This window comes from Caulobacter sp. GW821-FHT09B11, assembly GCF_059418205.1.
This window is the reverse complement of the sequence record NZ_JBWKPK010000005.1, coordinates 109,613-212,103: the sequence shown is the minus strand read 5'-3', so window position 1 is coordinate 212,103 and position 102,491 is coordinate 109,613. Positions and strand designations below refer to the sequence as shown.

The 102,491-nt window shown below is 69.4% G+C and carries 99 protein-coding genes and 1 pseudogene; 39 read left to right on the top strand and 61 right to left on the bottom strand.

Annotated elements, in window-relative coordinates; genetic code table 11:
- Positions 1-49: 49 nt before the first annotated feature.
- The 8 genes from AC07N1_RS05615 to rimP form a co-directional block, all read right to left on the bottom strand.
- Positions 50-1,288: an aminotransferase-like domain-containing protein gene (locus tag AC07N1_RS05615; RefSeq protein WP_494670907.1), complete on the bottom strand. Its 1,239-nt coding sequence runs from the start codon at positions 1,286-1,288 to the stop codon at positions 50-52.
- A gap of 285 nt (positions 1,289-1,573) precedes the next feature.
- A complete protein-coding gene (locus AC07N1_RS05610) occupies positions 1,574-2,137 on the bottom strand; it encodes a hypothetical protein (protein ID WP_494670906.1) in 564 nt (187 codons plus the stop codon).
- Positions 2,134-2,646, bottom strand: a complete 513-nt coding sequence (locus AC07N1_RS05605) for a DUF2939 domain-containing protein (RefSeq protein ID WP_494670905.1) — start codon at positions 2,644-2,646, stop codon at positions 2,134-2,136. Before AC07N1_RS05605 ends, AC07N1_RS05610 begins: the two co-directional genes overlap by 4 nt.
- Before the next feature lie 56 nt (positions 2,647-2,702).
- The gene (locus tag AC07N1_RS05600; RefSeq protein ID WP_494670904.1) at positions 2,703-3,821 is read right to left on the bottom strand and encodes a hypothetical protein; all 1,119 of its coding nucleotides are present in this window, start codon (positions 3,819-3,821) and stop codon (positions 2,703-2,705) included.
- Positions 3,822-3,995: 174 nt separating this feature from the next.
- Positions 3,996-7,130 carry a translation initiation factor IF-2 gene (gene infB, locus AC07N1_RS05595; RefSeq protein WP_494670903.1) on the bottom strand — a complete coding sequence of 1,045 codons (3,135 nt, stop codon included), beginning with the start codon at positions 7,128-7,130 and terminating at the stop codon, positions 3,996-3,998.
- A 205-nt stretch (positions 7,131-7,335) separates the two neighbouring features.
- The gene (locus AC07N1_RS05590; protein ID WP_110118431.1) at positions 7,336-7,986 is read right to left on the bottom strand and encodes an RNA-binding protein; all 651 of its coding nucleotides are present in this window, start codon (positions 7,984-7,986) and stop codon (positions 7,336-7,338) included.
- 63 nt (positions 7,987-8,049) lie between these two features.
- Complete coding sequence (nusA, locus tag AC07N1_RS05585; protein WP_494670902.1) at positions 8,050-9,741, bottom strand: transcription termination factor NusA; 1,692 nt, start codon at positions 9,739-9,741, stop codon at positions 8,050-8,052.
- Positions 9,742-9,743: 2 nt separating this feature from the next.
- The gene (rimP, locus tag AC07N1_RS05580) at positions 9,744-10,370 is read right to left on the bottom strand and encodes a ribosome maturation factor RimP (RefSeq protein WP_494670901.1); all 627 of its coding nucleotides are present in this window, start codon (positions 10,368-10,370) and stop codon (positions 9,744-9,746) included.
- Positions 10,371-10,908: 538 nt separating this feature from the next.
- Here rimP and ppa point away from each other — a divergent pair.
- The 9 genes from ppa to trmB all read left to right on the top strand — a co-directional run bounded on the left by ppa (position 10,909) and on the right by trmB (position 19,583).
- Positions 10,909-11,442: an inorganic diphosphatase gene (gene ppa, locus AC07N1_RS05575; protein WP_058347149.1), complete on the top strand. Its 534-nt coding sequence runs from the start codon at positions 10,909-10,911 to the stop codon at positions 11,440-11,442.
- Positions 11,443-11,582: 140 nt separating this feature from the next.
- Positions 11,583-12,935 (top strand): tRNA (N6-isopentenyl adenosine(37)-C2)-methylthiotransferase MiaB, encoded by a 1,353-nt coding sequence (gene miaB, locus AC07N1_RS05570; protein ID WP_494670900.1) that lies wholly within the window; start codon positions 11,583-11,585, stop codon positions 12,933-12,935.
- Positions 12,932-13,879 carry a PhoH family protein gene (locus tag AC07N1_RS05565; RefSeq protein ID WP_494670899.1) on the top strand — a complete coding sequence of 316 codons (948 nt, stop codon included), beginning with the start codon at positions 12,932-12,934 and terminating at the stop codon, positions 13,877-13,879. The genes miaB and AC07N1_RS05565 overlap by 4 nt, the downstream gene beginning before the upstream one ends.
- Positions 13,880-13,890: 11 nt before the next feature.
- Positions 13,891-14,367 carry an rRNA maturation RNase YbeY gene (gene ybeY, locus AC07N1_RS05560; RefSeq protein WP_494670913.1) on the top strand — a complete coding sequence of 159 codons (477 nt, stop codon included), beginning with the start codon at positions 13,891-13,893 and terminating at the stop codon, positions 14,365-14,367.
- Positions 14,368-14,379: 12 nt separating this feature from the next.
- The gene (locus AC07N1_RS05555) at positions 14,380-15,285 is read left to right on the top strand and encodes a hemolysin family protein (protein WP_494670898.1); all 906 of its coding nucleotides are present in this window, start codon (positions 14,380-14,382) and stop codon (positions 15,283-15,285) included.
- The gene (gene lnt / locus AC07N1_RS05550) at positions 15,282-16,883 is read left to right on the top strand and encodes an apolipoprotein N-acyltransferase (protein ID WP_494670897.1); all 1,602 of its coding nucleotides are present in this window, start codon (positions 15,282-15,284) and stop codon (positions 16,881-16,883) included. The genes AC07N1_RS05555 and lnt overlap by 4 nt, the downstream gene beginning before the upstream one ends.
- 33 nt (positions 16,884-16,916) lie before the next feature.
- Positions 16,917-17,342, top strand: a complete 426-nt coding sequence (locus AC07N1_RS05545) for a helix-turn-helix domain-containing protein (RefSeq protein ID WP_494670896.1) — start codon at positions 16,917-16,919, stop codon at positions 17,340-17,342.
- Between the two features lie 109 nt (positions 17,343-17,451).
- Positions 17,452-18,675, top strand: coding sequence for a methionine adenosyltransferase (metK, locus tag AC07N1_RS05540; protein ID WP_494670895.1), 1,224 nt, complete (start codon positions 17,452-17,454; stop codon positions 18,673-18,675).
- 227 nt (positions 18,676-18,902) lie between these two features.
- Positions 18,903-19,583 (top strand): tRNA (guanosine(46)-N7)-methyltransferase TrmB, encoded by a 681-nt coding sequence (trmB, locus tag AC07N1_RS05535; protein ID WP_494670894.1) that lies wholly within the window; start codon positions 18,903-18,905, stop codon positions 19,581-19,583.
- A 78-nt stretch (positions 19,584-19,661) separates the two neighbouring features.
- On the opposite strand, the gene AC07N1_RS05530 is transcribed toward trmB, so the two are convergent.
- The 11 genes from AC07N1_RS05530 to mutS all read right to left on the bottom strand — a co-directional run bounded on the left by AC07N1_RS05530 (position 19,662) and on the right by mutS (position 33,049).
- A complete protein-coding gene (locus AC07N1_RS05530; RefSeq protein ID WP_494670893.1) occupies positions 19,662-20,069 on the bottom strand; it encodes a Fur family transcriptional regulator in 408 nt (135 codons plus the stop codon).
- 47 nt (positions 20,070-20,116) lie between these two features.
- Positions 20,117-20,569: a GNAT family N-acetyltransferase gene (locus tag AC07N1_RS05525; protein WP_494670892.1), complete on the bottom strand. Its 453-nt coding sequence runs from the start codon at positions 20,567-20,569 to the stop codon at positions 20,117-20,119.
- A complete protein-coding gene (tsaB, locus tag AC07N1_RS05520; protein WP_494670891.1) occupies positions 20,566-21,210 on the bottom strand; it encodes a tRNA (adenosine(37)-N6)-threonylcarbamoyltransferase complex dimerization subunit type 1 TsaB in 645 nt (214 codons plus the stop codon). The genes AC07N1_RS05525 and tsaB overlap by 4 nt, the downstream gene beginning before the upstream one ends.
- A gap of 2 nt (positions 21,211-21,212) precedes the next feature.
- Positions 21,213-21,872: a DUF1131 family protein gene (locus AC07N1_RS05515; RefSeq protein WP_494670890.1), complete on the bottom strand. Its 660-nt coding sequence runs from the start codon at positions 21,870-21,872 to the stop codon at positions 21,213-21,215.
- Positions 21,873-21,942: 70 nt separating this feature from the next.
- Positions 21,943-22,530, bottom strand: a complete 588-nt coding sequence (locus AC07N1_RS05510; protein WP_487291593.1) for a malonic semialdehyde reductase — start codon at positions 22,528-22,530, stop codon at positions 21,943-21,945.
- A gap of 102 nt (positions 22,531-22,632) precedes the next feature.
- Complete coding sequence (locus tag AC07N1_RS05505) at positions 22,633-23,202, bottom strand: NifU family protein (RefSeq protein ID WP_494670912.1); 570 nt, start codon at positions 23,200-23,202, stop codon at positions 22,633-22,635.
- A gap of 186 nt (positions 23,203-23,388) precedes the next feature.
- Positions 23,389-24,435, bottom strand: coding sequence for a tryptophan--tRNA ligase (gene trpS, locus AC07N1_RS05500; RefSeq protein WP_494670889.1), 1,047 nt, complete (start codon positions 24,433-24,435; stop codon positions 23,389-23,391).
- Positions 24,436-24,718: 283 nt separating this feature from the next.
- The gene (gene murJ, locus AC07N1_RS05495) at positions 24,719-26,356 is read right to left on the bottom strand and encodes a murein biosynthesis integral membrane protein MurJ (protein ID WP_494670888.1); all 1,638 of its coding nucleotides are present in this window, start codon (positions 26,354-26,356) and stop codon (positions 24,719-24,721) included.
- Between the two features lie 91 nt (positions 26,357-26,447).
- Positions 26,448-27,299 (bottom strand): alpha/beta hydrolase family protein, encoded by an 852-nt coding sequence (locus AC07N1_RS05490; protein WP_494670887.1) that lies wholly within the window; start codon positions 27,297-27,299, stop codon positions 26,448-26,450.
- 146 nt (positions 27,300-27,445) lie between these two features.
- Positions 27,446-30,268, bottom strand: coding sequence for a [protein-PII] uridylyltransferase (locus AC07N1_RS05485; RefSeq protein ID WP_494670886.1), 2,823 nt, complete (start codon positions 30,266-30,268; stop codon positions 27,446-27,448).
- A 78-nt stretch (positions 30,269-30,346) separates the two neighbouring features.
- A complete protein-coding gene (gene mutS / locus AC07N1_RS05480) occupies positions 30,347-33,049 on the bottom strand; it encodes a DNA mismatch repair protein MutS (RefSeq protein ID WP_494670885.1) in 2,703 nt (900 codons plus the stop codon).
- A gap of 183 nt (positions 33,050-33,232) precedes the next feature.
- Between mutS and AC07N1_RS05475 the strand changes: the two genes are divergently transcribed.
- A complete protein-coding gene (locus tag AC07N1_RS05475) occupies positions 33,233-33,739 on the top strand; it encodes a TonB family protein (RefSeq protein ID WP_494670884.1) in 507 nt (168 codons plus the stop codon).
- A 71-nt stretch (positions 33,740-33,810) separates the two neighbouring features.
- Here AC07N1_RS05475 and dnaJ read toward each other — a convergent pair whose 3' ends face one another.
- The 3 genes from dnaJ to AC07N1_RS05460 form a co-directional block, all read right to left on the bottom strand.
- On the bottom strand, positions 33,811-34,962 hold the full coding sequence (dnaJ, locus tag AC07N1_RS05470; RefSeq protein ID WP_494670883.1) for a molecular chaperone DnaJ: 1,152 nt from the start codon (positions 34,960-34,962) through the stop codon (positions 33,811-33,813).
- Positions 34,963-35,120: 158 nt separating this feature from the next.
- The gene (gene dnaK / locus AC07N1_RS05465; protein ID WP_494670882.1) at positions 35,121-37,025 is read right to left on the bottom strand and encodes a molecular chaperone DnaK; all 1,905 of its coding nucleotides are present in this window, start codon (positions 37,023-37,025) and stop codon (positions 35,121-35,123) included.
- A gap of 303 nt (positions 37,026-37,328) precedes the next feature.
- The gene (locus tag AC07N1_RS05460; protein WP_494670881.1) at positions 37,329-39,974 is read right to left on the bottom strand and encodes a M1 family metallopeptidase; all 2,646 of its coding nucleotides are present in this window, start codon (positions 39,972-39,974) and stop codon (positions 37,329-37,331) included.
- A 93-nt stretch (positions 39,975-40,067) separates the two neighbouring features.
- On the opposite strand from AC07N1_RS05460, the gene AC07N1_RS05455 reads away from it, so the two are divergent.
- On the top strand, positions 40,068-40,685 hold the full coding sequence (locus AC07N1_RS05455; protein ID WP_494670880.1) for an alpha-ketoglutarate-dependent dioxygenase AlkB: 618 nt from the start codon (positions 40,068-40,070) through the stop codon (positions 40,683-40,685).
- Between the two features lie 215 nt (positions 40,686-40,900).
- Here AC07N1_RS05455 and dnaA read toward each other — a convergent pair whose 3' ends face one another.
- The 5 genes from dnaA to mutM form a co-directional block, all read right to left on the bottom strand.
- The gene (gene dnaA / locus AC07N1_RS05450; protein ID WP_494670879.1) at positions 40,901-42,388 is read right to left on the bottom strand and encodes a chromosomal replication initiator protein DnaA; all 1,488 of its coding nucleotides are present in this window, start codon (positions 42,386-42,388) and stop codon (positions 40,901-40,903) included.
- Between the two features lie 425 nt (positions 42,389-42,813).
- Complete coding sequence (rpsT, locus tag AC07N1_RS05445) at positions 42,814-43,089, bottom strand: 30S ribosomal protein S20 (protein ID WP_110118379.1); 276 nt, start codon at positions 43,087-43,089, stop codon at positions 42,814-42,816.
- A 138-nt stretch (positions 43,090-43,227) separates the two neighbouring features.
- On the bottom strand, positions 43,228-44,013 hold the full coding sequence (locus AC07N1_RS05440; protein ID WP_494670878.1) for an enoyl-CoA hydratase: 786 nt from the start codon (positions 44,011-44,013) through the stop codon (positions 43,228-43,230).
- A 28-nt stretch (positions 44,014-44,041) separates the two neighbouring features.
- Positions 44,042-44,902: a TraB/GumN family protein gene (locus tag AC07N1_RS05435; protein ID WP_494670877.1), complete on the bottom strand. Its 861-nt coding sequence runs from the start codon at positions 44,900-44,902 to the stop codon at positions 44,042-44,044.
- 49 nt (positions 44,903-44,951) lie between these two features.
- Positions 44,952-45,815 (bottom strand): bifunctional DNA-formamidopyrimidine glycosylase/DNA-(apurinic or apyrimidinic site) lyase, encoded by an 864-nt coding sequence (gene mutM / locus AC07N1_RS05430; protein ID WP_494670876.1) that lies wholly within the window; start codon positions 45,813-45,815, stop codon positions 44,952-44,954.
- A gap of 82 nt (positions 45,816-45,897) precedes the next feature.
- On the opposite strand from mutM, the gene AC07N1_RS05425 reads away from it, so the two are divergent.
- Together AC07N1_RS05425 and ubiB are read left to right on the top strand one after the other, a co-directional pair.
- On the top strand, positions 45,898-46,656 hold the full coding sequence (locus AC07N1_RS05425; RefSeq protein WP_494670875.1) for a class I SAM-dependent methyltransferase: 759 nt from the start codon (positions 45,898-45,900) through the stop codon (positions 46,654-46,656).
- 4 nt (positions 46,657-46,660) lie between these two features.
- Positions 46,661-48,172 (top strand): 2-polyprenylphenol 6-hydroxylase, encoded by a 1,512-nt coding sequence (gene ubiB / locus AC07N1_RS05420; protein ID WP_494670874.1) that lies wholly within the window; start codon positions 46,661-46,663, stop codon positions 48,170-48,172.
- Between the two features lie 17 nt (positions 48,173-48,189).
- Here ubiB and AC07N1_RS05415 read toward each other — a convergent pair.
- The 3 genes and pseudogenes from AC07N1_RS05415 to AC07N1_RS05405 all read right to left on the bottom strand — a co-directional run.
- Positions 48,190-48,330: pseudogene (locus AC07N1_RS05415) on the bottom strand (hypothetical protein); the annotation flags it as partial.
- A 14-nt stretch (positions 48,331-48,344) separates the two neighbouring features.
- Positions 48,345-48,770 (bottom strand): HIT domain-containing protein, encoded by a 426-nt coding sequence (locus AC07N1_RS05410; RefSeq protein ID WP_494670873.1) that lies wholly within the window; start codon positions 48,768-48,770, stop codon positions 48,345-48,347.
- Entirely contained in the window at positions 48,763-49,809 is a 1,047-nt protein-coding gene (locus AC07N1_RS05405) for a MaoC family dehydratase (protein ID WP_494670872.1), read from the bottom strand. The genes AC07N1_RS05410 and AC07N1_RS05405 overlap by 8 nt, the downstream gene beginning before the upstream one ends.
- A gap of 132 nt (positions 49,810-49,941) precedes the next feature.
- On the opposite strand from AC07N1_RS05405, the gene mdh reads away from it, so the two are divergent.
- Positions 49,942-50,904 carry a malate dehydrogenase gene (gene mdh, locus AC07N1_RS05400; protein WP_494670871.1) on the top strand — a complete coding sequence of 321 codons (963 nt, stop codon included), beginning with the start codon at positions 49,942-49,944 and terminating at the stop codon, positions 50,902-50,904.
- A 226-nt stretch (positions 50,905-51,130) separates the two neighbouring features.
- Here the strand turns inward: mdh and AC07N1_RS05395 are convergent, their stop codons facing one another.
- The gene (locus AC07N1_RS05395) at positions 51,131-51,559 is read right to left on the bottom strand and encodes a CBS domain-containing protein (protein WP_494670870.1); all 429 of its coding nucleotides are present in this window, start codon (positions 51,557-51,559) and stop codon (positions 51,131-51,133) included.
- A 90-nt stretch (positions 51,560-51,649) separates the two neighbouring features.
- The gene (locus tag AC07N1_RS05390; RefSeq protein WP_494670869.1) at positions 51,650-52,546 is read right to left on the bottom strand and encodes an NmrA family NAD(P)-binding protein; all 897 of its coding nucleotides are present in this window, start codon (positions 52,544-52,546) and stop codon (positions 51,650-51,652) included.
- 96 nt (positions 52,547-52,642) lie between these two features.
- Here AC07N1_RS05390 and AC07N1_RS05385 point away from each other — a divergent pair, with 96 nt between their 5' ends.
- Positions 52,643-53,062: a winged helix-turn-helix transcriptional regulator gene (locus tag AC07N1_RS05385; protein WP_494670868.1), complete on the top strand. Its 420-nt coding sequence runs from the start codon at positions 52,643-52,645 to the stop codon at positions 53,060-53,062.
- A gap of 359 nt (positions 53,063-53,421) precedes the next feature.
- Positions 53,422-53,928 carry a DUF1993 domain-containing protein gene (locus tag AC07N1_RS05380; RefSeq protein WP_494670867.1) on the top strand — a complete coding sequence of 169 codons (507 nt, stop codon included), beginning with the start codon at positions 53,422-53,424 and terminating at the stop codon, positions 53,926-53,928.
- Positions 53,929-54,226: 298 nt separating this feature from the next.
- Here the strand turns inward: AC07N1_RS05380 and AC07N1_RS05375 are convergent, their stop codons facing one another.
- Together AC07N1_RS05375 and AC07N1_RS05370 are read right to left on the bottom strand one after the other, a co-directional pair.
- Positions 54,227-55,102 carry a methylated-DNA--[protein]-cysteine S-methyltransferase gene (locus tag AC07N1_RS05375; protein WP_494670866.1) on the bottom strand — a complete coding sequence of 292 codons (876 nt, stop codon included), beginning with the start codon at positions 55,100-55,102 and terminating at the stop codon, positions 54,227-54,229.
- A 107-nt stretch (positions 55,103-55,209) separates the two neighbouring features.
- Positions 55,210-55,686 (bottom strand): DUF2244 domain-containing protein, encoded by a 477-nt coding sequence (locus AC07N1_RS05370; protein ID WP_494670865.1) that lies wholly within the window; start codon positions 55,684-55,686, stop codon positions 55,210-55,212.
- Between the two features lie 52 nt (positions 55,687-55,738).
- Here AC07N1_RS05370 and nth point away from each other — a divergent pair, with 52 nt between their 5' ends.
- A complete protein-coding gene (gene nth, locus AC07N1_RS05365; protein WP_494670911.1) occupies positions 55,739-56,440 on the top strand; it encodes an endonuclease III in 702 nt (233 codons plus the stop codon).
- A 3-nt stretch (positions 56,441-56,443) separates the two neighbouring features.
- Here nth and AC07N1_RS05360 read toward each other — a convergent pair whose 3' ends face one another.
- Complete coding sequence (locus tag AC07N1_RS05360) at positions 56,444-57,667, bottom strand: MFS transporter (protein ID WP_494670864.1); 1,224 nt, start codon at positions 57,665-57,667, stop codon at positions 56,444-56,446.
- A gap of 43 nt (positions 57,668-57,710) precedes the next feature.
- Here AC07N1_RS05360 and AC07N1_RS05355 point away from each other — a divergent pair, with 43 nt between their 5' ends.
- Entirely contained in the window at positions 57,711-58,214 is a 504-nt protein-coding gene (locus tag AC07N1_RS05355; RefSeq protein ID WP_494670863.1) for a MarR family winged helix-turn-helix transcriptional regulator, read from the top strand.
- 175 nt (positions 58,215-58,389) lie between these two features.
- Here AC07N1_RS05355 and AC07N1_RS05350 read toward each other — a convergent pair whose 3' ends face one another.
- From AC07N1_RS05350 to AC07N1_RS05330, 5 genes are all read right to left on the bottom strand, one after another.
- Positions 58,390-58,731 (bottom strand): DUF2218 domain-containing protein, encoded by a 342-nt coding sequence (locus tag AC07N1_RS05350; RefSeq protein WP_494670862.1) that lies wholly within the window; start codon positions 58,729-58,731, stop codon positions 58,390-58,392.
- A 25-nt stretch (positions 58,732-58,756) separates the two neighbouring features.
- Entirely contained in the window at positions 58,757-59,350 is a 594-nt protein-coding gene (locus AC07N1_RS05345) for a PadR family transcriptional regulator (protein WP_494670861.1), read from the bottom strand.
- Positions 59,351-59,439: 89 nt separating this feature from the next.
- Positions 59,440-59,940, bottom strand: coding sequence for a hypothetical protein (locus AC07N1_RS05340; RefSeq protein ID WP_494670860.1), 501 nt, complete (start codon positions 59,938-59,940; stop codon positions 59,440-59,442).
- Between the two features lie 93 nt (positions 59,941-60,033).
- Positions 60,034-60,930, bottom strand: coding sequence for a hydrogen peroxide-inducible genes activator (locus tag AC07N1_RS05335; RefSeq protein WP_494670859.1), 897 nt, complete (start codon positions 60,928-60,930; stop codon positions 60,034-60,036).
- Positions 60,931-61,082: 152 nt separating this feature from the next.
- On the bottom strand, positions 61,083-61,949 hold the full coding sequence (locus AC07N1_RS05330) for an ATP-grasp domain-containing protein (protein WP_494670858.1): 867 nt from the start codon (positions 61,947-61,949) through the stop codon (positions 61,083-61,085).
- A 121-nt stretch (positions 61,950-62,070) separates the two neighbouring features.
- Here AC07N1_RS05330 and AC07N1_RS05325 point away from each other — a divergent pair, with 121 nt between their 5' ends.
- Genes AC07N1_RS05325 through AC07N1_RS05300 form a run of 6 tightly spaced genes read left to right on the top strand, consistent with a single transcriptional unit; the run spans position 62,071 to position 66,149 of the window.
- The gene (locus AC07N1_RS05325) at positions 62,071-63,060 is read left to right on the top strand and encodes an adenosine kinase (protein WP_494670857.1); all 990 of its coding nucleotides are present in this window, start codon (positions 62,071-62,073) and stop codon (positions 63,058-63,060) included.
- 36 nt (positions 63,061-63,096) lie between these two features.
- Positions 63,097-63,687 carry an imidazoleglycerol-phosphate dehydratase HisB gene (hisB, locus tag AC07N1_RS05320; RefSeq protein ID WP_101713144.1) on the top strand — a complete coding sequence of 197 codons (591 nt, stop codon included), beginning with the start codon at positions 63,097-63,099 and terminating at the stop codon, positions 63,685-63,687.
- Between the two features lie 5 nt (positions 63,688-63,692).
- Complete coding sequence (gene hisH / locus AC07N1_RS05315) at positions 63,693-64,334, top strand: imidazole glycerol phosphate synthase subunit HisH (RefSeq protein WP_494670856.1); 642 nt, start codon at positions 63,693-63,695, stop codon at positions 64,332-64,334.
- Positions 64,322-65,056, top strand: a complete 735-nt coding sequence (gene hisA / locus AC07N1_RS05310; RefSeq protein WP_494670855.1) for a 1-(5-phosphoribosyl)-5-[(5-phosphoribosylamino)methylideneamino]imidazole-4-carboxamide isomerase — start codon at positions 64,322-64,324, stop codon at positions 65,054-65,056. Before hisH ends, hisA begins: the two co-directional genes overlap by 13 nt.
- Entirely contained in the window at positions 65,056-65,829 is a 774-nt protein-coding gene (gene hisF, locus AC07N1_RS05305; RefSeq protein ID WP_494670854.1) for an imidazole glycerol phosphate synthase subunit HisF, read from the top strand. Before hisA ends, hisF begins: the two co-directional genes overlap by 1 nt.
- A complete protein-coding gene (locus AC07N1_RS05300; RefSeq protein WP_101720459.1) occupies positions 65,826-66,149 on the top strand; it encodes a phosphoribosyl-ATP diphosphatase in 324 nt (107 codons plus the stop codon). Before hisF ends, AC07N1_RS05300 begins: the two co-directional genes overlap by 4 nt.
- A 209-nt stretch (positions 66,150-66,358) precedes the next feature.
- On the opposite strand, the gene AC07N1_RS05295 is transcribed toward AC07N1_RS05300, so the two are convergent.
- The 3 genes from AC07N1_RS05295 to timA are packed head-to-tail and all read right to left on the bottom strand — an operon-like array spanning position 66,359 to position 68,704.
- On the bottom strand, positions 66,359-66,934 hold the full coding sequence (locus AC07N1_RS05295) for a Smr/MutS family protein (protein ID WP_494670853.1): 576 nt from the start codon (positions 66,932-66,934) through the stop codon (positions 66,359-66,361).
- Between the two features lie 16 nt (positions 66,935-66,950).
- Complete coding sequence (mltA, locus tag AC07N1_RS05290) at positions 66,951-68,102, bottom strand: murein transglycosylase A (protein WP_494670852.1); 1,152 nt, start codon at positions 68,100-68,102, stop codon at positions 66,951-66,953.
- Positions 68,102-68,704, bottom strand: coding sequence for a TIM44-related membrane protein TimA (gene timA / locus AC07N1_RS05285; RefSeq protein WP_494670851.1), 603 nt, complete (start codon positions 68,702-68,704; stop codon positions 68,102-68,104). The genes mltA and timA overlap by 1 nt, the downstream gene beginning before the upstream one ends.
- 162 nt (positions 68,705-68,866) lie before the next feature.
- On the opposite strand from timA, the gene secB reads away from it, so the two are divergent.
- Positions 68,867-69,361, top strand: a complete 495-nt coding sequence (secB, locus tag AC07N1_RS05280) for a protein-export chaperone SecB (RefSeq protein WP_494670850.1) — start codon at positions 68,867-68,869, stop codon at positions 69,359-69,361.
- A gap of 59 nt (positions 69,362-69,420) precedes the next feature.
- Positions 69,421-69,558, top strand: a complete 138-nt coding sequence (locus tag AC07N1_RS05275; protein ID WP_494670849.1) for a hypothetical protein — start codon at positions 69,421-69,423, stop codon at positions 69,556-69,558.
- A 57-nt stretch (positions 69,559-69,615) separates the two neighbouring features.
- On the opposite strand, the gene AC07N1_RS05270 is transcribed toward AC07N1_RS05275, so the two are convergent.
- Positions 69,616-70,302, bottom strand: a complete 687-nt coding sequence (locus AC07N1_RS05270) for a response regulator transcription factor (RefSeq protein WP_198575488.1) — start codon at positions 70,300-70,302, stop codon at positions 69,616-69,618.
- A 66-nt stretch (positions 70,303-70,368) separates the two neighbouring features.
- On the opposite strand from AC07N1_RS05270, the gene AC07N1_RS05265 reads away from it, so the two are divergent.
- Positions 70,369-70,878 carry a L,D-transpeptidase family protein gene (locus AC07N1_RS05265; protein ID WP_494670848.1) on the top strand — a complete coding sequence of 170 codons (510 nt, stop codon included), beginning with the start codon at positions 70,369-70,371 and terminating at the stop codon, positions 70,876-70,878.
- Between the two features lie 165 nt (positions 70,879-71,043).
- Here AC07N1_RS05265 and AC07N1_RS05260 read toward each other — a convergent pair whose 3' ends face one another.
- Positions 71,044-71,688, bottom strand: coding sequence for a YggS family pyridoxal phosphate-dependent enzyme (locus tag AC07N1_RS05260; RefSeq protein ID WP_494670847.1), 645 nt, complete (start codon positions 71,686-71,688; stop codon positions 71,044-71,046).
- Here AC07N1_RS05260 and AC07N1_RS05255 point away from each other — a divergent pair.
- Complete coding sequence (locus AC07N1_RS05255) at positions 71,687-72,313, top strand: thiamine phosphate synthase (protein ID WP_494670846.1); 627 nt, start codon at positions 71,687-71,689, stop codon at positions 72,311-72,313. The two genes, AC07N1_RS05260 and AC07N1_RS05255, sit on opposite strands and share 2 nt — an antisense overlap.
- A gap of 186 nt (positions 72,314-72,499) precedes the next feature.
- On the opposite strand, the gene AC07N1_RS05250 is transcribed toward AC07N1_RS05255, so the two are convergent.
- A complete protein-coding gene (locus AC07N1_RS05250) occupies positions 72,500-72,925 on the bottom strand; it encodes an NtrZ family periplasmic regulatory protein (protein WP_233245168.1) in 426 nt (141 codons plus the stop codon).
- A 250-nt stretch (positions 72,926-73,175) separates the two neighbouring features.
- Here AC07N1_RS05250 and AC07N1_RS05245 point away from each other — a divergent pair, with 250 nt between their 5' ends.
- The 4 genes from AC07N1_RS05245 (at position 73,176) to holA (ending at position 78,090) form a co-directional block, all read left to right on the top strand.
- Positions 73,176-73,706 carry a DUF3576 domain-containing protein gene (locus tag AC07N1_RS05245; protein WP_494670845.1) on the top strand — a complete coding sequence of 177 codons (531 nt, stop codon included), beginning with the start codon at positions 73,176-73,178 and terminating at the stop codon, positions 73,704-73,706.
- Positions 73,707-73,940: 234 nt separating this feature from the next.
- Positions 73,941-76,532: a leucine--tRNA ligase gene (gene leuS, locus AC07N1_RS05240; RefSeq protein ID WP_494670844.1), complete on the top strand. Its 2,592-nt coding sequence runs from the start codon at positions 73,941-73,943 to the stop codon at positions 76,530-76,532.
- Positions 76,533-76,535: 3 nt separating this feature from the next.
- Positions 76,536-77,030 carry an LPS assembly lipoprotein LptE gene (gene lptE / locus AC07N1_RS05235; RefSeq protein WP_494670843.1) on the top strand — a complete coding sequence of 165 codons (495 nt, stop codon included), beginning with the start codon at positions 76,536-76,538 and terminating at the stop codon, positions 77,028-77,030.
- 10 nt (positions 77,031-77,040) lie between these two features.
- On the top strand, positions 77,041-78,090 hold the full coding sequence (gene holA / locus AC07N1_RS05230) for a DNA polymerase III subunit delta (protein WP_494670910.1): 1,050 nt from the start codon (positions 77,041-77,043) through the stop codon (positions 78,088-78,090).
- Between the two features lie 479 nt (positions 78,091-78,569).
- Here holA and AC07N1_RS05225 read toward each other — a convergent pair whose 3' ends face one another.
- The 6 genes from AC07N1_RS05225 to AC07N1_RS05200 all read right to left on the bottom strand — a co-directional run bounded on the left by AC07N1_RS05225 (position 78,570) and on the right by AC07N1_RS05200 (position 84,645).
- Complete coding sequence (locus AC07N1_RS05225; RefSeq protein ID WP_487291662.1) at positions 78,570-79,466, bottom strand: ParB/RepB/Spo0J family partition protein; 897 nt, start codon at positions 79,464-79,466, stop codon at positions 78,570-78,572.
- An 89-nt stretch (positions 79,467-79,555) separates the two neighbouring features.
- The gene (locus AC07N1_RS05220) at positions 79,556-80,362 is read right to left on the bottom strand and encodes a ParA family protein (protein ID WP_110121127.1); all 807 of its coding nucleotides are present in this window, start codon (positions 80,360-80,362) and stop codon (positions 79,556-79,558) included.
- A complete protein-coding gene (gene rsmG, locus AC07N1_RS05215; protein WP_494670842.1) occupies positions 80,346-81,011 on the bottom strand; it encodes a 16S rRNA (guanine(527)-N(7))-methyltransferase RsmG in 666 nt (221 codons plus the stop codon). Before rsmG ends, AC07N1_RS05220 begins: the two co-directional genes overlap by 17 nt.
- Positions 81,011-82,891: a tRNA uridine-5-carboxymethylaminomethyl(34) synthesis enzyme MnmG gene (gene mnmG, locus AC07N1_RS05210; protein WP_494670841.1), complete on the bottom strand. Its 1,881-nt coding sequence runs from the start codon at positions 82,889-82,891 to the stop codon at positions 81,011-81,013. Before mnmG ends, rsmG begins: the two co-directional genes overlap by 1 nt.
- Before the next feature lie 171 nt (positions 82,892-83,062).
- A complete protein-coding gene (mnmE, locus tag AC07N1_RS05205) occupies positions 83,063-84,400 on the bottom strand; it encodes a tRNA uridine-5-carboxymethylaminomethyl(34) synthesis GTPase MnmE (protein WP_494670840.1) in 1,338 nt (445 codons plus the stop codon).
- A complete protein-coding gene (locus tag AC07N1_RS05200; protein ID WP_494670839.1) occupies positions 84,400-84,645 on the bottom strand; it encodes a DUF6489 family protein in 246 nt (81 codons plus the stop codon). The genes mnmE and AC07N1_RS05200 overlap by 1 nt, the downstream gene beginning before the upstream one ends.
- A 139-nt stretch (positions 84,646-84,784) precedes the next feature.
- On the opposite strand from AC07N1_RS05200, the gene AC07N1_RS05195 reads away from it, so the two are divergent.
- Both AC07N1_RS05195 and AC07N1_RS05190 read left to right on the top strand, forming a co-directional pair.
- Positions 84,785-85,480, top strand: coding sequence for a dienelactone hydrolase family protein (locus AC07N1_RS05195; RefSeq protein ID WP_494670838.1), 696 nt, complete (start codon positions 84,785-84,787; stop codon positions 85,478-85,480).
- Entirely contained in the window at positions 85,480-86,445 is a 966-nt protein-coding gene (locus AC07N1_RS05190; protein WP_494670837.1) for a quinone oxidoreductase family protein, read from the top strand. The genes AC07N1_RS05195 and AC07N1_RS05190 overlap by 1 nt, the downstream gene beginning before the upstream one ends.
- A 177-nt stretch (positions 86,446-86,622) precedes the next feature.
- On the opposite strand, the gene rho is transcribed toward AC07N1_RS05190, so the two are convergent.
- The 4 genes from rho to hemE all read right to left on the bottom strand — a co-directional run bounded on the left by rho (position 86,623) and on the right by hemE (position 90,947).
- Entirely contained in the window at positions 86,623-88,071 is a 1,449-nt protein-coding gene (gene rho, locus AC07N1_RS05185) for a transcription termination factor Rho (RefSeq protein WP_494670836.1), read from the bottom strand.
- 310 nt (positions 88,072-88,381) lie between these two features.
- Positions 88,382-88,846, bottom strand: coding sequence for a CopD family protein (locus tag AC07N1_RS05180; protein WP_494670835.1), 465 nt, complete (start codon positions 88,844-88,846; stop codon positions 88,382-88,384).
- Positions 88,843-89,913 (bottom strand): ferrochelatase, encoded by a 1,071-nt coding sequence (gene hemH / locus AC07N1_RS05175; RefSeq protein WP_494670909.1) that lies wholly within the window; start codon positions 89,911-89,913, stop codon positions 88,843-88,845. The genes AC07N1_RS05180 and hemH overlap by 4 nt, the downstream gene beginning before the upstream one ends.
- Positions 89,914-89,918: 5 nt before the next feature.
- Entirely contained in the window at positions 89,919-90,947 is a 1,029-nt protein-coding gene (gene hemE / locus AC07N1_RS05170) for a uroporphyrinogen decarboxylase (protein ID WP_494670834.1), read from the bottom strand.
- A gap of 446 nt (positions 90,948-91,393) precedes the next feature.
- On the opposite strand from hemE, the gene AC07N1_RS05165 reads away from it, so the two are divergent.
- The 5 genes from AC07N1_RS05165 to dnaQ are packed head-to-tail and all read left to right on the top strand — an operon-like array spanning position 91,394 to position 95,114.
- A complete protein-coding gene (locus AC07N1_RS05165; RefSeq protein WP_487291650.1) occupies positions 91,394-92,296 on the top strand; it encodes a pyruvate, water dikinase regulatory protein in 903 nt (300 codons plus the stop codon).
- On the top strand, positions 92,293-92,892 hold the full coding sequence (locus AC07N1_RS05160) for a Maf family protein (protein WP_494670833.1): 600 nt from the start codon (positions 92,293-92,295) through the stop codon (positions 92,890-92,892). Before AC07N1_RS05165 ends, AC07N1_RS05160 begins: the two co-directional genes overlap by 4 nt.
- Positions 92,889-93,764 (top strand): shikimate dehydrogenase, encoded by an 876-nt coding sequence (aroE, locus tag AC07N1_RS05155; protein WP_494670832.1) that lies wholly within the window; start codon positions 92,889-92,891, stop codon positions 93,762-93,764. Before AC07N1_RS05160 ends, aroE begins: the two co-directional genes overlap by 4 nt.
- Entirely contained in the window at positions 93,761-94,360 is a 600-nt protein-coding gene (gene coaE, locus AC07N1_RS05150) for a dephospho-CoA kinase (protein ID WP_494670831.1), read from the top strand. The genes aroE and coaE overlap by 4 nt, the downstream gene beginning before the upstream one ends.
- Before the next feature lie 31 nt (positions 94,361-94,391).
- Positions 94,392-95,114 carry a DNA polymerase III subunit epsilon gene (dnaQ, locus tag AC07N1_RS05145; RefSeq protein WP_494670830.1) on the top strand — a complete coding sequence of 241 codons (723 nt, stop codon included), beginning with the start codon at positions 94,392-94,394 and terminating at the stop codon, positions 95,112-95,114.
- 202 nt (positions 95,115-95,316) lie between these two features.
- Here dnaQ and xth read toward each other — a convergent pair whose 3' ends face one another.
- The 5 genes from xth to AC07N1_RS05120 form a co-directional block, all read right to left on the bottom strand.
- A complete protein-coding gene (gene xth / locus AC07N1_RS05140) occupies positions 95,317-96,123 on the bottom strand; it encodes an exodeoxyribonuclease III (RefSeq protein WP_494670829.1) in 807 nt (268 codons plus the stop codon).
- Between the two features lie 249 nt (positions 96,124-96,372).
- Complete coding sequence (locus AC07N1_RS05135; protein ID WP_494670828.1) at positions 96,373-97,023, bottom strand: outer-membrane lipoprotein carrier protein LolA; 651 nt, start codon at positions 97,021-97,023, stop codon at positions 96,373-96,375.
- Between the two features lie 312 nt (positions 97,024-97,335).
- Positions 97,336-99,843, bottom strand: coding sequence for an FtsK/SpoIIIE family DNA translocase (locus tag AC07N1_RS05130; RefSeq protein ID WP_494670827.1), 2,508 nt, complete (start codon positions 99,841-99,843; stop codon positions 97,336-97,338).
- Positions 99,844-100,231: 388 nt separating this feature from the next.
- A complete protein-coding gene (hslU, locus tag AC07N1_RS05125) occupies positions 100,232-101,527 on the bottom strand; it encodes an ATP-dependent protease ATPase subunit HslU (RefSeq protein WP_494670826.1) in 1,296 nt (431 codons plus the stop codon).
- Complete coding sequence (locus tag AC07N1_RS05120; RefSeq protein ID WP_494670825.1) at positions 101,524-102,363, bottom strand: DUF4440 domain-containing protein; 840 nt, start codon at positions 102,361-102,363, stop codon at positions 101,524-101,526. The genes hslU and AC07N1_RS05120 overlap by 4 nt, the downstream gene beginning before the upstream one ends.
- Positions 102,364-102,491 lie beyond the last annotated feature (128 nt).

Below are 102,491 nucleotides of genomic sequence, written 5' to 3'. Positions count from 1 at the left end.
GCCCAGATCCTCCCCCTCTGGGGGAGGTGGCCCGGAGGGCCGGAGGGGGTCAGCGCGGCGTTGCGATCAGCGCGGCCAAGCGCCGCACCCCTTCATCCATCTGCTCGGGCGGCAGCAGCGAATAGCTGAGGCGCAGGGTGTTCTGCGCCGGGGCCTCGGCGAAGAACGGGGCGCCGGGCACGAAGGCCACGCGGGCCTCGGCCAGGGCACGCTCCAGCAGGGCCTTGCCGTCGATCCCCTCGGGCAGGGTCAGCCACACGAACATGCCGCCTTCCGGCGAGATCCAGGAGACGTCCTTGGGCATGTGGCGCTCGAGCGCCGCCAGCATGGCCCGCGCCTGGCCGCCATAGGCCCCGCGCAGGCGGTGGAGGTGCTGGTCGTAGCCTTCCGACACCACCCGGTGGGCGACCATCTGGTTGATGGTCGAGACGTGCAGGTCGCCGCCCTGCTTGAGCAGGACCAGTTTCTCGATCGCCGCCTTGGGACCGCAGATCCAGCCGATGCGCAGGGCCGGCGACAGGGTCTTGGACAGGGTGCCGCAGAACAGGGTGCGCGCGGCCTCGATCGAGCCCTTGCGGGCGATGTCGAGCGCCAGCAGCGACGGGATGGCCTCTCCGCCGAACCGCAGCTCGCGATAGGCCGCGTCCTCGATCAACGGGAAGTCCTGGGCGTCGGCGAGGTCGAGCAGGGCCTCGCGCTCGGCCAGGGTCAGGCTGACGCCGGTCGGATTGGCGAAGTCGGGCACGAAGTAGCCCAGGCGCGGCTTGCGGGCCGCCACGGCCTCCTGGGCGGCCGCATCGCCGTCCAGCGCGCCCTCGGGCAGGTCGAGATAGGCCGGCTGGTAGGCGTTGAAGGCCTGCAGCGCGCCCAGATAGGTCGGCCGGGCCACCATCACGTTCGCGCCGGGATCGAGGAACAGCTTGCCCAGCAAGTCGAGCGCCTGCTGCGAGCCGGCGGTCAGCAGCACGTTCTCGGGCTCGCACGGCATGCCGTCGCGGGTCATGCGCTCGGCGATCCAGCGGCGCAGCGGGCCGTGGCCTTCGCTGACGGTGTATTGCAGGGCCTGGGCGGCCTGGGCGCCGTCGGCGAGGATGTCGCCATAGGCCGCCCGGATGGTTTCCGCGGGGAACAGGGCCGGGTCGGGAATGCCGCCGGCGAACGACAGGATGTCGGGCTGCTCAAGCAGCTTCAGCAGTTCGCGGATCTCGCTCGCGCGGATGCCGGCCATGCGCGCGGAAAAGCGCCCGGCCCAGTCTTGGATGGCCGGGTCTTGGATGTCGATGGTCATGGTGGTCGTGTTCTTCGTCGAGACTGATATGTGCGGCGGCCCTGGTCGCTGTCCTGAAAGGGCCGCCTGTCTTTCTGAGCGCGGCGGCTGAGGCCGCCCCTCGGGCGCACGGAGGCGCCCCGCCTGATCCCTAGCGGTCAGGCGCTGCGTACGAGTCCGGTCGGTCCAAGGGAGCGGCGGCGCTGGAAGCGTCGCGGTCCGCGTTCGATCTCGATCATGGCCGCGACCCTACCCGGACCGGACACGGAAGAAAACCCGCCCCGAAGGCCAAGCTCGCGCATCGGCTCAGCGCGGGCCGTTCAGGGTGTCGGTCCAGTCCTCGGTAGGATCGGGCGGGCCGCCGCTCGGCAGGCGCCATTCGCCGCGATAGGTGAAGTCCAGCGTGCCGCACAGCCGCGCCCGGTCCGGCGCGGCCGGATCGTCGCCGAAGGCCTGGATGCGCAGGTCCTGGCGCACGGCGATGCGGCTGAAGCTCAGCCACAGGCGCTTGGAGCCCGGGCAGAAGGCGCGGACATAGACCTTGCCCTGCTCGGCCTTGCCGTCGACCTCGTAGAGGGCGGCGTTGGCGTCGACGCCGCTGATGGCCGCCAGGCCGCCCTTGCCGAGATCCTTTTCGCCGCTCTTGCGCAGCAGGGCCTGGGCCGGCACGCCGGTGGCCAGCACCTTGATCGGCCTGGCGCCCAGCAGGCCCTGGTCGAACAGCACGGTCAGGCCCGCCCCGGTCAGCCGCTTGGCGTCGGCCGAGATCGGGTCGTAGGAGAACATCCGGCGGTCGGCCGCCGCCGAGGTCCCCGCCAGCGCGCTCAGGAGCGCCGTGGAGGCCAGGAACAGCACAAGCCCACGCCTCATCGCTTGGCCCGCAGGTCGACGGCCTGGGCGTCGAATCCGGACAGCCGCCAGGCGCCGCCCTCGCGGGTGAAGGTCAGCAGGCACGGACCGTCTTTCTTGGCCGCGCAGACCCGGCCGTCGCCGGCCGGCCGCAGGGCCGAGGCGATGGCGATCCGGCCCGGGACCGGCCGGTCGGGGGTGTAGCCGTAATAGTTGGCGGCGGCGCGGAACACCTCGGGCCGGATCAGCGCCTCGCCGGCGATGTCGGCCGCCGGGCCGGCCAGGGCGATGACCGCGGCCTGCCAGCCGCCCTTCAGGCCCGAACCGCGCGCCTCCTGCACCAGGCGCGTCTCGATCGCGCCCTTCAGGGCCTGGTGGTCGACCAGGCTGTCGAACGTCGCCCGATCGTTGTTGCGGATCGAGGTCAGCAGGGCGTGCACGTCGCCGGCCGCGTCGTAGCGGTCGGCGGTGGCGCAGGCCGCCAGCGAGGCGGCGGCCGCGGTCAGGGCGAGGAGGGCTCGGATACGCATGGACGAAGGGCTAGCGCTCAATTTCGGCGAATTCCAGTCCCTCGTCTTCCGGCCGGTCAGGCGCGGCTCAGAGCGACCACGTCGTGATCGGCCGCGCGCCACAGCCGTCGGACCTTGCCGCCGACCAGCGGCTCCTCGACCCGCAGGGCGAAATCGAAGACCCCGGAGACCTCGTAGCTGCCCGCCAGGTCGTAGGTCGCCGCCGTGGCGCGATCGGGGGCCAGGCGATCGATCACAGCGCGCCAGTCGGCCTTGAAGGTCGCCTGCAAGGCGTCGAGCGAGACCTCGTAGCGGGTTTCGGCCGGCACCTCGATCTCGACGGTGATCTGGCCGCGGACGCCCACCGCGGCGCTGACGTCGGCGCCGAGCACCAGCCCGGCGGGCGCCGCCACGAACCGGGGCTCCAGCCCGGAGGACAGTTGCAGGCGTTCGCGCCGGAAGCTGGCGACCTCGTCCAGCTCGACCCGGCCGCCCAGGGCCGTCAGGCAGGCCAGCGACTGTTCGGATCCCACGTCGGTGCGCCAGCGATGCTGAGCGGCGCCCGACCCCGTCAGGGTGGCGCTGAACAGGCGCGGCGCCTTGCCGCCGCGGTTGTCGAAGGTCTCGACCGCCACGCGCTTGCTGTCGTTCGGCGCCAGGCTCCTGGTCCGATAGGCGATCCGGGGCGCGCTGAAGCTTGGCCGGTAGGGCCGGAACCGCCAGGTCTGGTGATCGCGGTGATGCCGGTCGTACTCGTAGACGCAGACGCGGCTGCGCTCGTCATAGGGACCGTTGCCGGCGACCTCCAGCAGCTGGTCGCCCCACGGCTTGGCCAATATGGGCGTGGACGCCAGCGCGACATCGACATCCCAGTAGAAGCCCTGGGCGTTCTGTTCGAACGGGACGACCCGGACGGGACCCTGGCCCTGGACCCCGCTGAAGTGCAGGGCCCCGCCGACGCTCCCGGCTTCCGGATGCCGCAGGGCGACCGCCTCGAACCAGTACTTGCCGTCCGTGCCGTGGCGTCGCCACAGCTGGTTGTCGCCGTAGCGGGCCGGGGCGACGCCCACGCGGCAGTCCAGTCCGCCCCAGTCGCCGGTGGGACCGGCGCCATCCGATCCGGCGGCCGTCAGCGCCCAGGGACGCGACCAGTCGCGGCTGACTTCAGACAGGATGATGAAAAGGTCCGCCGCCATTGATGCCCCCGGTAGTGCCCTCGGGCGCGCCCCCCGCGCCGCAAGCGTCACCCTCAGCGGTTGCGCCGCCCGCGTCCACCCGCGCGAGGGCTCATTTTGGGCGGGGCAAAGAAAAAGGGCGCGGATCCGAAGACCCGCGCCCTTCTCATTTTCGGTGACCTAAGTCGCCGGCTCTTAGTCGAGCTGGCGCTTGATCTCCTCGACGGTGAAGCACTCGATGGTGTCGCCGACCTTGATGTCCTGGAAGCCGGCGAACATCATGCCGCACTCCTGGCCGACCGGCACCTCGTTGACCTCGTCCTTGAAGCGCTTGAGCGTCTGCAGGGTGCCGAGTTCGAGCACGACGATGTCGTTGCGGATGATCCGGACCTTGGCGCCCTTGCGGACCACGCCTTCGGTGACCTTACAGCCGGCGACCTTGCCGATCTTCGAGATGTCGAAGGCCTGCAGCACTTCCGCGTTGCCGAGGAAGGTTTCGCGCTGGATCGGGGCCAGCATGCCCGAGAGCACGCCTTTGATGTCGTCCAGCAGGTCGTAGATGATCGCGTAATAGCGGATCTCGACCCCTTCGCGTTCGGCCAGGGCTCGCGCCTGGGCCGAGGCCCGGACGTTGAAGCCGATGACCGGCGCGCCGGCGCCCTTGGCCAGCATGACGTCGCTTTCGCTGATCGCGCCGGCGCCCGACAGGATGATCCGCGCGCGGACCTCGTCGGTCGACATCTTGTCCAGCGAGCCGATGATCGCTTCGGCCGAACCCTGCACGTCGGCCTTGATGACCAGCGGCAGTTCTTTCAGCTTCTTGTCCTGCAGCTTGGCCATCATGTCGGCCATCGAAGCGCCGGCGCCCACCGGGGCCATCGTCTTCTCGCGCTTCTGGCGGATGCGGTACTCGGTCAGCTCGCGGGCGCGGGCTTCGTTCTCGACCACGGCGAAGGCTTCGCCGGGCGAGGGAACGCCGTCCAGACCCAGGATCTCGACCGGCGTGGCCGGACCCGCTTCGGTCAGCTGTTCGTTGCGCTCGTTCAGCAGGGCGCGAACCCGGCCGAACTGGCTGCCGGCGACGACGATGTCGCCGCGCTTCAGCGTACCGCGGTTGACCAGCACGGTGGAGACCGCGCCGCGACCCTTGTCCAGCTTGGCCTCGATCACCACGCCGTCGGCGGTGCGGTCGGGGTTGGCCTTCAGGTCGAGAACCTCGGCCTGCAGCAGGATGGCGTCGAGCAGGTCGTCCAGGCCGGTGCGGGCCTTGGCCGAGACTTCGATGATCTGGGTGTCGCCACCCAGGCTTTCGACGACGATCTCGTGCTGCAGCAGCTCGTTGACCACGCGGGTCGGATCCGAACCCGGCTTGTCCATCTTGTTCACGGCCACGATGATCGGCACTTCAGCCGCCTTGGCGTGCTTGATGGCCTCGATCGTCTGCGGCATCACGCCGTCGTCGCCGGCCACCACCAGCACGACGATGTCGGTGATGTTGGCGCCGCGAGCGCGCATGGCCGAGAAGGCGGCGTGGCCGGGCGTGTCGAGGAACGTCACGCGCTGGCCGTCCTTCAGGCGAACCTGATAGGCGCCGATGTGCTGGGTGATGCCGCCGTGCTCGCCGGCCGCCACGTCGGTGGCGCGCAGGGCGTCGAGCAGGCTGGTCTTGCCGTGGTCGACGTGGCCCATGATGGTCACGACCGGAGGACGGGCCTCCAGGTGATCGTCGTGGTCCTCGGCGCCGATGAAGCCTTCTTCGACGTCGGCTTCCGACACGCGGCGCACGGTGTGACCGAACTCGGTCGCCACCAGCTCGGCGGTGTCGTTGTCGATGACGTCGTTGATCTTCAGCATCACGCCCTGACGCATCAGGAACTTGATGATCTCGACGCCGCGCACGGCCATCCGGTTGGACAGCTCCTGCACGGTGATGACGTCGGGGATCACGACCTCGCGGGCCACGCGGGCCTGCTCGACCGCGCCGCCGCGGCGCTTTTCCTTTTCGCGTTCACGGGCCCGGCGAACCGAGGCCAGTGAGCGCATGCGGTCGGCGGACTCCCCATCACCGGCCACGGCCTGGATGGTGAGGCGGCCTTCACGGCGCTGCGGAGCGCCCTTGGCGCGCGAAACGGCCTTGTTCGGCGCGTTGTTGGCCTTGCGGCGATCGTCGTCCTCGTCCGGACGGCGATCGGTCAGGCCGCCGCCGGGCCGCGGGGCCGAGCGGGTGGCGCGCTGGATTTCCGGGGTCGCCGGAGCCGAGGCGGGAACGCCGGGACGCGGACCGCGCGGACCACCGGGGCCGCCAGGACCACGGGGACCGCCGGGCGCCGGGCGCGGAGCCAGGGCCGAATAGCGGACGGTCTGCTGCGGACGGTCGCCTTGCGGACGATCACCCTGCGGGCGGTCGCCGCCCGAACGGTAACCACCGCCGCCGCCAGCGCCGCCTTCCGGACGCGGACCACGCGGACGGTCGCCGTCCGGACGCGGAGCGCGCTGGTTGTACGGGCCATCCTGACGGGGGGCGCGTTGATTGTAGGGGCCGTCCTGACGCGGCGCACGCTGGTTGAACGCGCGGTCGCCCTGCGGACGATCGCCTTGCGGGCGATCCCCTTGAGGACGGTCGCCGTGCGGGCGATCGCCGCCCGGAGTCGGACGATAGGTCGTGGTCGTCGGACGATCGTCGCGGCGCTCACGGCTGGGTTCGTAGGTGCGGGTCTGGCCGGGCGACGCGGCGGCGGGGCGAGGGCCCTCGCTGCGCGGCGCTTCGGCGCGCGGGGCGACCGGCGCGGCGGGAGCCGGGGTCGGCGCGGGCGTCGGGGCCTGAGCCACCGGGGCCTGGGCCACGGGAGCCGGAGCCGCCGGAGCAGCGGCCGGCTTCGCAGCGGCGGCTTCTGCCGCCGCCTTCGCGGCGGCGGCCTTGGCCGCGGCTTCCCGAGCCGCGTTCGCCTCGGCGGCGGCGCGGGCCTCGGCGGCGCGGCGTTCGGAAGCCTGGCGCTCCTGGTTCTCGCGAGCGGCTTCGATGGCGCGCTGGCGAGCGCGCATCTCGTCCTGCGACAGACCGCCGGCCGACGAACCGCCGCCACCGCCCTGTCCTTGCGGACGCGGAGCGTCGTAGCGACGCTCGGCCTGCGACGGCGCGGCGAGGTTGCCGGCGGCGGGCGCATGCGGACGCGTGCGCTTGGTCTCGACGACCACCGTCTTCGTCCGGCCGTGGCTGAAGCTCTGCTTCACAACGCCGGCGCTCACCGAGCCCTGGCGGGGCTTCAGGGTGATGGGGGCTCGCCCACCGGGGTTGGAACCAGGCCGACCGTTATCGTTCTCGTCGCTCATGCGCTCGCTTGTACTTCCGCCGGGCGGGTTCCCGGCCCAAAAACCGTTCAATCCATACGAGAAAGGGGCCTGGACGTACCTCCAATAGGAAGCGCGTTTCCCGGCCCTTCGCTCAAGAGCGCGACGCCTTAGGCGGCTTGCTCCAACATTCAGGTTCTAGACCTTTCGCGTCGCCGGATGAAGTCATCCGAGGACGCATCGAAGCCTAGGGCTCCTCGTTCTGACGCACCACCCAGTCCGGCGGCATGAGAGGACGGAAGCCTGATAACCGCTCGACGTCCAAAGTCCAGCGATCCGTGCCTCGCCCCGTGAGGAGCGCCGTGTGTATCACATTCTCCCCGCCCAAGGCCAAACCCAATTCGTCGGATGTGAACATCCCGAGGATTCTGGGCGTGTTAGGCGCTTTGCGGGCGGCTGAAAACACCTTGCGGCGGCCGTCTTCGGCGCCATTGGCGGCTTCGATCAGCCAGGCGGTCTTGCCCGAGGCGAGGGCCGCCAGAACCTTTTCGTATCCGGAGATAATGCCGCCGGAGCGCCGTGCAAGCCCCAGCCCGTCCAGAACCCGCTTGGCCAGCAGCCGTTCCACCTGGTCGGGCAGATCGGCGGGCGCGGCGAGCTTGGTCTTGGCCGAGCGCGAGAAGGCGTTCTTCTTGACGGCCGCGGCGACGGACTCGCGATCGGACGCGACCCACATGCCCCGGCCCGGCAGCTTGCGGGCCACGTCGGGCACCACCACGCCGTCGGGACCGGCCACGAACCGCACCAGGCGCGCTTCGTCGACCGCCTCGCCCAGGACCACGTCCTTGCGCTGGCGGTTGGCTTCGGCGTGCGTCTTGGGGGCGGCCTGGTCGATCATGAAGTCCGCGACGGGATCCTGAAAGGAAGCGGCCCCTCCGAAGACCGGAGGGGCCGGGGTCTCTTACTGCTCTTCGGCGGCTTCTTCGGAGGCGGCCTCTTCGGCGGGGGCTTCTTCGCCTTCCGCCTCGATCTCGCCTTCGGCTTCAGCCTCGCCCTCGAGAGCCTCTTCTTCTTCGTATTCCGGCTCCGGCGGGGCCTCGACCCAGCCCATGACGATGCGGGCGCGCATGATCAGCGCTTCGGCGTCGTCAGGCGACAGGTTGAAGCTTTCGAGGATGCCCGGCTCGCGCACGCGCTCGCCGTTCTTGCTCTCGAACCAGCCGCGCATGTCGTCGGGCACCAGACCTGCCAGGTCTTCCACCGACTTCACGTCGCCTTCGCCCAGGGCCACGGCCATAGCCAGGGTGACGCCTTCGATGGCCAGCAGGTCATCCTCGACGCCCAGTTCGACGCGCTTGGCGTCGAGGGCGGCGGCTTCCTTCTCGAGGAACTCGCGGGCGCGGGCCTGCAGTTCTTCGGCCGTCTCCTCGTCGAAGCCCTCGATCGAGGCGACTTCGTGCGACTCGACATAGGCCACGTCTTCCACGGCGGTGAAGCCTTCGGTGACCAGCAGCTGGGCGATGACCTCGTCGACGTCCAGGGCTTCCTGGAACAGGGCGGTGGCCTCGGCGAACTGCTTCTGACGGCGCTCGCTCTCCTGGCTTTCCGTCATGATGTCGATCTGCCAGCCGGTCAGCTGCGAGGCCAGGCGGACGTTCTGGCCGCGACGGCCGATGGCCAGCGACAGCTGCTCGTCTGGCACCACGACTTCGACGCGCTCGTCTTCCTCGTCCATGACGACCTTGGAGACTTCGGCGGGCGCCAGGGCGTTGACGATGAAGGTGGCTTCATCTTCCGACCACTGGATGATGTCGATCTTCTCGCCCTGCAGCTCGGCGACCACCGCCTGCACGCGCGAACCGCGCATGCCGACGCAGGCGCCGACGGGGTCGATCGAGCTGTCGTTCGAGATGACGGCCATCTTGGCGCGCGAACCCGGGTCGCGGGCCACGGCGCGGATTTCGATCACGCCGTCGTAGACTTCCGGCACTTCCTGCGCGAACAGCTTGGCCATGAAGCCGCCGTGGGCGCGGCTCAGCATGATCTGCGGGCCCTTGGTCTCGCGACGGACGTCGTAGATGTAGGCGCGGATGCGGTCGCCGACGTTGAAGTTCTCGCGCGGGATCGACTGGTCGCGGCGCATGATGCCTTCGCCGCGGCCCAGGTCGACGATGACGTTGCCGTATTCGACGCGCTTGACGCTGCCGTTGACGATCTCGCCCGAGCGGTCCTTGTACTCTTCGTACTGGCGCTCGCGCTCGGCTTCGCGAACCTTGTGCATGACGACCTGGCGGGCCATCTGGGTCTGCACGCGGCCGATCTCGAACGGCGGCAGGGATTCTTCGTAGACCTTGCCGATCTCGGCGTCGCGCCAGGTGCGCTTGGCCGACGAGATCTGGACCTTGCCGATCTCGCCTTCCATCTCGTGATCGTCACCGACGACTTCGATGACGCGCTTCTGGGTGGTCTCACCGGTGCGCGGATCGATCTTGACGCGGATGTCGTGCTCGGCGCCGTAGCGGGCGCGAGCGGCCTTCTGCAGGGCCTCCTCGATCGCCTCGATGACGACTTCCTTCTCGATGCCCTTCTCGCGGGCGACCGCGTCGGCGATCTGCAGCAGTTCAAGCCGGTTGGCGGCGATGCCGATGGCCATGGTCAGTCCTCTTCACTTTCGGACAAATCGTTGTCGTTCTCGGCGCCCACGCGGGCGGCGCGCTGGTCGGCGCCCCGCTTCATCAGCTCGTCGGTCAGAACGAGCTTCGCGTCGACGATCCAGGCGAACGGGAAATAGACGGTGACGTCGTCCTCGCCCTCGATGTTGAGGCCGACCTGGTCGTCCTCGACACCGGCGAGTTCGCCCTTGAAGCGCTTGCGGCCCTCGGCCACGCGATCGAGCTCGATGCGCACTTCCAGACCGGCGTAGGTCTCGAAGTCCTTCAGGCGGGTCAGCGGGCGGTCGACGCCGGGGCTGGAGACTTCCAGGGTGTATTCGCCGGCGATCGGGTCGGCGGCGTCCATCAGCTCGGAGATGGCGCGGGACAGCTTGGCGCAGTCCTCGACGTTCATGTCGCCGCCGGTTCCATCTTCCTGGAGCGGACGTTCGGCCATGATCTGCAGGCGGCGCTGCTCGGCCCCGCCCATCAGGCGCAGGCGGACGATCTCGTAGCCGACGGTCTCGGCTATGGGATCGAGCATCTCGATCAGGTCCAGGTCTTCTCGCGTCTTGCCGCGCACGGTTCTCTTCTCAAATTCGCGGGCCGCCCGAGCCGACCAGAAAGCCAAGCTGGCGAGCGACCAAAGAAAAAGCGGCAGCCTTTCGGGCCGCCGCTCGAAAGCGCCATCTAGCGCTAACGGACGATGTAAGAGCTATATAGCGCGATAGGCGAGCGGGTGGAAGCCCCTCTAGCGGCGGCCTTCCCAAAGCAGATCGGCCAGGCTTTTCAGGCCGCCCCACGGACCGCACTGCTGGTCCAGGACCTCGCGCCTTTGACTCCACCGGACCTCCATGACGTCCACCCACGGATCCAGGCAGGCCGCGGCTTCCGCGGGCGCGGGCGACGGCGCGAACGTCGCGGGATCGTCCAGTACGGCCTCCAGCGCCAGGCCGGCGCGGCGCGGCGGCCAGAACGATCATGGTGAACCAAGCCGCCGCTGTTCTAACGGTCATTCGACACCCCGCCCGCAGATCCGAAATGCTTTCTGCGCCGCAAGAGGAAAGTCCAGCAAGCCCCCTCTTTCGCATCGCAACACTTGTGGCCTATACAGGCGGCCGCTTGAGGCCCGCCTCCCCGCGGGAGCCTTCCCACAACGAAGAGTGACTATGGACCTCTCCAAGATCGCCGTGGGCGTGAACCCGCCCTACGACCTGAACGCCGTCATCGAGATCCCGCAGGGCGGCGAGCCGGTGAAGTACGAGATCGACAAGGAAAGCGGCGCCCTGATGGTGGACCGCTTCCTGCACACGGCGATGTTCTACCCGGCCAACTACGGCTTCATCCCGCACACCCTCGCCGACGACGGCGACCCGGCCGACATCATGGTCGTGGGCCCGACCCCGGTGGTGCCCGGCGCGATCATCCGCTGCCGCCCGATCGGCGCCCTGATGATGGTCGACGAGGCCGGGTCTGACGAAAAGATCCTGGCCGTGCCGGTCGACAAGTTGCACCCGTTCTACACGGGCGTGAACAGCTGGCGCGACCTGCCGACCATCCTGACCGAGCAGATCGCCCACTTCTTCCAGCACTACAAGGACCTGGAAAAGGGCAAGTCGACCAAGATCACCGGCTGGGCCGATCCGGACGAGACCGCCGAACTGATCCGCGCGGCGATCAAGCGCCACGACGAAAACTACTGATCTCTACGAGATCGACGAACCACGGCGCCGGGGACCTCTCCGGCGCCGTTTTCTTTTGGGGCTTCTTCGGTGGCTTCAGGCGCGCGGTGTGACCTTGGCGACCTTGCGCGCGGGGCCGCTCGACCCCATAACCTCGCCGGATGAGCGAGACCCCGCAAAAGCGCCTCTATATCAAGACCTACGGCTGTCAGATGAACGTCTACGACAGCGAGCGCATGACCGACGTCCTGCGTCCGCTGGGCTATGGCGTTGTCGATGATCCGGAGGGCGCGGATCTCGTCGTGCTCAACACCTGCCACATTCGCGAGAAGGCCACCGAGAAGGTCTATTCGGAGCTTGGCCAGATCAAGCTGATGAAGGACCGCAAGGCCCAGGCCGGCGGCAAGATGACCATCGCCGTGGCCGGCTGCGTCGCCCAGGCCGAAGGCCAGGAGATCATGACCCGCCAGCGGGCGGTGGATCTGGTGGTCGGGCCGCAGGCCTATCACCAGCTGCCCGAGCTGATCGCCCGCGCCCACCGGGCCTCGGGCGAAAGGCTCGCCGCCGACTTCGCGGCCGACGAGAAGTTCGACGCCCTGCCGGCCGAGCGCAAGGTCGACGGCGTCACCGCGTTCCTCACCGTGCAGGAAGGCTGCGACAAGTTCTGCACCTTCTGCGTGGTGCCCTACACCCGCGGCGGCGAGTGGTCGCGGCCGCCCGAGGCCATCGAGGACGAGGCCAAGCGCTTGGCCGACCAGGGCGTGCGCGAGGTCACCCTGCTGGGCCAGAACGTCAACGCCTATGACGGCGGCGGCCTGACCCTGGCCAAGCTGGTCCGGCGCCTGGCCAAGATCCCCGGCCTGGACCGCATCCGCTACACCACCAGCCACCCGCGCGACATGGGCGACGACCTGATCGAGGCCCACGGCGAACTGCCGCAGCTGATGCCCTATCTGCACCTGCCGGTGCAGGCCGGGTCGGACAAGATCCTCAAGGCCATGAACCGCGACCACACGGCCGAGAGCTATGTGAAGCTGATCGAGCGCATCCGCGCCGCCCGGCCCGACATCGCCATGAGCGGCGACTTCATCGTCGGCTTCCCCGGCGAGCGCGACGGCGACTTCGAGAAGACCCTCGACCTCGTCCGCGAAGTCGGCTTCGCCAGCGCCTTCTCGTTCAAGTACTCGCGCCGCCCCGGCACGCCGGCCTCGGCCATGCCCGGCCAGGTCGACGACGCCGTGAAGTCCGAGCGCCTGGACCGCCTGAACCAGCTGCTCGACGAGCAGCAGCGGGCCTTCAACGCCAGCCAGGTCGGCAAGACCCTGCCGGTGCTGTTCGAGAAGGCCGGCCGCCACCCCGGCCAGATCGTCGGCCGCAGCCCCTATCTGCAAGCCGTCCACGCTTCGGGCGGGGAGCATCTGATCGGGACGATCGTTCCCGTCCGTATCGAGAGCGCCGCCAAGATGAGCCTGGCCGGCGTGCTCGCCAACGAACCTGTTCTGGAGACCGCGTGAGCCGCACGCCCGAGTTCCTGCCGCTTTCCGACGACGCCGTCGTCGCCGTCACCGGCCCGTCCGGCCGCCACGCCGCCCTGATCGAGGACGCCTTCAAGGTCCTGCTCGAAACCCCGGGCGGCGGGATCAAGATCACCGGCGACGTCAAGGGCCGCTCGTCGGCCAAGCGCGCCCTGATCGCCCTGGCCGAGCGCGCCGACGCCGGTCATGAGGTGGTCGAGGCCGACATCCGCGTGGCCGTGGGCGAAGCCCAGAGCGCCGGCGGCCAGGCCTCGCCGCGCGCCGTGCGCCGCGGCGCCGTCTCGCCCAAGACCAAGAACCAGGCCCGCTACATGGAGTCGATGACCCGGCATCCGCTGGTCTTCGGCCTGGGCCCCGCCGGCACCGGCAAGACCTTCCTGGCCGTCGCCCAGGGCGCGGGCATGCTGCTGCGCGGCGAGGTCGACCGCCTGATCGTCACCCGGCCGGCCGTCGAGGCCGGCGAGAAGCTCGGGTTCCTGCCGGGCGACCTGAACGAGAAGGTCGATCCCTACATGGCCCCGGTCTGGGAGGCCCTGACCGACATCATGGGCGCCGAGCAGCTGCGCCGCCGCCGCGACAAGGGCGAGATCGAGGTCGCCCCGATCGCCTTCATGCGCGGCCGCACGCTGGCGCATGCGTTCGTCATCGTCGACGAGGCCCAGAACTGCTCGCGCCTGCAGATGAAGATGGTGCTGACCCGCCTGGGCGAAGGCGCCCGCATGGTGGTCACCGGCGACCCGACCCAGATCGACCTTTTGAACCCCCGCGATTCCGGCCTGGCTCACGCCGTCTCGATCCTGGAAGGGGTCGAGGGCGTGGACGTGGCCCGCTTCACCGCGACCGACGTCGTGCGCCACCCGCTGGTGGAGCGCATCGTCAAGGCCTACGACGCCGACGCGGCCCTGCTGGCGACTCCCCGATGATCACCGTCGATATCGAAATCGAAGACGAGGCCTGGACCCAGGCCGAGCCCGAAGCCGAGGCCCTGGTCTGGCGCGCCGCCCAGGCCGTGCTCGACGCCCACGAGGACATCGAGGGCAAGGGCATCGTCATCCTGCTGGCCGACGACGACAGCGTCCAGGCGCTGAACCGCGACTTCCGCCAGAAGGACTACGCCACCAACGTGCTGTCCTTCCCCGCGCCCCGGGACCCGGCGGCCAATCCGGAAGGCCAGATCGGCGACATCGCCCTGGCCTACGGCGTCTGCGCCCGCGAGGCGGCCGAGCAGGGCAAGCCCCTGGCCCACCACCTGCAACATCTTGTGGCGCACGGGGTGCTGCATCTTTTAGGATACGACCACGAGGGCGACGACGAGGCCGAGGCCATGGAAGCGCTCGAACGCGAGATCCTGGCGGGACTGGACGTTCCCGATCCTTACGCCGACGATGCGTCGGCGACCGACGAGGGGTAGACACCTAAAGGCATGCCCGACGACGACCAGAGTTCCACGCCCGCCGGCCCGGCTCGACTTAGCCGAGGCCTGCGGGCGTTCTTCCGCAAGCTCCGTCGCGGCGGCGCGCCAGCCGAGCCCGCGCGCCCGATCGATCCCGACACGCCCCCCGCCCCCGACCTCGTCGACCAGGCCGAGGCCTTCAAGACCCTGAAGGTCGGCGACGTCATGACCCCCCGGCCCGACGTGGTCGCGGTCGAGGTCGAGACCCCCTTCGCCGTGGTCGTGGCCCAGTTCGTCGAGGCCGGCCATTCGCGCATGCCGATCTATCGCGAAGCTCTCGACGCGCCGATCGGCGTGGTCCACGTCAAGGACGTCTTCCGCCTGCTGGCCGACGGCGACCTGCGGCCCGAGCCCGAGGACCGCGTCCTCGAACAGTTGCGCCGCGACATGCTGCTGGTGCCCGCCTCGATGCGGGCGGCCGACCTGCTGCTGAAGATGCGCACCAAGCGCATCCACCTGGCCATGGTCATCGATGAATTCGGCGGCGTCGACGGCCTCGTCACCATGGAAGACCTGATCGAGTCGGTGGTCGGCGACATCGACGACGAGCACGACGACGCCGCGAGCGTCAGCGTCGTCGTCAACGACGACGGCGCGCTGGAGACCGAAGGCCGCACGCCGCTCGAAGACCTGGAGGCGATGGTCGGCGAGACCCTGGCCCCGCCCGAGCACGAGGAAGAGGTCGACACCGTCGGCGGCCTGGTCGCCGCCCTGGCCGGCCAGGTGCCCGAGCAGGGCGAGGTGGTGCGCCACCCGGCCGGCTTCGACCTGGAGGTGCTGGAGGCCGACGCCCGGCGCGTGCTGCGCGTACGCGTGCGCCGCGCCGAGGAAACCGCCGAAGCCGACGCCCCGCTCGACGCGGTGGACGTCACTTGAAGCTTTCCGTGCTGACCAGGCGCTCTGCATGGCGCGACCGCGTCCTGGCGCTGGTCGCGGGCCTCTGCGCGGCCCTGGCTCATCCGCCGTTCGGGATCCTGCCCGGCCTGCTGGGCTACGCCCTGCTGCTGTGGCTGCTGGACGGGATCGACGGACCCCGGCCGCTGCGCTCGGCCTTCCTGCGCGGCTGGCTGGCGGGCCTGGCCTATTTCGGCCTCGGCACCTGGTGGATCGGCGAGGCCTTCATGGTCGACGCCGCCAACCAGGGCTGGATGGCGCCCTTCGCGGTGGCCGCCATGGCCGCGGGCCTGGCCCTGTTCTGGGGCTTGGCCGCCCTGCTCTATCGCCGCTTCCGCCCCGCCGGCGCGGTGCGCGTGCTGGCCTTCGCCGCGGCCCTGTCGGCGCTGGAGTGGGTGCGCGGCCACGTGCTGACCGGCTTTCCGTGGAACCTGCCGGGTGAGACCTGGCGGGCCGGCTCGGCCCCGTCCCAGGCCGCGGCCCTGATCGGCGCCTACGGCCTGACCTTCGTGACCCTGGCGATCGCCGCCGCCCCGGCCGTCTGGCGCCAGGGCCGTTCGGGCCGGATCGCGCTCGGCGTGGCCGCCGCGGCCTTGGTCGGCCTCTATGCCCACGGCGCCTGGCGGCTGCTGAACGCTCTGGAGTTTACCGCCTCCGCCGTCGCCCCTCGCGTGCGCATCGTCCAGGCCAACGTCCAGCAGGCCGCCAAGTGGGACGCCGCCAGCTTCCAGGCGATCGTCCGCGACTATGTGACGCTCACCGCCCAGCCCTATGCCGACGGCAGGCCGGCCGAGGTGGTGGTCTGGCCGGAAGGCGCCCTGCCCGCCGCCATCGACGACTACCTGGCCCCCGGGACCTGGGTGCGCCAGGCGATCACCGACGCCCTGCAGCCGGGCCAGCTGCTGCTGATCGGCGGCTATCGCTACGAGGGTTCGGCCGAGCACCCGACCTACTACAACAGCCTGGTGGCCCTGCGCCGCGATGCGGGCGGCCTGTCGGTGGTCGGGATCTACGACAAGCACCGGCTGGTGCCGTTCGGCGAGTACCTGCCGGCCGAGGGCCTGCTGACCGCCATCGGCGTCAAGAGCATGGCCCACCTGGGCGACGGCTTCGCCATCGGCCCGCGCCCCGCCCCGCTGGCGATCGCGCCTGGCCTGAAGATCCAGCCGCTGATCTGCTACGAGAGCCTGTTCCCGGGCCTGGCCCGCCCCGATCCCGCCGTGCGGGCGCTGGTCAACGTCTCCAACGACGCCTGGTTCGGGGTCACCTCCGGTCCGTTGCAGCACCTGAACCTGGCCAGCTATCGCGCCATCGAGGCCGGCCGGCCGATGATCCGCGCCACGCCGACGGGGGTCTCGGCCATGATCGACGCCCAGGGACGGGTGGTCGGCGGCCAGCGCCTGGACCTCGGCGCGCGCGGCGTGATCGACGCCAACCTTCCCGCGATCGGCCGCGACACCTTCGCGCCCAGGGTAGTGGACTGGCCGCTCGCGGCGTTCATTCTCGCGTCGGTGGCGATCTGTATCGGAAGTTCGCATAACCGCGTCCGCAAGTTTGCCGACGTGAAAGATATGGGCTGAACTAAAACCGCAATCTCAGGTCTATGCCTAAGCATGACCGTCGCCATCGAATCCCCCACCGAAATCGAGCGCTCGCCCAATCCCGTGGACCTCCACGTGGGCGCCCGCATCCGCATGCGCCGCAAGATCCTGGGCGTCAGCCAGGAGAAGCTCGCCGAGAGCCTGGGCCTGACCTTCCAGCAGGTGCAGAAGTACGAGCGGGGCGCCAACCGCGTCAGCGCCAGCAAGCTCTACGAGATCGCCCGCAGCCTTCAGGCCCCCGTGGCCTACTTCTTCGAAGGCCTGGCCGATCCGTCCGAGCCCGGCGACGGCGAGGCCCGCAACGACCTGCAGGTTCACGAGTTCCTGATGACCCCCGAGGGTCTGGAGCTGGCCGGCCTGTTCCCCAAGCTCACCAAGGCTCCCGTTCGCCGCCGGCTGCTGGACCTGGTGCGCTCGATGGCCGACGAAGAGCTCTGACGTCCGTCAGGCTCGGCTTGCGGATATAAACTTATCTTTATATGTTCCGCGGGAATGTTCGCGAGGCTGTCGCCCCGTGGGCGCAGGTCCTTAGCCGGAGCGTTTCCACTTGAGCCGTTCGTCCTACATCTTCACGAGTGAAAGCGTTTCCGAGGGCCACCCCGACAAGGTGGCCGACCGGATCAGCGACACCGTCGTCGACGCCTTCCTGAGCGCCGACTCCGAAGCCCGCGTCGCCTGCGAGACCCTGGTCACCACCAACCGCATCGTCCTGGCGGGCGAGGTTCGCGCCGGCAAGCCGGGCGGCGACAAGGCCGCCAACAAGCAGCTGACCAAGGACATCATCAAGTCCCTGGAGCCGAAGGTCCGCGCGGCGATCAAGGACATCGGCTACGAGCAGAAGGGCTTCCACTGGGAGAAGGCCAAGTACGCCTGCTACCTGCACGGCCAGTCGGCGCACATCGCCCAGGGCGTTGACGCCACCGACAAGAAGGACGAAGGCGCCGGCGACCAGGGCATCATGTTCGGCTACGCCAGCACCGAGACCCCGGAGCTGATGCCGGCGACCCTGCAGTACAGCCACAACATCCTAAAGCGCCTGGCCGAGCTGCGCCACTCGGGCGAGCTGTCGGAGCTCGAGCCCGACGCCAAGAGCCAGGTGACCCTGGAATACGACGGCAACGGCGTGCCGCAGCGCGTCGTCTCGATCGTCGTGTCGCACCAGCACAAGAAGAAGATCGACGGCAAGGCCCCGACCTCCAAGCGCGTGCTGGACCTGATCCGCCCGCACATCCTGCCGATCTTCCCGGAAGGCCTGATCACCAAGAAGACCCAGTGGCTGATCAACCCGACCGGCCGCTTCGAGATCGGCGGTCCGGACGGCGACGCCGGCGTCACCGGCCGCAAGATCATCGTCGACACCTACGGCGGCGCGGCCCCGCACGGCGGCGGCGCCTTCTCGGGCAAGGACCCGACCAAGGTCGACCGTTCGGCCGCCTACGCCTGCCGCTACCTGGCCAAGAACGTGGTCGCCGCCGGCCTGGCCGAGCGCTGCACCATCCAGATCGCCTACGCCATCGGCGTGGCCCAGCCGGTCTCGTTCCACGTCGACCTGCACGGCACCGGCAAGGTGGATCCGACGGTCCTGGAAAAGATCCTGCCGCAGCTGATCGGCGGCGCCACCCCGCGCTCGATCCGCGAGCACCTGCAGCTGAACCGTCCGATCTACGCCCGCACCGCCGCCTACGGCCACTTCGGCCGCACGCCGGACAACGAAGGCGGCTTCTCGTGGGAGAAGACCGACCTGGTGTCGGAGCTGAAGGGCCTGGCGTAAGCCTTTCCTTTCTTCGGAATTGACGAGCGGGCCCCGATCGCAGGATCGGGGCCCGTTTCGTTTTCGGGCTCCTTGGGTCCTTCGAGGCTCGCCTTGCGGCTCGCACCTCAGGATGAGGATCTCACTGCGCTGACTTCCTCATCATGAGGCGCCCGCGCAGCGGGCCTCGAAGGACGCACCGCCGCGACGCTGGCCTCACGCCCTCATCACCGCTAAAGACCCGCCCCATGACCAATCCCCAACAGCCCCACGGGCCGCTGCGCTCGTTCGGCCGACTGAAGTCGCGGCCGGTGAAGCCGCGCCAGCAGGCGCTGCTCGACAGCCTGCTGCCGACCATCAGCGTGCCGCACGAGGCCTTCCAGCCCCGCGACCTGATGCCTGACGCCAAGGAAGTCTGGCTGGAGATCGGCTTCGGCGGCGGCGAGCACATGGCCGCCCAGGCCGGCCGTCGGCCCGACGTGCTGGTGATCGGCGCCGAGCCCTTCGTCAACGGCGTGGCCAGCGCCGTCCGCCATGTCGAGGAGCAGGCCCTGAACAACGTCCGCATCCACGAGGGCGACGCCCGCGACGTGGTCGGCTGGCTGTCCGACGCCTCGATCGACCGCCTCTTCGTGATGTTCCCTGACCCCTGGCACAAGGCCCGGCACAACAAACGCCGGATCATCCAGCCGGAGTTCGTGGCCGAGCTGGCCCGCGTGCTGAAACCGGGCGCGGCCTTCCGCTTCGCCACCGATTGGGCCGACTACGCCGAGTGGACGATCGAGCGGGTGCAGGCCAGCCCCGCCTTCCGCTTCGCGGACGAGGGCGCCGACCGCCAGGCCATCCCGGCCGACCACGTCACCACCCGCTACGAGGAAAAGAAGCTGGGCGACTGCGCCCCGGTGTTCCTCGACTTCGTGCGGGTCTGAGAAACAAACGGACCTGAAAACGAAGAAGGGGCGCGGATCGGATCCGCGCCCCTTCTTTTTCGTCCGATCGGAACCCGATCACTCCTCGAACGGCACGCCGTACAGTTCGAGCCGGTGATCGATCAGCTTGTAGCCGAGCTTCCTGGCGATGGCGTGCTGCAGGGCCTCGATCTCCTCGTCCACGAACTCGACGACCTTGCCGGTCTTCATGTCGATCAGGTGGTCGTGGTGATGGGTCGGGGTCTCTTCGTAGCGCGACCGGCCGTCACGGAAATCGTGGCGCTCGATGATGCCGCTTTCCTCGAACAGGCGGACGGTCCGGTAGACCGTGGCGATCGAAATGTGCGGGTCGATGGCGTGGGCGCGGCGGTGCAGCTCCTCGACGTCGGGGTGGTCGTCAGCCGACGACAACACACGGGCGATGACACGACGCTGGTCGGTCATGCGCATGCCTTTTTCGATGCAGAGCTTTTCGAGGCGGTCCAAGGCGCAATCTCCGTCGGGGGATTCGCCGCACAATAGGCAATCGGTCCTTAAGTGTTAAGCGCCCGCCGCATCACGACGGCGTCCTTGGCGCCGTCCGGGTGGGGATAATAGCCCTTCCTGAGACCCACTTGCGAAAAGCCCGTGGCCTTGTAGAGGCCGATCGCCCCCACATTGTCGGCCGCGACCTCGAGAAAGAGGTCGAAGGCCCTCGCCTCGGTCGCGATCCCGGCGGCCATCTCGACCAGGGCCGCGCCCCAGCCGCGACGGCGGGCGGCGGGATCGACGGCGATAGTCAGGATCTCGGCCTCGCCGGCGATCGCCCGGCACAGGATGAAGCCGCGCGGCGCTTCGGGTTCGCCGGAACCGCCCAATACGGCGAAGACCCCGGGCGAGTTGAACAGCTCTTCGAACTCGGTCGGGCTCCAGGGGCGGTCAAAGGCCTTTTCGTGCAGGTCCGCCAAGTCCCAGCACGCTTCCAGTCCGACGGGGCGCAGGTTCATGCGGCGGGCATCATGGCGTAGGGGGCGCGCAGATAGAGCGGCCGGGGCGAATGGGTCGGCGCCGGCCGGGCGGCGGCCAGGCGGGCGATGGCGACGGGGTCGGCGGACGCCGGGGTCAGGACGGTCGCTTCGGGCAGCACGCCCTCCAGCAGCGGCGCGCCTGAGCCCACCAGGGTCGCCGGGCCGCCCGAATAGAGCTCGGCCAGGCGGGCGGTCGCCGCGCCCAGGTCCAGGGCGTCCGGGGCCATCAGCGCCGCGGCACCGTCGAAGACCTGCAGATAGACCTGGCCCATCTTGGCGTCGAGGACGGCGGCGACGAAGCCCTTGGCCTCGGACGAGGCCGCCAGGGCCTCCAGGCTGTTGACCCCCACGCAGGGGATCGACAGCGCCTGGGCCAGGCCCTTGGCGAAGGACAGGCCCACGCGCAGGCCGGTGAACGAGCCGGGACCGACGGTGACGGCGATGCGGTCGAGCTGGGAAAAGGCGACGCCGGCCTCGGCGGCGACTTCCTTGGCCAGGGGCGCGATGCGCTCCTGGTGGCCGCGGGTCATCGGCTCGGTGCGGGCGGCCAGGACGCGGCCGTCCTCGATCACGGCGACCGAGGCGGCCGCCAGGCAGGTGTCGACGGAAAGGACGCGCAAGATCAGGCGGCCCCGACCTGGGCGGTTTCGGCCGGACGCCAGACGAATTCGTTGAGCTGGGCCTTGGCCTTCAGGGTCTTTTCGTCCGGCACGCCGCCCTTGGTCCAGCCGGGCACGCCGAAGACGTAGGACACGGTCGGCGCCTCGGGGCGCACGCAGACCACCGCATTGACCGTGCGGCCCTCGCCGGCGCGGCACTGGTCGACGGTGAAGCCCAGGGCTTCCCACTTGGCCAGCAGGCTCTCGCCCTTGGGGCCGCGCACGTCGCCGGCCGCCAGGCGGATCTCGGAAATGCCGCCGTCGGCGCCCTTGCCGATCTCCAGCAGCGGGACCTGGTCCTGCTCGACGACGATGATGGGTCCGGGCGGGCCTTCGCCGACATGGATGAAGGCGCTCTTGACCTGCGCCTTCGGGAACAGGGCCGCGATGGTCGGTTGGTCAAAGGCGGTGGCGGCGGTGATCGGCCCCACGCCCGCGACGCCCACCTGCAGCGGTCCGCCGACATAGGGGGTGATCTTCACGGCGACGGGACCGTCGGCCGGCTTGCCCGCTTCCTGCCCGGCCTGTGGGGCTGGGGCGGATTTGGCGGGGGTCTTTTCGGCGGGACCGCAGGCGGCCAGCAGGGCCAGCGGGGCGGCGAGGAGCGCGAGACGAAGGGTCATGACGTGGTTCTAACGCCGAAGCGCGAAAATCGCACGCCATCGTGCGATTTTCGCGCCCTGGGTCACACGATCAGACGATCGAGGCGGCTTCTTCGAAGTCCAGGCGCGGGCTGCGCGGGAACAGGTTCTCGTCGGTGCCGTAGCCGATCGAGGCGATGAAGTTGGACTTGATGTTGGTGCCCTCGAAGAAGGCCGCGTCGACGCCGGCGTTGTCGAAGCCCGACATCGCCCCGACGTCCAGGCCCAGAGCCCGGGCGGCAAGGATGAAATAGCCGCCCTGCAGCGAGCTGTTGCGGAACGCGCCCCATTCCTTGGCCACGGGGTCGCCGAACCAGTTCTTGGCGCCCGGCGCGTGCGGGAACAGCTTGTCGAGGGTCTCGGGGAAATCGAGGTCGTAGCCGACGATCACGGTGACCGGGGCCTGGCGGATCTTCGGACCGTTGGAGCCCGACGACAGGGCCGCCAGCTTTTCCTTGGCTTCCGGGCTGGTCACGAAGACGAAGCGGGCCGGGGTCGAGTTGGCGGCGGTCGGGCCGAACTTCACCAGGTCGTACAGTTCACGCAGCACCGCTTCGGGCACGGGGTCGGACTTCCAGCCGTTGCGCGTGCGCGCCTCGGTGAACAGTTGGGCCAGGGCGGCGGTGTCGAGCTTGGACATCAAGCGATCCTCATAGGAAGCCATAATAGCAACTTATAGAGTTACAGTATGGTGTTCCCAGCGGATCACGGCAAGGCCGGCAATGCGCGCCGGGACCGAAAATCAGAGCGTCTGCTCGACCCGGGTCACTTCCGGCACATAGTGCTTGAGCATGTTCTCGACGCCCGACTTCAGCGTGGCCGAAGACGACGGGCAGCCCGAGCAGGCGCCGCGCATGTGCAGCCAGACCACGCCCGTGGCCGGCTCGAACTTGCTGAACACGATGTCGCCGCCGTCCTGGGCCACGGCCGGACGGATGCGGGTGTCGAGCAGTTCCTTGATCTCGGAGACGATCTGGGCCGCCTCCTCGTCATAGACGCCGTCGTCGTCGTGGCCGCTCTCGACCTGGTCCAGCAGCAGCGGGCGGCCGCTGGTGAAGTGGTCCATGATGGCCGCCAGGATCGGCGCCTTCAGGTGCGGCCACTGGGCGTCCTCGCCCTTGGTGACGGTCAGGAAGTCCGGACCGAAGAACACCCGCGTCACATCGCCCAGGCGGAACAGGGCGTCGGCCAGCGGCGAGGCCTCGCCTTCCTCGGGGGTGCGGAACTCCCGGGCGCCGTCCACCAGAACCTCGCGGCCGGGCAGGAACTTCAGGACCTCGGGATTGGGCGTGGTTTCGGTCTGAATGAACATGCGGAACATGTGGCGCTTGCGAGGGCGAAGGGCAAGGCCCGAGAAAAACCTCTCCCATAGGGAGAGGGAGGGGCCCGCCGCGCAGCGGTGGGAGGGTGAGGGGTTACGCCCTCACCTTTGTAACCCCTCATCCTCCCACGCCTGCGGCGCGGGCCCCTCCTTCTCCCCATGGGAGAAGGTGAAGTTCTAAGCCCCCCAGAAGCCGACCAGCTTCTTGACCTCGGCCACCGTCGGGGCGGCGACCTCGCGGGCCTTTTCGGCGCCGGCGGCCAGGATGCGGTCGAGCTCGCCCTTGTCGGACAGCAGGCCGCGCATCTTCTCGCCCACCGGGGCCAGCTTCTCGACCGCCAGCTCGGCCAGGGCCGGCTTGAAGGCGCCGAAGCCCTTGCCGGCGTAGTCGGCCAGCACATCGGCCTTGGTCCGGCCAGACAGGGCGGCGAAGATGCCGACCAGGTTGTCGGCCTCGGCGCGGGTCGCCAGCTCTTCCAGGCTCTCGGGAAGCGGCTCGGGGTCGGTGCGGGCCTTCTTGATCTTGCCGGCGATGGCGTCGGCGTCGTCGGTCAGGTTGATGCGGCTGTAGTCCGACGGATCGGACTTGCTCATCTTGGCCGAACCGTCGCGCAGGCTCATGACACGCGCGCCCGGACCCTGGATCAGCGGCTCGGGCTGCGGGAAGAAGGCCGGCGCGCCGGCGGGCAGGCCGAAGTCGTGGTTGAACTTGCCGGCGATGTCGCGGGTCAGCTCCAGGTGCTGCTTCTGATCCTCGCCGACCGGCACGTGGGTGGCCTTGTAGATCAGGATGTCGGCGGCCTGCAGCACCGGGTAGGTGTAGAGACCCACGCTGGCCCGTTGCTTATCCTTGCCGCTCTTCTCCTTGAACTGGGTCATGCGGTCGAGCCAGCCCAGGCGGGCGACGCACTGGAAGATCCAGGACAGCTCGGCGTGCTCGGGCACGGCCGACTGCGGGAAGATGGTGGCCTTGGCCGGGTCGAGGCCGGCGGCCAGATAGGCCGCGGCGATCTCGCGGGTCTGGTCGGCCAGGGCCGCCGGCTCCTGCCAGACGGTGACGGCGTGCAGGTCGGCGACGAAGATGAAGGTGTCGATCTCGTGCTGCAGGCGGGCGAACTTCACCAGCGCGCCGAGATAGTTGCCCAGGTGCAGGGCGCCCGAGGGTTGGACGCCGGACAGCACGCGGGACGGACCCGTGTAAACGACGGGAGCTTGATCGGTCATGGCTTCAGCCTTGGATGTCGGAAACGGGCGATATGGCGGCGCGCACGCAGGCGCAGGCCGCATCCGGGAATGCGGCGGTCGGGTTCAGAGCCAGTTGCGCCATCGGGGCGCGTGGGAACCGTTGAAAGCCATGCAAGGCTGGTTAGCTGGCCGGGAGCCCTAGAGCAAGCCTCCCCACATCCGAGCGTCCCCGCGAAGACGGGGGTCCAAGCCGAATTTCCGCCGTAGCGCCGCAAGCTCAGCTTGGGTCCCCGCCTTCGCGGGGAAGGACGGAGATCCTAGTTCAAGCCTTGCCCCGCCGCAGGACGGCCTTCAGCTCGCTGGGCTTGACCCCGCCGAACAGGAACAGCAGTGGCGGATAGAGGGCCGCGCCGGCGAGGCACGTCAGGGCCAGGGCGAACTCCTTGGCGCCGATGGCGTGGCCGGTGAGGCCAAGGCCGCGCAGCGGGGCCTCGATCAGTTCGCGCCAGTGCGAGGCGGCGGCCAGCAGCAGGGCCATGCCCAGGCTGGCGGCCAGGATCCGCGCCAGCCGCGACCAGGTGTCGAGCGAGGGGCCGTATTCCTTCTTGCGCCACAGGCCGAAGGCCATCTGGCCGACATTGAGCCACGAGGCCACGGCGGTGGCGGCGGCGATGCCCTTCACCCCCATCAGCCGGAACAGGATCAGGCCCAGGCCGATGTTGACCGCCACCGAGATCAGGGCGAACCGCATCGGGCTCTTGGTGTCGCCGCGCGCGAAGAAGGCCCGCGAATAGAGCTGCTGCAGCACGAAGGCCGGGGTGCCCAGGCCGTAGAAGAACAGGGCCGCCGCCGTCTGACTGGCGTCGAAGGCGGTGAACTCGCCGCGGGTGTAGAGGCCGTCCGACAGGAAGCCCGGCATGGCCGACAGGGCGGCGGCGGCCGGCAGGGTCAGGGCCATGGCCAGGGCGATCGCCTGGTCCATCGCCCCTTGCGCGTCCTCGCGGTCGCCCGAATGCACGGCCCGCGACAGGCGCGGCAGCAAGGCCACGCCGATGGCCACGCCCACCAGGCCCAGCGGCAGCTGGTACAGGCGGTCGGCGGTGGCCAGCCAGGTGCGTCCGCCGGCCACGTGGCTGGCCAGGGCGCCGGAGATGAAGATGTTGACCTGGGTGGCGCTGGCCGCCAAGGCGCCGGGAATGGCCTTGCCGATCAGCTCGCGCACTTCCGGCGTCAGGCGCGGCAGCCGCCAGTGGACCTTCGCCCCCGACTTGTTGACGCCCCAGGTCAGCAGCGCGGCCTGCGCCACGCCCGCCACAACGACACCGGCCGAACCCCAGGTGGCGGCCGAGACCGCCGTGGTCTGGGGCAGGATGAAAGCCAGGGTGAAGATGTTCAGCAGGATCGGCGCGCCGGCCGACAGGATGAAGCGGTCGCGGGCGTTCAGCACCCCCGACAGGTGGGCCACGATCGCCATGCACGGCAGGTAGGGCATGGTGATCTGGGTCAGCAGCACCGCCAGCTTGTACTTGTCGGTGCCCCAGCCGAAACCCGGGCTGATCAGCATCATCAGCCACGGCATGGCCAGCTGGCAGATGACGGTGATGATGATGGTCGAGGCCGCCAGGGTGGCCATGGCGTCGGCCGCCAGGATGTCGGCCTTCTCCTCGCCGTCGCGCTGCAGCGACTTGGCGTAGGCCGGCACGAAGGCCGCCGCGAAGGCGCCCTCGGCGAAGAACCGGCGGAAGAGGTTCGGGAAGGCCAGGGCGGCGTTGTAGGCGTCGGCCGCCGGGGTGGCGCTGGCGCCCATCCGGTAGGAGACGGCCAGGTCCCGCGCGAAGCCCATGAACCGGCTGACCAGGGTCAGGCCGGAATAGATCGCCGACGACCTGAACAGTCCTCCGCCCTTCTTGGCGGCGGGAGCGGGCGTCGGTTCGGGCGCGGCGGCGGGAGTGTCGGTCACGTCCGGCTTCTGGGCGCTGAGCGAACAGGCGTCAAGCTACGGCGCGGAGGCTGCATCGAGGTTTCACCGGAACTGCACCAAAGCCCCCGTCTCAGAACGGCGTCAGCGTAACATGAGCCGGCAAGGACACGCGCGCCATGCCGCCGTCGGCCGCCACCTTGGCGTTGATCGCGGTCAGGATCATGGCCAGGGTCGCCGCGTCGGGACCATGGCCGGCGCCGTGGACGGCGAACATCGCGCCCGGCCGGCGAGCGGCCACCGCCGCGGCCCGCAGGGCCTGGCCCTGGGCGAAGGGGACCATGTCGTCGGCGTCGCCGTGGATCAGGAAATAGGGCTCGTCCAGCTTCGCCACGGCGGCCTTGTTGTCGTAGCGATCGATCAGCAGCGGCCGGGCGATCGCCGGCGCCATGGCATGCAGGCTCGAAAACGTGCCGATGGTGACCAGAGCGTCCAGCGTCTGGCGACCGGCCAGGCCGAAGGCGACGCCGCCGCCGAGGCTGTGGCCGACCACGATCAGCTTGCCCGCGCCGGCCGTCTGGCGCGCCCGGGCGTAGAAAGCGTCGGCGTCGGCCGCCAGGCCCTTCTCCGACGCCCGGCCCGGATTGCCGCTGTATTCGCGATACTCAGCCGCCACCACCCCGTAGCCCTCGGCGATCAGCGGGGAAAGCCAGTCGATGCTGTCCGACGCGGCCGAGCCGTTACCGTGGAAGAACAGGAAGGTCGGCATGCCCGGCTTGGGCGCGACCTCGATACCCTTCAGCATCAGGCCATCGGCCGCCGTCACGGTGATGAAGGCCGAGCCCTCCGGCAGGCCCGATAGGCTCAGCGGCGCGGTGGGAGCGGGATAGACCCTCTGATGCACCTGACCGAAAGCGGCGACGCCCGCGCCCAGGACCGCCGCGACGAGCGCCAGGAGGATCGCGAGACGCCAGCGATGGGTCATGTCCGGCGCCTTCTTCTGTCGCGCGCGCCGGAAAGCCGGCATGCGCTCAAGCTAGGACGCGACAAACCCCTACGCCAAGTTGAATCGCGTCACCCCTTTTGGAGCGCGTCAGGCGGCGAAACCGCTCACACTTTCGCCTGACGCGCTCAGCGCGCCACGCTGGCCCGCGCCCGCTTCAGGCCCGGACGGGTGCTGGGCGCGCCGGCTTCGTTCTGCTCCAGGGCCGCCAGCAGGTCGGCCTTGAGGGTCGAGATCTTGCGGCTGTCGCCCAGCTTCCCACCCTCGGCGGTCTGGACGTAGAAGGCGTCGACCGCCCGCTCGCCATAGCCGTCGATGTGGGCCGACTGGATGGACAGGCCGTTGTCGGCCAGGGTGCGGGCCAGGGCCTGCAGCAGGCCGGGCCGGTCGCGGCCCGAGGCCTCGACGACGGTGGCCTCGTTCGACGCCTCGTTGTCGACCACCACGGTCGGGGCGATGGCGAAGGCGGCGGTGCGGGCCAGCTCGGCGCCGCGACGGGCCTCGACGCTGACGCCCTCGCCGCGGCCGGCGGCTTCCAGGGCGTCGGCCAGGCGGCGCAGGGCGCGCGGGTTCTCGCAGCCGAGCGGGGCGCCGGTGACGTCCTGCACGTAGAACACGTCCAGCGCCTGGCCCTGGCGGGAGGTGAAGACCCGCGCCCCGACGACGTTGCCGCCCAGGGACGAGATGGCCAGGGCGAGGTCGGCGAACAGGCCGCGACGGTCCTTGGCGGCGATGACGATCTCGGCGGCGTTGGAGCCCGAAGCGACCCGACCCTCGGCGGCGGCTCCGCCCTGGATGGCGGCCCGGCGGGCAAGCGCGGCGTGGTCGAGCAGGTCCTGCGAGCCGAAGGCGCCGAAATAGGCGTCCTCCATGGCCGCGGCCCAGCCCTTTGCGGCCGGATCGGCGGCGACCAGCGTCTCGCGCGCACCGGCGGCGGCGGCTTCCTGGTGGCGCTGGACGTGGACGGCCGCGTCGCTGCCGCGCCCGCCGCGGAACACCGCCTCGGTGGCGTTGTAGAGCTCGCGCAGCAGCTGGCCCTTCCAGCCGTTCCATACCCCCGGACCCACGGCCCGGATGTCGGCGACGGTGATGACCAGCAGCAGGCGCAGGCGCTCGGGGTTCTCGACGATGCGGGCGAAGGCGGCGACCGTGCCGGGATCCGACACGTCGCGCTTCTGGGCGAAGTCGCTCATCACGAGATGGTTCTCGACCAGCCAGGCGACCAGCTCGACCTTGCTGCGCTCGACGCCCAGGCGCTCGCAGGCGCTGCGGGCCGATCGGGCCCCGGCCTTCTCCTGGCCGCCCACGCCGCCCTTGCCCGTGTCGTGCAGCAGCATGGCCAGGAACAGGGCCTCGCGGTCCTCGATCAGCGGCATGATCGACACCGCCAGCGGATGGTCTTCCGACAGGCGGCCTGCGGCCATGTCGCCGATCAGGCCGACGGCCCGCAGGGTGTGCTCGTCCACCGTGTACGAGTGGTACATGTTGAACTGCATCTGGGCGACGACCCGGCCGAACTCCGGGATGAAGCGGCCCAGCACGCCGGCGTCGTTCATCAGGGTCAGGGTGCGGTAGCTGCGCTTGCCCCGCGCCAGCAGGTCGAGGAAGGCCTGGGTGGCGTGCGGGTCGCGGCGGACCTTCGAGGTGATGAGGCCCAGATTGCGGGTCACCGCCGTGAAGGCGTCGGGGTGCAGATCAAGGTCGCGCTCGTCGGCGATCTTGAACAGGCGGATCAGGTTGACCGGATCGCGCTCGAAAACCTCAGGCCCCTCGATGTTCAGCCGGCCGCCGTCCTCGTAGAAGCCCGGCGCGTCCAGGGCCTTGCGCTTGGGCTTGCCGCCCGGAAGGAAGCGCGAGATGCCCTTGGGCTCGTTCTTGAAGTGCTCGGCTTCCAGCTTGGCCGAGAAGGCGCGGGTCAGGGCCCCAACCTCCTTGGCGATCAGGAAGTAGCGGCGCATGAAGCGCTCGACCGCCGGGGCGTCGCCCCGGTCGCCATAGCCCATGCGGCGGGCGATCTCGGGCTGCAGGTCGAAGGTCAGGCGCTCTTCGGGCCGGCCGGTCGTGAAGTGCAGGTGGGCGCGCACCGCATGCAAAAAGTCGAAGGCGCGGATGAAGGCCTTGGTCTCGCGGCTGGAGAACAGCTCCAGCTTGAAGACGTCCTCGGGCTTGTCGACCGGATGCAGATATTCGGCGATCCACACCAGGGTGTGCAGGTCGCGCAGCCCGCCCTTCCCTTCCTTGACGTTGGGCTCGACCATGTAGCGGCTGGCGCCGGCGCGGGCCTGGCGGTCGTCGCGCTCCTTGAGCTTGGCGGCCACGAACTGCTGGCCGGTGCCCTTCATGACCTCGTCGCGGAAGCGCCTCTTGAGGTCGGCCGCCAGGCGCTCGTCGCCGGTCAGCCGCCGCGCCTCGAGGATCGAGGTGCGGATCGTGAAGTCCTCCTTCGACAGGCGGACGCATTCCTCGATCGTGCGCGAGGCGTGGCCGACCTTGAAGCCCAGGTCCCACAGCGCATAGAGCATGTACTCGATCACGCTCTCGACGTGCGGCGTCTGCTTGTAGGGCCGCAGGAACAGGAGATCGATGTCGCTGAACGGCGCCAGGGTGGCGCGGCCGTAGCCGCCCACGGCCAGCAGCGCCAGGCGCTCGCCCTCCGTCGGGTTGCGGGCCCGGAACACGTGCACCGTCGTGAAGTCGTAGAGGGCGGTGATCACCTCGTCGGTGACGCCGCTGAGCAGGCGGGCGGTCTCGACCCCGCTGGCGCCGTTCTCCAGCCGCTCCTTGGCGATCATCCGGCCGCGGAACAGGGCCTGCTTGAGGATCTCGATGGCCCGGGCGCGCTGGGCGGCCTCGTCGCCGATGGCGTCCAGAGCGGCGGCCGACAGGCGCGCGCGCAGGGCGTGGCCGTCGACGACATGTTCCAGGGGCGTTGGGCGAAGGCGACGGGGCATGGCGGTTATATGGTTACCCCAACGAGACGGCCAAAGCAGCCGCCGTGAGCGGCCGCCGCCATGCTCCTATGATTGATCTCAAGCCTTGAGCAGACCCTTAAGACGATAAAGCGCCTCCAGGGCCTCGCGCGGGCTCATGCCGTCGACATCGAGGTCCTTGAGGGCCGCATCGACGACACTGGGCGCCGAAACGGCAGGCGCCGCCATGACCGGGGCCGAGGCCGCGAACAGCGGCAGGTCGTCGAGCTTGGCCGGTGATTCGGTCTTGCTCTCCAGGCGGTCGAGCACCTCCTTGGCGCGGGCCACCACCTGCGGCGGCACCCCGGCCAGCTTGGCCACCTGCACGCCGTAGGAGCGGTCGGCCGGGCCGTCGGCCGCCTCGTGCAGGAAGACGAGGTCGCCGTTCCACTCCTTGGCCCGCAGGCTGAGGTTGGAGACGTACGCCATCCGCTCCTCCAGCGTCGCCAGCTCGTGATAGTGCGTGGCGAACAGGGCGCGGCAGCGGTTGGTGTCGTGCAGCGACTCCGCGCAGGCCCAGGCGATGGCCAGGCCGTCATAGGTGGCGGTGCCCCGGCCGATCTCGTCGAGGATCACCAGGCTTCGCGGCGTGGCCTGGGTCAGGATGGCGGCGGTCTCGACCATCTCCATCATGAAGGTCGAGCGGCCCCGGGCCAGGTCGTCGCCCGCGCCGACGCGGCTGAACAGCCGGTCGACCACGCCCAGCCGGAAGCTCTTGGCCGGCACGTAGCAGCCCGACTGCGCCAGGATCGCCAGCAGGGCGTTCTGGCGCAGGAAGGTCGACTTACCGGCCATGTTCGGGCCGGTGACGATGGAAAGACGCGCAGCGACCTCGCCGGCGGCGTCCAGCCGGCAGTCGTTGGGGGTGTAGGGGTCGCCGGCGCGGCGCACGGCGGCCTCGACCACCGGATGGCGGGCGGCCTTGGCCTCGAAGGCCAGCGACTTGTCGACCACCGGGCGCACGGCCCCGGCGTCCTCGGCCCATTCGGCCAGGGCGGCGGCGACGTCGAGGCGGGCCAGGGCCTCGGCGGCGGCCTGGATCGGGGCTGCCAGGGCGGCGGCCTCGGCGCGCCAGTCCTCGAAGGCGGCCACTTCCATGGCCAGGGCGCGCTCGGCGGCCTGGGCGATGCGGGCGTCGAGATCGGCCAGCTCCACCGTGGTGAAGCGCACCTGGTTGGCCAGGGTCTGGCGGTGGATGAAGGTGGCGTTCAGCGGCGGCTGGAACAGCGGATCGGCCTTGCCGGCCGTGGCCTCGACGAAATAGCCGAGCACGCCGTTGTGACGGATCTTCAGCGGGACGCCCGCCTCCTGGATCAGCCGCTGCTCCAGCGCGGCCACGACGCGGCGGCTGTCGTCGCGCAGGGAGCGGGCCTGGTCGAGCTCGGGACGCACGCCGGGGGCCACGAAGCCGCCGTCGCGGGCCAGGGCCGGCAGGTCGGGGCCGAGGCCGGCTTCGAGAGTGCTCAGAAGCTGCGAGATCCCCTGGTGCAGCGACGGCGTCAGGGCCGCGAGCGCGCCCTCCAGCTCGACCGGCGGCGGCGACAGCGGGTCGCCCGAGCCGCCGACCATGCCGGCCAGCTTCTCGCCGGTCTTCAGGCCGTCGCGCAGGCAAGCCAGGTCGCGCGGACCACCGCGGCCCAGCGCCAGGCGAGCCAGGCCTCGGGCCATGTCGCCCGCGCCCTTCAGCTGCTCGCGCAGGCGTTCGCGAAGGCCGCGGTGATCGACGAACCACTCGACGGCGTCCAGGCGCTGGTCGATGGCGGCCGGGTCGAGCAGCGGCCGCGCGAGGCGCGCGGCCAGCATGCGTGCGCCGCCGGCGCTGACCGTGCGGTCGATGACCGCCAGCAGCGAACCGTTGCGGTCGCCGCCCTGGGTGCGGTCGATCTCCAGGCTGGAGCGGGTGGCCGGGTCGATCGACATGACGTCGGCCTCGGCCGCGCGGCGCGGCGCGCGCAGGGCCGGCAGCTTGCCGGCCTGGGTCATCTCCAGGTGCGCGGCGATCAGGCCCAGAGCGCCGACTTCGGCGGGGGAAAGTCCGCCGAAACCGTCCAGGGTGTCGACGCCGTAGAGGCGCTTGACCCGGGTCTCCGAGGCCTGGGGCTCCGACAGGGCCGAGGGCATGGGCTGGATCAGCCCGCCGCAGATCTTCAGGGTCTGGGCCAGGTGATCGTCGGCCAGCAGGCGGTCGGCGACCAGGGTCTCGGACGGCGACAGGGCCGCCAGCAGCGGGCCGACCCCGTCCTTGCCGGTCGAGAAGCACTCGACCTCGCCGGTGGAGAGCTCGACGGACGCCACGGCGGCCTGGCCGGCGCGGATGGCCACGGCCGCCAGGCGGTTGGCGCCCCGGGCGTCCAGCAGGCCGTCCTCGGTCAGGGTGCCCGGCGTGACGACGCGCACGATGTCGCGGCGGACCACCGACTTGGAGCCGCGCTTCTTGGCCTCAGCCGGGTCTTCCATCTGCTCGCAGACGGCGACCTTGAAGCCCATGCGGATCAGCTTGGACACATAGGCCTCGGCCGCGTGGTGCGGCACGCCGGCCATCGGGATCGGCTGGCCGTTGTGGTTGCCCCGGAAGGTCTGCGAGATGCCCAGAGCCGCCGCCGCGCGGATCGCGTCGTCGAAGAACAGCTCGTAGAAATCGCCCATGCGGAAGAACAGCAGCGCGTCGGGCTGCCGGGTCTTCATGTCGAAAAACTGCTGCATCACCGGCGTGGCGCCGGTCGGATCGAGCGTTTGCGTGGGCGGAGAAACCGGGGCGTTCATCCGACCGGAAACTACAGAGCGTCGCGGTTTTCGTTAAGGGGTGCGACGGGGGTTTTTCGGTGTGCGAGACGAACAAGCAACTTGCAGAAAATGCAAATTGCTCCGGCGACGCCCCGGACAGGATTGGGGATGATTGCCCGAGCCGGTCCCCCTCCCTAAGCTTCAGCCGAACGCGGGGGCGGCATGAGCGGCGACGAGAACACCGGGGCGAGCACCTACAGGCCCGACTGGCTGCGCAAGCCGACGGCCGACCAGATGACGCGATACTATCCCGAGCGGGCGCAGAGGAACGAGATCGGCGGCTCGGCGACCATCCTCTGCAAGGTCGGGGAGGCCGGCCGGCTGACCGGCTGCAAGGTGCTCAGGGAAGCGCCCGAGGGCATGGACTTCGGCAAGGCGGCGCTGCGCCTGTCGCGGGAGTTCGAAATGACCCCGCCGCCACCCGAGCTGATCGGTCAGGAGGATGTCACCATCCCGATCACCTTCGCCGTGCCGCCGCCATCGCCGCTGTTCGAGCCGCCAGCCGCCCTGCTCGAGGCCGGGACGAGGATCGCCCAGACCTCCGACGCCGCCGCCCGCTTCGTCCGCTCGGACGCTGGCACGGCGACGATCCTGGCGGCCGCCATCATGATCGGCGGCCTCTTCGGCCTGATCCGGGCCCTGAAGGCCGATCGCCGGACCGATCTCTAGGCCCGTTCAGACGCGAAAAGGCCCGCTACAAGAGCGGGCCTGTCCTGAAATCCCACCGGCGCCGTCCGGCCTCAGCTTCCCGTCACTTCTTCCCAGAAGCGCTTGGCCTTGCCGACGAAGTTCGCCGACTTGGGGTTCTGCTTGTCGTCGCAGAGGCCGGCCAGCTCCTTGAGGAGCTCCTTCTGCCGGGCCGACAGGTGGGTCGGGGTCTCGACGAACAGCTCGACCACCAGGTCGCCGCGCTGGCGGTTGCGCAGCGACGGCATGCCCTTGCCCTTGAGGCGGACGGTCTTGCCGGTCTGGGCGCCTTCGGGAACCTTGACGCTGACGCGGCAGGTGCCGTCGCAGGTCTCGCCGCCCTTCAGGCACGGGGCCTCGATCTCGCCGCCCAGGGCCGCGACCGTCATCGGCACAGGCACGGTGCAGAGCAGATCCAGGCCGTCGCGCTCGAACAGCTCGTGCGGGGTCACAGACAGGAAGAGGTAGAGGTCGCCGCGCGGGCCGCCGCGCACGCCGGCGTCGCCCTCGCCCGCCAAGCGGATGCGGGCGCCGTCGTCGACGCCGGCCGGGATGCGCACCGACAGGATGCGCTCCTTGCGGACCTGGCCGTGGCCATGACAGGTGGCGCAGGGGTCGAGGACCAGACGGCCCGAGCCGCCGCAGCGCGGACAGGCGCGCTCGACCGAGAAGAAGCCTTGGGTGGCGCGCACCCGGCCGGCGCCGCCGCACGAACCGCAGACGGTGGGGCTGGTGCCGGGCTTGGCGCCCGAGCCGTCGCAGGTCTCGCAGGTCATGGCCGCGGGGACGGTGATCTCGACCTCGGCGCCGGCATAGGCCTGCTCCAGCGAGATCTCCAGGTCGTAGCGCAGGTCCTGGCCGCGTTGCGGGCCGTTGGACTGGCGGCGACCGCCGCCGAACATCTCGCCGAAGACATCCCCGAACACGTCGCCGAAGATGTCGCTGGCGTCGAAGCCCTGGCCGCCGCCGGGACCGCCCTGCGGGCCGTTGACGCCGGCGTGGCCGAAGCGGTCGTAGGCGGCGCGCTTCTGCGGATCGGACAGAACCGAATAGGCCTCGTTGATTTCCTTGAACCGGCCGCTCGCATCCTCGCAGCCGCCGTTGCGGTCGGGATGGTGCTGCATCGCCAGCTTGCGGAAGGCGGATTTCAGGCCCGCGTCGTCGCAGGTCCGGTTCACGCCGAGAATTTCGTAATAGTCGCGCATCGTCAGCGTTCGGCGCCCGTAAGGCTCAACAGGACAAGGATTGTCGTAGGAGAGGTGGGGGAGGCCGCGTCCCGCCGCAAGGCGTCAAACGGGCGCACCAGAAAACGAGCGCGCCGACGAACGGTCCTCGAAAGGGCGTTCGTCGGCGCGTCCATGGCTTAGGACGCCGGCTTGTCGGCGCCGTCGACTTCCTCGAACTCGGCGTCGACCACGCCGTCGTCCGCGGCGGCTTCAGCGCCGTCGGCGCCCTCGCCGTCCTGCTGCGAGGCGTACATGGCTTCGCCCAGCTTCATCGAGGCCTGGATCAGGGCCTGGGTCTTGGCCTGGATGGCCTCGACGTCCTCGCCTTCCAGGGCGGCCTTCAGCTCGGTGACGCCGGTCTCGATGGCGGCCTTTTCGGGCGCGCCGACCTTGTCGCCGTGATCGGCCAGGGCCTTCTCGGTCGAGTGCAGGATCGCCTCGCCCTGGTTCTTGGCCTCGACCAGCTTCTTCTTCTGCTCGTCCGAAGCCTTGTTGGCCTCGGCTTCCTTGACCATGCGCTCGATGTCCGCGTCCGAGAGGCCGCCGTTGGCCTGGATGCGGATCGAGTGCTCCTTGTTGGTCGCCTTGTCCTTGGCGTGGACCTGGACGATGCCGTTGGCGTCGATGTCGAAGGTGACCTCGATCTGCGGCACGCCGCGCGGCGCCGGCGGGATGCCCACCAGGTCGAACTGGCCGAGGATCTTGTTGTCCACGGCCATCGGGCGTTCGCCCTGGAACACGCGGATGGTCACGGCCGACTGGTTGTCGTCAGCGGTCGAGAAGGTCTGCGAGCGCTTGGTCGGGATGGTGGTGTTGCGCTCGATCAGCGGGGTGAACACGCCGCCCAGGGTCTCGATGCCCAGGGTGAGCGGGGTCACGTCGAGCAGCAGCACGTCCTTGACGTCGCCTTGCAGCACGCCGGCCTGCACGGCCGCGCCCAGCGCCACGACTTCATCGGGGTTCACGCCCTTGTGGGGTTCGCGACCGAAGAAGTCCTGCACCGCCTGCTGGACCTTGGGCATGCGGCTCATGCCGCCGACCAGGATCACTTCGTCGATGTCGCTCTTCTTCAGGCCGGCGTCCTTGAGGGCCTGTTCGCACGGACCGATGGTGCGGGCGATCAGGTCGTCGACCAGGGCTTCCAGCTTGGCGCGCGACAGCTTGATGTTCAGGTGCAGCGGGCCCGAGGCGTTCATGCTGATGAACGGCAGGTTGACCTCGTACTGAGCCGTCGAGGACAGCTCCTTCTTGGCCTTTTCCGCCTCTTCGCGCAGGCGCTGGAGGGCCAGCTTGTCCTTGCGCAGGTCGACGCCCTGCTCCTTCTTGAACTCGTCGGCCAGGTAGTCGACGATCCGAAGGTCGAAGTCCTCGCCGCCCAGGAAGGTGTCGCCGTTGGTCGACTTCACCTCGAACACGCCGTCGCCGATCTCCAGGATCGAGACGTCGAAGGTGCCGCCGCCGAGGTCATAGACGGCGATCTTCTTGCCGTCGTTCTTGTCCAGGCCATAGGCGAGCGCCGCCGCGGTCGGCTCGTTGATGATGCGCAGCACTTCAAGGCCGGCGATCTTGCCCGCGTCCTTGGTGGCCTGACGCTGGGCGTCGTTGAAGTAGGCCGGAACGGTGATGACGGCCTTGGACACCGGCTCGCCGAGGTGGGCTTCGGCGGCTTCCTTCATCTTCTGCAGGATGAAGGCCGAGACTTCCTGGGGCGAGTAGTCCTTGCCGTGGGCCTTGACCCAGGCGTCGCCGGTCGGACCCTTGACGATCTCGTAGGGCACCATGCCCTTGTCCTTCTCGACCACCGGATCGTTCGCGTTGCGGCCGATCAGGCGCTTGATCGCGAACAGGGTGTTGGTCGGGTTGGTCACGGCCTGGCGCTTGGCGGGCTGGCCGACCAGGCGCTCGCCGTCCTCAAGGAAGCCGACCACCGACGGGGTGGTGCGAGCGCCTTCGGCGTTCTCGATCACCTTGGGGTTCTTGCCGTCCATGATGGCCACGCACGAATTCGTGGTGCCAAGGTCGATACCGATAATCTTGCTCATGTGTGGTGCCTGCAGCTCCTCGAATGGCGGACGGCGGTGACAAGGGCCTTTTCAGAAAGCGCCCCGGTTTTTCTCGGTCCGTCCCCGTTGGTCGCGTTGATCCAAAATCCTGCCGCCCGCGAACGAGCGAAAGGAGAGGGTTCAATCGAAGTTGACGAGCCCGTCAACCCCGCTTCGATGCCCGATATGGGGGATACGCCAGCAGTCGCAAGCCCATTCCCGCAGGGAAAGAAGGGGAATCTGCACGACAGAAGGCCGCAGCGTCGGGCTGTCGACGCTGCGGCGACGCTGGGAAAGGCCCGCTCAGCCCGCCTTGGCGACCCAGGCGGTGATCGCCGGCAGGCGCTGGGACCGCACCTTGGCGCGGTATTCGATGGCCGCGACGGCCTTGTCGGCTTCCTTGCGCGAGCCTTCGGCGAGGTTCGCCGCCGCCCAGGCCTTCAGTCTGGCGGCCGTCTCGGGCTTGCCCGAAGCCGTGGCCAGGCTGGGGATGAAGCGGGTGCGCGCGCCGTTGTCGACCTTGCTGTTCACGGCGTCCTTGTGGGCCGCGGCGAAGTCGAAGGCGAGGTCCGGATGGCGGCCGGCGACGCCCGAGATCATGCTCGAGGCGTTGGTCTCGCCCGGCTCGGCGGTCAGGGCCAGGTCCAGCGCCTTGCGGGCCAGGGTCTCGTCGCGGGCCGAGGCCAGCAGGCTGTAGAGCTGGGCGCGGACCAGCGGGGTCTTCTCGGCCGCGGCCTGGGCGTGGATGGCGTCCCAGGTCGCCGGGTCGGCGTTGACCGCCACGACGCCCAGGATCGCCTTGCGCAGCGGGCCGGGGATCGCCGACGGATCGGTCTTGTCGGCTGCGAAACGCTTGCGGGCTTCTGCCACCACCGCCGGATCGCCCAGTTCGCCGAGCGTGGCGATCAGGTCGCCGCGCAGGATGGCGATCGGATCGGGCTCGCCGGCCTTGGGCGTCCAGCCCACGCGGTCCAGCATCGGCGCCAGGCGGGCGACGGCCAGCTTGCGGAAGGCCGCGCGCTCGGGCTGGCCCTGGTAGTAGCCGTCGATGGCCGACAGCACGGAGGCGACCTTGGACAGCACCTGCGGATCGGCGTCGGCCGGGGTGGCGGCGATCAGGTCCAGGGCGTCGGCCGCGCCCTGCTGGCCGGCGGTGCCCATGGCCCAGGCGTCGGACAGCAGGCCCAGCTGGTCGATGGCCGGCAGCTTGCCGAAATCGGCCGCCAGGGCCTGGAAGCGGGCCGGGGCGTAGAGGACGCGGTAGTAGCCGCTCTGGCCGGCGTTGACGACGACCGGGCCGCAGCCCTCGACCGTCAGACTGGCCTTGCCGCCCTCGACCACGGTCTTGGCGACGCTCGAGCCGTCCAGCGCCTTGGCGTTGACCGGCACGCGCCAGGACAGCGGCGTCTTGTCCGGGAAGTCCTTGCTGTACTCGCCCTGGGTCAGTGTCAGGACCTGCTTGCCGGCCTGGCAGGCGCCGCCCTCCACGCGGATCAGCGGCACGCCGGGCTGCAGGGTGAAGTTGTGGGCGATGGCGGTGATCGGCTTGCCGGCCGAGGCCTCGACCGCCTTCCACAGGTCGTCGCTGACCGTGTTGCCGTAGGCGTGGGCCTTGATGTAGGCGCGCACGCCGCTGCGCCAGGCGTCCTCGCCGACATAGCCCTCGAGCATGCGGATCACCGCCTCGCCCTTCTGGTAGGTGATGCCGTCGAAGGCCTGGCTGGCCTGCTCCACCGTCTCGACGTGCTGCACCACCGGGTGGGTGGACGAAAGGCCGTCGAGGTTCATGGCGTATTCGCGCCCCGCCACGGCGCCCAGCTGCGAGTTCCATTCGGGATGGAACTTCTCGGTGGCCCGGCCTTCCATCCACGAGGCGAAGCCCTCGTTGAGCCACAGGTCGTCCCACCAGGCCATGGTCACCAGGTTGCCGAACCACTGGTGGGCGGTCTCGTGGGCGATGGTGGTGTAGACGTTCTGGGCGTCGCGCTGGGTCGAGATCGCCGGATCCATCAGCAAGGCGTATTCGAAATAGAAGATCGCCCCCCAGTTCTCCATGGCGCTGAAGAACTGGCTGCGGCCCGGAGCGGCGATGTGGTCGAGCACCGGCAGCGGGTAGTCGACGCCGAAATAGTCGTTGTACCAGGCCACCAGCGGCCCGGCGGACTCCAGGGCGAACTTCGCCTTGGGCAGGTCGCCCTTCTTGGTGACGACGCCGATGTCGACGCCGGCGGTCTTGACGCTGGCGCGGTCGAACTCGCCCAGGCCGAAGAACAGCAGGTAGGTCGACATCTTCGGCGAGGTGGCGAAGGTCACGCGGGTCTTGCCGCCGCCCAGATCGACGCTCCTGGCGACCGGCATGTTGCCCAGGGCCATCTGGCCGGTGGGGATGGTCGCCTCGACGCTGAACGTGGCCTTGTGGAACGGCTCGTCCCACGAGGGGATGAACCGGCGGGCGTCGGAGTTCTCGAACTGGGTGTAGAGGGCGCGCCTCGAACCCTCGTCCGTGTCGTAGTCGAGAGCGAACAGGCCCGCGGCCTGGGTGTAGATCTTGCCGGCGTAGTCGGCGGTCAGCACGTGCTTGCCCTTGGCAAGGGGCGCGGCCAGGGTGAAGGTCACCGTCTGGGCCTCGTCGTCGACCTTGATCGTCGCCGGCTTGCCGTCGACGGCGGCCTTGGCGAAGGTCAGGTCGGCCGCCTGCAGGGTCAGGGTGCGGGTCGGCTGGGTCACCTCGACGGCGATCTTCACCGAGGCGGTGAAGCTCATCTTCTGCGCATCGGGCGTGAACGAGAGGTCGTAGTGGATCGGATGGGCGTTGCGCGGCAGCTGGGTGGTGACCGTGGCGGGCGTCGCGCCCTTGGTTCCCGTTTGGGCTCCGGTGGTCGCCGCGAGAGCGGCCTCGGAAGCGAAAAGCAGCGCGACCGCCGCGGCGGTGGACAGAAGACGACGCATGTACGGCCCTGGTATGCAACGATCGTGCGGCCAGCGGCCGCTTGGCGCGAAACCAACACCCATCCGGCCGCTGGGCGGCATTAATTCCGCGTAATGATGAACCCCGTCAGCCTCGTTCCCGGCTTCGATCTCTGGCCCGGCCTGCTGTCGCCGCACGCCCAGCAGACGCTGGTCGAGACGGTGCTCGCGGCCGCCAAAGCCGCGCCGCCGGCCCACTACGCCACGCCCTACGGCAAGGCGATGAGCGTGGCCATGACCAGCCTCGGCCCCCTGGGCTGGACCAGCGACACGAGCGGCTACCGCTACGCCGACCGCCATCCCGGCACGGGCGCGCCCTGGCCGGAAATCCCCCAGGCGCTGCTCGATCTGTGGGCCCGGCTGGGCGACGCCGAGGTCCCGCCCGACGCCTGCCTGGTGAACCTCTACGGCCCCGAGGCCCGCATGGGCCTGCACCAGGACCGCGACGAGGCCGATCCGCGCTTTCCGGTGCTGTCGATCTCGCTGGGCGACACGGCGGTGTTCCGCATCGGCGGGACCTCGCGCAAGGACCCGACCCGCAGCGTGCGGCTGGCGTCCGGCGACGTCTGCCGGCTGTCGGGACCAGCGCGCCTGGCCTTCCACGGGGTGGACCGGATCGTGCCCGGATCCTCGCGGCTCGTGCCGGGCGGCGGGCGGATCAATCTGACGCTCAGGCGGGCGCGGCCCGCATAACCCCTCCCGTCATTCCCGCCCTTGTGGCGGGAAACCCTGGTTCCGCTCGCATGTGAAGCGCAAGCGACGTGCTGAGCACGTCGCCCCACCCGCACCTGCGGCTGACAGAGGGGTTCCCGCCACAAGGGCGGGAATGACGGGAGGAATGAGAGACGGCCCAAACGAAAAGGGCCGCCCCTTGCGGAGCGGCCCCTTCGGTCGTCTCGGAATTCCGATCAGCCGCGCAGCTTGCGGGTGATGGTCTCCAGGTCCTGGCTGAGCACGGCGTCGTCCTGGCGCAGGGCCTCGATGCGCCGCACGGCGTGCAGGACGGTGGTGTGGTCGCGACCTCCGAAGCGACGGCCGATGTCCGGCAGCGAGCGGGTGGTCAGCTGCTTGGCCAGCCACATGGCCGCCTGGCGCGGACGGGCGATGGCGCGGTTGCGGCGCTCGCTGAGCAGGTCGGCCTGCTTCATGCCGTAGTGCTCGGACGTGGCCTTCTGGATGTCGTCGATGGTGATCCGCTTCTCGCCGCCGCGCAGGTGCGGACGCAGGATCGCCTGGACCTCGTCCAGCGTCAGGCGCGGCAGGCGCTCGCCGGCGCGGGCCGTCAGGGTGTTGAGGGCGCCTTCCAGCTCGCGGACGCTGTCGGTGAAGCGGTCGGCCAGGAATTGCAGCACTTCGGGACGCACGGCGCCGACGAAGCCCTGGGCGCGGCCGAGGGCCTCGATCTTGCGCTCCAGAATGCCCAGGCGCAGCGAACGGTCGGCCGGCTCCAGGCCGCAGACCAGGCCCGCCGACAGGTGCGAGCGCAGGCGCGCGTCCATCTCGGTCATGGCCGAGGGCGGACGGTCGGCCGAGAACACTACCCGGCGGCCGTCCTCGACGAGGGCGGTCAGGGTGTGGAACAGCTCTTCCTGGCTCGACTGCTTGCCGGCGATGAAGTGCACATCGTCGATGATCAGCAGGTCGGCGCCGCGCAGCTCGTCCTTGAAGGCCGTGGTCTGGCGATCCATCACCGCGCGCACGAAGGTCGACAGGAAGCGCTCGGCGGTCAGGTACACGACGCGCTTGTTGGGCGCGTTGCGCATGGCTTCCCAGGCCAGGGCGTTCAGCAGGTGCGTCTTGCCGAAGCCGTAGGGGCCGTGGAACAGCACCGGGTTGAAGTGGCCGTCGGCCCAGCTGGCGACGCGGCGCGCCACGGCGTGGGCGAATTCGTTGGCCGGACCGGGGACGAAGGTGTCGAAGGTGAAGCGTTCCTGCAGGCCCTGGACCGGCGAGGTCTTGCCGGCGGCCGGGGCGGGCGCGGCGGGCACGTCGCTGGAGACTGGCAGCACGATCTCGATCGGCTGGGCCTTGGCCTCGACATAGACGGCGCCGGCGGTGGCCGAGGCGGCGTCGGCCGAAGCTTCGAACTCGAGGCGCGACTTCAGGTCGAGGCGGCGGCCCACGGCGTCGCCGGCGGCCCACAGCTCGCCGATGCGGCGCCAGGCGCTGCGACGAATCCAGTCGCGGGCGATGCCCGTGGGGGTGACGAGGACGACGTCGCCGCCCTGGGTTTCACGCAGCACGGCGGGCGCGATCCACGAGCCGAAGGCGGCGTCGCCCAGCTCGCGCTTCAGGGCGACGCAGACTTTGTTCCACACGATGCCGGCCGGCTCGCGCGTGACAGCCGCATACGCGGCCGACAATTCCTGACTGGCCACCCCGACCTTGATCGACATCAGTTCACCGCCTCGCGCCTGCATACACACAATTACAGAATGACGGTCGCAAGCCCCCCATGGCGCACGACCGTGCTCGAACACTATCCCCACATTTATTGAAGACACACAGGGGCTTAACCGGCGAACGCATGGTGTCCGCCGCCGCCGCTGTCGTCAAAGACTGGGAGAGCGTTGAGACGCTTAAACTAGCCACCGGCCCCCGCCGGTCAAACGGAAAACTTGCGTCCGATCGCGGATATTTCTGTTGACTCGCGAGACCTCCTCGCTCGCCAAGGGAATGGCGTTTTGGAGAGTTTCGTTCGACGACCTGAGGGGCAGGTATAGGGGTACATAGACAAAGCAAAAGCCGACCGAGTTGCCTCGATCGGCTCTTACAAGTCTTTGATTTCGCTGAACGAACGGCGTTCGTTCGCGATCTGGACTTAGGCGGCGGCCTTGTCCAGCTTCTTCAGGCGAGCGGCCAGGCGCGAGACCTTCCGCGAGCCGGTGTTCGGATGGACGACGCCCTTCGAAACGGCGCGCATCAGTTCCGATTGCGCTTCGACGAAAGCGGCCTTGGCGACGGCGACGTCGCCGGCGGCCAGGGCGTCTTCGAACTTGCGCAGGAAGGTGCGCACGCGCGAGCGGCGAGCGGTGTTCACTTCGGTGCGACGGGCGATCTTGCGGATCGCTTTCTTGGCGCCGGGATTATTGGCCATGAGTTGGACCTTCAAACGGACAGCCACGCGGGCGGCCGCGAAGCAGGAGAAATCAAGAGCGCGCGGATATACGGGAACCCCGGGATTGGGTCAATCCATCCACATGGGGATTCTTCACCGCTCGGTCACGGCCCAGCTTCACGAACCCTTGAACGCCGGTTTGCGCTTCTCGACGAAGGCCGCCATCCCTTCCTTCTGGTCGTCGAAGGCGAACAGCGAATGGAACAGGCGCCGCTCCAGCGCCACCCCGGTGGTCAGGGTCGTCTCGTAGGCGGCGTTGACCAGCTCCTTGTTCATCGCCACGGCCAGCGGCGACTGGGACGCGATCTTGGCGGCGACCTTCAGGGCCTCGTCGACCAGCTGGTCGGCGGGGAAGACCCGCGAGACGAGACCCGAACGCTCGGCCTCGGCCGCGTCCATCATCCGGCCGGTCAGGATCATGTCCATGGCCTTGGACTTGCCCACGAAGCGGGTCAGGCGCTGGGTGCCGCCGATGCCGGGGGCGACGCCGAGATTGATCTCCGGCTGGCCGAACTTCGCCGTATCCGCGGCCAGGATGAAGTCGCAGATCATCGCCAGCTCGCAGCCGCCGCCCAGGGCGTAGCCGGCCACCGCGGCGATGATCGGCTTGCGCACCGTCTCGATGGCCCGGGCCTGGGCGGTGAAGAAGTCGGCCTTGAACATCTCGGCGTAGGACTTCTCCGACATCTCCTTGATGTCGGCCCCGGCGGCGAAGGCCTTGGCCGAGCCGGTCAGCACGATGCAGCCGACGCCGTCGTCGTTCTGGGCGTCCGCCAGCGCCTGGCCCAGCTCCGTCAGCAGCACGCTGTTGAGGGCGTTCAGGGCCTCGGGCCGGTTCAGGCGGATCAGCGCCACGCCGGGCGCGGTTTCGGGGCGTTCGACGATCAGGGTCTCAAAGGCCATCGGCCGTCCTTCCTCAAGTCCTGGCCGTCTATCGCGGCCCTTGTACGTCATAGCCCAGCGCGCGCAGGCGGGCGGGCAGGCCGTCGGGACCCAAGAGGTGCCCGGCGCCGACCACCACCACCGTCCGGCCGGACCCGGCCAGGCGCGCTTGCAGGGCGTCCATCCACCGTGCGTTACGCTCGACGATGAAACGGCGATAGAGGGCCGGCGAAGATTTCCGCATTCCACCGACGACGGCGCGCTCGAGCGCCTTCTGGTCGCCCTTCGACCACGCCGCGACCAGCCGGCGATAGGCGCCAGGATCCTTTTCCAGCTGCCTGACCGTGGCGTCGAGGGTCCTGACCTGGTCGGCCTGCGAGGCGCCGGCGAACAGGGCCATCTGCTGGTCGGGGGTCTCGAAGGCCTTGCGGACGACGGTCGGCGGCGCGGCCGCCTGCAGCCGCCGCTCGACCCCGTCCTCGGCCAGGCCCTGGTTCAGGGCGAAGGCGGCCGTGGTCAGCCGCACCTCGGCCATCCAGGGCTGCAGGCGCTCCAGCTCGCTCATCGGCACGGAGAGGCGCTTGGCCAGCTTGCGCAGGCGGGCGGCGGCGCGGGGCTTGAGGCGCGAGGTCAGGGTCTGGCCGGGCGGCAGCAGGCCGTAGGCGCCGGCCAGGGCCTGCATCCGCTGGTCGGCGGCCGCGTCCATCGGCAGTTCGAACCACAGGTCGTCGGCCCTGGAGAGCGCCGCGTCCAGCGCCGGCGGCTTCCAGTCCAGGTCCTTGGGCAGCACGTGCATCGAGCCGAACAGCACGATCTCGGAATCCGCGTCGCGCACGGTCCACATGGCGGGTTCGGCCAAGGCGGGCGTCGCCAGCAGCGCGGCGAGAGCGACGAGGAGGGAACGGAACATCACGCCAGACCGGAAAGCCGCGCCTCAGCTGAGCAAGGCGCGGTCAGGGTCATTTCTGACAAACGGGGCAGAAGAAGGTCGAACGCCCGGCCTGCACCTCGCGGGCGATCACGCCCTTGCAGCCGGGGGTCGGGCACGGCTCGCCCTCGCGGTCATAGACCCGGAAACGATGCTGGAAATAGCCCAGCGCCCCGTCGGCGGCCGCGAAGTCCTTAAGCGACGAGCCGCCGACCTCGACGGCCTCGGCCAGCACCTCCTTGATGGCCGTGGTCAACGGCCCCAGCCGCTTGCCGGCGATCTGGCCCGACGGCTTGAACGGCGAGATGCCCGAGCGGTGCAGGGCCTCGCAGACATAGATATTGCCCAGGCCCGCCACGGTCTTCTGGTCGAGCAGCAGGGTCTTGGGTCCCTGCTTGCGGCCGCCGAACGCCTTCACCAGCGTCTTGGCGTCGAAGGCCTCGGACAGGGGCTCCGGCCCCATGGTCGCGAACCAGGGATGGCGATCGACGCGGTCGGTGGCGATCAGGTCCATGAAGCCGAACCGGCGCGGGTCATAATAGGTGACGGTCGCGCCCTCTTCGGTCTCGAAGATTACGTGGGCGTGCTTGTCGTCCGGCTTGACCTCGCGGGCGAAGTCGCCGGGCCGCACGGCCCCCTCCGGCGCGGCGATCTCGAACCGGCCGGTCATGCCCAGGTGCATGACGAGCGTGTCGCCGCGGTCGAGCGGGGCCAGCAGGTACTTGGCCCGCCGATCCAGCCGCAGGATCTTCGCGCCCGTCAGCCGCTGGACAAAGCCCTCGGGCAGGGGAAAGCGCAGGTCGGGACGGTTGGCGCGCACGCGGGTCAGGCGCGCGCCGGACAGGACGGGCTCGAGGCCCCGGCGGACGGTCTCGACTTCGGGCAGTTCGGGCAAGACGGCTCCTTAAGACGGTGACGCGACGCAAGGCGCGGTCTAATAGGCGAAGATCATATAGAGAGCCCGACCCGTAGACGTCATGAGCAAGCCCTCCGCCACTTTCGGATTCAAGGACGTGGACCCTGCCCTGAAGGCGGGTCTGGTGCGCGGGGTCTTCGACCGCGTGGCCAAGAACTACGACCTGATGAACGACCTGATGAGCGGCGGCGTGCACCGGCTCTGGAAGGACGCGGTCGCGGCCAGGCTCAACCCGCAGCCGGGCGAGATCATCATCGACTGCGCCGGCGGCACCGGCGACATGGCCCGCCGCTTCGCCAAGATGGCCCGCAACGCGCAACAGCGCCGCGGCGGTCCGGACGCGACGATCAACATCGTCGACTACAACGCCGAAATGATCATGGCCGGGATCGAAAAGGGCGGCGAGCCCGAGATCACCTGGACCGTCGGCGACGCCCAGCGCCTGCCGCTGCCCGACGCGTATGCCGACGCCTATGTCATCTCGTTCGGCATCCGCAACGTCACCGACATCGACGCGGCCCTGCGCGAAGCGCGCCGGGTGCTCAAGCCCGGCGGCCACTTCCTGTGCCTGGAGTTCTCGCGCCCGGCCACCGAAGCCCTCGCCAAGGCCTATGACGCCTACAGCTTCAAGGTCATCCCGCAGGTCGGCGAATGGGTCGCCAAGGACCGCGACGCCTACCAGTACCTGGTCGAGAGCATCCGCCGCTTCCCCGACCAGAAGACCTTCCTGTCGATGATCGAGGCGGCCGGCTTCAAGCGGGCGACCTACACCAACTTCACCGGCGGCGTGGCGGCCCTGCACCAGGGCTGGGCGCTCTAGGCCCATGCAACGCCTGTCCGCGTTCGTCCGCCTGATCGGCGCCGGCTGGCGCCTGGTGCGCGCCGACGCCCTGGTTCCGCGCGAGGTCGAGCCGCTGCTGCCGCCGTCGGCGCGGCTTGCCGGCCGGTTCCTGCGCCTGTTCGCCGGCGGCAGGAGCCGCCAGGGCCGTCCGGGCGAGCGCCTGGCCCGCGTGCTGGAGGGGCAAGGTCCCGTCGCCATCAAGATGGGCCAGTTCCTGTCGACCCGGGCCGACATCTTCGGCGCGACCTTCGCCGAGGACCTGTCGCACCTGAAGGACCGGCTGCCGCCGTTCCCCACGCCGATCGCCCGCGCCGAGATCGAGCGCAACCTGGGCCGCCCCATCGAAAGCCTCTACGCGACCTTCGGCGAGGCGGTCGGCGCGGCCTCCCTGGCCCAAGCCCACGAGGCCACCCTGCACGACGGCGCCAAGGTCGCCGTGAAGGTGCTGCGTCCCGGCATCGAGCGCCGCGTGGCGCAGGACAGCGAAACCCTGCGCCTGGCCGCCGACCTGTCGCACCGCCTGGTTCCCGCCGCCCGCCGCCTGCGCCCGCGCGAGTTCGTCGAGGTGGTGATCCGGGCGCTCGACCTGGAGATGGACCTGCGCTTCGAGGCGGCCGGCGCGGCCGAACTCGGGGAAGCGATGGCCCAGGACGTCCACATGCGCGCCCCGGCCGTGGTCTGGGACGGCGTCGGCAAGCGGGTGCTGACCCTGGCCTGGGCGGAAGGCGTGCCGCTGTCGGACCCCAAGGCGCTCGAACAGGAAGGCCTGGACCGCAAGGCCCTGGCCGAGAACGTCACCCGCGGCTTCCTGGCCCAGGCCCTGGACCACGGCCTCTTCCACGCCGACCTGCACGAGGGCAATCTCTTCGTCAGCGCCCCGGCCGCCATCACCGCCGTCGACTACGGCATCGTCGGTCGCCTGGGCCCCGCCGAGCGCAAGTACCTGGCCGAGATCCTCTACGGCTTCCTGCGCCGCGACTACACCCGCGTGGCCAAGGTGCATTTCGACGCCGGCTACGTGCCCGCCCACCAGGACATGGACGCCTTCGCCCAGGCCCTGCGCGCCGTCGGCGAGCCGGTGTTCGGCCGCGACGCCCGCGACGTGTCAATGGGCCGGCTGCTGGCCCAGCTGTTCGAGATCACCGCCCTGTTCGAGATGGCCCTGCGGCCCGAGCTCGTGCTGCTGCAGAAGACCATGGTCACGGTCGAGGGCGTGGCCCGCCGCATCGACCCGACCCACGACCTGTGGGACGCCGCCAATCCCGTCGTCAGCCGCTGGATCGCCCGCGAGCTGTCGCCGGTGGCGCGGATGAAGGAACTGGCCGACGAGGCCGTGCGCGCCCTGCGCGCCATGGCCCGCTACGCCGAGCAGCCGCCGGCCCCGCCGACTGTGATCGTCGAGAAGCGCCCGGCCTGGCCGTGGTTCCTGGCGGGCGCGGCGGCCACGGCCCTGGCCTTCGCGGCGGGCCTGGGCGTGGCGAGCCTGCTGGGCTGATCGCACCCCACGCCCTATCCTCCCGTCATTCTCGCCCTTGTGGCGAGAACCCCTGGTTCCGCTTCCACGTGAGGCGCAAGCGGATCGCTGGCGATCCGCCCCGCTCGCCCTTGCGGCTGACAGAGGGGTTCCCGCCACAAGGGCGGGAATGACGGACATTTATAGGTTTGGGCTAAAGCCCCAACGCCCCGCGAGCCGCCGCGATCGCAGCTGCCCGCACGTCCTCGGCGTAAATCACCCCCGCGCTGTGCCCCCACACCGGCCCCGGCCAAGCCGGATCGCCGTCGCGGCGGCCCAGCACGTGGACGTGCAGCTGCGGGGTGACGTTGCCCAGGGCGCCGACGTTCAGCTTGTCGACCGGCAGGTGCAACACCGCCGCCACGGCCCGCACGGCCGCGCCGAGGGCGACGATCTCCTCGGTCAGGGCGATGCGGCCCTCGGGCGACAGGTCCTCGATCTCGACCAGGCCGTCGGCGCGGGGGATCAGCACCAGCCACGGGTAGCGGGCGTCGTCGTGCAGGCGCACGTGGCAGAGCGGCAGCTCGCCGACGGCGTGCGAGGAGGCCGGGAAGGCCGGATGCAGGGAAAAGTCAGCCACGTTTCGGAACCGCCGCCCAATAGTCGAAGTCGAGGATCACGGCCGGGTCATAGACCCCCTCGCTGTCCTTGTCGGGGAAATCCGTACAGGGCCGATCCTTGGTCGCCACGAGCCGCAGCCGCAGGACGCCGACGCCTCCCAGATCGGCCTTGTCCAGAACCTCGCTCCAGGCGAACACCGTCGCGCCGGCGAAGAACGGCGCCACGTGCCGGCCGCCGTTGATCCCCAGGATCAGCCCGGCGTTCTGCAGGCCGTTGAACGACAGGGCCTTGGCCGTCGAGATCACCACCCCGCCATAGACCAGGCGCCGACCCGACGGGTCCTTGCCCCGCTCGAACTGGTTGAAGTGCACCTTGGCCGTGTTCTGCCACAGCCGGGTGGCCATCTGGTGCTCGGCTTCCTCCACCGCCATGCCGTCGACATGGTCGATCTTCTCGCCGACCGCGTAGTCCTCGAAGGCGTGCGGGGCGCCGGCCAGGGCGTAGTCGTAGGCTGAGAAATCCAGGCCCGCCGGAACGACCAGGTCCGAAGGCGCGACCGCCTTGGCCAGGTCCGGAACCGACTGGCCCTCGACCACGGCCGCCGGATCGCGCTTTCGCACCATCACCCAGCGCACGTAGCTCAGCACCGCCTCGCCGCGCTGGTTGGTCCCGGTGGTGCGGACGTAGACGACGCCGGTCTTGCCGTTCGAATTCTCCTTCAGGCCGATCACTTCGGAGGTCGCCGTCAGGGTGTCGCCGGGGAAGACGGGCGCCAGGAACCGGCCTTCGGCGTAGCCGAGGTTGGCCACGGCGTTCAGGCTGATGTCGGGCACCGTCTTGCCGAACACGACATGGAAGGCGACCAGGGGATCGACGGGGGCGGCGACCAGACCGCTGGCCCGGGCGAATTCGTCCGACGAGAACAGCGAAAACCGTGGTCCGTACAAGGCCGTATAGAGAGCGACGTCGCCCGCCGTGACCGTGCGCGGGGTCGCGTGAACCAGCACCTGGCCCGGCCGGAAGTCCTCGAAAAACCGTCCCGGATCGGTCTTGCTCACGGCGCCTCTCCTTGTCGTTGTTGTGATCGTTTTGCCGCAGCGCAGCGAAACGGGAAAGGGGGCTTGAGACTAAGCCGCTAGGGGCGTAGACCGCGCCCCGACATTTCCTGTCCACAGCCTGATGGAGACACCATGGCTCGCGCGAAGATCGCCCTTATCGGCGCCGGCATGATCGGCGGCACCCTGGCCCACATCGCCGCTCGCGAAGAGCTGGGCGACGTGATCCTGTTCGACATCGCCGAAGGCACCCCGCAGGGCAAGGCGCTCGACATCGCCGAAGCCTCGGCCGTGTTCGGCAAGGACGTGGCCCTGAAGGGCGCCAACGACTACGCCGACATCGCCGGCGCCGACGTCTGCATCGTGACCGCCGGCGTGCCGCGCAAGCCGGGCATGAGCCGCGACGACCTGCTGGGCATCAACCTGAAGGTCATGAAGGCCGTCGGCGAAGGCATCAAGGCCCACGCCCCGAACGCCTTCGTCATCTGCATCACCAACCCGCTCGACGCGATGGTCTGGGCCCTGCAGCAGTTCTCGGGCCTGCCCAAGGAAAAGGTCATCGGCATGGCCGGCGTCCTGGACTCGGCGCGCTTCGCCTACTTCCTGGCCGAAAAGACCGGCGTGTCGGTCGAAGACATCCACGCCTGGACCCTGGGCGGTCACGGCGACGACATGGTGCCGATGGTCCGTCACTCGACCGTGGGCGGCCTGCCGCTGCCGGACGCCGTGAAGGCCGGCTTCCTCACCCAGGAAGAGCTGGACGCCATCGTCGAGCGCACCCGCAAGGGCGGCGGCGAGATCGTCGCCCTGCTGAAGACCGGCTCGGCCTTCTACGCCCCGGCTGAAAGCGCCATCGCCATGGCCACCAGCTACCTGAAGGACAAGAAGCGCGTCCTGCCGTGCGCCACCTTCCTGAACGGCCAGTACGGCCTGTCGGACCTGTATGTGGGCGTGCCGGTGGTCATCGGCGCCGGCGGCGCGGAAAAGATCATCGAGTTCGAAACCAACGACGCCGAGAAGGCGATGTTCGCCAAGTCGGTCGAGTCGGTGAAGGGCCTGATGGAAGCCTGCAAGACCATCGACCCGACCCTGGTCTAAGACTGGTTCGACCGTCGAGAACGACGAAGGGCGGCTCCTCACGGAGCCGCCCTTTTTCTTTGGCTGGTGAGGCTCAGATTGCCCAATACATCCCGTCCCCTCTGTCCGCCGCAGGTGCGGGAGGGGCGGACTGCTCAGCAGTCCGCTGGTGTCTCACTCGCAAGCTGAGCGAGGGTTTCCCGCCACAAGGGCGGGAATGACGGGCGTGTTGTTGAGAAGGTAAGATCTAGTGCGCCGCCTCGCCGTCCTGCGAGATCTCCTCCAGCGTCTTGCCGACCTGCTTGGCGCCGTAGTCCTTGGCCACGTCGCCCAGCGACAGGATGCCGGTCAGGTTTCCGGCCTCGTTCAGCACCACCAGGCGGCGGACCTGGTTGTTGGCCATGCGGGCGGTGGCGTCGGCCAGGATGTCGTCTTCCTTGACCGACAGCACCTCGCCGTCGCTCATCACCTCGGACACAGGGCTGTCGAAGCTGCGGCCTTCGGCGACCACGCGCAGCACGATGTCGCGGTCGGTGACCAGGCCCAGCACCTTGCCGTCCTCGACCACCGGCACCACGCCGCTGTCGACCTTGGCCATCACCTCGGCGACCTTGCGGATGCTGTCGCCGGGACGGGCGACCGAGACCTGGCTGGTCATGGCGTCGCTGACTTTCATCGGGTGTTCCTCCTTCAGGGGGAATGCAAATTGGACCCGCTAGAAACCCCGCGACGCCGAAGACCGTTCCGCTTGCCCGGTCGGCGACGCTTAGCCCAGGGCCGCCTTGTTGGCCGCCAGGAAGGTCGCGACCGAGGTGGGGGCCTTGCCGGTCAGGCGCTCGACGGCGTCGGTGACGATGGCGTGCTGGCCTTCTGCGGCCTGGGCGTCGAAGTCGGCCAGAACGTCGACATAGACGCTCGGCAGGCCGGCCTGGGCCAGGCCCGCGCGCAGAGCGTCGAGGGGGATGTCCTGGTGGGCGACCGGCTTGCCCGAGACCTGCGCCAGCAGGGCGGCCAGCTGGTCCTGGGTCAGGGCCTGCGGGCCGGAGACATCGAGGATCTGGCGACCTTCCGCGCCCAGCAGGGCGGCGGCGTCGATCGCGGCGCAGTCCTCGCGGGTGACATAGGCCCGGCCCTGGCCGGCCGTGGCGGCGTAGAGCGTGCCGCCGGCGATCGCCTGGCCCGCGCCCAGCAGGATGGTCTCGGCATAGAGGTTGTGGCGCAGGATGGTCCAGTTCAGGGACGGGGCGGCGATGATCGCCTGCTCGCTCCAGAAGTGGTCGTCGATCACCCCGCCGCCGGCCTGGGGCCGCGCGCCAGGAGCCGAGGTGTAGAGCACATGGCTCACGCCCGCCTCGACCGCCGCGGCGACGGCCGCGCGGATCTGGGCGATGCGGGTTCCCCATTGGCCCAGGCTGTCGGTGCTGACCAGCAGCACCCGGTCGGCGCCGGCGAAGGCGGTCTTCAGCGAGGCCGGATCGTCGAAGTCGGCGGCGCGCACGTCGACGCCCTTGGCCGCCAGGTCGGCGAGCTTGCTCGGATCACGGGTCGTGGCGATCACGTGCGGGGCGCCGGCCTCGAGCAGCAGCTCGACCACGCGGCGGCCCAACTGGCCTCCGGCGCCGGTCACCAGAAGGCGGTCATTGAGGAAGGGTCGAGCGGTCATCGAAGGCGTCCTTTGCTGGTCTCTTTTCGAGACCTGGTGTAGATGTGAGAGCAAGGCCCCGTCGTAAAGACGGCAGTTTTCCGGGAGATAGGCACCTTGAAGGAACTACCCACGCTTTCGCCGGAGGCGCTTTGCGACGCGCTGGACGGCTGGAAGGGCCAGGGCTTCACGGCCTCCGACTGCCCGGTGCGCGACGTCATCGACCACCTGGGCGACAAGTGGAGCACACTGCTGCTGTCGCTGCTGGCCACCGGCCCCAAGCGGTTCGGAGCCCTGCGCCGGGCCGTGCCCGACATCTCCCAGCGCATGCTGACCCAGACCCTGCGCGACCTGCAGCGCGACGGCCTGATCGAACGCCAAGTGTTCCCGACCAAGCCGCCCAGCGTCGAATACAGCCTCTCGCCCCTGGGGACGTCGCTGCAAGGCCCGCTCAACGCCCTGATCGCCTGGGCCATGGACCACCACAACGCCATCCGCGCGGCCCGTTCGCGCTACGACGAAGCCGAGGCCGCTTAAAAAGATCCTCCCCCTCTGGGGGAGGCGGCCCAAAGGGCCGGAGGGGGGCCGTTCTCAGCTTCCGCGGCGGCGGCCGTCTCCGCCCCCAACCACAAAACTCCGCCTCCCTCGCCCTGTGGCGAGGGCCCATGCCGGCGACCGCTCAAACCCAGGCCGTACTGCCAAGATCTGAGCAGCTGAACGATGGATCCTGGGCACAAGGCCCAGGAAGGCGATCTAGGTCGAGTGAGGGCGCGCACGACAAGATCCTCCCCCTCTGGGGGAGGTGGCCCGGAGGGTCGGAGGGGGTCCCCTTCAGGGGGACTGCCGCTTTCGGCCAAACCGCCCTACATGCCGTGGCAAGCCTCACCGGAGCCTCCATGACCATCACCGCCCACCGCGTCAGCGTTCCCGTCTTCGTCCAGGGGCTGAAGGGCCTCGCCGGCGTGCTGGCCAAGGCCGCAGCCCATGTGGAAGCCCACAAGCTCGATCCCGAGGCCCTGCTGAAGGCCCGGCTCTATCCCGACATGTTCCCGCTGATCCGCCAGGTGCAGATCGCCACCGACTTCGCCAAGGGCGCCAGCGCGCGCCTGGCCGGACTTGAGGTTCCGGCCTGGGACGACGCCGAGACCAGCTTCGCCGACCTGTCGGCCCGCGTCGAACGCGCCATCGCCTATGTCGAGGGCCTCGATCCGGCCGCCTTCGAGGGCGCCGAGGACCGCACCGTGGCCCTTACCCGCCGCGGCGAAACCACCGAGCACAACGCCCTCGACTATCTGACCGCCCAGGCCCTGCCGAACTTCTACTTCCACCTGGCCACCGCCTACGGGATCCTGCGCAAGAACGGCGTGGTCGTGGGCAAGCGCGACTTCCTCGGCACGGCCTGAGGAAAGAGGCGGCGGCCCGTCTCCACCGGACTGCCTACGCAGTCCGGATTCCACAAGGAAAACGCCTTCCGCATGCGGAAGGCTCAGGGCCGCCGCCGAAACGCCCACACCAGTCCGGCCAGGGCCGTCACCACGCCGGCCACCGCCGACAGCACCACCGCCAATTCCTTCAGTACCTCCGGTTCCATAGCTCCACCCGTTACTCACCCCGCATCGCGGTTACGGGCCAGAGTGGCTCAAGCCGACGTCGAGTCCGGACGTATGTTTCTGTTTTGTTCCGAGTCGCGAGACAGGAGCGTCACGCCACCTCCTGCACCGACACGGCCTCCATCCCCAGGATCGCGGCCTTGCGGGCCAGGCCCCAGTGGTAGCCGGTGAGGCGGCCGTCCTTGGCGATGGCGCGGTGGCAGGGGATCAGCAGCGAGATCGGGTTGGCGCCGATGGCCCCGCCGGTGGCCTGGAAGGCCTTGGGCTTGCCGGCCCAGGCGGCGACCTGGCCGTAGGTGGCGGTCTCGCCGGCCGGGATGCGCAGCAGCGCCTTCCAGACCTGCACCTGGTAGGGCGAGCCGATCAGCACCACGGGCAGGGGGCCTTCGCCGGCGCCGAACGCCCGCAGGGCCGTCTCCTGCGCCGCCACGTCGTCGCGCACCCAGTCGGCGCCGGGCCAGCGGCGGTGCATGTCGGCGAAGGCGAAGTCGTCGTCGCCGTCCGAGAAGGCCAGGCCCGCCAGGCCCCGCTCGGCCAGCACGAACAGGCCGCGCCCGAACGGGGTGGGCGACCAGCCCCAGCGCAGGGTCATGCCGGCCCCGCGCCGACGCACGTCGCCCGGCGTCGCCGCCTCCTGGGCGATGAACAGGTCGTGCAGCCGCGAGGGGCCGGAAAGGCCGGCGTCATAGGCCGCGTCGAGCACGCTGGCCCCGGCCTCCAGCGAGCGGCGGGCCTCGGCATGGGCGATGGCCGCGACGAAGGTCTTGGGGCTGACCCCGGCCCAGCGGGTGAAGATCCGCTGGAAGTGGAACGGCGACAGGCCCACCGCGCCGGCGGCCTCGTCCAGCGACGGCCGGTCCATCCAGCGCTGGGCCAGCCAGTCGAGGGCTGTGGCCATGCGGTGATAGTCGGCCGAGCGCTCGGCCAGGCGCGCGAGGGTTTCGGAAGGCGAGACGTCGAGAGGCATCGGTTCACTCTAGCCCCGGCGGGGCAGGGCGTCCGCCCGGTTCTTGCGCCGCAGTTTCTTGGGCGCGTTCGGCGGCGAAACCGCAGACACTTTCGCCTTCACGCGCCTCACGACCACCGCTCGGCTCTCGCGCTCTTGATCGCCCGCTCCAGGGCATGCGCGAAGGCCACCCGCTCGTCCGGGCTGAGCGCCCGGGCCAGGGTCAGGCGACGGCGCGACATGAAGAGGCGCACGCGGCTCTCGTGCTCGCCGGGCTGGTCGAGATCGACGCGAGTGAAGGCCGTCGGCGACGTCCAGACCACCTTGGCGCCCCTGGCGTCCTCGCGGCTGACGGTGATCGCCTCGGCGGTGACCCGCACCCGCTCCGAGCGCGACAGGGCCCGGTTGCTGGCGCTCAGGGCCAGCCACAGGGCCAGCACGTCAAGCCCGAGGAACGGCAGCACCGGCGGCGCGCCCAGCACCAGCAGGAACACCGCGACCATCAGGTTGAAGGCGATCACGACGCCCAGCACCACGGCCATGCCGGTCTTGCCGAGCGACCGGTTGGGGCGGATGACGGCATCCATGTAGAAGGCGGCGGCCATGACCTGGATTTACGCCGCTTGCGCCGCCTTGGCGAGCCGGCCGCATCACGGCATGGTCGCGGCGATGGCCGCCGCTCCCAAAACCCTCGTCAAGAAACGCCCCGCCGCCAAGCGGATCTCGCCCGCCGAGCGCGAACGCGTGCGCATCCTGTTCGAGCGCTTCGAGAGCCTGGAGCTGCGCCCCAAGACCGAGCTGAACTATTCCAACCCCTACGAGCTGGTCACCGCCGTCGCCCTGTCGGCCCAGGCCACCGACGTGCAGGTCAACAAGGCCACCGGTCCGCTGTTCCAGGTCGCCGACAGCGCCGAGAAGATGCTGGAGCTCGGCGAGGACGGCCTGATCAAGTACATCGCCTCGATCGGCCTCTTCCGCACCAAGGCCAAGAACGTCATCGCCTCGGCCCACATCCTGATGGACCGCTATGGCGGGCAGGTGCCGCTGAACCGCGAGGCGCTGGAAAGCCTGCCGGGCGTGGGCCGAAAGACCGCCAGCGTGGTGCTCAACGAGCTGGACGTCGAGCCGGCCATCGCCGTCGACACCCACGTGTTCCGCGTCTCGCACCGCCTGAAGCTGTCGGCCGGCAAGACGCCCGACGCGGTCGAGGACGACCTGATGCGGATCGTGCCCGGTCCCTACCAGACGCGGGCCCACCACTGGCTGATCCTGCACGGGCGCTATGTCTGCATCGCCCGCAAGCCCAAGTGCGAGATCTGCAAGATCGCCGACCTGTGCCCGTCGCTGGGGCTTTTCTAGGTCTTAGCCGACCCGCGCGTTCGGCTTGAACCGCGCGGTCATGACCATCATCGCCACCACGCCGACCGCCATCAGCAGCCAGGCGCCCGACAGGTCCGACGAGGCGTCGCGCACCCAGCCGGCCAGGAACGGCATGACGCTGGCCATGACGTAGCCGCCGCCCTGGACGAAGGCCATCAGGTCGCCGGCCTGGTCGGGGTCGGCCGCGTGGTCGAGGGTGACGATCAGCGACAGCGGGAAGATCGCGCCGATGCCCGCACCCAGCAGGCAGACGGCCGGCAGAACCAGCCACGGGGCCAGCAGCAGGCAGGCGATGCCGCTGAGCAGCGAGGTCAGGGCGGCGACCAGCAGCGGCCGGCGATCCGGACGGCGGGCGATGGCCGCCGAGACCGTCAGGCCCGCCAGCACCTCGCACACTGTCAGGGCCGACAGCGCATAGCCGGCCTGGTCGGCGGTCAGGCCCCGGCTGGCGTAGAACGGAGGGAACCAGGCCAGCACCAGGGTGTAGGCGCCGGTGCCGACGCCGAAGAAGGTCAGCAACAGCCAGGCGCGGGGGCTCTTCCACAGGGCGTGACGGCGAACGACGCGCGGACCGCCGGCCGGGACGGCGACCGAGCGCCTGGTCGCGCCGGTCCACAGCAGCAGGGCCAGCATGGCCGGCAGCGCCCACAGGCCGAACATCGCCTGCCAGCCGGCCAGGCGGGTCAGTCCCGAGGCGCCCGCCGCGGCGACCGCGGCGCCGGCCATGATGCCGGTGGTGTAGAGTCCCGTGAGGCGGGCGGCGTCATCGCCGGCGAAGCGCTTGATGAACCCTGGCATCAGCGCCTGCACGGCCGCGACGCCGATCCCGACGATCGCGGCGCTGAAGAAGAGACCCGAAAGGCTGGGCCACAGGGCGCGCAGGCCGCAGGCGAGGGCGATGGCCAGCAGGCCGGCCGCAACGCCCATGCGCTCGCCCAGCATCCGGCGTAGCGGCGCGGCCAGCAGGGCGCCCAGGCCCATCAGGAAGATCGGCAGGGTGGTCAAGAGGCCGGCCGCGGCCGAGGAAGCGCCGGTGGCGGCCTTCACCGTGTCGAGCACCGGACCCAGCGCCGCCAGGGCGGGGCGCAGGTTCAGGGCCGCCACGACGATCGCCGCGATGGTGAGCACGGCGCCGCTTTTGGCGGCACGGGCGGCAAGAAGCGCATGTTCGCGCGTCTTGGCGTCTTCTTCGTAAGCGAGGACCACGATATATCTCGAAAGCAAGTATCTTGATGGCGAGATATATCCGATGACGGCGAAAGCCAAGCGTCACGACCGCGCAGGCGCGGCCTCGGCCCAATGGCGGCGCGAGCGACCGGACCTCGATCCGTTCCCGATGGAGCTGGTCGGCCGCCTCTGCGAGGCCGCCGAGATCGTGCTCAAGGACCGCCTGGCGCCCTTGTTCGCGGCCCATGGCCTGCAGCGCGGCGAGTTCGACGTGCTGGCCACCCTGCGCAGGGCCGGCGGCGACTTCGCTCTGACGCCGACCGACCTCTACGAGACGGCCATGGTCTCGTCGGGCGGCATGACCGCCCGCATCGACCGGCTGGAGAAGATGGCCCTCGTCGAGCGCCGCCCGCACCCCAGCGACCGGCGGGGGACGCTGGTCGCGCTGACGGACGAGGGACTGGCGCTGCTGGACAGGATCCTGCCGCTGCACATCGACAACGAGCGGGCCTTGCTGGCGGCGCTCGATGGCGAAGAGCAACGGATGCTGAACGCCTTGCTGGCCAAGCTGCTGGCCGGGCTCTAGCCCTTAAGATTCCCTACTTTCGTCATCCCGGACGGCCAAAGGCCGATCCGGGACCCAGGGGACTGGGCGCGGCGCTTGCTTCAACGCCTTGGCGGTGGCCGACGCGATGCGTCTGCCCCTGGGTCCCGGCTCTACGCTGCGCTTCGGCCGGGATGACGGGCTTTAAGGACAGCGATCAGAGCCCCAACCCCAGTCCGCCCCGCGCCTTCGGCGGGTTGATGTGGCCGGCCTCGCGGGCGCGGGTCCAGTTCAGCTTCTCGAGGTTTTCTCGGAAAGCGAAGCGCAGGATGTGGTCGGCGACCACCTGCTCCAGCTTTTCCAGGGCCTCGAAGTCGTCGGCCTCAACGGTCATGTCGAGGCCTTCGGCGTCTGCGGTCATGCGGCAGGGCCCCAGCGGCAGCGGGAAGGCCGCCGTGGTCTCGGTCAATTCGACCTCGAACTTGTGGCCCCAGTGCTTGGCCAGCTGGGTCATGTAGCGGGCGGCCTTGTCGGTGACGAGGCGGGCGTGGCTCTGCATGGCGCTGCTCCTTGCTTCCCCGACCTCAGACAGCTTCGATCGCCGCGGCCGCGTCGTCCAGAGCCTTGGCGATGGCCGCGATCTGCTCGGCCGACAGGGCGCCGGCGTGCAGCTTCAGCCGCAGGGCCGTCTTGAGGTTCTCGCGGGCCCGCAGGATCTGCGGCGCGAAGGCGGCGCTGCGCGAGGCGGCTTCGGCCATGCGGGCGAAGAGACCGTTCACCGGCTGGGCGTTGGTTTCCAGGAAGGCTTGGCCCTCGTCGGTGATGGTGTAGAGCTTCTTGCCGCCGCCGGCGTCGGTCGCGGCGACGTAACCCAGCTCTTCCAGCAGGGTCAGGGTCGGGTAGATCACGCCGGGGCTGGGGCTATAGGCGCCGCCGGCCGCGGTCTCGACCGCCTTGATCAGCTCGTAGCCGTGGCTGGGCTTCTCGGCGATCAGCTTCAGAACGACCAGGCGCAGGTCGCCATGGTCGAAGAACCGGCCGCCGCCGCGCGGACCGCCGCGGCCGAAGCCGCGACCGCCCATGCCGCCGCCGTGTTCACGACCGTCGAAGCCGAAGGGATGGCGGCTGTGATGACCGCCGTGGCGGCCGTGGTGGGGATGGTGATGACGTCCAAACATGTATGCTCTTTCGATGCAGTTTCGTTATATCGAAATGATAGATATATCGAAATCGCAGAGCGTCAAGAGCTATTTAGATATATCTGATGTTATCGGTTTGCGACCGCCGCCGGAAAGGCCTGGTGGCAGACCTCCTCGCCGAAGGCGTCGCTGAGCTGCTCCTCGGCCTCGCCCATCTTGATGACGGCCAGGCGGCCGCCGACGATGGTCTTGCCGATGGCGTAGTCGCCGACCACCTTGCCGGTGCGCACATCGACCAGCCGGGCCTTGCCGCGCAGCACATTGGCGCCGGCGACCAGGGCGGTCAGGGCCGGATTGGCCTTGTCGAAGCGGTCGAGTTTCGCTTCCAGCCGCAACGGCCGGTCGCCCTTGGCGCAGCCGTCGAGCTTGGCCTGGACGTGCTGCTTGAACAGGGCGTCGAAGCCGTCGGTGACCTTGAGATCACCCCGCGTGAGGCGCACCTCGGAGACGCGGGCCTGGGCGCGCCAGTCGGCCGGCAGGGTCTCGACGGCCGTGCTGCGCGAAAGGCTGACGCAGCCCGAGGCCGCCATAGCAACGCCCAGCAGGGCCAAGGTCATCGCCGTCTTCATCGTGCGCTCCAGTTCCGGTCCGGGCTGCAACGCGCCGAGCGGGGGAAAGGTCGCAGACTCGAAGAACGATGGTCTTGGACGAAGACGCGACGATCACGCCGCCCGCAGGGTCTCGGCCAGCAGGCGCCCCTCGGCGGCGCGGCTGGAGCCGGCCCGCCAGGCCACGACGATCTCGCGGCTGGACTGGGCCGTGTTCAGCGGCCGCACGGTCACCGGCGCGTTCTCGGCCAGGCCCGCCTGCACCGCCATGGCCGGCAGGAACGACACGCCCAGGCCCGAGCCGATCATCTGCACCAGGGTGGGCAGCGAGGTGGCCGCGAAGCTTTCCTCGTCGCCGACGTTCCGGGGCGGCTCCAGGCCGCAGGCGGACAGGGCGTGGTCGCGCAGGCAGTGGCCGTCTTCCAGCAGGATCAGCTCCTGGCCATCGAGGCTGGAGGGATCGACCCGCTCCTGCAGGGCCATCGGGTGGTTGGCCGGCGCTGCGGCCAGCAGCTCGTCGTCCTCGACATGGGCGCAGTCCAGGCCGGTCATGTCGTAGGGCAAGGCGATCAGGGCCGCGTCCAGCGAGCCGGCCTTGAGGGCCGCGATCAGCCGCTGGGTCAGGTCTTCCCGAAGAAAGAGGCGCAGCTTGGGGAACTGGTCGCGCAGCATCGGCAGGGCGCGAGGCAGCAGATAGGGGGCCACGGTCGGGATCACGCCCAGCCGGAAACGCCCAGCCAGCGGCTGGCCGGCCCCGCGCGCCGCCTGAACCAGATCTTCCGTCTGGGCGAGAATGGCGGTGGCCCGGCGCACGGCCTCCTGGCCGGCAGCGGTCAGGATCACGCCCGAGCGGGCCCGATCGACAACCGGGGCGCCGAGGATCTTCTCCAGCTCCTGGATCCCGGCCGACAGGGTGGGCTGGGTGACATAGCAGGCGTCGGCGGCGCGGCTGAACGAGCCGTGCTCCGACAGGAGCTTCAGGTACTGCAGCTGGCGAAGGGTCGGGAGCATGGCTTTCGATATAGGCCGCCTCTATCGAAACTCCAAAAGCAATCGAGCCGATTTCGGGAGCGCCGCCGCGGGTTGATCGTGCGCATGTCGCCGGCGGCTCATTCAGCGCCTAAACAACGCCCACTCCCTTCCCTGCCCTCTCCTCTCCTCTCCTACAGCGCCGCCTTCACCGCTTTCGCAAAAGCCGCCCCGTGGTCGTGGGCGTGCTCGAGGAAGAGATCCGGCTCGATGATCTCCAGCTCCATCAGCTGCGGGGTGTGGTCGAGGCCCCGGATCAGGTCGACGCGGGCGTAGGTCAGGGGCGCTCCGACGGCGTCAAGCACCATGCGCGCGGCGTGCAGGGCCTCCGGCTCGGGCGCGATCTCCGAAACCTTGCCGCCGTACTGCGGCTGCACCCGGAAGTCGCCGGGCACGGCCACCTTGGTCACCGCGTGGCTGAAGGCGCCGTCGAAGAAGAACAGCGACAGCTCCCCCTCCTCGCCCACCGCCGGCAGGAACGGCTGTATCAGGGCCGCGCCGGCCGGGGCGCCGGAAAGGTCGGAATGCCGGCCCAGCTTCACCGTCTGGTGCGAACCGCCGGAGACCTGCGGCTTGGCCACCACGACATCGACCTGGAAGCGGTCGCAGGCCTCGGCGACCGCCTCGGGCGTGACCTTGTCCAGCGTGATGGTCGGCACCACCGGCGCGCCCTTGGCGGCCAACTCGGTCAGATAGGTCTTTGCCGTGTTCCAGCGCAGCAGCGAGGGCGGATTGGCGGTGCGCACGCCGGCCGCCTCCAGGGCGTCGAGGCGGGCGTACCATTCGGGCTCGCGATGGTGATAGCCCCAGCTGAGCAGCGGAAGGACGATGCCCTGCCCGTTCGCCTCGATCGGATCGGTCCACGATCGCGACGCGACGGTCAGGCCCAGGGCCCGCAGCGGCGTCGCCAGGCGCTCGAACAGCGGCGGCCAGCTCTGGGCGAAGCGCGGTTCATCGGCGGCGGGAACCAGGATCAGGACGTCGGGGCGCGGGGTGCTCATGCCCCAACGGTTAGAAAGCCGCACCTCGCACCGCAAGCCCCGCGTTGCCTTGACGGCCCTGTTCCTTTACTTGCCGACGGTCCCGTTTTCGCCGTCCCCATCAAAAGGCTCGCTCCGCCTCATGACCGCCCTCTACGACGTCGCCGCCATCGGCAACGCCATCGTCGACGTGATCGCCCAGTGCGACGACGCCTTCCTGGACGCGCAAGGGCTGGTGAAGGGCTCGATGGCCCTGATCGACACGACACGCGCGGCCAGCCTCTATGACGCCATGGCGGCGGGCATCGAGGCCTCGGGCGGCAGCGCCGGCAACACCGTGGCGGGCGTGGCCAGCTTCGGCGGCAAGGCCGCCTTCATCGGCAAGGTCGCCGACGACCAGCTGGGCCGCGTCTTCACCCACGACATGCGCGCGATCGGCGGAACCTTCACCACCCCGCCGCTGGCCGAAGGCCCGGCAACCGCCCAGTGCCTGATCAATGTCACCCCCGACGCCCAGCGCACCATGTCGACCTACCTGGGCGCCTGCGTTGAGCTGACCGCCGCCGACGTCGATCCGGCCATCATTGAGGCCGCCCAGTACGCCTACCTCGAAGGCTACCTGTTCGACCCGCTGGAAGCCCGCCGCGCCTTCGCCAAGGCCGCCGCGCTGAGCCACGGTTCGGGTCGCAAGATCGCCATCACGCTGAGCGACAGCTTCGTCGTGGATCGTCACCGCGAAGCCCTGCTGGGCTTCGTCGAGACCCAGTGCGACATCGTCTTCGCCAATGCCTCCGAAGTGTGCGCCCTGTTCCAGAACGACGACTTCGACGCGGCGGTCAAGGAACTGGCCAAGCGGGTCGAGATCGCCGCCGTCACCCGAAGCGAAAAGGGTTCGGTGGTCGCCCAGGGCGACAGCGTCCATGAAATCTCGGCCTTCCCCGTGGAAAAAGTCGTGGACACGACGGGCGCGGGCGACCAATACGCCGCAGGTTTCCTCTACGGCCTCTCCCAGGGCCGCTCGCTGGCCGACTGCGGCAAGCTGGGCTCCCTGGCCGCCGCCGAGGTCATCGCCCACTACGGTCCGCGTCCGCAGGTCAAGCTGCGCGACCTGGCCGCCCAGAACGGACTCTAACCACCCAAGGCCCTCCGGGGCCTTCAAGGACGAAGCATGGCCCGCACCGCTGAAGTGGTCCGCGAGACGAAAGAGACCCAGATCCGGGTCTGGATCGATCTCGACGGGACCGGCGCCTCGACGATCTCCACCGGCATCGGTTTCTACGACCATATGCTGGAGAGCTTCGCGCGCCACGGCGGCTTCGACCTGAAGATAGAGACCAAGGGCGACCTGCACATCGACATGCACCACACGGTGGAAGACACCGGGATTGTGCTGGGTCAGGCGATCAACAAGGCGCTGGACGGCTTCAAGGGCATCCGGCGCTTCGGCCACGCCTATATCCCGATGGACGAGACCCTGACGCGCTGCGCCATCGATCTGTCCAACCGCGCCTATCTGATCTGGAAGGTCGAGTTCAAGCGGCCCAAGGTCGGCGAGATGGACACCGAGCTCTTCAAGGAGTTCCACCACGCGTTCGCCATGAACTGCGGGGCGTGCATCCATCTGGAGACGCTGTACGGCGACAACACCCACCACGTGGCGGAGAGCGGCTTCAAGGCGCTTGCCCGGGCCCTGCGCCAGGCGGTGGAGTTCGATCCGAAGACCGGCGGCCAGGCGCCGTCGACCAAGGGCGTACTGTAGGTTCCATGCAAACTCTCGCCCTGATCGACTACGGGTCGGGCAACCTGCGATCGGCGGAGAAGGCCTTGAACGAGGCCGCCCGCCGGCGCGGCGTCGCCGCCTCCATCGTCGTCACAGCCGATCCCGACCTCGTGGCCAAGGCCGACCGGGTGTTCCTGCCCGGCGTCGGGGCCTTCGCCTCGTGCCGCGCGGGCCTGGACGCCTCCGGCGTGTTCGAAGCCATGAACGAGGCCGTGCACCAGCGCGGCGCGCCGTTCATGGGCATCTGCGTCGGTCACCAGCTGCTGGCCACCGAGGGCCTCGAGTTCGGCGTCACGCCGGGCCTCGACTGGATCGGCGGCCAGGTGAAGAAGCTTCAGCCGTCCGATCCCTCGCTGACCATCCCGCACATGGGCTGGAACGCGATCGCCCTGCACCGCGCTCATCCCCTGTTCGTGGGGATCGAGGACGGCGCCCACATGTACTACGCTAATTCCTTTGCCCTGGCGGCGGCCGATCCGGCCGACGTGGTGGCGACCAGCGACCACGGCGGCCCGTTCGTCGCGGCGGTGGCCAAGGGGAATGTCGCGGGCGTACAATTCCACCCCGAAAAATCACAAGCCGCCGGGCTCGCCCTGCTCGCCAACTTCCTGGAATGGCGCCCATGATCCTCTATCCCGCCATCGACCTGAAGGACGGCCAGTGCGTGCGCCTGCTGCACGGCGACATGGACAAGGCCACGGTCTTCAACAACAGCCCGGCCGACCAGGCCCAGCGCTTCGTCAAGGACGGCTTCTCGTGGCTGCACGTCGTTGACCTGAACGGCGCCATCGAGGGCAAGTCGGTAAACACCGCCGCCGTGCAGTCGATCCTGGAGTCGATCTCGATCCCGGTGCAGCTGGGCGGCGGCATCCGCACCCTGGAAGGCATCGAGTCCTGGATCGAGGCCGGCGTGTCGCGCGTCATCCTCGGCACCGTGGCCGTCCACGATCCGGACCTGGTCCGCAAGGCCGCCCGCCTGTGGCCCGAGCAGATCGCCGTGGCCGTCGACGTCCGTGACGGCAAGGTCGCGGTCGACGGCTGGACTGGCCTGTCGGACATCGACGCCATCACCCTGGGCAAGCGCTTCGAGGACGTGGGCGTGGCCGCCCTGATCGTCACCGACATCAGCCGCGACGGCGCCCTGACCGGCGTAAACGTCGAGGGCGTGGGCGAACTGGCCGACGCCGTCTCGATCCCCGTCATCGCCTCCGGCGGCGTCGCCGCCGTCGCCGACATCGAACGGCTCAAGGCCCGCAAGGGCGTCGAGATCGCCGGGGCCATCCTGGGCCGCTCGCTCTACGCCGGCACCATCAAGCCGTCCGAAGCCTTGGTCGCGGCGGCCGCCTGATGCTGAAGACCCGGATCATCCCTTGCCTCGACGTCAAGGACGGCCGGGTCGTCAAAGGCGTCAACTTCGTCGACCTGCGCGACGCCGGCGATCCGGTGGAACAGGCCGCGGCCTATGACGCGGCCGGCGCCGACGAGCTGATGTTCCTCGACATCACCGCCTCCAGCGAAGGCCGGGGCCTGATCCTGGACGTGATCTCGCGCACCGCCGAGGTCTGCTTCATGCCCGTCTCGGTGGGCGGGGGCGTGCGCCAGGTGGCCGACATGCGCCGCCTGCTGCTGGCCGGGGCCGACAAGGTCTCGACCAACACCGCCGCCGTCGAGAACCCCGACCTGATCGCCGCCGGGGCCGACGCCTTCGGGGCCCAGTGCGTCGTGGTGGCCATCGACGCCAAGGCCCGGCCGGACGGCTCGGGCTGGAACGTCTGGACCTATGGCGGCCGCAAGGACACCGGTCTCGACGTGGTCGACTGGGCCGCCAAGGTGGTCGAACGCGGCGCGGGCGAGATCCTGCTGACCTCGATGGACCGCGACGGCGCCAAGATCGGCTACGACATCCCGCTGCTGCAGGCGGTGACAGGCGCGGTCAACGTGCCGGTGATCGCCTCGGGCGGCGCGGGCAAGACCGAGCACCTGGTCGAGGCCGCCCGCGACGGCCACGCCGCCGCCGTGCTGGCCGCCTCGATCTTCCACTTCGGCGAGATCTCGATCGGGGAGGCCAAGGCCGCCATGGCCGCCGCCGGCGTGCCGGTGCGCCTGGACCCGGTCGCATGAGCCGGCTGTTCGAGGTCCTGGAGCGGCTGGCCGCCACGGTCGAGAGCCGCAAGGGCGGCGATCCCACCGCGTCCTACACCGCCAAGCTGCTGAACGACCCGGCTCTGGCCGCCAAGAAGCTGGGCGAGGAAGCCGTCGAGACGGTGATCGCCGCCGTGGCCCAGGGTCCCGAGGCCCTGGCCTCGGAAAGCGCCGACCTGCTGTACCACTGGCTGGCGCTGATGGCGGCGGCCGGGGTGTCGCTGGACGCCGTGGCCGAGAAGCTCGAGGCCCGCGAGGGGACGTCGGGGCACGCTGAGAAGGCTGCGCGGCCGAAGTAGAGCCACCGGCCTCCTCGCTTCCCAATCACGCCCAAAATCTTGCCTTCCTAGGCCTTGTGCCTAGGACCCATGCGTCCGCTATGCTGAGCCATTCGCTCGCACACCTGAAGCGCCAAACGCATTCCCGCACCGCATTGCCCGCTGAACGATGGGCCCTGGGCACAAGGCCCAGGGAAGCGAACTTTGGTGCTTTGGGGAGCAAACTTCCCCTACCCCTTCCGCTTCAGCGCCACGTAGAGCGCGCCATCGCCGCCATGCCGCTGGTCCGCCGGCGACACGCCGGCGATCATCTCGCGCAGGACCGGAGCGGCCAGCCATTCGGGCGTGCGCTGGCGCAGGACGCCTTGGCCGACCTTGCCCTTGCCGGTGATCACCAGCACCGCCCGGTGGCCGTCGTCCCAGGCCCGGCGAACGAAGCGCTCCAGCGTCGCGCGGGCCTGGTCCTGGTCGAGGCCGTGCATGTCGAGACGGGCGCCGATCGGGTCGTGGGCCTTGGCGATGCGGCGATGGCGGTTGGGCTCGATGCGTTCCGGCGGCGGCTTGGGCGCGGGCTTGGGCTTGAGCGCCTTGATCTCGGCCGGATCGATGCGCAGCGGGGCTACCGAGGCCAGGTGGGTCGGCGGGGCGATCTCGGCGGCGTGGGCCATCAGGTCGGCCTTGCCGGCCCGAACCCGGGCCTTGTCGCGCATTTTCAGCGGCTTTTCGGGCGCGCGGCCCGTCACCGTGGAGGCCACCAGCCGCCACAGGCGCTGGCTTTCGTCGTCCGGCGGCCGCCGCTTGCTCATGGTCAGGCCCTGGAGATCAAGGCTGCGGTTGGGGGACCAGGCGCCACAGGCGCAGGTCGTGACGCACGCGGCCGGCCTCGGTTCCCGCCGCCTGGCCCGTGCCCATGTAGAGGTCGGCCCGCACCGCGCCCTTGATGGCGCCGCCGGTGTCCAGCGCCACCACGGCCCGGCGATAGGTCGGGAAGGCCCCGGCCAGCTTGGGCGCGCTGGCGTCGATCCAGTAGAGGCCGCCCAGGGCGTTCTGGCTGGGATCGACGGCGATGGCGCGGCCGATCGGCAGCGACACATTGGCCGCGCCGGTGGCCTGGCGGCCGTCGTCGGGCAGGGTCTGGAAGAACACGTAGCGCGGGTTCAGCCGCATGATCTCGTCGGCCCTGGGACCGCGATTGGCCGCCAGCCAGCCGCGGATCGCCTCGCCCGAGGTGTCGCCGTCGGCCAGCAGGCCGCGGTCGCGCATGGCCGTGGCGACGCCCGTGAAGGGCTTGCCGTTATGGGCGGCGAAGGCGGCGCGCACCCGGCGGCCGTCGGGCAGGGTCAGGACGCCGGAGCCCTGGATCTGCAGGAAGAACAGGTCCTCGGGCCGCAGCCAGGCCAGCGGCCGGTCCAGCGGCGAGGCCTCGATGGCGGCGCGGTCGTCATAGGGGACGAAGGTCCCGCCCGCGACGCGGCCGGCCACGGTCCTGCCCTTCAGGGTCGGATCGAAGGCGCCGAGGTCGAGCATGACCAAGTCGGCGGGACGGCCGCGCATCGGGGCGCTGAACTCGGCCGAGCGCGACATCCGCGCCTCGTATTCCGGCGCGAAATAGGCGGTCAGCAGGCCCTGGCCGGCGATCGGCTCCGGACGGAAATTGGTTTCCAGGAACAGGCGCGCCCTGGCGTCATCGACCGGACCGGCCTGCCTGGCCTTGCGGCATACCTCGGCCGTGGGCGCGTCCTTGGCGACGCCGCAGGTCTCGCGGAAGGCCTGCAGGGCGGCGGCGTGGTCTTCCTCGTTCCAGCCCTGCAGCGCCGAGAAGCCGGCCCCCGGGGAGACCGGCGGAGTCGGTTGCGGCCGGGGCGTCGAAGGCGGAACCGGCGCTGTCGGGGTGATCGGCAAGGGCGGCGCGGCCGTCGTACAGGCGGCCAGAACCAGGGCGGCCGCCGCGGCGGTCAGGACGGAACGCAACATCAAGCTTCGGCGACCGCGACGCGCACCAGGGTCCAGTTGGGATCGCGGCTCTTGAGGTCGCGCTCGAAGGTCCACAGATCGGCCGTGCGGCGATCGTCCACCGCCTCGCCGGCGGCGCTGGTGGAACGGGTCCGCACCTCGGCGAGGATCCGCACCACGGCGCGGCCGACGTCGCCTTCCACGGCGGCGCTGTCGAGATCGACGCGCGGCAGGGTCAACAGTTCGACGCTCTCGGTGCGGCCGTCGGCCTCGCGCGCGACGATCGCGCCCTCGAAATTGGCCATGACGTCGGGCGCCAGCAGCGGCTTCAGGGTCTCGCGATCCCCCTGGGCGAAAGCCTTGAGGATCATCTCGTAGGCCTGGCGGGCGCCCACCAGGAAGCGACCGACGTCGAAGTCGGGCTGACGGGCGCGCAGGGCGGCCACGCCGGTGGCGGCCACAGGAGCCACGGTCTCCGGGCTCTCGGCCGGGCGACCGGCGGCTGGAGCAGCCACGGCGGCCGGCGTGTCCTCGGGCTGGCGGCCCACCCGCCGGCCAAGCACGGCGTAGAGTTGGTACAGGACGACGGCGGCGAGCACCGCGAAGACGATCAGTTCAGTCACGACAAATTCCGCATCGGGCCGTCGATGGCGACGACAGCCTTCCTATATAGGCCAACCGACCGCCCGCGTCAGGCGCCTGACGTTGCACGGCGTTCTCGCACATGTTAGCAGCGCCGCTCACGCCTAAGGCCGGGCGACCCGCGCCGAACACGGAAAACGTTCATGACCGACACCATCGGCGCTCCGCCCGCCGCCCAGGACGACAACGAAGCGGCCGCCGCCGGCATCCGCATCGTCGCCCAGTTCGTTCGCGATCTCTCGTTCGAAAACCCGCTGGCCCCGGACTCGCTCCGCGCCGCCGCCGACCAGCCCGCCATCGACATGGGCGTCGAGATGAACGCCCGCGGCCGCGCCGACGGCCTGTTCGAAGTGGACCTGAAGCTGTCGGCCCGCGCCACGCGCGGCGAAACGGCCGTGTTCCACGTAGAAGTCGTCTATGGCGGCCTGTTCCACATCAACGGCGTGCCGGAAGAAGCCCTCGAGCAGGTCCTGCTGATCGAGTGCCCGCGCTTCCTGTTCCCGTTCGCCCGTCGCCTGATCGCCGACGTCACCAGCGAAGGCGGCTTCCCGCCCTTCCTGATCGACCCGATCGACTTCGGCGGCGTCTACGCCGCGCGCAAGGCCCAGGCCGAAGGCGCGCCGGTCGGCAACGCCTGATTCAGGCGCGATCGCCCAATTGAAGTAAGGCCCGGAGCGAAAGCCCCGGGCCTTTCTTTTTGCTCGCCGCTCCCAAGTTTCGTCATCCCGGCCGTAGCGCAGCGAAGAGCCGGGACCCAGGGGCCGCCGCAACGCGACGGCCGCCGTCGATGGCGTTCAACGCAACCGCCGCGCCCAGTCCCCTGGGTCCCGGATAAGCCCTGCGGGCTTTCCGGGATGACGAGGTTTGGGGATGTTTGGAAAGTCAGAGCCGCCTAAGGCTGCAAACGGTAGCCGCCCGCCTCGGTGATCAGGATCCGCGCCACGGCCGGGTCGGGCTCGATCTTCTGGCGCAGGCGGTAGACGTGGGTTTCCAGCGTGTGGGTGGTGACGCCGGCGTTGTAGCCCCAGACCTCGGTCAGCAGCTCCTCGCGCGACACCGGCTTGGAGCCGGCGCGGTAGAGGTACTTGAGGATGTTGGTTTCCTTCTCGGTCAGCCGCACCTTCTTCTGCTTGTCGTCGACGAGCAGCTTGGCGGACGGCCGGAACTCGTAGGGACCGATGCGGAAGAGCGCGTCCTCCGAGGCCTCGTAGCTGCGCAGCTGGGCGCGGATGCGGGCCAGCAGCACCCCGAAGCGGAAGGGCTTGGTGACGTAGTCGTTGGCGCCCGATTCCAGGCCCAGGATGGTGTCGCTGTCGCTGGCGGCGGCCGTCAGCATGATCACCGGCGCGGTGACGCCGTTCTTGCGCATCAGGCGGCAGGCCTCGCGGCCGTCCATGTCGGGCAGGTCGACGTCGAGCAGGATCAGGTCCGGCTTGATCTCGCGGGCCTGGCGCACGCCTTCGCCGGCGGTGGCGCACTCGGCCACGGCGAATTCCTCGTGCAGGGCGAGCTGTTCGGCCAAGGCGCCGCGCAGGTCGTCGTCGTCGTCGATGAGAAGCAGGGTCTTGCGTTGCGCCATGAGCCGGAACATGACCGCTGCGAGGCCCGGCGCCAAGGGGCGCGGCTTGCGGGAGCGGGGTTTGCGATGATCTTCCTGGCGTATTCGGACGGAACGATCGATCTCGGGGACGGCCGCAGGGTGCGCTGCGCCCTCGGCAAGGCCGGCGTCATCGCCGCCGCCGACAAACGCGAGGGCGACAATCGAAGCCCCCTGGGGACCTGGGCGATCCGAAAGGTGCTCTATCGTCCCGACGTCTATCCGGACGGCCCCGCGACCACCCTGCCCGTCGCGCCGATCGCTCACGACGACGGCTGGTGCGACGCCCCGGGCGACCCGAACTACAATCGACCGGTGAAACTGCCCTACCCGGCCAGCGCCGAGCGGATGTGGCGCGAGGATTCGGTCTACGACCTGGTCGGCGTCCTGGCCCACAACGACGATCCGCCGGTTCCCGGCATGGGCTCGGCGATCTTCCTGCACCTGGCGCGGGAAGGCTATCCGGGCACCGAGGGGTGCGTGGCCCTGGCGCGGGCGGACATCGAGGCCCTGCTGGCCAAGGCCCGGCCGGGGGACGCGATCGGGATTTCGGAATGATCCTTCTCCCCTTGCGGGAGAAGGTGGCGGCGAAAGCCGACGGATGAGGGGCCTCTCGGATGGGGACGCCCTGCCCGGCCTGACCGCTGCACGCGGCTTTGAGGTCTGAGACACCCCTCACCCGACCTGCTTCGCAGGCCACCTTCTCCCGCAAGGGGAGAGGGATCAGCGAGAACCAAATAAGGCCGACCCCACCCGCACCGAGGTGGCTCCACAGGCGATGGCGGTTTCGAAGTCGTCGCTCATGCCCATGGAGAGCCTGGCCAGGCCATTGCGGGCGGCGATGTCGGCGAGCAGGCGGAAATGCGGGGCGGGATCCTCGTCGGCGGGCGGTATGCACATCAGGCCTTCCACGGAAAGGCCGTAGGGCCCTCGGCAGGCGGCGATGAAGGCGTCGGCCTCGGCGGGGGTCGCGCCGGCCTTCTGCGGCTCCTGCCCGGTATTGACCTGGACATAGAGGCGCGGGGCCTTGCCCTGGGCCTGGACCTCGTCGGCGAGCACGCGGGCCAGTTTCTCGCGGTCGAGGGTCTCGATGACGTCGAAGAAGGCCACGGCGTCGCGGGCCTTGTTCGTCTGCAGGGGACCGATCAGGCGCAGTTCGATCTCGCCGCGATGCGCGCTCCAGCGCTCCTTGGCCTCCTGCACGCGGTTCTCGCCGAAAACCCGCTGGCCCCCGTCGAAGACCGGGGCGATATGGTCCCAGGGCTGCAGCTTCGACACCGCCACCAGATGGACGGCGTCGGCGTCGCGGCCGGCGGCTTTCGCGGCGGCGGCGATGCGGGACTGGATGGAGATCAGGGCTTCGGACATGGCGGACCAGGAAACGGACAGTCTGGGGACCCTCTCTAGAACGGCCGCGCGGCTTCGCCCATGGGCCTGGCCGGGCGATCCCCTGCCCCGGCTGCTGTTTTTCACCGATCCGGTCCGCACGCCCGATCCCGAGACGGTCGCCGAGCGCCTGCCGGCGGGAGCCGGGATCGTCTACCGACCCTTCGACGCGCCCGATGCTGTCGAGCGCGGCCTGCGCCTCGCCGAGATCGCTCGCCGTAGCGGCCTGCTGCTGCTGGCAGGGGCCGACCCGGCCCTGGCCGAGGCGATCGGCGCGCACGGCCTGCACCTGCCCCAGCGCCTGGTCGGGACCGCGCCGGCGATCCGCGCCGCCCATCCGGCCTGGCGGCTGACGGCGGCGGCGCACGACGCGGCCGCGGCGCGGGCGGCCCAGCTGGCGGGGGTCGAGGCGCTGGTGGTCTCGCCGGTCTTCGCCAGCAACAGCCCGTCGGCCGGAACGCCGCTGGGCGTCGAGGGCCTGGCGGCGATCGCGGCCCAGAGCGCCCTGCCTGTCTACGCCCTGGGCGGGGTCGGCGCGAAGACCGCCGAGGCGCTGGTCGGCGCGGGCGTCTATGGCTTGGCGGGTGTCGAGGGGTTCGGCGTCTAGGGCCGCCCCGTTATCCTGTCATTCCCGCCCTTGTGGCGGGAACCACTCTGTCAGCCGCAAGGGCGGTAGGGGCGACGTACTCAGCACGTCGCTTGCAGCTCACGTGCGAACGGAACCAGGGGTTCCCGCCACAAGGGCGGGAATGACGGGAGTTTTATAGGTTGGGGATCGAGCGTGAAGCTCGGATCAGAACTTGAACGCCGTCTCGAGCTTCACGCGCGGGGCGGGCTCGCGGGTTTCGTTCTTGCGGGCGGCCACGGCGGGGTTGTTCTCGCCCAGGGCCACGGCGCCGCCGACGCGGATCGACGGGGTGACCTTGAAGTAGGCCCCGGCCTGGACGTCCTTCAGCTCCATGTCGCGGCCGACGGGCTGGTCGAGGTCGAGCTTGAGGCCCCACTTGCCCTTGCGGGCGTCGAATTCGAGGGTCTTCTTCGGGCCTTGCGGGCTGAAGGGCGCTCCCTGCGAACCGGTGAAGTCGTTCTTGACGGTAAAGTCGGCGGTGGCGGGCGCGGTGCGGGTCTTCGTCTGGGCGTGCGCGATCGAGGCCGATCCCGTCAGGATCAGCGCGGCGGCGGCGCCAGCCATCACGAATTGGGTCGCGACCTTCGTCACTCGACACCTGTCCCCAAAATTACCCCTGCCCGAACCCTATATAGGCACGGACACCCTGAACGCCGAATAAAGGCCTGAATACAACGCGGTCAACAGGGCTTGGATCACGCTGATCGTCGCAGGTTACGATTCAAGCGGCGCCTGTGGCGGTCATGTCACGCGATTCCTGTTTTGACGCGGCGCGGCCATGCTATAGAGCCGTTCCGGCTGCGGGGGCGCGCCAGGGCTGCGCGAACGCGCCGGCAGACATTTGGAGCAAGGTACTATGGCGTTTGAGCGTGGGTCGGTGTTGCGCGGCGTCGCCGCTGGCGTTCTGGCGCTGTCGGTTCTCGGCGTTGGCGCTTGCAGCAGCAACAAGCCGCCCAAGACCTTCACGACCCAGAGCGAAGAGCCGGGCTTCCAGCCCTTCGGCCTCTTCAAGAAGAACGCGCCCAAGACCGCCCCGAGCGAAGGCTCGATCGGCGTCAACGGCTTCCTGTGGCGCGCGTCGCTGGACACCCTGGCGTTCATGCCCCTGGCCTCGGCCGACCCGTACGGCGGCGTGATCGTCACCGACTGGTACGTGAACCCGGAAAAGCCGGACGAGCGCTTCAAGGCGACCGTCTACATCCTGGACACCCGCCTGCGCGCCGACGGCCTGAACGTGACCGTCTTCAAGCAGGCCAAGGACGCTTCGGGCGCCTGGGTCGACACGGCCGCCGCCGACCAGACCGCGACCGACATCGAGAACGCCATCCTGACGCGCGCGCGTCAGCTTCGCCTCTCGAACATCAAGAACTAAGGACCACCAAGTCCTTCGCACGCCTTTCGGGAGCCCCCTGGCGACAAGGGGCTCCCGTTCGCATATTTAGGCGCGCTCTGGCCGCGAAACCGCTTATGACGTCTGCGGAACGCGCCCCAGAGCCTGCGCAGCAGGCTCTGGAATCAAACATTTAGAGCGCGCCCGGGCGGGTTAACCGCCTACACTTAACCCTGGCGCGCTCTCGCGCCCCGTCCGCAAGCATCTCTGGTTTCCATGGCCCGCTACAATCCCAAAGACACCGAGCCGAAGTGGCGTGAAACCTGGGCCAAGGCCCAGACCTTCCTGACGCCGATCACCCCGGATGCGCGGCCGAAATACTACGTGCTCGAGATGTTCCCCTATCCGTCGGGGCGGATCCACATGGGCCACGTGCGCAACTACGCCATGGGCGACGTCGTGGCCCGCTACAAGCGCGCCCAGGGCTTCAACGTGCTGCACCCGATGGGCTGGGACGCCTTCGGCATGCCGGCCGAGAACGCGGCCATGGAGCGCGGCGTCCACCCCAAGGGCTGGACCTACGACAACATCGCCGCCATGCGCGAGCAGCTGAAGGCCCTGGGCCTGTCGGTCGACTGGTCGCGCGAATTCGCCACCTGCGACCCGGAATACTACGGTAAGCAGCAGGCTTGGTTCCTGCGCCTGCTGAAGCGCGGCCTGGTCTATCGCAAGGAAGCCTCGGTCAACTGGGACCCGGTCGACATGACCGTGCTGGCCAACGAGCAGGTCATCGACGGCAAGGGCTGGCGCTCGGGCGCGACCGTGGAGAAGCGCAAGCTGACCCAGTGGTTCCTGCGCATCACCGACTACGCCGACGCCCTGATCGACGGCCTGAAGACCCTGGATCGCTGGCCCGAGAAGGTCCGCATCATGCAGGAGAACTGGATCGGCCGGTCCAAGGGCCTGCGGTTCAAGTTCCAGTTTGACGGCGAGGCACCGGACGGCCTGGCCGAGGGGCTGGAGGTCTACACCACCCGTCCCGACACCCTGTTCGGCGCCAGCTTCGTGGGCATCGCCCCCGAGCACCCGCTGGCCGAGCAGCTGGCGGTCGAGAACCCCGACCTGCAGGCCTTCATCGCCGAATGCCGCAAGGGCGGGACTTCGGAAGCCGACATCGAGGGCGCCGAGAAGCTGGGCCGCGACACCGGCCTGCGCGTGAAGCACCCGCTGGATCCGTCGATCACCCTGCCCGTCTGGATCGCCAACTTCATCCTGATGGACTACGGCACCGGCGCGATCTTCGCCTGCCCGGCCCACGACCAGCGCGACCTGGACTTCGCCCGCAAGTACGACCTGCCGGTCAAACCCGTGGTGCTGCCGGCGGGCGCGGATCCGGCCGCGTTCGAGGTCGGCAAGGAGGCCTATGTCGGCCCCGGCAAGATCTTCAATTCGGAATTCCTGGACGGGCTGGACGTCGAGGCCGCCAAGGCCGAAGCGGTGGCCCGCATCGAGGCCGCCGGCCAAGGCCAGGGCGCGACCGTCTATCGCCTGCGCGACTGGGGCGTCTCGCGCCAGCGCTACTGGGGCTGCCCGATCCCGGTCATCCACTGCGAGGCCTGCGGCCCGGTGGGCGTGCCGGAAGACCAGCTGCCGGTGGTGCTGCCCGAGGATGTCACCTTCGACCCCAACAAGCCGGGCAATCCGCTGGTGCGGCACCCGACCTGGAAGCACGTCAACTGTCCGCAGTGCAACGCCCCGGCCGAGCGCGAGACCGACACGCTGGACACCTTCGTCGACAGCAGCTGGTACTTCGCCCGCTTCACCGATCCGACCGCGGCCGAGCCGATCGACAAGGCCTGCGCCGACCACTGGATGCCGGTGGACCAGTATATCGGCGGCGTCGAGCACGCGGTGCTGCACCTGCTGTACGCCCGCTTCATCACCAAGGCGCTGAAGGACGAGGGCCTGCTGTCGGTGGACGAGCCCTTCGCGGGCCTGTTCACGCAAGGCATGGTCACCCACGAGGCCTACAAGAACGAGGCCGGCGAGTGGGTCGAGCCGTCGGACGTGGTGATCACGGCCGAGGGTAACAGCCGCATCGCCAAGCACGCCAAGACCGGCGCGCCGATCGTCATCGGCGACATCGAGAAGATGTCGAAGTCCAAGAAGAACGTCGTCGCCCCCGAGGACATCTTCGAGGCCTACGGCGTCGACGCCGCGCGCCTGTTCGTGATGAGCGACAGCCCGCCCGAGCGCGACGTGCAGTGGACCAACAGCGGCGTGGAGGGCAGCTGGCGCTTCACCCACCGCCTGTGGAACGAGTTCGACAGCCAGCCGGCCGGCGACTTCGCCCACGACGAGGCTGACGAAACGGCCCTGGCCCTGCGCAAGGCGGCCCACAAGCTGATCGGCTTCGTCACCGACAGCATCGAGGGCTTCCGCTTCAACAGCGGCGTGGCGCGCCTGTACGAGTTCCTGAACGCCCTGAAGGCCGCTCCGGCTGAAGGGGCCACCAACGCCGTGCTGGCGGCCCGCGCCGAGGCCCTGGACATCCTGGCTCGCCTGGTCGCGCCGTTCACGCCCCACCTGGCCGAGGAGGCCTGGGTGCGCCTGGGCCGCGAGGGCCTGGTGGTCGACGCCCCCTGGCCCAAGGCCGATCCGGCCCTGGCCGCCGACGACGAGCGCGTGCTGCCGATCCAGATCAACGGCAAGCGCCGCGGCGAGATCAAGGTCAAGGCCGGCGCCCCGGATGACGAGGTGCAGAAAATCGCTCTGGCGGATCCGGGCGTCATGGCCCACCTTGAGGGCGTCACGGTCCGCAAGGTGATCGTGGTCAAAGACCGCATCGTCAACATCGTGGCGAACTGATCCATGAAGCGTCTCCTGGCGGCCGCCGCCCTGATCTCGACCCTGGCCCTGTCGGCCTGCGGTTTCACCCCGCTCTACGCCCAGCACGGGGTCACCGGCGGGCTCGGCGCGATCGAGGTGGTGGCGGCCCAGGGCCGCGCCGGCTACCTGCTGCGCGAGCAGCTGGAAGACGCCCTGGCGCGTAATCCAAACGTGCTGGCCTCGCACCGCCTGACCTACACGGTAAAGGAAAACCGCTACGCCCGCGGCGTGCGCGTCGACAACGTGGCCAACCGCTACGAGCTCAACATGAAGGTCGACTGGAAGCTGGTCGACGTCACGACCGGCTCGGAGGTCCGCAAGGGCCAGACGACCGCCGTGGTGACCTACGACTCGGCCGACCAGCCCTACGCCGCCATCGCCGCCCAGCAGGACGGCCAGGATCGCGCCGCCGCCGAGGTGGCGCGCAAGATCCAGCTGGACCTCGCCGCCTGGCTGGCCGGCAAGGCGCCCGCCTGACCTCGTGGCCATTCTTTCCAAGCGGCAGGACGTCGAGCGGTTCCTGAAGGAGCCGACCCCCGACATCCGGGCCGTGGTCATCTACGGCAAGGATCGCGGCGTCGTGCGCGACCGCGCCACCCAGCTCGCCCACAAGGTGGTCGAGCGCCCTGACGACCCCTTCGACACCGCCCTGCTGACCGAGGGCGACCTCGACAGCCAGCCGGGCCGTCTGGAAGACGAGCTGGCCGCCCTGTCGATAATGGGCGGCAAGCGCCTGGTGCGCCTGCGCCTGATGGGCGAGAAGGCCGGACCCGACAAGCAGGCCGCAGAAGCCCTCACCGCCCATGTCGAGGGCCGCCTGAACCCGGAGGCCTTCTTCCTGGTCGAGGCCGGGGCCCTGGGCCGCGACTCCGCCCTGCGCAAGACGGGCGAGAAGGCCAATGGCTGCTACGTCATCCCCTGCTACGAGGACGAGGTCGGCGACATGGCGCGCCTGACCCGCGACGCGCTCTCTCGTGACGGCGTCAGCCTGAACGGCGAGGCGCTGGACCTGTTCGTCAACCGCCTGCCCAAGGAGCGCGGCGTGGCCCGCGCCGAGATCGAGCGTCTGGCGCTGTACCTCGGTCCCAACAGCGGCGTCGTGGCCACCCCGGCCGACCTGACCGACTTTCTCGGCGTCGAGCCCGAGGCCTCGTTGAGCGACGCCGCCGCCGACGCCTTCGGCGGCCGCATCGGACCGGCGCAGGCCGGCCTGCGCCGCGCCGCCCAGGAGGGCGAAGGCGGTCCGGCTGCCGTGCGGGCCATGGGCTATTATCTGGGCCGCCTGCGCCGCACCCTGACCCTGCACAAGAACGGCGTGGATCTGGGAGCCGCCGCCAAGGCCTCGGGCGTGTTCTGGAAGACCGAGCGCGAATTCCTGCGCCAGGCCCGCGCCTGGACGCTGGAGCATCTGCTGACCGTGCAGCAGGACATCCTGACCGCCGACAAGGCCTGCAAGACCTCCGGCTCGCCCGACCAGCTGATCGCCGAGCGCCTGGCCCTGCAGATCGCCGGCCGCGCGCGGCGGTTGGGGCTGTAGGCCGGATCGATATTCGCGGGCGCGCCTCTACCGTTTGCCGCACACAACGATCGCCTTCCTGGGCCTTGTGCCCAGGATCCATCGTTCAACCTGCTCAAACCTTGGTAGTACGGTGGAGGTCTGAGCGGTCGCCAGCATGGGCCCTCGCCACAAGGGCGAGGGAAGCGGCTGTTGGCGGACGACAAGCACCAAGCTCGCCGGTTCCGCACATGAATGTCGATCCGAACCTGGCCGGAGGCCATGCCTTCCGGGGCGAGATCGAGATTCGGTCGCGCTGGCAAAGCTTTTCGGACTCGGCGGTCATCCCGCTTGTGGAAAGTGATCGCCGCACGGACGACCAATTCAATCCGTCGAGGCCAACGTTTTCCTTGTAGCGCAAGGGCTTAGAGCAAATTCAGCCCTACCCTGCCCTCGCCTGTGGCGAACGGCGCGACCAGGGATACGGCCGCGCCTTCTTCCGTGCGTGACAGAAGACCCCGTCAGGCGCCCCGGGTCAGGCGATTGCAGAGGTCGTCGAGCTGCTCGAGCGTCGCGTAGCGGACGATCAGCGAACCGGCCCCGCCGCGATGGTCGATCTCGACGTCGAGGCCGAGCACCGACGACAGGTCGGCCTCCAGGGCCTGGGTGTCGGTGTCCTTGGCGCGCGGCGCCTTGGGCGCGCCGCCGGCCTTGGCGCGCGGCGTGGCGTCGCCGGTCTGGGCGACGCGGGCCAGGGCCTCGGTCTCGCGCACCGACAGGCCGCCGTCGATGACCTGCTGGGCCAGGGCGCCGGGATCGGCCGCCGTGGCGATGGCGCGGGCGTGACCGGCGGTCAGGGCGCCGGTGACAAGGTGCTGTTGCACGGCTTCCGGCAGGGCCAGCAGGCGCAGCGTATTGGCCACGTGGCTGCGGCTCTTGCCGATGGTCTGGGCGATGGCGTCCTGGGTGCGGCCGAACTTGTCCATCAGCACGCGGTAGCTCAGCGCTTCTTCGAGGATGTTGAGGTCCGAGCGCTGGACGTTCTCGATGATGCCGATCTCGAGCACGGCCAGGTCGTCGAGCTCGCGCACGATGATCGGCACGGTCTTGAGGCCGGCCCGCTGGGCGGCGCGCCAGCGACGCTCGCCGGCGACGATCTGGTACTCGCCCGGAGCGCCCGGCGCCGGCCGCACCAGGATCGGCTGCAGCACGCCCTTCTCGGCGATCGAGTTGGCCAGTTCTACCAGGTCATCCTCGCGGAAGGTCCGGCGGGGCTGATCGGGATTACGCTTCAGCAGCTCGATCGGCGCCTCGCGCGAGCCGCCGGTATTGTCGCCCGGCGCCTGGGCGGGGGCCGCGTCGACCTCGCCCAGCAGCGCCGACAGACCGCGACCCAGACCCCGACGGCCTTCCGACATCCCCGCTTCACCGACCACGACCGTCTCCTGGAAACTTCAAATTCGATAACGACTTCGACCCGTATCCTCAGGTCGTCTTCACCTGTGGATCAGGCCGCCTGGGCCTGGCGATCCTTCTCGCGGCTGATGACCTCGCGGGCCAGGCGCAGATAGGCCTGCGACCCGGCGCACTTGAGGTCGTACAGCAGCACCGGCTTGCCGAACGACGGCGCCTCCGACACCCGGACGTTGCGCGGTATGACCGCGTCATAGACCTTGTCGCCGAAGTGATCCCGGACATCCTTGGCCACCTGTTCGGACAGGCTGTTGCGGCGATCGTACATGGTCAGCACCACGCCCTGGATCTCCAGGCGCGGATTGAGGCTGCCCCGGACGCGCTCGATGGTGCGGATCAGCTGGGTCAGGCCTTCCAGGGCGAAGAACTCGCACTGCAGCGGCACGAACACGGCGTCGGCCGCGGTCATGGCGTTGACCGTCAGCACGTTCAGCGACGGCGGGCAGTCGATCAGGACGTAGGTGTAGGGCCCGTTGGCGCGCAGAGGCTCCAGGGCGTCGCGCAGCCGGTAGGAACGGCGGGCCACCTGGCCCAGCTCCAGCTCGACGCCGGAGAGATCGGCGTCGGCCGGGATCACGTCCAGGCCCGGCAGCGAGGTCTGGACGGCGGCCTCGATCACCGGCGCCTCGCCCATCAGCACGTCATACAGCGTCTTCTTGCGCTGCAGGCGACCGATGCCCAGGCCCGTGGAGCAGTTGCCCTGCGGGTCGGCGTCGATCAGCAGCACGCGCTCGCCGCAGGCCGCCAGGGCGGTGCCCAGGTTGATGGCCGTGGTGGTCTTGCCCACACCGCCCTTCTGGTTGGCGACGGCCAGGACTCTCAGCTCAGACTTTGCGGACACGGCTCAGCCCCTTGATTTGCACGACATGGCCGCGCGGGTCGCTCTTGGAGCCCCGCACGTCCGACTCGAACTTCCAGGTCTTCTCGGCTTCGGCGATCTCGGCGGCGACCTCCTGGCCCTTCAGGAGCCAGGCGACCGCGCCGCGCTTGAAATAGGGTTGGGCGAATTCCAGCAGGCGCGGCATCGGCGCGCAGGCCCGGGCCGTGACCACCTGGACCTTGAGGTCCAGGCTCTCGGCGCGGGCGTTGTGGATCTCGACCGGCAGGTCGAGCTCGCGGCAGACGGCGTCGAGGAAGCGGCAGCGCTTGGCCATGCTCTCGACGAGGTGGACCTTGGCCCCGGGAACGCCCTTCAGCAGGATGGCCAGCACCACGCCGGGCAGGCCGGCGCCGGCCCCCAGGTCGGCCCAGACCTTGGCCTGAGGGGCGAAGGTCAGCAGTTGGGCGCTGTCCCAGGCGTGGCGGTTCCAGTAGGCCGCCATCGAGCCCGGGCCGACCAGGTTCATCACCGCGTTCCACTCGGCCAGCAGCTCGCGATAGCGGGCCAGGTCGGCGATCTGGACGTCGGTCGCGCCCGTCAGCCTCTGGAAGGCCGCGGCGTCGACCGGGTCGAGCGTCTCGATGACGAGTTCGGACAAGGCTTGAGCCATCAGGCGGCGCGACCCCGACGGACGTGGGCCAGCAGCGCCGTCAGCGCGCCGGGGGTCACCCCCTCGATGCGGGCGGCCTGGCCCAGGGTCAGGGGCTTCACCCGGATCAGCTTCTCGCGCACCTCGTTGGAGAGGCTGCCGATGTCGCGGTAGTCGAGGTCGGCCGGCAGGCGAAGGTCCTCGTCCTTGCGCAGGGAGTCCGCATCGGCGCGCTGGCGGTCGAGATAGCCGGCATAGGCCGCCTCGATCTCGATCTGCTCGCGGGCCATGGGGCTCCAGTCGGCGATCTCCGGCCAGACGCGGACCAGGTCGTCCAGGCCCACGTCGGGATAGGCCAGCATGGCCAGGACGTCGCGGCGCTGGCCGTCGGCATTGACCTTGAAGCCGGCCTTCACGGCCTGCGCCGGGGTCATGTTCAGCGCCCGGGCCCGGGCGCGGACGGCGGCCAGCTCGGCGGCCTTGGCCTCCCAGGCGGCGGCCCGGACCTCGCCCACGACGCCTAGTTCGACCCCGCGGCCGGTCAGGCGCTGGTCGGCGTTGTCGGCGCGCAGCGTCAGGCGGAACTCGGCCCGGCTGGTGAACATGCGGTAGGGCTCGGTCACGCCACGTGTGACCAGGTCGTCGATCATCACGCCGATATAGGCCTCGTCGCGGGCGAAGACGGCCGGCTCGCGGCCAAGCGCCGACAGCGCAGCGTTCATGCCGGCGACCAGCCCTTGCGCGCCGGCCTCTTCATAGCCCGTGGTGCCGTTGATCTGGCCGGCCAGATAGAGGCCCGGCAGGCGCTTGGTCTCCAGCGTGGCGTAGAGCTCGCGCGGATCGACATAGTCGTATTCGATCGCATAGCCATAGCGCACCACCTCCACGGCCTCGAGGCCCGGGATGGTGCGCAGGAACAGGAGCTGGGTCTCGGCCGAGACCGAGGTCGAGACGCCGTTCGGATAGACCGTGTCGTCGTCCAGGCCTTCCGGCTCCAGGAACACCTGGTGGCTGGTCTTGTCGGCGAAGCGGACGACCTTGTCCTCGATCGACGGGCAGTAGCGCGGGCCGATCCCCGTGGCGCGGCCGCCATAGACGGCGGACTCGCCCAGGCGCTCGGCGATGATCCTGTGGGTTTCCTCGGTCGTATAGGTGATGCCGCAGCGGATCTGCGGCACGTCGATACGGTCGTTGAGGAACGAGAACGGCACGGGCTCTTCGTCGGCCGCCTGCATCTCCAGGCGATCCCAGGCGATGGTCTTGCCGTCGAGACGGGCGGGCGTGCCGGTCTTCAGGCGGCCCATGTCGAAGCCCAGGCCATAGAGGCGGTCCGACAGGCCGATGGACGGCTCATCGCCCACGCGGCCGGCCGGGATGCGGGTCTCGCCCTGGTGGATCAGGCCCTTGAGGAAGGTGCCGGTGGTCAGCACGACCTTGGGGGCGCGGTAGACGCTCCCCTCCCCGTCCACGGCGCCGGCCACGCAGCCGTCCTCGACGATCAGGTCTTCGGCCGCGGCGGCGATGACGTCGAGGTTCGAATAGGCGAACAGCTCGGCCTGCATGGCCTCGCGATATAGCTTGCGATCGATCTGCGAGCGCGGGCCGCGCACGGCGGGGCCCTTGGAGCGGTTCAGCATCCGATACTGGATGCCGGCCTTGTCGGCCATGCGGCCCATCAGGCCGTCCAGGGCGTCGATCTCGCGGACCAGGTGGCCCTTGCCCAGGCCGCCGATGGCCGGATTGCACGACATCTCGCCGACGGTTTCACGTTTGTGGGTCAGCAGCAGGGTGCGCGCGCCGGTGCGCGCAGCAGCGGCCGCGGCTTCGCAGCCGGCATGACCGCCGCCGATGACGATGACGTCCCAGGCCTGTTGGCCATTGGGGGGCGAAGTATTGGACAAGGGAGAAGCGCCTCAATGCGGAACGCCCCCGGCGCGGCGGGGGCGTTTATCGACTTATAGCCTCAAGCCCGCCTGTGGGCGAGTCGAGACCGGCGTGTTCCACGTGAAACGCCGTGTGCGTATCTGTGGTCAGCCTGTGGACCGTTCAAGGCGGTGTTCCACGTGAAACATTCACTTCCCAATGCAGAAGCTTGAAAAGACACGGTCAAGCACGTCTTCCGGATCGATCCGGCCGGTGATCCGGGAAAGCGCACGGGCGGCGAGACGAACGTCCTCAGCAGCCAGTTCCACGTCGTCGGTTTCGGCCAGGGCGCGCTCCAGATAGGCCCGAGCCTCGCCCAGACGCTCCGCGTGGCGGATCCGGGTGGCGGCCGGGAACTCCGCGCCGGACAGCGCCTCGACCACGTGGGCGGTCAGAACGGCGCGGATAAGGTCGGCCCCCTCCTCCCGCGCCGACAGCGCCGCCACGTGCAATCCCAGCGCCTCGGCCTCGGCGCGTATGGCCGCAACGACGCCCGGCTCTACCAGATCGGTCTTGTTGACCACCATCCAGTCGCCGCTACGGATTATTGCGTGGTGTTCGGAATGTTTCACGTGAAACTCCGCCGCGTCCACGACCCACAGGCGCAGATCGGCGTCCTCGGCCCAAGCCCGCGCCCGGCGCACGCCCTCGGCTTCGATGTCATCGGCCGTCTCACGGATCCCGGCCGTATCGGCCAGCAGGGCCTTGTAGCCGCCCAGCACCAGGGGGACCTCGATGACGTCGCGCGTGGTGCCCGGGGTCGCCGTGACGATTGCGGCGTCGCGTTCGGCCAGAGCGTTGAGCAGCGTGCTCTTGCCGGCGTTGGGCGCGCCGACCAGGGCGATGCGGAAGCCGTCCCGCACCCGCCGGCCACGTGCGACATCGGCCAGGGCGGCGTCGATCTCCGCCTTCAGCGTCTCCAGGCCGGGTCGGGCCCGCGCCGCCACGTCTTCCGGCAGCTCCTCATCGGGGAAGTCGACGGCGGCCTCCAGCATGGCCAGGGCCTGGACCAGCAGATCGCGCCACGCGTCGTAGCGACGGCCCAGGGCGCCGCCCAGCTGACCCAGCGCCTGCTTGCGCTGGCCCTCGGTCTCGGCGTCGATCAGGTCGCCCACGGCTTCGGCCTGGGCCAGGTCGAGCTTGCCGTGCTGGAAGGCGCGCCGGGTGAACTCGCCGGGCTCGGCAAGGCGCAGGCCCAGGGCCGACAGAGCGCCCAGCAGCGCCTCGACGACGGCGCGGCCGCCGTGCACGTGAAACTCCGCGGCGTCCTCGCCGGTGTAGCTGGCCGGACCCTGGAACCACAGCACCAGGGCGTCGTCGAGCGCCACGCCGTCATGGCGGAGGGTGCGCAGGACCGCCTGGCGCGGCTTGGGCAGGTTTCCCGTGAGAGCCCGCACGGCGTCGCTGCTGCCGGGACCCGAGACGCGGATCACCGCCACGGCGGCGCGACCGGCCGCCGTGGCCGGCGCGTAGATCGTATCGCTCATCAGTCGCGCTTGCCGACCGCCGCTCCGGCCGCGGCCGTCATCAACTTGCGGAAGCTGTCCTGGGCGCCGGCCCCGAACGCCATCCAGTTCTTCAGCAGCTCCTCGGGGGCCAGCATCGCCATGTTGGCGTCCATGCGAGCCTGCATCTCTTTCACGAGATGTTCGTTCAGCGGGCTCACGTCCGGCAGGCCCAGAAAGGCCCGGGCCTCGACCGGGGTGCAGTCGATCTCGATCGTCATCTTCATCGAAAAGGTTCCCTGGCGGCGGGCCACGAGATTGTGACGTCGCACCCTGCTCGCCGCAGGTTAGAGCGCTTCGGTCGAAAGTCCCAATCGGCGGCCCAAGGGTGGCCCCTATGGCAGCCTTGAGTACGGAGAGAGCCCAATGAGCGAGACCCTCACGATCAACACGCCCGACGGCGACTTCACGGCCTATGTCGCGCGACCGGCCACGGTTGACGCCGCCCCGCCGGCCGTCGTGGTCATCCAGGAGATCTTCGGCGTCAACCAGGTGATGCGCGACATCTGCGACAAGCTCGCCGGCGAGGGCTTCCTGGCCGTGTGCCCCGACCTCTTCTGGCGGATCGAGCCGGGCATCGACATCACCGACAAGTCCGAGGCCGAGTGGAAGAAGGCCTTTGAGCTGTTCAATGCGTTCGACGTGGACGCCGGGGTCGCCGACATCGACGCGACCATCGACGCCATCCGCCCGCAGTCGTCGGGCAAGGTCGGCGCGGTCGGCTACTGCCTGGGCGGCCTGCTGGCCTTCCTGACGGCGACCCGCACCGACGCGGACGCCTCGGTCTCCTACTACGGCGTCGGCCTGGAGAAGCATGTCGGCGAGGCCGAGAAGCTGGAGAAGCCGCTGCTGCTGCACGTGGCCGAGGAAGACAAGTTCGTGCCCAAGGAGGCCCAGCAGGTGATCTTCGCGGCGCTGAAGGATCACCCGCAGATCACGCTTCATACCTATGCCGGCCGCGACCACGCTTTCGCGCGTGAAGGTGGTGAGCACTATGACGCCGCCGATGCGTCCCTAGCCAACGGCCGCAGCCTGGCCTTCTTCAAGAAGACCCTCGCCTGATGCTGGCCGTCGAAGCCAAGGCCGCCGGCGGCCCCGAGGTGCTGGAAGTCGTCGAGCGCGACCTGCCCTCCCCCGGCCCCGGCCAGATCCTCGTCCGCCACGCGGCCGTCGGTCTAAACTTCATCGACACCTATCACCGCTCCGGCCTCTATCCGCTGAAGTACCCGCAGGTGCTGGGCCTGGAGGCCGCCGGCCACGTGGAAGCGACCGGTGAAGGCGTCACCCGCTTCGTCGTCGGCGACCGTGTCGCCTACAACGGCTCGATGGGCGCCTATGCCGAAGCCTCGGTCGTTCCGGCCGATCGCGCGGTGAAGGTTCCAGAGGGCGTCGAGCTGGAGGTCGCCGCCGCCGTGCTGCTGAAGGGCATGACGGCCGAGTTCCTGGTCCGCCGCTGCTTCCCCGTGAAAGCCGGCCAGACCGTGCTGGTCCACGCCGCCGCCGGCGGGGTCGGTCAGATCCTGGTGCAGTGGGCCAAGGCCCTGGGCGCGAGCGTGATCGCCACGGTGGGCTCGGAGGCCAAGGCCCAGATCGTCCGCGATCTCGGCGCCGACCACGTGATCCTCTACGACCACGAGGACGTCGCCGCTCGGGTCGCCGAGATTACCGACGGGGCCGGCGTTCCGGTCGTCTATGACGGCGTCGGCAAGGACACCTTCCAGGGCAGCCTGAAGAGCCTGGCCCGTCGCGGCGTGCTGGTGACCTACGGCAACGCCTCGGGTCCCGTGCCGCCCTTCGCGCCGCTGGAGCTGGGCGCCAAGTCGGCCTGGATCACCCGCCCTCGCCTGTTCGACTACATCGTCACCACCGAAGAGCTCGACGAGAGCGCCGCGGCCCTGTTCGAGGTCCTGGCCTCGGGCGCGGTGAAGATCGAGATCGGCCAGCGGTTCCCGTTGGCGGAAGCGCGCGCGGCGCATGAGGCGCTGGAGGGGCGGAAGACGACCGGGGCGACGGTGCTGGTGCCGTAAGCCGGGGAAAGCCCCCTCCGGCCCTTCGGGCCACCTCCCCCAGAGGGGGGAGGATCTCCGGGCCAGATGCTCCCCCTCTGGGGGAGCTGTCGCGGAGCGACTGAGGGGGTCAGCCCCAACAAAAAAGGCCCCGGATTGCTCCGGGGCCTTTCTCGTGTTTCACGTGAAACACCAAGCTTAAGTATTCATGCTCTGGAAGAAATCGCCGTTCGTCTTCGACTGGCGCAGCTTCTCGAGCAGGAACTCGATGGCGTCCGAAGCGCCCATCGGATTGAGGATCCGGCGCAGCACGTAGGTCTTCTGCAGCTGGTCGCGCGGGGTGATGAGCTCTTCCTTGCGGGTGCCCGACTTGAGCACGTCGATGGCCGGGAAGATGCGCTTGTCGGCCACCTTGCGGTCCAGGACGATTTCCGAGTTACCGGTGCCCTTGAACTCTTCGAAGATTACTTCGTCCATCCGGCTGCCGGTGTCGATCAGGGCCGTGGCGATGATCGACAGCGAGCCGCCTTCTTCCACATTACGCGCCGCGCCGAAGAAGCGCTTGGGGCGCTGCAGGGCGTTGGCGTCGACACCGCCGGTCAGGACCTTGCCCGACGACGGCACCACGGTGTTGTAGGCGCGGCCCAGGCGCGTGACCGAGTCCAGCAGGATGACGACGTCGCGCTTGTGCTCGACCAGGCGCTTGGCCTTCTCGATGACCATCTCGGCGACTTGCACGTGGCGCGTGGCCGGCTCGTCAAAGGTTGAGGCGATGACCTCGCCCTTCACCGTGCGCTGCATGTCGGTGACTTCTTCCGGGCGCTCGTCGATCAGCAGGACGATCAGATAGCACTCGGGGTGGTTGGTCTCGATCGACTTGGCGATGTTCTGCAGCATCACCGTCTTACCCACGCGCGGCGGGGCGACGATCAGGCAGCGCTGGCCCTTGCCGAGCGGGGCGACGATGTCGATGACCCGGCCCGAGCGATCCTTGATGGTCGGATCGGGCAGTTCCATGTTCAGGCGCTCTTCGGGATAGAGCGGCGTCAGGTTGTCGAAGTGCACCTTGTGGCGCACGTTCTCGGGGCTCTCGAAGTTGATCTTGCTGACGCTGGTGAGAGCGAAATAACGCTCGCCTTCACGGGGCGAGCGGATCGCGCCTTCGACGCTGTCGCCGGTGCGCAGGCCGAACTTGCGGATCTGCGAGGGCGAAACGTAGATGTCGTCGGGGCCCGGCAGGTAGTTGGCTTCCGGCGAGCGCAGGAAGCCGAAGCCGTCCTGGACCACTTCCATGGTGCCCGACCCGAAGATCTCCACGCCTTCTTCGGCGAGGGTCTTCAGGATGGCGAACATCATGTCCTGCTTGCGCATGGAGTTGGCGTTCTCGACCTCGAAGGTCTCGGCGAACGCCAGCAGGTCGGCCGGCGACTTTTCCTTCAGTTCCTGCAGCGACATGCGCGTCAGGCCCATGGCGGCGATGGCCGCGGTGATTTCGGCGTTGTCGTCCTCGTCGCCGGCGTCGCCTTCGGCGGCGTTGTCGGCGGAGGCGTCAACGGTGGTGTCGATCGCGGCGTCTTCCGTCGTTTCGACGGTGTCGAGGGAGGTTTCCAGCTCGGCGGGGACTTGCGGGTCGGTGTCTTCAGACATGCATGGACTCACGGTGGCCCGGATACGATCCGGGCTTGGGTAGAAATTCAGCCGGCTCCACGTGGAAGCGGCGATGGGGTCGCGCCATTGACGACGGCGCGGATCGATCAGGGGAACGGATCATGAGGGCGCACCAGGACGGGCGCGATCCGTGAAAGGCGGGAACGCAGCGGTATGACCGCAACGTCTGACCAAGACGGGAACCACAAGGCGGCCCCGGGGTCAAGCGCTACCGGAGCCATCCTGTGGGCGCTCGTCATCCTGCCTGAGGATGAAGGTGGGAGAACGCGGGGGCCAGGCCCCCTTCCCTCTAGTTCAGGTACTTGGTCGTCACCGACAGCACGATGACGATCGCCGCGACGAAAGGCAGCTCGTTGGTGGCGCGCCAGAACTTCTCCGAGCGGGTGTTCTGCCCGGCCTCGAACTGGCGACGGGCCTTCGACAGGAAGCCGTGCCAGCCGAACAGGAAGAACACCCCGGCCAGCTTGGCCAGCATCCAGGGCTTCAGCAGAAAGTCCCAGCCGCGGATGACGCCGTCGGCCATGATCAGGCCAAGGCCGAAGATCAGCGCGGCGACCATCGCCGGGTTGATGATCCCGCGCAGCAGCCGCCGCTCCATGACCTTGAAGGTCGCGTCCATCTCCGAGCCCAGCGTGGCGCCGGTATGGTAGACGTAGAGGCGCGGCAGGTAGAGCATCCCCGCCATCCAGGCGATCACGGCCAGGATGTGCAGGCCGCGGATCAGGTTGAAATGCTCGACCAGGAAGTCGGTCACGCGGCGGCTCCCGAATGGACTTTGGGGCAGGGTTGGTCTTCTTCGCAGATCAGCGACGACGGATCGGCGAGGGCCTGCGTGACCAGAGTCCCCAAACAATCGATGAACGCCGGCGTCACGCCAAGAGCGGGCGGGCGGACATAGATCGAGCCGCCGTGCTCGTAAGCCAGCTCGCGATATTCGACGTCGAGCTCGACCAGCGTCTCGATGTGCTCGGAGACGAAGGCGATCGGCGCGACGATCAGGGCCAGACCCTGCTGCGCAGCGGCCTTGACCTCGTCGTCGGTCGGCGGACCGATCCACTTCAGCGGACCGACCCGGCTCTGGTAGCTGATCTTCCAGTCAACGCCCTCGCCCAGGATGTCGCCGAGCTTGGCGACGACGGCGGCGGCCGTAGCCTCGACCTGGCGCTGGTAGGGATCGCCGCCGAGGATCACCTTCTCCGGCAGGCCGTGGGCCGAGAACAGGATCCGCGCCGGCTTGGGCGAGCCGGCCTTGAGGTAGTCCTGGCGGATCAGATCCGCGTGCGCCTGCACAAACCCTTCGGCCGTCGGATAGCAGCACACGGTCGTCGTCCGGCCCTGGCCTTTGCGACCCGTGACCTTGCGCCATGCGCGCTTCCACGCTTTCAGCGACGAGGCCGTGGTCGTGGTCGAATACTGCGGATAGAGCGGCAGCAGCACCACCTCGTCGGGCGCGAAGGCCTTCACCGCCTTGGCCGTCTCGCCGGTCAGCGGATCCCAGTAGCGCATGGCGATGAAGGTCTTCACCTCGTCGCCGGGCAGCCGCTGGACCAGCACCGCCTCGAGCGCCGCCGCCTGCTTCTGCGTTTCCGGCAGCAGCGGCGAGCCGCCGCCCATCAGGGCGTAGTTGGCGCGCGCCGACTTGGCCCGGGTGGTCGAGATCAGGGCCGCGACCGGATAGCGGACGAAGAACGGCGCCTGGATGATCGCCGGATCGCGGAACAGGTTGAACAGGAAAGGCCGCACCGCCTCCTGGCGGTCGGGTCCGCCCAGGTTGAACAGGACGACGGCGATCTTCCGCCCCGCCTTGGAGCCGCTGTTCAATTCACTCACAGGCCGGTCACCCGCTTCAGCACCTGCTCGACATGAGCGATCGGCGTGTCGGGCAGAATGCCGTGACCCAGGTTGAAGATATAGGGGCCCTGTCCCCACTGCGCGAGCATCTGGTCGACGCGTTCGTCCAGCGCCGCCCCGCCGGCCCGCAGCAATAGCGGGTCGAGGGCGCCCTGGATGGTCTTGGTCTTCTGGATCGTCTGGCCCAGCTTCGCCGAGGCCGAGGTGTCGAGCGCCACCGCGTCCACCGGCACGGCCTGCGCGTAGGCCTCTACGAGGGTTCCGGCCCCGCGGGGGAAGCCGATGACCGGCACGGTCACGCCGCGGGCGCGCAGGCCCTCGACGATGGCGATGTGGGGCCGGGTCACCAGACGCTCGAACAGCGGCTCTGAGAGGCCTTCAGCCCAGCTCTCGAACAGCTTCAGCGCCTGGGCGCCGGAAGCCGCCTGCATGGCCAGGTAATCCACCGTCGCGTCGACCAGGATCTGGATCAACCGGTCCAGCTTGTCGGCGTGCTGATAGGCGAAGGTCCGCGCGCCCGAGCGATCGCTGGAGCCGCCCTCGATCATGTAGGTCGCCACCGTCCAGGGCGCGCCGGCGAAGCCGATCAGGGCCTTGGAGGGATCGATGTCGGCGCGAACCCGCGACAGCGTCTCGCCGACGGCCTTCAGGGCCTCGCCCGCCTGGCCCACCTTGTCGGCCATGGCGTCCAGATCGGGCAGCTCGCCGAGCTTGGGACCCTCGCCGGACTCGAACCAGACCTTCTGGCCGAGAGCCCCGGGGATCAGCAGGATGTCGGCGAAGACGATGGCCGCGTCATACGGAAAGCGGCGCAGCGGCTGCAGCGTCACTTCGGCCGCCTTTTCGGGGTTCAGGCAGAAGCTGATGAAGTCCGGGGTCGTCGCGCGCACGGCGCGGTACTCGGGCAGGTATCGTCCCGCCTGGCGCATGAACCAGACCGGGGGACGCTCGGCGGTCTCGCCAGCCAGCACGGAGAGAAACTTCGGGATCGGGGCGCTCGTCATACCGGCGTTAAATCCCGACGAGCCTTTCCACTCAAGTCCGGGAGACCCCGTACCCTCTTATTCTTCTTAAAAATAAGATTCTTAGAAAGATAGGAGGAAGGAGGAGGGCAAGTGCAACACGGGGATAAGTCCGCCCGTGTGGAGGAGTCCAACAGGCCCTACTCGGTATGCCCAAGCTTGGTCCACATGGGGGTCATACCTTGTGAACTCCGTGGACAAGCCGCCAGGGCCCTGGAATCCCTAAGGAACCCAGATGCTGGTAAAAGCGAAATTAACCATCTGTTAGGAGTTTCCACAGGCGTGGACGAACGCTCAGGCACATGTCCTGGAGGGCAGGTTCAAGCTGGGGATTGTCCGGCGTCAATGAGGCCGTTTATCACAGGGGCGCGGCGCGTCGCCGCGGCAGGGCGTATTTGGCGCCCGCTTGTCCCCAGAGGGCGCCCAGAGTGGTAAAGCAATCTTTAACGGACGATCCACAGGAAGGCGCCTCGGCTGAGACCGATCGCCACACCGCGCGGTTCGCCACCTACTTCCATATCCACCTGGTGTCGGACTCCACGGGCGAGACGCTCAACGCCATGGCGCGCGCGGTTTGCGCCCGTTTCACCGACATCCTGCCCATCGAACACATCTACGCGCTGGTTCGTTCCACGCGTCAGCTGGATCGCGCCCTCGACGAGATCGCCGGCGCGCCGGGCGTGGTCATGCACACCATCATCGACCCAAACCTACGCGCGGCCCTGGAAGAAGGCTGCCGCAAGCTCGAAATGCCCTGCATCGCCGCGCTGGATCCGGTGGTCAGCGCCATGTCACGCTATCTGGGGGCCAAGATCTCCACGCGCGTGGGCGCGCAGCACGCGCTGAACAACGACTATTTCGACCGCATCGAGGCCCTGGACTACGCCATCGCCCACGACGACGGCCAAGGCGGCCAGGACCTGACCCAGGCCGACGTCATCCTGGTGGGCGTGTCGCGCACGTCGAAGACCCCGACCTGCATCTATCTGGCCCATCGCGGCGTGCGCGCCGCCAATGTGCCGCTGGTGCCCGGCCGCCCGCCGCCCGACCAGCTGTTCGAGCTGAAGAACACCCTGATCGTGGGCCTGATGACCAGCCCCGAGCGGCTAATCCAGATCCGCCGCAACCGCCTGCTTTCCCTCAAGGAGAACAGGGAGAGCGATTATATCGACACCGACAGCGTGCGTGCCGAGATCATCGCCGCCCGCCGCCTGTTCGAGCGCAACGGCTGGCCGATCATCGACGTCACCCGCCGCTCGGTGGAAGAAACCGCGGCGGCGATCATCAACCTGCTGTCGGGCGGCCGCGGCCAGGTCGAGGTGCTGGGATGAGCGCTCCTACTATTACGCTGGCCTCCACCAGCTGGACGCGCCAGACGATCCTCAAGAACGCCGGCGTGCCGTTCGAGGCCGTCGCCGCCGGCGTGGACGAAGACGCCGCCAAGGCCGGCCTGCTGGCCGAGGAAGTCTCCCCACGGGACATCGCCGACGCCCTGGCCGAGATGAAGGCGGTCAAGGTTTCGGGCAAGCGACCGGGCCTGGTGATCGGTTCTGACCAGACGCTGGAGCTGAAGGGCCGGCTGTTCGACAAGGTCGGCACGGTGGAAGAAGCCCGCGCGCGTCTGCTGGAGCTGCGCGGCGAGGTTCACAAGCTGCATTCCGGCGTCGTCGTCGCCCGCGACGGCCGGCCGATCTGGCGCGTGGTCGAGACGGCGAAACTGTCGGTGCGTCCGTTCAGCGAGGCCTGGCTCGACGGCTATCTGGAGCGCAACGGCGAACAGATCCTCTCGTCGGTCGGCTGCTACATGCTGGAGGGCGAAGGCCTGCAGATGTTCGACCGCGTCGACGGCGATTATTTCACCATCCTCGGGCTGCCGATGACCGGCCTGCTCGACTTCCTGCGCCTGCACGGAGCCCTCCAGGCATGAGTTCTCAACACGGCCAGGCCATCACGGGCGCGGCCCTGGTGGCCGGCGTCTGCGGCCAGCCGATCGTCCATTCGATGAGCCCGATCCTGCACAACGCCTGGCTGGCGGCGGCGGGCATCGACGGCGCCTATGTGCCGATGGGGCCGGCCGAGGATCGGTTCGAGGCCTTTGTGAACGGCTTTCGCGGCGGGGTGATCCGGGGGCTGAACGTCACCATTCCCTTCAAGGAACGGGCCCTGGCCTGCGCCGACGAGGCCAGCGACCTGGCCCGCCTGGCCGGCGCCGCCAACCTGCTGCGGTTCCGCGACGACGGCTCGATCTTCGCCGACAACACCGACGGCCCGGGTCTGCTGGGCGCCATCGCCGCCCAGGCGCCGGACTTCGACGTGACCGCTTCGCCTGTCGTGATCCTCGGGGCCGGCGGCGCGGCGCGCGGCGCGGCGGCGGCCCTGCTGCTGGCCGGCGCGCCCGCCGTGCGCATCGTCAACCGCACGCTCGCCAAGGCCCAGGCGATCGCCGACGCGCTTGTGGACAAGGTCACGGCCGCCGGCGAGGACGCCCTCCCCGCCCTTCTGGCCGACGCCGGCCTGGTGATCAACGCCACGTCGCTGGGCCTGGGCGGCGGCGAAGGTCCGCCGGCCGATCTGTCGCTGACGCCGCAAGGCTGCGTGGTGATGGACATGGTCTACAAGCCGCTGCGCACCGAGTTCCTGCAACGCGCGCAGGCCGCCGGCCGCGCGACGGTGGACGGGCTGGAAATGCTGCTGTTGCAGGCCGTGCCGTCGTTCGAGGCCTTCTTCGGCCAGGCCCCGCCGGCGGATGTCGATGTGCGCGCCATCGCCCTGGCGCATCTGGGAGCGTCGGTGAAGTGATCATCCTCGGCCTCACCGGCTCCATCGGCATGGGCAAGTCGACCACGGCCAAGATGTTCGAGGCCCAGGGCGCGCCGGTCTATGATTCCGACGCCGCCGTGCATGCCCTGTATTCGGTCGGCGGCGCGGCCGTCGGACCGGTCGAGGCGGCCTTTCCGGGCGTTGTCGTGGATGGCGCGATCGACAGGGCGAAGCTCAGCGCCCAGGTGGTCGGCGATCCGGAGGCGCTGGAGAAGCTGGAGGCCATCGTCCATCCGCTGGTCGGCGCCCACCGCATCGGCTTCTTCGAGAAGGCGCAGGCCGAGGGGCACGGGATCGTCGTGCTCGACGTGCCGCTGCTCTATGAGACCGGCGGCCAGAAGAACGTCCACAAGGTGGTGGTGGTCAGCGCCCCTGCCGATATCCAGCGCGAGCGCGTATTGGCCCGGCCCGGCATGACCGCCGAAAAGTTCGAGGCGATTCTCGCCCGCCAGCTGCCCGACGCCGAAAAGCGGGTTCGCGCCGACTTCGTCATCGATACGGGCCGGGGCCTGGAGGCCGCCGAGGACCAGGTGCGCGACATCCTGACCCTGTTGAGAACCTCCGCCCACGCTTGATGCCGGACTCGAACCGGCTCATTGAAAGGCCATGGCCCGGGAAATCATCCTCGATACTGAAACGACCGGCTTCGATCCGAAGACGGGCGACCGCCTGGTCGAAATCGGCTGCATCGAGGTGGTGGACTTCATGCCCACCGGCCGCTCGTTCCACGAATATTGCGACCCGCTGCGCGACATGCCGGCCGAGGCCGAGAAGGTGCACGGCCTGTCGGCCGCCTTCCTGACCGGCAAGCCGAAGTTCCACGAGATCGCCGACAAGTTCCTGGAATTCGTCGGCGACAGCGTCGTGGTCGCCCACAACGCGTCGTTCGACCGCAGCTTCGTCAATTTCGAGCTGGAGAAGTGCGGCCGCGCGCCGCTGCCGGAAGAGCGGTGGATCGACACCCTGGCCATGGCCAAGAAGCGCTTTCCGGGCATGTACAACTCGCTCGACGCGCTGTGCAAACGTTTCAAGATCAGCCTCGACAGCCGCGACAAGCACGGGGCGCTGATCGACTCCCACCTGCTGGCCGAGGTCTATCTCGAACTGCAGGGCGGCAAGGAACGCGCCCTCGAATTGACCCACGCCGTGGCGGTGAACGCCGTCAGCGCCGCCCGCGCCGGCGGCTACGGCGCCCGCCCGCGCCCCCTGCCCTTCCGCTCGACCGACGCCGAGCGCGCCGCGCACGCCGACTGGGTCAAGTCGACCCTGAAGGACAAGGCCGTCTGGCTGAAGTTCGACCTGCCGGAACTGGCGACGCCGGCGGAGTAGCTTAACTCAACCTCTCCCATAGGGAGAGGGAGGGGCCCGCCGCGAAGCGGTGGGAGGGTGAGGGGTTACAACCCTCGCCGATTTATCCAAAGTTCGTGCCGGCACGCCGGCCGACGCCTTAACCCCTCATCCTCCCACGCCTGCGGCGCGGGCCCCTCCTTCTCCCTATGGGAGAAGGTGAAAAGGGACGGCTTCGGTCGGATCAGACCTTCAGATCCGCCGTCACCGGCGCATGGTCGCTCGGACGCTCCCATTCGCGGACGTTGTCGTGCACCCGCGAGGAGACCTTGCCGTCGATGATCGCCGCCTCGCGCAGGCCGGGGCTGGCGAGGATGTGGTCCAGACGCAGGCCGCGGTTGGACTTGCGGAAGTCGGCGGCGCGGTAGCTCCACCAGCTAAACAGCTTTTCCGGCTCGGGCGTGGCCAGGCGCGGCAGGTCCAGCAGGTCCATCGACTTGATGAAGGCGTCGAAGGCCTCGAGCTCGGCCGGGGTGTGGCTGACCACCTTCAGCATCTGGCGATGGCTCCACACGTCGTTCTCGCCAGGAGCGATGTTCAGGTCGCCGGTGACGATCAACGGGGCCTTGGGGTCGCGCTTCTTCAGGGCGGCCGTCAGGGTCTCGTAGAAATCCAGCTTGTGGTCGAACTTCGGGTTGGCGACCCGGTCGGGCAGGTCGCCGCCGGCCGGGATGTAGAAGTTCTGGATCTCGACCCCGGCCACCTTCACCGCCACGCAGCGGGCATGACCCTCGCGGCAGTTCATCAGGGTCGGGGTGTCCTCGATCGGCAGGCGCGAGGCGATGGCCACCCCGTGCCAGCCCTTCTGGCCGGCGATCTTGATGTGCGGCAGGCCCATGGCCTCGAAGGCCTCGCGCGGGAACTCGCCGTCCTGGCACTTGATCTCCTGCATGCACAGGACATCGGGCGCGGCTTCGTCGACGAAGCGGGCGGCCTGTTCGGCGCGCAGGCGGACGGAATTGACGTTCCAGGTGGCGATACGGAGGCGCATGCCGCTCCCCTACCCTCGCCGGGGACGGACCACAAAGAAAAACGCCCGGACGCGAGGGGCGTCCGGGCGAAAGTCAGGTCTCTCATGCCGCCGCCGGGAGGGGATAGATCCGGCACGGTTTGCGAAGAGCGGGTCGGGCGCTCATCGCCATGCGTGGTAAAAGTGCCACGGCGAAATTTTTAGTTCAAGAGAAAAAGCGCTTCAGACTTGCATGTTGTGAGAATGTCACAAAAGGAGCCGGTCCGGCGGTCATCCGGTCGGGGTTTTACCAACCCTGCGGCGAGGGTCCTGCAGAACGAACAACTTCGGATCGATCGCGCCGATCTTCTCCAGGCCCGACAGCCGCACGCGGGTCTGGCCGCCCTTCACGTCGCTGATGGTCCAGCCGATCAGTTCGGGCTCGTTGCTGAAATTCATCTCCAGCCGGCCCAGGGTCTGGCGGCGGGCGTCCTGGGCGACGATCGTGAAGCCGTCGGCCAGCTTGCGCACGCCGGTGATCTTCACGCCGCGATCCAGGCGCACCTCGCGCGCCAGCAGCAGGGCCAGCGGCGTGCGGCTGAGGGGATAGCTCTCGAAGGTCTTCAGCCGGCTGTCGAAAATGTTGACGGCGCTGCCGTTGCTGACGACCAGCAGGCCGTTGGGGCCGTCATACTCGAACCGCGCCTTGCCCGGGCGTTGCAGCCACAGCGTGCCCTGCGTGGTGACGCCGCGCGGATCGGTCTGCACGAAGCGGCCCTTGGCGTTGGACAGGCCCTGGATATAGGCGGTGGCCTTGGCGATCAGCGCTTTGTCCTCGTCGCTGAGGTCCTGGGCGAAGGCCGGGGCGCCGAAAGCGGCGGCCGCCAGGCCCGCGCCGCCGGCGGCGAGCAGGAAACGACGGTTCGGATCGGTCTTGGTCATGCGAACTCCTTCAACTCCACCTTTGCCCTGCCCGCGCGTCGCGGGAAAGGCCATGGCGGGGCCGTTTTCCGGCGCTGCGATGAAGGGCCGTTCAGGTTGGGGCTGGTGAGAACGCCGGCGGGACGGTGGAGGTTTCGTTCTGATCCTTCTCCCCTTGCGGGAGAAGGTGGCGGCCGAAGGCCGACGGATGAGGGGTCTCTCAAACATGAGACGCATCACCCGGCCTGACCGCTGCACGCGGTGTTGAGTTCTGAGAGACCCCTCACCCGACCTCGCTCCGCGAGGCCACCCTCTCCCGCAAGGGGAGAGGGATCAAAGCGCCGGCGGCGGGGGCGCGAGGATCTCGCGCTTGCCGGCGTGGTTGGCGGCGCCGACGACGCCTTCCTTCTCCATCCGCTCCATCAGCGAGGCTGCGCGATTGTAGCCGATCTGCAGGCGGCGCTGGATGTAGCTGGTCGAGGCCTTGCGGTCGCGGGTGACCACGGCCACGGCGTGGTCGTAGAGGTCGTTGGCCCCGCCCTCGCCGGCGAAGGCGCCTTCGATGGCCTCCTCCTGCTCTTCGTCGCCGCCGGCGGTGACTTCTTCCAGGTATTGCGGGATGCCCTGGTCGCGCAGGAACTTGGCGACCTGCTCGACTTCGCCGTCCGACACGAACGGGCCATGCAGGCGCGTGATGCGGCCGCCGCCGGCCATGTAGAGCATGTCGCCCTGGCCCAGCAGCTGCTCGGCGCCCTGCTCGCCCAGGATGGTGCGGGCGTCGATCTTACTGGTGACCTGGAAGCTGATCCGGGTCGGGAAGTTGGCCTTGATGGTGCCGGTGATGACGTCGACCGACGGGCGTTGCGTCGCCATGATCAGGTGGATGCCGGCGGCGCGGGCCATCTGGGCCAGGCGCTGGACGGCGCCTTCGATGTCCTTGCCGGCCACCATCATCAGGTCGGCGACCTCGTCGATGACCACGACCAGATAGGGCATGGCCTCGGGACGGATCTGTTCGGTCTCGTAGATCGGGCGGCCGGCGTCGTCGAAGCCGGTCTGGACGGTCCGCTCGAAGTGCTCGCCCTTTTCGAGGGCCTCGTTGGCCTTCTCGTTGTAGCCGCCGATGTTGCGCACGCCGATCTTGGACATCCGGCGATAGCGGTCCTCCATCTCGCGGACGGTCCACTTCAGCGCCACGACGGCCTTCTTTGGGTCGGTAACGACCGGGGCCAGCAGGTGCGGGATGCCGTCATAGACCGACAGTTCCAGCATCTTCGGGTCGATCATGATGAAGCGGCACTTCTCGGGCGGCAGCTTGTAGAGGATCGACAGGATCATGGCGTTGACGCCGACCGACTTGCCCGACCCGGTGGTGCCGGCGATCAGCAGGTGGGGCATCTTGGCCAGGTCGGCGATATAGGGCTCGCCGCCGATGGTTTCGCCCAGCGCCATGGGCAGGATCGAGCTGGCCTTGTCGTAGTCGGCGCTCGACAGCAGGTCGCGCAGATAGACGGTCTCGCGACGCGAATTGGGCATTTCGATGCCGATGGCGTTGCGGCCCTGGGCCACGGCCACGCGGCACGAGATCACGCTCATCGAGCGGGCGATGTCGTCCGCGAGAGCGACGACGCGGGCGGTCTTGACGCCCGGGGCCGGCACCAGCTCGTACATGGTCACGACGGGGCCGGGGCGGATCTGGTCGATCTGGCCCTTCACGCCGAACTCGGCCAGCACGCTTTCCAGCAGGCGGGCGTTCTGGCGCAGGGCGCCTTCGTCGAACTCCGACGAGCGCGGCTTGGACTTGGCCAGCATGGCCAGTTCCGGCAGCTGGAAGCCGTCTTCGTCCTCTTCGAAGTCGAAGGTCTTCTGCTGTTCGCGCAGCTCGCGCCCGCTGGTGGCGGCCGGGGCCTTGGGCTGGCGGATGGCCAGCGGGCGGGCGTCGAAGCTGGGCGCGAAGTCGTCCTCGTCGTCCACCGGCGGCGGGGCCGGACGTGCGGCCTTGGCGCGGGGCGCGGGCTGGGGCGCGACGGGGATCTCGTCGTCACCGTCCTCGACCGGGGCGGGCGCGCGGGCGCCGCGACGCTGGGTCGGTGCGGGCTGGTCGTCGATCGCCTCGATGGCCTCGCGGACGGCGCGGCGCGGCGCGGCGGCGGTCTTGGCGCGGGGCGCGCGGACGGGTTCGGGCTCGGGCTGGCGCGGGGCGCGTTCGCGGGGCGCGGTCAGGCGGGCGATCAGGGCCATGACGCTTTCGGGATCGACCCGGCGAACGCCCAGGGCGTAGCCGACGCCGATCACGGCTCCGACCAGCAGCAGCAGGGCGGCGATGATCCGCGCGCCGGGAATGTGGGCGAAGCCGAAGATCCCGCCGATCAGGTTCAACAGGCCGTCGCCCCAGAAGCCGCCCAGGCCCTTGGCCAGCGGCCACACGGCGGGCGGCGCCAGGATGGTCAGGAAGCCGGCCAGGGCCAGCAGGCCGGCCACGCCGACGCCGGCGCGCATGCGCAGTTCCTTGCGGTGGGCGTCGGGATCGGGCTGGGCGGTGCGCGCCAGGCCGAAGACCAGCATCATGATCGCGGCGATCCAGCCGGCCAGGCCCAGCGACTGCACGACGACGTCGGCCACCATGGCGCCCGCGCCGCCCAGGGCGTTGGTCGCCGGCGCGCTGCTGACGGCGTTGAAGCTGGGATCGGCCGCGTCATAGGTGGCCAGCGACAGCAACAGGCCAGCGCCCAGCACGGCCAGCACGCCGCCCCGGAACCGGGCCGTCCAAGGTTGCGCCCAGCCGTAGCGGACCGCTTCCCAGACCAGCTCCACATTCGATCGCCGCGCAACTCGCGCCATGAACCACTCCAGAGTCGTACGGAGCGATCTTGTGGGCCGGTTTGGTTAAGGGGCGTTTACCGAGCCGGGCCGTCGGCGCGGTTTACGAACGAAGACTTAATGTCGCAGGGGTTGTGGAACGAAAGCGCGGCCATGCGCATTTCACCCTCGTATCCCCTAGTAAGTCCCCTCTGACTTCAGGCCCGGACGGCGACGCCCGGGCTTTTCTTTGTGCAGTGTATCCTTCTCCCCTTGCGGGAGAAGGTGTCGACGAAGTCGACGGATGAGGGGTCGATAACCCTGTCGGTTCGGCGCCATGCATCCACCGCTGTCGCAGCGGTTTCGCTCTTCGACCCCTCACCCGACCTCCCTTCCGGGAGGCCACCCTCTCCCGCAAGGGGAGAGGGATCTAGAGAATATACCGGCTGAGATCCGCGTTCGCCGCTAGGGCGCCGACGCGTTCCTTCACATAGGCCGCGTCGATGGTCACGGTCTCGCCGCCGCGATCCGCCGCCGAGAAGCTGATCTCCTCGACCACCTTTTCCAGGATCGTCTGCAAACGCCTGGCGCCGATGTTCTCGACCGAGCCGTTGACGGCCACGGCCGCGTCGGCCAGGGCGTCGATGGCCTCGTCGGTGAAGACCAGCGTCAGGCCTTCGGTGGCCATCAGCGCCTGGTGCTGGCGCAGCAGGTTGGCTTCCGGTTCGGTGAGGATGCGGCGCAGGTCGTCGCGGGTCAGGCCCTTCAGCTCCACGCGGATCGGCAGGCGGCCCTGAAGCTCGGGCAGCAGGTCGCTGGGCTTGGCCACGTGGAATGCGCCCGAGGCGATGAACAGGATGTGGTCGGTCTTCACCGGCCCGTACTTGGTCGACACCGTCGTGCCCTCGATCAGCGGCAGCAGGTCGCGCTGCACGCCTTCGCGGCTGACGTCGGCGCCCGAGCGCTGCGAGCTGCTGGCCACCTTGTCGATCTCGTCGAGGAAGACGATGCCGTGGTTCTCGGCCAGGGCCAGGGCTTCCTGGGTGAGGGCTTCCTGGTCGAGCAGCTTGTCGCTCTCCTCGGCGATCAGCGGGGCCCAGGCGCCCGAGACCGTGGTCTTGTGGGTCTTGGTGCGACCGCCGCCGAACGACTTCATCATCTCAGACAGGTTCAGCACCGAGGCGCCCGGCTGGCCGGGGATCTCGAACATGCCGCCGCCGCCGCTGTCGGGCAGCTGCAGCTCGATCTCCTTGTCGTCCAGCTCGCCGGCCCGCAGCTTCTTGCGGAAGCTGTCGCGGGCGGCGCCGGCGCCGGGACCTGTGAGAGAGTCGAGGATGCGATCCTCGGCGGCCGCTTCGGCCTTGGCCTTCACGCCGGCTCGCCGCTTGTCGCGGACCATGCCCAGGGCGCTTTCCACCAGGTCACGGACAATCTGGTCGACGTCGCGGCCGACATAGCCGACCTCGGTGAACTTGGTGGCCTCGACCTTCAGGAACGGCGCCTGGGCCAGGCGGGCGAGGCGCCGGGCGATCTCGGTCTTACCGACGCCCGTGGGGCCGATAAGCAGGATGTTCTTGGGGGTGATCTCGTCCTGCAGGTCGGCCGGCGTGCGGCGGCGGCGCCAGCGGTTGCGCAGGGCCACGGCGACGGCGCGCTTGGCCTCGGCGTGGCCGACGATGAAGCGATCCAGTTCGGAGACGATTTCGCGGGGGGAGAACTCGGTCATGTGTCGTTGATCAGGGTCTCGAAGATCAGGCGCCAACCTTCGGCGCGCCTTTGCCAGACGTGCATATAGTGCGCCGCCACGGGTTTGTTATCCGGTCCGCTCCAACTGGCTTCGCCGTGGGTCCAGACGAAGTCGCCGGCGGCGGACGCGCCACCGCCTTGCGGGCGCAGCGCGATGGCGGCCGGACGCAGGGCCAGGCGGGCTGAAAGATCGTTTCCGGCCAAGGCCTTGGTCTCTTTCGGGCCGAGCAGCCAGGCGTCGTCCGTCAGAGCGGCCTTGTAGGCGGCCGGAGCGTTGGTCGCGGCGGCGGCGGCCAGGGCGGCTTCGGCGGCGCGGGCCTCTTCGAAGCCCTTGGCCTGGGATTGCGCACCGGCGGGCGCCAGCGGGCCGACCTGGGCGGCGGCGTCCGGACCGGGGGCCTTGCCGGGATCGGCCTGCGCCCCGCCGTCATAGACCCACTTCCACAACCCGTCCGCGCCCTTGCGCCAGATCGTGGCGTAGTAGCCGCCGCGCTTGTCGTCGATGCTCCAGGGACCCAGCGACAGGCCAAGGTCGCCGGAGCGGGCGATGACCACCTTCTGCGGCCACCAGAAGAGCTTGGGCTCGTTTGTCCCCGGACGTTTCTCGTAGAACTCGCGGGCGTTCACCGGGCCGGGGGCGAAGACGATGGCGTCGTCGGCCATGTGTTTCAGGAACGAGCCCCCGATCCCCAGCGCCAGGCCGTCGGCGGCGAAGGCGCGCTCGGCGGCCTCGACCGGGGCGGCGGAGATCTCCTGGGCGAACGCGGGGGTGGCCAAGGTGATGGCGATCAGGGCGGGCGGCAACAGCTTGAGCATGGTCAGGGCCTCCTGCGCACCTTAATCCGTCATCCCGGCCGTAGCGAAGCGAAGAGCCGGGACCCAGGGGCGGCTCGCATTGCGCCGGCAGCCCACAGAGGCGGTCAACCCTGTCGTCGAACCCGGTC

Bases quoted from the DNA above. Each gene is read 5' to 3' on its own strand.
- AC07N1_RS05485 (WP_494670886.1), bottom strand. From the start codon at position 30,268: ATGCCCCGTCGCCTTCGCCCAACGCCCCTGGAACATGTCGTCGACGGC.
- AC07N1_RS05510 (WP_487291593.1), bottom strand. From the start codon at position 22,530: ATGTCCAAGCTCGACACCGCCGCCCTGGCCCAACTGTTCACCGAGGCG.
- AC07N1_RS05490 (WP_494670887.1), bottom strand. From the start codon at position 27,299: ATGACCCATCGCTGGCGTCTCGCGATCCTCCTGGCGCTCGTCGCGGCG.
- hisA (WP_494670855.1), top strand. From the start codon at position 64,322: ATGGCGCCCATGATCCTCTATCCCGCCATCGACCTGAAGGACGGCCAG.
- lptE (WP_494670843.1), top strand. From the start codon at position 76,536: ATGAAGCGTCTCCTGGCGGCCGCCGCCCTGATCTCGACCCTGGCCCTG.
- AC07N1_RS05345 (WP_494670861.1), bottom strand. From the start codon at position 59,350: ATGTTTGGACGTCATCACCATCCCCACCACGGCCGCCACGGCGGTCAT.
- AC07N1_RS05435 (WP_494670877.1), bottom strand. From the start codon at position 44,902: ATGTTCCGTTCCCTCCTCGTCGCTCTCGCCGCGCTGCTGGCGACGCCC.
- hisB (WP_101713144.1), top strand. From the start codon at position 63,097: ATGGCCCGCACCGCTGAAGTGGTCCGCGAGACGAAAGAGACCCAGATC.
- AC07N1_RS05190 (WP_494670837.1), top strand. From the start codon at position 85,480: ATGCTGGCCGTCGAAGCCAAGGCCGCCGGCGGCCCCGAGGTGCTGGAA.
- hslU (WP_494670826.1), bottom strand. From the start codon at position 101,527: ATGACCGAGTTCTCCCCCCGCGAAATCGTCTCCGAACTGGATCGCTTC.
- AC07N1_RS05135 (WP_494670828.1), bottom strand. From the start codon at position 97,023: ATGACCAAGACCGATCCGAACCGTCGTTTCCTGCTCGCCGCCGGCGGC.
- AC07N1_RS05600 (WP_494670904.1), bottom strand. From the start codon at position 3,821: ATGGCGGCGGACCTTTTCATCATCCTGTCTGAAGTCAGCCGCGACTGG.
- nusA (WP_494670902.1), bottom strand. From the start codon at position 9,741: ATGGCCATCGGCATCGCCGCCAACCGGCTTGAACTGCTGCAGATCGCC.
- AC07N1_RS05440 (WP_494670878.1), bottom strand. From the start codon at position 44,013: ATGGCCTTTGAGACCCTGATCGTCGAACGCCCCGAAACCGCGCCCGGC.
- AC07N1_RS05460 (WP_494670881.1), bottom strand. From the start codon at position 39,974: ATGCGTCGTCTTCTGTCCACCGCCGCGGCGGTCGCGCTGCTTTTCGCT.
- trpS (WP_494670889.1), bottom strand. From the start codon at position 24,435: ATGACCGATCAAGCTCCCGTCGTTTACACGGGTCCGTCCCGCGTGCTG.
- dnaJ (WP_494670883.1), bottom strand. From the start codon at position 34,962: ATGCGCGACTATTACGAAATTCTCGGCGTGAACCGGACCTGCGACGAC.
- nth (WP_494670911.1), top strand. From the start codon at position 55,739: ATGGTCGCGGCGATGGCCGCCGCTCCCAAAACCCTCGTCAAGAAACGC.
- AC07N1_RS05340 (WP_494670860.1), bottom strand. From the start codon at position 59,940: ATGAAGACGGCGATGACCTTGGCCCTGCTGGGCGTTGCTATGGCGGCC.
- AC07N1_RS05335 (WP_494670859.1), bottom strand. From the start codon at position 60,930: ATGCTCCCGACCCTTCGCCAGCTGCAGTACCTGAAGCTCCTGTCGGAG.
- AC07N1_RS05615 (WP_494670907.1), bottom strand. From the start codon at position 1,288: ATGACCATCGACATCCAAGACCCGGCCATCCAAGACTGGGCCGGGCGC.
- hisF (WP_494670854.1), top strand. From the start codon at position 65,056: ATGCTGAAGACCCGGATCATCCCTTGCCTCGACGTCAAGGACGGCCGG.
- AC07N1_RS05555 (WP_494670898.1), top strand. From the start codon at position 14,380: ATGCCCGACGACGACCAGAGTTCCACGCCCGCCGGCCCGGCTCGACTT.
- mltA (WP_494670852.1), bottom strand. From the start codon at position 68,102: ATGTTGCGTTCCGTCCTGACCGCCGCGGCGGCCGCCCTGGTTCTGGCC.
- AC07N1_RS05255 (WP_494670846.1), top strand. From the start codon at position 71,687: ATGGCGGACCAGGAAACGGACAGTCTGGGGACCCTCTCTAGAACGGCC.
- AC07N1_RS05380 (WP_494670867.1), top strand. From the start codon at position 53,422: ATGACCATCACCGCCCACCGCGTCAGCGTTCCCGTCTTCGTCCAGGGG.
- AC07N1_RS05515 (WP_494670890.1), bottom strand. From the start codon at position 21,872: ATGACCCTTCGTCTCGCGCTCCTCGCCGCCCCGCTGGCCCTGCTGGCC.
- AC07N1_RS05225 (WP_487291662.1), bottom strand. From the start codon at position 79,466: ATGTCGGAAGGCCGTCGGGGTCTGGGTCGCGGTCTGTCGGCGCTGCTG.
- AC07N1_RS05295 (WP_494670853.1), bottom strand. From the start codon at position 66,934: ATGAGCAAGCGGCGGCCGCCGGACGACGAAAGCCAGCGCCTGTGGCGG.
- miaB (WP_494670900.1), top strand. From the start codon at position 11,583: ATGAGCGAGACCCCGCAAAAGCGCCTCTATATCAAGACCTACGGCTGT.
- ppa (WP_058347149.1), top strand. From the start codon at position 10,909: ATGGACCTCTCCAAGATCGCCGTGGGCGTGAACCCGCCCTACGACCTG.
- trmB (WP_494670894.1), top strand. From the start codon at position 18,903: ATGACCAATCCCCAACAGCCCCACGGGCCGCTGCGCTCGTTCGGCCGA.
- AC07N1_RS05375 (WP_494670866.1), bottom strand. From the start codon at position 55,102: ATGCCTCTCGACGTCTCGCCTTCCGAAACCCTCGCGCGCCTGGCCGAG.
- rsmG (WP_494670842.1), bottom strand. From the start codon at position 81,011: ATGGCTCAAGCCTTGTCCGAACTCGTCATCGAGACGCTCGACCCGGTC.
- hemE (WP_494670834.1), bottom strand. From the start codon at position 90,947: ATGACGAGCGCCCCGATCCCGAAGTTTCTCTCCGTGCTGGCTGGCGAG.
- mutS (WP_494670885.1), bottom strand. From the start codon at position 33,049: ATGAACGCCCCGGTTTCTCCGCCCACGCAAACGCTCGATCCGACCGGC.
- AC07N1_RS05120 (WP_494670825.1), bottom strand. From the start codon at position 102,363: ATGCTCAAGCTGTTGCCGCCCGCCCTGATCGCCATCACCTTGGCCACC.
- infB (WP_494670903.1), bottom strand. From the start codon at position 7,130: ATGAGCGACGAGAACGATAACGGTCGGCCTGGTTCCAACCCCGGTGGG.
- AC07N1_RS05260 (WP_494670847.1), bottom strand. From the start codon at position 71,688: ATGTCCGAAGCCCTGATCTCCATCCAGTCCCGCATCGCCGCCGCCGCG.
- AC07N1_RS05605 (WP_494670905.1), bottom strand. From the start codon at position 2,646: ATGCGTATCCGAGCCCTCCTCGCCCTGACCGCGGCCGCCGCCTCGCTG.
- AC07N1_RS05160 (WP_494670833.1), top strand. From the start codon at position 92,293: ATGAGCGCTCCTACTATTACGCTGGCCTCCACCAGCTGGACGCGCCAG.
- AC07N1_RS05350 (WP_494670862.1), bottom strand. From the start codon at position 58,731: ATGCAGAGCCACGCCCGCCTCGTCACCGACAAGGCCGCCCGCTACATG.
- AC07N1_RS05505 (WP_494670912.1), bottom strand. From the start codon at position 23,202: ATGTTCATTCAGACCGAAACCACGCCCAATCCCGAGGTCCTGAAGTTC.
- AC07N1_RS05610 (WP_494670906.1), bottom strand. From the start codon at position 2,137: ATGAGGCGTGGGCTTGTGCTGTTCCTGGCCTCCACGGCGCTCCTGAGC.
- leuS (WP_494670844.1), top strand. From the start codon at position 73,941: ATGGCCCGCTACAATCCCAAAGACACCGAGCCGAAGTGGCGTGAAACC.
- mdh (WP_494670871.1), top strand. From the start codon at position 49,942: ATGGCTCGCGCGAAGATCGCCCTTATCGGCGCCGGCATGATCGGCGGC.
- AC07N1_RS05130 (WP_494670827.1), bottom strand. From the start codon at position 99,843: ATGGCGCGAGTTGCGCGGCGATCGAATGTGGAGCTGGTCTGGGAAGCG.
- AC07N1_RS05270 (WP_198575488.1), bottom strand. From the start codon at position 70,302: ATGGCGCAACGCAAGACCCTGCTTCTCATCGACGACGACGACGACCTG.
- dnaK (WP_494670882.1), bottom strand. From the start codon at position 37,025: ATGAGCAAGATTATCGGTATCGACCTTGGCACCACGAATTCGTGCGTG.
- AC07N1_RS05300 (WP_101720459.1), top strand. From the start codon at position 65,826: ATGAGCCGGCTGTTCGAGGTCCTGGAGCGGCTGGCCGCCACGGTCGAG.
- dnaA (WP_494670879.1), bottom strand. From the start codon at position 42,388: ATGTCGATCAAGGTCGGGGTGGCCAGTCAGGAATTGTCGGCCGCGTAT.
- AC07N1_RS05590 (WP_110118431.1), bottom strand. From the start codon at position 7,986: ATGATCGACCAGGCCGCCCCCAAGACGCACGCCGAAGCCAACCGCCAG.
- xth (WP_494670829.1), bottom strand. From the start codon at position 96,123: ATGCGCCTCCGTATCGCCACCTGGAACGTCAATTCCGTCCGCCTGCGC.
- aroE (WP_494670832.1), top strand. From the start codon at position 92,889: ATGAGTTCTCAACACGGCCAGGCCATCACGGGCGCGGCCCTGGTGGCC.
- AC07N1_RS05325 (WP_494670857.1), top strand. From the start codon at position 62,071: ATGACCGCCCTCTACGACGTCGCCGCCATCGGCAACGCCATCGTCGAC.
- AC07N1_RS05425 (WP_494670875.1), top strand. From the start codon at position 45,898: ATGAGCAAGCCCTCCGCCACTTTCGGATTCAAGGACGTGGACCCTGCC.
- AC07N1_RS05545 (WP_494670896.1), top strand. From the start codon at position 16,917: ATGACCGTCGCCATCGAATCCCCCACCGAAATCGAGCGCTCGCCCAAT.
- mnmE (WP_494670840.1), bottom strand. From the start codon at position 84,400: ATGAGCGATACGATCTACGCGCCGGCCACGGCGGCCGGTCGCGCCGCC.
- AC07N1_RS05200 (WP_494670839.1), bottom strand. From the start codon at position 84,645: ATGAAGATGACGATCGAGATCGACTGCACCCCGGTCGAGGCCCGGGCC.
- AC07N1_RS05475 (WP_494670884.1), top strand. From the start codon at position 33,233: ATGAGCGGCGACGAGAACACCGGGGCGAGCACCTACAGGCCCGACTGG.
- AC07N1_RS05390 (WP_494670869.1), bottom strand. From the start codon at position 52,546: ATGACCGCTCGACCCTTCCTCAATGACCGCCTTCTGGTGACCGGCGCC.
- rpsT (WP_110118379.1), bottom strand. From the start codon at position 43,089: ATGGCCAATAATCCCGGCGCCAAGAAAGCGATCCGCAAGATCGCCCGT.
- ubiB (WP_494670874.1), top strand. From the start codon at position 46,661: ATGCAACGCCTGTCCGCGTTCGTCCGCCTGATCGGCGCCGGCTGGCGC.
- AC07N1_RS05370 (WP_494670865.1), bottom strand. From the start codon at position 55,686: ATGGCCGCCGCCTTCTACATGGATGCCGTCATCCGCCCCAACCGGTCG.
- hisH (WP_494670856.1), top strand. From the start codon at position 63,693: ATGCAAACTCTCGCCCTGATCGACTACGGGTCGGGCAACCTGCGATCG.
- AC07N1_RS05330 (WP_494670858.1), bottom strand. From the start codon at position 61,949: ATGAGCACCCCGCGCCCCGACGTCCTGATCCTGGTTCCCGCCGCCGAT.
- secB (WP_494670850.1), top strand. From the start codon at position 68,867: ATGACCGACACCATCGGCGCTCCGCCCGCCGCCCAGGACGACAACGAA.
- AC07N1_RS05395 (WP_494670870.1), bottom strand. From the start codon at position 51,559: ATGAAAGTCAGCGACGCCATGACCAGCCAGGTCTCGGTCGCCCGTCCC.
- AC07N1_RS05265 (WP_494670848.1), top strand. From the start codon at position 70,369: ATGATCTTCCTGGCGTATTCGGACGGAACGATCGATCTCGGGGACGGC.
- AC07N1_RS05455 (WP_494670880.1), top strand. From the start codon at position 40,068: ATGATGAACCCCGTCAGCCTCGTTCCCGGCTTCGATCTCTGGCCCGGC.
- AC07N1_RS05355 (WP_494670863.1), top strand. From the start codon at position 57,711: ATGACGGCGAAAGCCAAGCGTCACGACCGCGCAGGCGCGGCCTCGGCC.
- rho (WP_494670836.1), bottom strand. From the start codon at position 88,071: ATGTCTGAAGACACCGACCCGCAAGTCCCCGCCGAGCTGGAAACCTCC.
- AC07N1_RS05195 (WP_494670838.1), top strand. From the start codon at position 84,785: ATGAGCGAGACCCTCACGATCAACACGCCCGACGGCGACTTCACGGCC.
- AC07N1_RS05525 (WP_494670892.1), bottom strand. From the start codon at position 20,569: ATGAACCTGCGCCCCGTCGGACTGGAAGCGTGCTGGGACTTGGCGGAC.
- dnaQ (WP_494670830.1), top strand. From the start codon at position 94,392: ATGGCCCGGGAAATCATCCTCGATACTGAAACGACCGGCTTCGATCCG.